Below are 110901 nucleotides of genomic sequence, written 5' to 3' on the forward strand. Positions count from 1 at the left end.
GAGCGCGACAGCGATGGGGCCGGCGATTCCCCGTCCCCGCCACCATGGCAGGGGTGGCCTACGAGGCCCGATCTCGATGACGTCCATCTCGTTGTCGCGAGATTGCGATCCGCTAGTGATGGCACCGACCTCCGGTCTGGTTGGTCCATCGGCATTGACGCCCTTCATGCATCCAAGATATGTCGGACAGCCAGAACGCGTGGGCCCGAAGCAGCAAACCGAGCAGCCAAGCCTGCAAGTCGTGGCGGACACTGGCGGACGTCAGAAGAAGCTCGACAAGGACCGGGGCCACGCCGACAAGCAGGCCGCGGCGGACTCGTAATGCATAGGTCGTGGCGACAGCAACGGCGACAGCAACCGAGGCGCGTTGCACCAGCCACAGACGGGGATCGGCCGTCACGGCAGGCGAGGCGACACGGCGACGGCCATCGCTCGGTGTGTGCCTCTTAATCCGCTGGTCTGGAGGCGACCGGAGTCACCAGTCATGTAGCCACGGCGGTGCACCGGGCCGGACGTCTCGGGACCTGTCCGGACCAGCTGGGCATCGAGCGAGCCTGACCGGGGGTCGACCACTCCTGGCGGTGTGGGGCACCCAGGGGGCACACGACACTGTCAAACGTCGGCAATCAGCCACCGCCGATGGCAGGCCGAGACGCCGTGAGAGCAGGTGTCGCCGGCCGTTCACGCTGGTGGCGGGACAGCGGCTCTATGTTCCGCTTCAACGTCTGAATTGGCTGGACCGGCTATCTCGGCCGCATCGATCCTGACTCCCGCCCTGTCGCTCGGCGGAACCGTCGCGGAGGCAGGACGGACCGGAGCTTGTCGGCTGCCTGAGCGAAGTCGGAGATGGCGGTGACGCAGCCATGGCCGATGTGGGCGAGCCAGAGCGAGCCGTCCCGCTCGGCGACGAGCGCCTGAGACAGCGGAACGGTGTGCACGTTGCCGTCACCATCCACCGTGGAAATCGCGTCCGTGCCGATGATCAGCGAGCCCTTGTTGCCGAACCGCTTCATGAGCGTCGGCCTGACCACCTCACCTGCCGGCACGAAGCGGGTGCTGGGGCAGGAGACATCGGTGGTGCCAAGAAGATCCGGTCGCGATCCGTACGGCACGACGATCATGGCGGATGAGAGCCAGTCCGACATGACGTCCCGCGCCGCTGTCGGAGTGAGGCCAGTCAGCTCGGTGAGTGAATCGGAGTAGTAATGCTCGGTTGTGCCGAACAACTCCAGGTGGGTCGCGGGTTCGAGCTCTTGGATCGGCCGCATCCAGGCCAGCGCCTCATACGTGGGCACGAGGACCGCGGGTAGGGCCAGGTTCCTAATCGCCTCCGGGTTGGCCATGTCCACCTGGTCGAGCCCTTCGTGCACAAGTCTTCGCAGCTCGGCCCAGAGCAGTTCCGCCGCGGTAGCAGCTTCGAAATTCTTGGCTTTCCTGTCGTCCTGCGGGGTGACCCTCAGCCCGAGTTGGTGCCGCGTACTGTCGACGACCTCGAACATGAGTTCAGCGCCGTTGCCGAGCCCGGCCCGCTGTACTGCTTGGCCGACTCGCAACTGCAGCGCCCGCATCAGCAGAAGCGCTTCCACGCTGGGTGCGGCACCGACGACCAGCGCGACCCCGCGAACCTCATCGGCGTACCAGACCGGACCCGATTGGTGGTTCACGAGGTGTGTGCCGTGGGTGATTCGCGGACCAGCGGGCAATCGAAGTCGCATCGCCCCAGGCGCTTCGGCGGTCACGGCGAGGACGGCGTTGCCGCTAGTGAAGAACCTCTCCACATGTTGTCTGATCTCGTCAGCCGTGAAGAGCCGGTAATCCACCGCGGGCCAGCGCGACAGGCCATGTCCGCGCGACCCGAAACGCCGCGCGAGCAGTGCTCCCCAGGGGTCGAGCACGCCCTCGTCGATGTTGAAGATGTCCCGGCTGTCTGCCTCGACGTCCGCGACAGCATCGGACAGGTCCTCCGGCGGAAGATCGCTGATAGCCGAGCAGATGGCGGTGAAGTGTTCCGCGATCTGCTCGGGAGTGCCGGCCGCGAGGAACGACGTCTCGTTCACCCAGGTGTCGTTCGAGTATTTCTCCGCGACGTGAGGATCGGACCATTCCACCAGGTGCTGCACCAGATGATTCAGGCCGACGGAGTCGATCTCTTCGTCGCGGGTGCCACAGCCGAACGTCAGCGATGCGGCCAGCATGCCCGGCAGATTTCGTTGGAGGACCGTAACTCCATCTATCTCCTCACGGTGCATGCGCGGATCGTAAGGCGACCGGTCAAGCTCGTGGGCTGCCGCCGCGCGGGTGACCCGGTGCTACCGCTCGGCCCAGGCACCCAGCTCGTTGCCGCTGGGGTCGGTGAAGTGGAATCGCCGGCCACCGGGGAACTCGTACGGCCCATTGACGACCTGCCCGCCGGCGGCCTTCACCGCCTGCACCGACCGGTCGAGGTCGGCCGAGTAGAGCAGCACCAGCGGGCCGCCCGCCCGGACTGCCTGGTCCACGCGCAGGCCGCCGACCTCGGGCGCGGAGTCGCCCTGCGGGCTCCGGATGCCGGCGTACCCCGGGCCGTAGTCGTTGAACTGCCAGTCGAACGCTTCGGCGTAGAAGCGTTTGGCCTGGTCGAGGTCGGTGACCGTGAACTCCACATAGTCGATGGCGTGGTGTTGGTGCGCAGATGACTCAGACATGCTCCGCATCGTGCCCGCCGGGTACGACATGGCCAGTGCGGCGCAGGCCCCCAGGTGCGCGCGATCACCGGTCCGGGTGGTCGTCCTCAACGCGAGGACGGTCAGCAGGTGTGTCTGCTCGCGGTGGGCTCTCGCCGCCGAGTAGCGCCGCCCGCAGGCGGGCGTTCTCGCGTGCGGCGCGGCGGTTCGGGCGGATGCCGGCGACGATGACGCCCACCCAGGCGAGGGCTACCAGCCCCCAGCCGATCCAGTAAACCGGGCCGTCGTTGGACCCCTCCACGACCAGGCCCACGACCAACAGGATCACCGACAGTGCCCTGACGACCAGGCGGGTCCGTCTGCTCATGGCGGGAACCTCGCTTCCGCTGACGGAGGTCGACTCCGGTTCCGTGGAGGTCGGGTGTCAGTGACACCGTGACACATCGACACCACCGGCTTCCGGCCCCGGAGTCGACCAACCGCCGCTACTCCGCTCGGTAGACGGAGATGTGGGCCGTGCTGTCCGCCTCGAACGGTCGCCGGTGCCAGTCGGCGTACCGCTCGGTGAGCCGGAGCCCGGCCTGCTGCGCCATCGCGTCGATCTGGTGCGGCCAGGCGTATCGCATCGCGAACGGCTTCAGGTGTACGCCGTCGCCGTCGAAGGTGATGGTCTGCCGGATGAACCGCTGCGCCGGCCGGTCGTACCGGTGCAGCCGGATCGTCGCGGAGTCCTCGGTCACGGCGCGGACCTGCACCTGCTCGTCCCGGTCGAAGCTGCGCGGGTCGGGCACGAACGCCTCGACGACGAACGCGCCGCCGGGCGACAGCACCCGGGCGACGTTGCGGAAGCAGTCCGCCTGCCGCTCGGCGTCCACCAGGTTGAACAGCGTGTTGAAGACCAGGTACGCCAGCTGGAACTGGCCCGGCACTCCTACGTCGGCCATGTCACCGACCACCACGGGGATCTGGTCGCCGCCGGGCTTGGCCCGCAGTTGCGCCATCATCTCCTCGGACGCCTCAACGCCCTGCACGCCGAGGCCACGCCCGGCGAGTGGCAGCGCGACCCGGCCGGTGCCGATCGCCAGTTCGAGGACCGGACCGCCGTTGGCCAGATCGGCCAGGAAATCCACGGCGGGCGCCGGGTCGGGGTTGGTGCCGTCGTCGTAGCCGGCGGCCCACAGCCGGCCGAAGAGGCCGGGATCGTCGAAGACCGACATTAGCGGCCTCCGGGGTTGGTGTCAGTGGCGCCCAGCAGCGCCGTGGTCAGGGGAACAGGTGTGCTCACGAAGTCTCGATTCCTCAGGTCGGATGACGTTCGGTCGGGGGGACTTCGCTGTGTCGGGCATGGCGGCTGCTCCCTTCGCGCGGCTGTCGAGTCAGGACAGCAGCGCCTGCCGGGCCCGGCAAGGCATTTACCTCAGCCGGGGCCACGGCAGACCGGGTTGGTCAGGAGATGTGGTGCAGGATCACGTTGTGCACGTGGTGGCTCTTCTGCGCGCCACGGAACTCCACCTCGTAGGTGTGCGTGCCGACGTGGATGGCGATCGCCCCGGTGGAGAAGAACGTGCCGCCCCAGGACTTGTTGCTGACCACGCTCACGCTGGTGATCTTCGAGTACGGGATGCTGGTGATCGCATGCCGCTTCCCGACGAACGAGCGGTCCTGGATGATCACGCGCCGGTCGGTCAGCCCGATGAATCCGGTGCCGGTGCCGACAGCGTCGTAGACGGCGATGATCTGCTCACCGTCGAGGAGTCCACTCTCGATCTGCTGGACCTGCTCCTTGCGGTCGTACGCGATGTTCGCCATGCGGACCAGGCTAGGCAACCGGCGCCAGCCGGCTGCTGTGGGCGACGACCAGGAACTCGCCGTCGCCCTGGCCGACGGGCTCACGGTGCCAGCCGCCGTGGATCCGGTCCACGGTGAAACCCGCGGCGGCCAGGGAGTCGCGGAGCTGCGCTTCGGAGCGGAAGCGCAGCGACGCCGAGCTGAGCAGTTCCGCGCCGTCGGCGAAGCGGTAGTGGTGGGTGAAGCTGACCGTGCCGTCGCCGTCCGGCAGCCTGATCAGCCGCCGGGCGTCAGCGCCCGGTGCCGTAGCCCAGGTCGAGGACCCGGGCGGCCGGGGTCTCGTCGACCACCGCCCGGAAGAAGTCGTCGTCCGGCCCCCACGCGCACTCGGCGTCGTAGACCTGGACCGGGCGGAGATGACCGAACTCGCCGTGTCTCATCGGTCCGCGTTGTTCGCGTCGGTCGCCGCGCGGACGAACTCCCGTACCCGGGTGGTGGTGTTGCTGGCCAGCCACACCGGGCCTCGCTCGATGGGTGGCGCGTCGTGGATCGGCACGTACGCCACGTCGGGGCGTGGGTAGTAGCGGCGGGTGTGCTCGCCCACCGGCAGCACGCCCCGGCCCATCGCCACCAGCGTCAGCATCTCGGAGAAGGTGTTCCCGGCGGGGCCCTTCGGCACCGGCCGGCCGGACGGGGTGCTCTCCGGGGTCCGGTCCCGCTTGAACTCCGCCGACGTCACCGACGGGTACTGCACCACGGGATGGTCGGCGAGCACCTCCAGCGACACGGACCGTTGCCGGGTGAGCGGGTGATCCGCGGCCACCGCCAGCATCCGGTCCTCGGACAGCAGCGCCGGGCCGTTGACCATCCCGTCGAACGGGTACGAGGCGATCAGCACGTCGGTCGAGCCGTCGAGCAGGCCGGACCGGGTGGTGGACAACTGCGCCTCGTGCACCTCCACCCGGCAGTCGGGGTGCCGTTCGGAGAACAGGGCCACCGCACGGAGCAGCACCGGCGCCGTCCACTCGCCGAGGAACGCCACCCGCAGCGTCCCGGTGACGCCCCGGCCGGCGTCGACCGCCCGGCGGACCGCCTCGTCGATCCCGGCCACGTGCGGGGCCAGGTCGTCGGCGAGTTGCCGCCCGATCGGGGTGAGCCGGACGACCCGACTGGTCCGGGCGAACAGCGGTGCCCCGATCTGGCGCTCCAGCTTCTTGATGACGTGACTGACCCTGCCGGTGCTGACCCGTAGTCGCTCGGCGGTCCGGCCGAAGTGCAGCTCCTCGGCGAGGGTCAGGAACGTCTCGACCTCGTACCGCTCCAGCACGTCGCTCCCACCGTTGACCTGTGGTCAACGATCGTAGCGGCAACCGGTCTTGGTCCGCGGCCCCCGTCGGCGGATCGTGAAGTCGGCAAGGAAACCCGCCCGATTGAGAGGCTGCGAGATGAGCATCGACGACTACCTGGCCGGCCTGGCCGGCCCGCTCCGCGAGATAGGGGAGAAGCTGACGCCCGTCATCGCGGACGCCCTGCCCGGGGCGACCGGCGCGATGTGGCACGGCCACCCGGTGTGGAGTCTGGGCGACCGGCCCGGTCAGCGCCCGGTCTGCCTGCTCAAGGGGTACGGGTCCTACGTCACCTTCGGGCTGTGGCGGGGGCAGGAGATCGCCGACCCCTCCGGGCGACTGGTGCCCGCCGCGCGGGCGATGGCGGTGGTGAAGCTGCACGGCGTCGCGGACATCGACCCGGCCCTGTTCACCGACTGGCTGCGTGCGGCGGCCGCGCTGGAGGAGGCGTGAGCGAGCGCAGCGAGCGAACCAGCAGACACGGCAGCGCGGTGCGGGTAACCGGCTTCGACCACCTGGTGCTGACCGTCACGGACGTGGAGCGGGCCCTGGACTTCTATTGCGGCCGGCTCGGGTTCGCGCCGGTACGGGTCGATGAGTGGCGGGCCGGAACCGTCCCGTTCCCGTCGGTGCGGATCAGTCCCGAGAGCATCATCGACCTCGTCCGGGGCGACCCGCAGGGCACGAACGTCGATCACTTCTGCCTGGTGGTGGCGCCGCTGGACTGGGCGCAGGTGATCGACTCGGGCGTCTTCACGGTGCTGACCGGGCCGGTCAACCGGTTCGGCGCCCGCGGCTCGGCAACCTCGATCTACGTGCGGGACCCGGACGGCAACTCGGTGGAGCTGCGCTGGTATCCGCAGGACGCCCGCGCCGGTGCTTAACGGAAAATGCCTCGCAACGAGCGGTCAGGACTCGGTGACCGCGCGGTAGGCGTCTTCGATGCGGGCCGCCAGCAGGACCTCGCCCTCGGTCAACGGTTCGCCGTTACCGTGCCCGACCCGGATCTGGGTACTGTCTGACCGGCGGCTGATCTCGGGACGAAGACGCAGCGCGTCGGCGACGACCTTCACCCGTTCAGTCAGCGCCGCGTGTTGGGTATCGTCGATCTCCAGAGTCCGTCGGATCTGCTCGCCCTCACGCGTCCAACCCGATAGCAAGGTCAACGCGTCGGAAAGGTAGTCGTGCTTGGCCCGGCTGTTGAACAGCACGCGCATAACCGCACCCCCCAAGCGCCGTTGCCGGCTTGTGGCCAAATCGTCGCCATCCCGTGTCTTGTCGGTGCCCTCTAGTCTGTCGTCGCTCGGAAGGGGTGTCCACGCCCACACTTCCGTGTTCTGTTGGCCTAGCGGACGGCGACGGTACCCAAACCGCCGATTGATCTGGCACCCTGGACGCCCGTGCGGACCGAACGGGCTAATGGTGGCGGGCAGACCGAACGACGGGACCTGAAGGTGATCGTGGGAGCGGCGATCATCCGGGACGGGCGGGTGCTCGCCTGTGCCCGTTCCGCCCCGCCAGAGGTGGCGGGGATGTGGGAGTTTCCCGGTGGAAAGGTCGAGCCGGGGGAGGCCGAGATTGACGCGCTGGTCCGCGAGTGTGCGGAGGAACTGGCCGTACGCGTGGAGATCGGCGACCGGGTCGGCCGCAACGTGCGGATGGCGCACGGCCGCTCGGTGCTCAAGGTGTACGCCGCCCGGCTGCTGCACGACGATCAGCCGCAGGCCCTGGAGCACTCGGGGCTGCGCTGGCTCTCGGCCGACGAACTGGACTCGGTCACCTGGCTCCCCGCCGACGCCCCCATCGTGGCCGCCCTCCGCCCCCTGCTCGCGGATCCCCGGCCACCGAGCCGTTGATCATGAGGTTGGCGGGCTCGGGGAGCTCTGAAGCGCCCGCCAACCTCATGATCAACGCTGGAAATGGGGACGGGGGCTACCGGTTGTGCCGGTAGCCCCCGTTTTGGTGGTCTTTCAGTGCTTGTCGTCCTGCTCCGGGTGGGCGAAGTTGAGGTGCTCCGGAGGCAGCGGGAAGGTCACGTCGTCGCCGAACGGCGACGGCGCGGCGGCCCGGTCGAAGGTGAGCTCGGTCAGCGGCAGCCTGCCCCGGTCGTCGACCGCCGGCGCGGTCGGGTGTGGCACCTCCCGGTGCCAGTTGACGCCGCTCTGCGCCTGCACCTCAGCCTGCGGGTCGTGCGAACCACCCGCGTGCGAGTGCATGCCACCCTGGCTCGTACTCGGCGACGTCGCCGAGCCCTGACGGGCGGTGGTCACGCTGGTCTGGGGCGTCTCGCCCCGGCGGAAGATCTTGCTACCAAGCCACACAAGGGGATCGTACCTGCCGTCGACGACCCGCTCCTTCATGGGGATGATCCCGTTGTCAGTGATCTTGATGTGCTCGGGGCAAACCTCCGTGCAGCACTTGGTGATGTTGCAGAAGCCGAGGCCCTGTTCGGCCTGCGCGTAATCCTTGCGGTCGGTCCGGGTGTCCAACGGGTGCATGTCCAGCTCGGCCGCCCGGATGAAGTACCGAGGCCCGGAGAACGCCTGCTTGTTCTCGTCGTGGTCGCGGATCACGTGGCAGACGGTCTGGCACAGGAAGCACTCGATGCACTTGCGGAACTCCTGCGAGCGCTCGACGTCGACCTGCTGCATCCGGTAGTCGCCCGGAGCCACGTCCGCCGGCGGAGCGAACGCCGGCGTCTCCCGGGCCTTCTCGTAGTTGAACGAGACGTCGGTGACCAGGTCCCGGATCACCGGGAAGGTGCGCAGCGGGGTGACCGTGACGGTCTCCTCGTCCCCGAAGGTCGACATGCGGGTCATGCAGCCCAGCCGTGGCTTGCCGTTGATCTCCATCGAGCACGAGCCGCACTTGCCGGCCTTGCAGTTCCACCGGCACGCCAGGTCGGGCGCGTCGGTGGCCTGCAGGCGGTGGATGATGTCGAGGACGACCTCGCCCTCGTTCACCTCGACCATGTAGTCCTGCAGGTCACCGCCGGTCTCGTCGCCCCGCCAGATCCGGAACTGACGCTTCGCGCTCATCGGTTGTCCGCCTCTCCAGCGTCGGGGACGAGGGCGTCGATGTCAGCCAGCTCCTCGTCGGTGAGGTACTTGGCCAGCTCCGCCCGGTCGAAGAGGCCGAGCAGCTCCGGCCGCATCTTCGGCAGCGGCTTGCGGGTCAGCCGCACGGTGTCGCCGTCCAGCGCGCAGACCAGGTTGACCTGCCGCCACTTGGGCTCCATCGCCGGATAGTCCTCCCGGGTGTGCCCGCCGCGCGACTCCTGCCGCTCCAACGCCGCCTTCGCGGTGCACTCCGAGACCACCAGCATGTTGCGCAGGTCCAGTGCCAGGTGCCAGCCGGGGTTGTAGCGCCGGCCACCGGCCGCGCTCACCTTCGCCACGCGCTCGCGCAGCTCGGCCAGCCGGCCCAGAGCGTCGGCCAGCTCGCCCTCCCGCCGGATGATCCCGACCAGATCCCCCATGACCGCCTGGAGATCCTGCTGGAGGGTGTACGGGCTCTCGCCCGTGTCCCGCTGCAGCGGGGCCAGCGCGGTCTCCACCGCGGCCTCGACCGCGTCCACGGCCACCTTCGGCCGGGCATCCAGCCCGTCGGCGTAGCTGGCCGCGTGCCCACCCGCCCGCTTGCCGAAGACCAGCAGGTCGGACAGCGAGTTGCCGCCCAGCCGGTTGGAGCCGTGCATACCGCCGGAGACCTCACCGGCGGCGAAGAGCCCCCGAACGTGGCCGAAGGCGGCACCGGAGTCCGGGTCCACCTCGACACCACCCATCACGTAGTGGCAGGTCGGCCCGACCTCCATCGGCTCGGCGGTGATGTCGACGTCGGCCAGCTCCTTGAACTGGTGGTACATCGAAGGCAGCCGCCGGCGGATCTCGTCGGCCGAGCGCCGGCTGGCGATGTCCAGGAAGACGCCGCCGGCGGGGGAGCCCCGACCGGCCTTGACCTCGCTGTTGATCGCGCGGGCCACCTCGTCGCGGGGCAGCAGCTCCGGCGGACGCCGGTTGTTGTCCGGGTCGGTGTACCAGCGGTCCGCCTCCTCCTCGGTCTCCGCGTACTGCTTGCGGAAGACGTCCGGGACGTAGTCGAACATGAACCGCTTGCCGTCGGAGTTCTTCAGTACGCCGCCGTCGCCGCGTACCGATTCGGTGACCAGGATGCCCTTCACCGACGGCGGCCAGACCATGCCGGTCGGGTGGAACTGGAGGAACTCCATGTTGATCAGAGTCGCCCCGGCGCGCAGCGCCAGCGCGTGCCCGTCCCCGGTGTACTCCCAGGAGTTCGAGGTGACCTTGTAGGAGCGCCCGACGCCGCCGGTCGCCAGCACCACGGCCGGCGCCTCGAAGAGGACGAACTCCCCGGACTCCCGGTAGTAGCCGAACGCGCCGGCGACCCGGTCACCGTCCAGCAGCAGCTCGGTGATGGTGGTCTCGGAGAACACCTTGATCCGGGCGTCGTACGAGCCGAACTCCCGGTGGTCCTCCTGCTGGAGCGAGACGATCTTCTGCTGGAGGGTGCGGATCAGCTCCAGGCCGGTCCGGTCACCGACGTGCGCCAGCCGGGGGTACTCGTGGCCGCCGAAGTTGCGCTGGGAGATCTTGCCGTCCTTGGTGCGGTCGAAGAGCGCACCGTACGTCTCCAGCTCCCAGATCCGCTGCGGCGACTCCTTCGCGTGCAGCTCGGCCATCCGGAAGTTGTTGAGGAACTTGCCGCCGCGCATGGTGTCGCGGAAGTGCACCTGCCAGCTGTCCCGGCTGTTCACGTTCCCCATCGCGGCGGCCGCGCCGCCCTCGGCCATCACCGTGTGCGCCTTGCCGAAGAGCGACTTGGAGATGATCGCGGTCTTCTTGCCGGCGAGCCGGGCCTCGATCGCCGCCCGCAGGCCGGCGCCGCCGGCCCCGATCACGACGACGTCGTAGTGGTGTCGTTCGATTCGCGTGGTAGTGGTCATGTCGGGGGCCCTTTAGTTGATGAACCGCAGGTCGGGGAACCAGTCCGCGGCGATCGCCATGATGTAGAAGTCCGTCAGCGCGAGCGTGCCGAGGGTGATCCAGGCGAGCTGCATGTGCCGGACGTTCAACGCCGAGATGAAGGTCCAGGCCCGATAGCGCACCGGGTGCTTGGAGAAGTGCTTGAGCCGGCCGCCGATGATGTGCCGGCAGGAGTGGCAGGAGATGGTGTACGCCCAGAGCATCACCACGTTGACCAGCAGGACGATGTTGCCCAGACCGAAGCCGAAGCCCTTCGGCGAGTGGAAGGCGAGGATCGCGTCCCAGGTGTTGATCAGCGAGATGATCACGGCGGCGTAGAAGAAGTAGCGGTGCAGGTTCTGACCGAGCAGCGGGAAGCGGGTCTCACCGCCGTACTCCTTGTGACCGTCCGGCACGGCGCAGGCCGGCGGGGACAGCCAGAACGACCGGTAGTACGCCTTGCGGTAGTAGTAGCAGGTGAGCCGGAACAGCAGCAGGAACGGCAGGGTCAGCGCCGCGTCCGGAATGATCCACCAGCCGGGCAGGAACCGGCCGAAGTGCGAGGCGCCCTCCACACACCGCTCGGTGACGCAGGGGGAGTAGAACGGGGTCAGGTAGTGGAACTCGTCGACCCAGTAGTAGTCGTGCATGAAGACCCGGACCGTCGCGTACGCGATCCAGGCGCTCAGCCCGATCACGGTGATCAGCGGGGCGAACCACCAGCGGTCGGTACGCAACGTCTTCGCCGCGATGGCGGCGCGCGCCCGCGCTCCCCGCGGCCTCGTTGCCGTTGATGTCATTCGAGTCGTCTCCTCGACGGGCCCGTACGGGCGGGCTGATCTTCTCCGGTCGGCACGCGGACCGGCGAACCCGCACCCGCTGCCACGTCATGCGCACACCAACAACCACGCCGGATCGACCGGCGCAGCTAAGTGACACACGTTACGCCGATCTTTGCGAGCCGTCCCCGCAAGGGACCGTCCCGTGTGTCCGACCTGCGGAAAAGCCCTGGTAAGCCGGTCAATGGCGCGGTGTTAAGAACGTCACTGTCCCGCCCCGCCCGCTCAGCCGGAGGCACCCCCGGTGAAGTGCCACGACGCCAGTCGCACCGGTGGCGCCGCCCACCAGGCACCGTCCACCCGGTCCGGTTGGCGTACCGGCCGCGCGCCCAGCCCGAGCACCGCGCCCGGCCCGAGCGCCCGCGGGTACGACTCGGTGAACCGCAGATCGCGGACCGCCCGCACCACCGTGCCGTCCTCGACCAGCCAGACGCCGTTGCGGGTCAACCCGGTGACGACGAGGCTCTTCGGGTCGAGCACCCGCGTGTACCAGAGGTCGGTGACCAGCAGCCCCCGACGTACGCCGGCGACCAGCGCCGCGGTGTCCGAGTCGACGACGGCGCCGGCCGCCGCGCCGGTGGTGCTCCGGCCCACCGGGCTGGCGGGGCCGGCCACCGCGCCGGACAGGCGCAGGTTGCGGGCCATCGGGCCCCAGGTGGCACCGCCCGCGACCGCGTGCCCGGTGGACTCCGCGCCCGCCTCGACGGCGGTGCGCCGGTCGTGTGCCACCGCCCGGGTGGTGCCCGCCTCGACCAGGGTCAGCGCCCGCCGGCCGGTGCCCTCGGCGTCGAACGGCAGCCCCGACGCACTGAGCGGGTCGTCCACCAGGGTCACCGTCCGGTCGAACTGGTCCGCCCCCGGCTCGGCGAAGGACTGCCGCTCGGCGTACCGCTTGCCGTTGAAGCCGTACCAGGAGAGGTTCTGCAGCAGGTCCGCCACGGCGGCCGGTTCGAACACCACCTCGTAGTGCCCCGGTGGCAGCTCGATCGGGTCGGCCGCGGCCTGGGCCTTGGCAGCGGCACGTCCACCCAGCTCGGCGCCGTCGATGTCGGACAGCCGGTCGGCGCACTGCCGGGCCACCCCGTCCGCGCCGGCCTGGCGGGCGATGCCGTCCATCGCCGCCTCCACCGAGCGGCCGTGCGCGGTGTGCCCCGCCGAGTTGGCGTACGCCGACGATCGGTGCGCGGTGCGGCAGTAGCCCGCCGTGGTGAGACCCCCGGCGGCGGCCACGAACGCGCGGACCCGGTCGGCCCGCTGATCCGGCTCGGCGTGCGCGGTGGCCTCGTCGACGGGCGGGGCGAGCGGCGCGGGCGTGGGCGGGGCCAGCCCCGGCCAGCCCGGGTCGGGCGGGCAGAGCCGCGCCGCGGCCAGGGTGCGCTCGACCAGCGCGCGCAACCCGTCGGCGGTGACGACGCTGCCGCTGCCGGCGGCGGTCCGCCCGTCGACGTGCACCCGTAGCCGGATTCCGACGGTCGACTCGGCGACGTTCTGGTGGATGGCCGAGTTGGCGAACCGGGTCAGCGCCAGATCGGCGCGGGTCACCACCGCCTCGGCCTGCGCGGCCGGGCCGCCGAGACGCCGGACCAGCTCGATGACCTGCGCGGCAAGCTCCAGCTCCGTCGGCCCGCTCATGCCGACACCCCCACCCGGACGTTGCGGAAGCGGGCGGGCGCGGCCGGATGGCCGGTGTGCCCGGTCTGGCCGGGCTGGCCCTTGCCGCAGTTGGGCGTCCCCCAGGGCACCGTCTCGCCGGAGAGCATGTCCATCGAGCGCCAGAAGAGCGGGCCGATCCCGGTGTAGGTGGGGTTGCGCAGCATCCGCCCGCGCCGACCCTTCTTGATCTCCCAGCCGACCTCGCAGCCGAACTGGAAGTTGAGGCGCTTGTCGTCGATCGACCAGGATCGGTTGAGGTCCATCAGCACCCCGTCGTCGGTGGCCGCGATGATCTCGTCCAGCGTGTGCGGGCCCGGTTCGAGGCCCACGTTGGTCATTCGCACCATCGGCAGCCGGGCCCACCCGTCGGCGCGTACGCTGCCGCCGTAGTCCAGGCTGGCCATGGCGGCCGAGTCCCGGCCGGCGAGCACACCCACCCACCGCCCGTCGCGGACCGCGTCCCGCTTGACCGCCGGGGAGCCCTCGTCGTCGAAGCCGAAGCTGCCCAGCGCGCCGGGGATGGTCGGGTCGATGGTGATGTTCATCAGTTCGGAGCCGTAGCGCAGCGAGCCGAGCTGGGCCAGGTCCAGCCAGGACGTGCCGGCGAACGCGGCCTCCCAGCCGAGGATCCGGTCCAGCTCGATGGCGTGCCCGACCGACTCGTGGATCTGCAGGGCCAACTGCTCGCCGCCGAGGATCAGATCCGTCTCGCCGGCGGGGCAGGGCGGTGCGGTGAGCAGCGCCCGGGACTCCTCGGCGATCTGCGCGGCGTGGGCGGCCAGGTCGAGCGACTCGACCAGCTCCCAACCGGTGGTGCCGTACTGCCCCCGGTAGCTGGGCCAGGAGCGACGCTGCGTCTCGCCGTCACCGATCGAGGTGGCCGAGATGCCGCCGCCGCACTCGCGGATCCGCTGGTCGATCCGGTGGCCCTCGCTGGAGACGAACCACTTGGCGGTGTCCCAGATCTGGTACAGCCCCTCGGCCAGGTCGGCGCCGTGCTCGGCCATCGTGCGGGTCGCGCCGACCAGCAGGTCGCCCTTGTCCGACAGGGGCACCCCGAGCGGATCGATCTGGCAGCCCGAGGCCCAGCTCGCGGTGACCGCCTCGACCGGCACCAGGTCGACCGGCGGGCCGGGCACCCGCGCGCTCGCCGTGGCGATCCGAGCCGCGCGCCGGCCGGCGTCGCGGGCGGCGGCATCCGAGAGATCGGGTACGGCATGGAAGCCCCAGCTCGCCCCGACCAGCGCGCGGACGCCGATCCCGATGCTCTCGTCCTGGGTCAGCTCCTCCACGTCGCCGTTGCGCGCGGTCATCGACTCGTAGCGGCGGTGCATCACCCGGGCGTCGGCGTATCGGGCGCCCGCGTCGAGGGCGGCCTGGACGGCGGCGGTGGCCGCGTCGAACTCGGTCATGCGACCGACCCTAGGCCAGCCGACCGACGCCCGTCAGGGGAGCAGATCCTCCGGCCGGATGGTGGCCCGCACGGGCTCCGTCAGCTCCAACACCTCGCCGGCCTTGGTCGTCGACCGCTGCACGTAGTGGGAGTTCTGCCGTTGATAGAGGTGCATCGTCAGGGTCTCCTGCTCGACGAGCAGGTACCACTCGATCCCGGCGGCGGCGTAGACGTGCGGCTTCAGCACCCGGTCAATGATCGCGGTGTGTGGCGCGGCGATCTCTCCGACCAGGAGGACGGCGCTGGCCGGCACGCAGGCTGCGGTGAAGTCGAGCTCCGCCGTCACCACCAGGTCGGGATTGAGGATCCGCCTCGCGTCCAGCCTCAGGTTGATCACCGATAGCAGGGTGCGATCTGCGGCGGCACACCCGGATTTCAAGGCTGTTGCCAGGGCACCGACGATCACCTGGTGGATGACGGTCGGCGGTGGTCCGATGAGCAGTCCGCCGTCGAGGAGTTCGATTCGGCAGGCCGTCTCACCGAGGGCGAGGTAGTCCGGTTCGGTCCAGGGCAGCGGGTGGTCGGCAATTCCCGTGGGTAGCACCTGCCAAGTGCAGCTGAGGTGGCGTCACCGAGGTCGCACCTGAGGTGCGAGCACGGCATGAATGGCCATGGATGGCGAGGTGAGGGGTGTTCAGGCCGATGCCGACTCGTTACGCTCGGGCCCGCTGACAGGTGCCGACTTTGTAGCTTATTTTCACCCTCGGGACTTTCCTGTAAGTTCTCTTCGTCACTGAGGGAGGCGGCCGTGGACAGCTCGGATCCGGCGCCGTCCGGGGAACCGGACGACCGTCCCACCGTGCCGGTGCAGCGCTCCGACCAGGACGCCTACCTGCGGGTGACCGACCTGCGGGTCCGGTTCGACACCGAGGACGGCGTGGTGCGCGCGGTCGACGGGGTGTCGTTCGCCGTCGAGCGGGGTCGCACCCTCGGCATCGTCGGCGAGTCCGGCTCCGGCAAGAGCGTCACCTCGCTGGCCATCCTCGGCCTGCACGATCCCAAGCGGACGACCATCACCGGCGAGATTTCGGTCGGCGGCCGGCAGGTGGTGGGCCTCGGAGACGAGGAGGTACGCCGGCTGCGCGGCCGCGACATGGCGATGATCTTCCAGGACCCGCTCTCCGCGCTGCACCCGTACTACACCGTGGGCCGGCAGATCGCCGAGGCGTACCGGGTGCACCACCCGAAGGCCAGCCGGCGAGAGGCCCGCCAGCGGGCGGTGGACATGCTGGACCGGGTCGGCATCCCACAGCCGGCGCGTCGCTTCGACCAGTACCCGCACGAGTTCTCCGGCGGCATGCGCCAGCGGGCGATGATCGCCATGGCGCTGGTCAACGACCCGGCCCTGCTGATCGCCGACGAGCCGACCACCGCGCTGGACGTCACCGTGCAGGCGCAGATCCTGGACCTGCTCGCCGACCTCCAGGCCGAGTTCCACTCCGCGATCATCCTGATCACCCACGACCTCGGCGTGGTCGGCCAGGTCGCCGACGAGGTGCTGGTGATGTACGGCGGTCGCGCCGTGGAGCGCGGCAGCGTCGAGCAGGTGCTCCGCTCGCCGCAGCACCCGTACACCTGGGGGTTGCTCTCCAGCGTGCCGTCGCTGCACGGCGACGCGGACGCGGACCTGCTGCCGATCCAGGGCAACCCGCCCAGCCTCATCAACCTGCCGCCCGGCTGCGCCTTCCACCCGCGCTGCCGTTACGCGGACCGCCCCGGGGACCGGGCCCGCACCGAGGTGCCCGAGCTGCGCCCCGCGGGCGCAACCGGCTCAGCCGGCGCGGACGGCCACCTGGTCGCCTGCCACCTGACCGCCGAGGAGCGCAGCACGCTCTACGCCGAGGACGTCGCATCCGTGGGGGTGGCCCGATGACCGATCAGCCGCTGCTGCGGGTACGCGGCCTGACCAAGCACTTCCCGGTACGCCAGGGGCTGCGCGCCACCGGTCTGGTGCAGGCGGTGGACGGGCTCGACTTCGACGTGCGCCCGGGCGAGACGCTCGGCCTGGTGGGGGAGTCCGGCTGCGGCAAGACCACCACCGGTCGAATGTTGGTGCGGTTGCTGGAGCCGACCGCCGGCAGCATCGAGTTCGATGGACGGGACATCACGCACGCCGGCCGGCGCGAGCTGCGCCCGCTGCGCCAGGACCTTCAGATCATCTTCCAGGACCCGTACGCCTCCCTGAACCCCCGGCACACCGTGGGCCGGATCGTGGCGATGCCCCTGCAGGTCAACGGGATCAAGCCGCCGGGTGGGATCAAGGCCCGCGTGCAGGAGCTGCTGGAGCTGGTCGGGTTGAACCCGGAGCACTACAACCGGTACCCGCACGAGTTCTCCGGTGGCCAGCGCCAGCGCATCGGCATCGCCCGTGCGCTGGCCCTGCGGCCCAAGCTGATCGTCGCCGACGAGCCGGTCTCGGCGCTGGACGTCTCGATCCAGGCGCAGGTGGTCAACCTGCTGCGGGACCTGCAACGGGACCTGGGCCTGGCGTTCGTGTTCATCGCCCACGACCTGGCCGTGGTCCGGCACTTCTGTCAGCGGGTCGCGGTGATGTACCTGGGGCGGATTGTGGAGATCGGCGACCGGGCGGACATCTACGAGCGTCCGCAGCACCCGTACACCCGGGCGCTGCTCTCGGCGATCCCGGACGTCACCCGGCTCGGCCCGGGGGGCCGGATCCGGTTGACCGGCGACGTGCCCACCCCGCTCGACCCGCCGTCGGGCTGCCGGTTCCGCACCCGCTGCTGGAAGGCGCAGGACATCTGCGCCACCGAGGAGCCGGCGCTGGTGCCGCGCGACGGCGGCGACCAGGCCACCGCGTGTCACTTCCCGGAAGCGGGAGGGGCCCCCGCAGGGGAGGCCGCCGACGCGATCGTCGAGGAGGTGTCGCCGTGAGCCTGTCCCCGGTGGAGGGTGTGGCGCTGGCCGAGATCGAGTCCGGCACGGGCGCGGGCGGTCCGGAGGTCAAGGGTGTGGTCGGCCGCTCGCCCGGCCAGCTCGCCTGGCTCCGGCTGCGCCGCGACCGTACGGCCATCGTCAGCGGCGCGCTGCTGATCTTCTTCGTTCTGCTGGCGCTCGCCGCCCCGCTGGTCGAGATGGTCTACGGGGTCGGCCCCCGTGACCAGTTCCAGAAGCTGTTGGACAACTTCGGCATGCCGTTGGGCTACGCCGGCGGTGTCACCGGGGACCACTGGTTCGGTCTGGAGCCGGGGCTGGGCCGGGACATCTTCATCCGGTTGATCTATGGGCTGCGGACCTCGCTCTTCATCGCGTTCGCCGCGGCCCTGATCACCGCGACGATCGGCATCGTGCTCGGCGCCCTCGCCGGCTACCTGGGCGGCTGGCTCGACGCGGTCATCAACTGGATCACCGACCTGACCCTGGCCATGCCGTTCCTGATCATCGCGCTGGCGCTCACCCCCACCCTGACGCTGCGCTTCTACGGCGAGCGGGGGCAGGTGTCGGCGGCCTTCGGGGTGGGCGTGCTGATCGCCGTATTCGCCATCTTCGGCTGGACCAGTACGGCCCGACTGGTGCGTGGGCAGGTGATCGCGCTGCGCGAGCGGGAGTTCGTGGAGGCGGCCAAGGCCAGCGGCGCCGGGCTCGGGCACATGCTCTTCCGGCAGTTGCTGCCGAACATCTGGGCGCCGATCCTGGTCTCGTTCTCGCTGGCGGTGCCGCAGTTCATCACCAGCGAGGCAGCGCTCTCGTTCATCGGCGTCGGCCTCAGCGACGAGACCCCGAGCTTCGGCCGGATGATCTACGACAGTCTGGACTTCCTCCAGACCGACCCGGCGTACGTGTTCTTCCCGGGCATCACGATCTTCGCGCTGGTGTTCGCCTTCAACCTTTTCGGCGACGCGTTGCGTGACGCGCTCGACCCGAAGTCGTCCCGGTAGGGGTTTTCCATGGCGCGATTTCTGATCAAGCGGCTCTTCTCCGCCACGCTGACCCTCTTCGCGGTCAGCGTGCTGACCTTCCTGATGTTCTTCGCCCTGCCGCGTGACCCGGTCACCGGCATGTGCCCGAAGAACTGCAACCCGGAGCGGCTGGAGCGGGTCCGGACCGAGTTGGGCCTGAACGACCCGCTGATCAGCCAGTACGCCGGCTACATGAAGGGCATCGTGGCCGGACGGGACCTGGGCAGCGCCCAGGGCGGCCGGTGTGACGCGCCCTGCCTGGGCTGGTCGTACGTCACCAACGAGGCGGTCTCGGACACCATCGCCCGGGTGCTGCCGGTGACGCTGAGCATCGTGATCCCGGCGGCCATCCTCTGGCTGCTGCTCGGGGTTGGTCTGGGCATGGTCTCCGCGCTGCGCCGGGGCACCTGGCTGGACCGGCTGGCGATCGGCTTCTCCCTGACCGGCGCCTCGTTGCAGCTCTACTTCGTGGGCGCGGTGCTGCTGCTGGTGTTCGTCTACAACCTGCGGCTGCTGCCGGTGCCCAGCTACACCTCGATCTTCGACAGTCCGGGGAAGTGGGCCAGTGGGCTGGTGCTGGCCTGGGTCGCGCTGGCCTTCCTGTTCTCGGCCATCTACGCCCGGCTGTCCCGGGCGCAGATGCTGGAGACGTTGTCGGAGGACTTCGTCCGCACCGCGCGGGCCAAGGGCCTGGCGAAACCCAAGGTGTACGGGCGGCACGCGCTGCGCGCGGCGATCACCCCGGTGGTGACGATCGCCGGCCTGGACGTCGGTGGCGCGCTCGGTGGCACCGTCATCACCGAGACGACCTTCGGCATCCAGGGGCTGGGGCGTACCGCGGTGGATGCGGTGCGCTCGGGCGACCTGCCCACCATCATGGCCACCGTGCTGATCGCGGCCGTCTTCGTGGTGCTGGCGAACGTGCTGGTGGATCTGCTCTACGCGGCCATCGACCCGCGGGTCCGGCTGCACTGAACCCGGCCGTCGATCTGGGTGTCCACCACCCGGATGGCGGCGAAATTTATCGACAACTGTTACACAATTCGTAGGTTTTCTTCTTTACGATCCTCGAGACGTCGGCGGTTCTCGCCCCGACGGACCGCACGGCACATTGATGAAGGAGGTACTTCATGCGACCACGCGTGGCGGCCGCCGTAGGCGGCGCGATCGCTCTGGTTGTGGCATTGGGTGCGTGCTCGGAGAACACGGGCGAGGGCACCACGGTGGACACCGAGCGGAAGCAGACCGGGGTCATCGCGACCGACCCCAAGGACTCCCAGGGCCCGGCGGCCGAGGTGAGCGGCGCCCAGAAGGGCGGCACGTTCACCATCATCCGCGAGACGCCGATCTCCCACCTGGACCCGCAGCGGACGTACTCGTTCGCCGGTCTGATGGCGAACCCGCTCTTCGCTCGCTACCTGACCACCTGGAAGGACGACGGCAAGGGCGGCCTCGTTCTCGTCGGTGACCTGGCCGAGACGCCGGGCACCAATGTCAACAAGGACTGCAAGGTCTGGGAATTCAAGATCAAGGACGGGGTGAAGTTCGAGGACGGCCGCCCGATCACCTCCAAGGAGATCGCGTACGGCATCGCCCGCTCCTTCGACCCGGACCTCTCCGGTGGCCCGACCTACATTCAGGAGTGGCTGGCCGACACCGCCCAGTTCGACACCAAGTGGGACTTCAAGAAGAACAAGACGTCGCTGCCGCCCGGGCTGACCACGCCGGACGAGAAGACGCTGCGCTTCGAGTTCGCCAAGCCCCGCTGTGACCTGCCGTTCGCGGTCTCGCTGCCGACCACCGCGCCGCTGCCTCCGGACAAGGACACCGGCGTCAACCTGGACCAGAAGCCGTTCTCCTCCGGTCCCTACAAGATCGCCAAGAACCAGACCGGCGTACAGCTCACCCTGGACCGCAATCCCAACTGGGACCCGGCCACCGACGCGGTGCGCCACCAGTACCCGGACCAGTTCGTGTGGAGCTTCGGCCCGACCGCGGACGCCGCCAACAACCGGGTGATCGCCGACAACGGGGCCGACCAGAGCGCGCTGGCCTGGAACTACGTGCCGGCCTCGCTGGTCGCCAAGGTGGCCGGGGACGCGGCGCTGAAGTCCCGCACCATCCTCTCCCCGACGCCGAGCACCAACCAGCTCCTGATCAACAACCAGCGGGTCACCGACCTGAAGGTCCGCCAGGCGCTCAACTACGCCATCGACCGGGAGGGCCTGATCAAGGCGATGGGCGGGCAGACCATCGCCGCGCCGCTGACCACGCTGATGCCGCCAGCCACGATCGGCTTCAAGGCGTACGACGCGTACCCGGCCGGTGCGAACGGCAACGTCGACAAGGCCAAGGAGCTGCTCGGCGGAAAGACGCCGGAGCTGGTCCTCGGCGTCGCCGACAACTCGACGGAGCAGCAGCAGGGCGCCCAGCTCAAGGCCAACCTGGAGCGGGCCGGCTTCAAGATCACGCTTCGCAACATCCCGGACGACGCGAAGCTCGACGAGGTCAAGAAGAAGAACAACCCCTGGGACCTGTACATCGGCAACTGGGCGGCGGACTGGCCGAGCGGCGCGTCGATCCTGCCGGTGCTCTACGACGGCCGCACCATCAAGGCCGAGGGCAACAGCAACAGCGCGTACTTCAACGACCCGGCGGTCAACACCGAGATCGACCGGATCCTCGCGCTCGAGCCGGGCGCTCAGGGGCCTGAGTGGGCCAAGCTCGATGAGCGGATCATGAAGGAGCAGGCCCCGGTGGTGCCGCTCTTCGTCGACGTGGCCTACGCGGTGCACGGGTCCAAGGCGGGTGGCGTCTTCATCTCCAGCGTCTTCGGCTACCCGTCGTTTGTCGACGCGCACGTCAAGCCGTAAGTCACATCGCAGGCAGGCAGGGTCCCCTCCCGACAGCGTCGTCGGAAGGGGGCCCTTGCCGTTCACACCGAACAGGTGCCCCAACGACGATCACCCAGCTCGCTATCGCCCTCGGGGTTTTCTGAACACGACAGTTCACAGCAGGTGGGTACGGAGGAAATCGAGTTCCAGAGGGAGCAGGCGCTCCGCGGTGCCGTTCGCGGCCATGTGGGTGGCGCCGGTCAGCGGCAGCACGGCGTGCGGCCGGCCGGTGTTCAGCAGGGCCGCGGAGAGCCGGAGCGTGTGCGCGGCCACCACGTTGTCGTCGGCCAGGCCGTGCACCAGCAGCAACGGCCGGGCCTGGTCTGGACCGATGACCGGCTCGGCGGCCAGCTCGACCAGCGAGTGGTGCGCGTAGATGTCCGCCCCGTCCTCCGGCATCCCGAGGTAGCGCTCGGTGTACGCGGTGTCGTACAACGCCCAGTCGGTCACCGGAGCGCCGGCGATCCCGCACCGGAACAGCTCCGGGTGGCGTAGCACCGCCAGCCCGGCCAGCCAGCCCCCGAACGACCAGCCGCGCACCCCCACCCGGCCCAGGTCCAGGTCGGGGTGCTTGCCGGCGAGCGCGGTCAGCGCGTCGATCTGGTCGGTCAGGATCACGTCGGCCACCCGCCGGTGGATCGCCTTCTCGAACGACGGGGCCACTCCCGGCGTACCCCGGTTGTCGATGGTGACCACCGCGAACCCGGCGTCGGCCCACCACTGCCGTTCCAGCCAGGCGGCCCGGGCGGCCACGACCTCCTGGTGCCCCGGACCGCCGTAGACGTCCAGCAGCACGGGCAACCGCCGGCCCGTCACGTGGTTGTCCGGGTAGAGCACCGCCGCCGGCAGCCGCCGGTCGGTCACCCGTTCCAGCAGCGGCAGTGGCGAATACGGAGGGGTGGCGGCCAGCGACCGCAGCTCGGCCAACTCCTGGTCGCCGCGGCGGACCGTCCACCGCACCCCGGCGTGGTCCAGCGAGGCGACCCCGACGACCAGCACGTCCCCGCCGACGGCGGCGGTGTGCCAGCCGGAGTCGGTGGTGAGCCGGCGGGCGTCCACCCCGCCGCCGATGGTGGTGCGGACCCGGAACAGGTGCCGCTCGCTCGGCTCGCCGTCACTCGCCTCGACCAGCAGGTCGGCCGGGCCGGTGCCGGCGGGGAGCCGGCCCACCACCCGCCGCACGTACAGCGACGGCGGGGTGAGCAGGGTGCCGTCGGCGAACAGGCACCGCGCGTCGTACCCGTCGTGGGCCAGCTCGCCACCGACCAGCACCCGGCCGTCCGGCAGGTGCGCCGGTGTGCCGGCGATCGGCTCGACCCAGCGCGGATCAGCCAGTTCGGCGTGCACCTGCGTCTCACCGGTCCTGGGGTCCACCGCGAGCACCAGGCCGTGCTGCTGCGAGCGGCGCAGCACGGTGATCAGCGGGCTGCCCTCGGCCCAGCTGACCCCGGTCAGGTACGGGTAGGTCTCCCGGTCCCAGTGCACGTCGACCCAGCCGTCGTCCAGGTCCAGCAGGTGCAGGCTGACCTCCGCGTTCGGCCCACCGGCCCGGGGGTACGCGACGGCGGTCGGCGGGCTCGCCGGATCGGCCGGGTCGTGCAGGTGCCAGCGGTCCAGTCGGGACTCGTCGACCCGGGCCGCGAGCACCGAGCCGCCGTCCGGCGCCCACCAGTAGCCCCGGAACCGCCCGAACTCCTCGGCCGCGATGTGCTCGGCCAGCCCCCAGCTCACACCGGCGTCCTCGCCGGCCAGCAGGGTGTCGGTGCCGTCGGCGTCGATCAGCCGGAGCTCGCCCCGGCGGATTCCCTCGGCCGCGTCGGTCACGTACGCCAGCCGCTGCCCGGTCGGGTCCGGCCGTGGGTCCAGCACCGGGCCGACGGTGGCCACCTCCACCACGTCGCCGTGCACCAGGTCGGCCCGGAACAGCCGGCCGGCGAGCGCGAACACCGCCACCCGACCGGCGGCGTCCAGGGCGTACGAGCCGATGCCGGCGGCGCTGAGCCGCAGCCGCTCGCGTAGCGCGCGCTCACCGGGGGAGAGCGCCCCGGCGTCGCCGTCGGCGCCCAGCAGGGTGGCCGGGTCGGCGACCAGCCGCTCCTCGGCGGTGGCCACATCGAGCAGCCAGAGCGCGTCCGCCGGATCCTCCGGGCCGCCGGAGCGCAGGAAGATCACCCGGGAGCCGTCCTCGGCCACGGAGACAGCACGCGGCGCGCCGTGGCTGAACCGGCGGGTGCGGGCGGCCAGCTCCGGAAAGTCCACAGGCCAAATCGTAGAGCCGCGCCGGGCGTGATGTGGCCGACCTGGGCGGACGCGTCTACGGCCGCGGGCCGGAACCGCCGGTTAGAGTGACCGTCGTGACGATGCTGCCCGACCGCCGCCTGCTGCTGGTCCACGCGCACCCCGACGACGAGTCGATCGGCACCGGCTCGACGATGGCCCACTACGCCGCCAACGGCGCCCACGTCACGCTGGTGACCTGCACCCTCGGCGAGGAGGGCGAGATCCACGTGCCGGAGCTGGCCCAGCTCGCCGCCGCCGGGGCCGACCAGCTCGGCGGGTACCGGATCGGTGAGCTGGCCGCCGCGTGCGCCGCGCTCGGCGTCACCGACCACCGCTTCCTCGGCGGCGCCGGCCGCTACCGCGACTCGGGAATGATGGGGCTCGCGACCAACGAGCACCTTCGCGCCTTCTGGCAGGCCGACCTGGACGAGGCCGCCGGGCACCTGGTGGAGATTCTGCGGGAGGTCCGCCCGCAGGTGCTCATCACGTACGACCCGAACGGCTTCTACGGCCACCCCGACCACATCCAGGCGCACCGGGTGGCGATGCGCGCCGTCGAGCTGGCCGCCGCCGAGGGCTGCGCCCCCGCCAAGGTCTACTGGACGGCCATGCCGCGCAGCGTGCTGGAGGCCGGAATGACGCACTTCGCCGAATCCTCGGACAACCCGTTCGCCGGCATCCAGGACATCGCCGACCTGCCCTTCGGCACCCCGGACGACCAGATCGCCGCCCGGATCGACGCGACGGAGCAGCACACCGTGAAGGAGGCCGCGATGCGGGCGCACGCCACGCAGATCCCGGCCACCTCCTGGCTCTACTCGATCGCCGGCAACTTCGGCGGCGAGTTCATGGGCGTGGAGTTCTTCACGCTCGCGGTCGGCGAGAAGGGCCCCGGCGCCGGCCGGTACGGCTGGGAGGACGACCTCTTCGCCGGGCTGTCCGAGGAGGGCGCCCCGGGCCGGCTCCCGGTCGTCGCGGCCGGTCTCCGGTGACCCTGCCCGTCGCCCCGATGTCGGTCGTGCAAGGCCAGGACGCTCCGCCTCCGGCGGGGCCGCCCCCGCGCCTGCTGGACCTGGGCCTGCGGTTGGCCGGCGCGATCGTCGTGGTGGTGGCCGGGGTGCTGACCGGGGTGCTGGAGCTGTTGTTCTCCACGGTCCGGGTCGGGGGGCAGCTGATCGGCGTGTCGGCGCTGCTCGCCGTCGGGGCCAACATCGCGCTGAGCTGGTTCGCGTACGAGGTGGTCGGCCGCCGGTGGGCGGTGGCGCTGCCCGCGGTGCCGTGGTTCGTGCTGATGGCGGTGGCCGCCGTCCGGACCAGCGAGGGCGACCTGCTGCTGGCTGGCGACAACTGGGTCGGCCTGGCCATGATCGTCGCCGGGGCGATGACCTTCGCGGTGATGGGGTTCCGGCAGATCCTCGCCGCTCCGCCCGCACTGGGCGGCTGATGACGCCACCCAGGTACGGGTGGTAGATATCTCTGCCAGAGATGCGTGCCCCTCGACGGGGCGTACAGCAGGAGGTCGTGCGGTGGACGGACGGTGGCGTGACGTCGGAGTGCTCGCGGGAGCGCTGTTCGCGGTCAACGTGTTGGCCCGGCTGATCATCCGGTTCGGCTTCGACGGTGACGACACCGCCGCCGACCGGGTGTCGCTGGCGATGTTCGCGGTGATCGGGCTGATCCTGGCCGTGGTCGCCTTCCGGTGGGCTCGCCGCCGGCCGCTGGCTGACTGGGCGGCCGACATGGCCCTCGTGGTGCTGGTCGCGATGGCGCTGACCGTGCTGGTCGGGCCCCTGCTGATCGCTCACAACCCGTTCGCCGGCGGTGCGGCGACGTTCTTCGCCCAGATCTGGCTCTACCTGCTGGCCGCCGGCGCCGGAGTGGTGGTCGGCTACCTGGTCCTCACCGCGCTCGGGCGGGACTACCGCTCCCAGCAGCTCAAGCGGTACGCCGAGGTCAAGGCCGCCAAGCCGCGCCGGGTCGTCCGCCGCTGACCCGTCCGGGCAGGCGGTCCGGATGGGGCGGTCCGCGTCCGGCGGCGGCGGTGATCGACTCGACTTCGCGGAAGTCGGGGGGTCCGGCCGAAGCGGACGGCCCGACTTCCGGGAACCCGAGTTGATCACGTCCGGGGTGGGCGCCGGCTCAGTGCGGAGCGACCCGGGTCAGGTAGGTGTGGTGGGTCGTGAAGCCGAGCCGCCGATAGAGCGCCACCGCGGCGGTGTTGTGCTGCTCCACCTGGAGGAAGGCGTGCGTGGCCCCGGCCGAGCCGCCCCAGTCGGCCAGCGCCGCGATCACCGTCCGCGCCAGCCCCTGACGGCGCGCCTCCGGCAGCACCTCGATCAGGCTCAACCCGAGCCAGCGGCCCTGCCCGGTCACCGTGCCCCGGCCGATGGCCACCAGCGTGCCGTCCACGTACACGTGGGCGAAGCGGACCTGGTCCACGGCGGTGAGCACGTGCCGGGCGGCGTCCGGCAGGCCACCCTTGCGCCCGGCGGCGATCGCCAGCCACGCCGTGGACGGCGCGGCCACCAGGTCGACGTCGGCTCCGGCGGCTGCTGATCCGGCCCCGGGGTCGAGGTCGACCAGCGGGAGCGGCGCGGTCTGCACCAGCGTGGGCGGGCGGCTGCCCCAGCCGCGGGTGTCCAGCTCGGCGCCGACCGGCGCGGCGAGCGGCAGCGGGGTGTTGATCAGCGCCGGTCGGCCCTGCTCGGCGTACCAGCGCTCGACCGCGTCCACCGCCGCCGGCAGCGTCCGGTCCGGGTCGCCGATCGGCAGCGCGGAGTTGGCCCGTCCGGTCCAGCCGTCGGCGGCCCGGAGCAGCCAGTCGCCGAGCCGACCCCGCGTCGGTGCCGGCCAGGCCTCGTCGGCGGCCCGTTCGAGGGCCACCACCGCGGCGGCGGTCGGTCGGCGGGTCGGCGGCACCCGCTTGGCCCGGTGCACCTGCGCCACCGGCACCCGCAGCTGACCCTGCGCGGTGGCCAGCGTGAGATGAGTCTCGCTCAGCTCCACCAGCTCGCCGAGGGCGTCCGAGAAGAGCGGCCGGCCTTCGCGAATCCCCACAATCCGGCGGACCACGATCCGGTGTCCCACATCCTGCTGTCGGAGCACGATCGACCCCCTCCCCGGCGAGATACTAGGCTCTAACCGTCGCGGGAGATCGCGGCGTGTCTTGCGGAGGAGAAGACCGGTGACCTACATCATCGCCGAGCCGTGCGTGGATGTGCTCGACAAGGCATGTATCGAGGAGTGCCCGGTCGACTGCATTTACGAGGGCAACCGGATGCTCTACATCCACCCCGACGAGTGCGTCGACTGTGGTGCCTGTGAGCCCGTCTGCCCGGTGGAGGCGATCTTCTACGAGGACGACGTCCCCGAGCAGTGGAAGGACTACACCGGCGCCAACTACGAGTTCTTCGAGGACCTGGGCTCGCCCGGGGGCGCCTCGAAGATCGGCAAGGTGGAGAAGGACGCCACGTTCGTCGCCGCGCAGCCGCCGCGCGGCGAGGGCCACTGAACAGCCCCGCGCCGGTCTCGTCGCGGCTGCCCGAGTACACCTGGGATACCCTGGCCGCCGCGGCCACCCTGGCCGCGGCGCACCCAGAGGGCCTGATCAACCTCTCCATGGGCACGCCGGTCGACCCGGTGCCCGAGGTGATCCGGCGGGCGCTGGCCGACGCGTCCGACGCTCCCGGCTACCCGTTGACCGCCGGCACCCCGGCGCTGCGGGACGCGATCGCGGCGTGGGTCGCCCGGGCCTGTGGCGCCGGGGTCGATGGTCTCGGCGTGCTGCCGACCATCGGCTCCAAGGAGCTGGTCGCCTGGCTGCCCACCCTGCTCGGCATCGGTCCCGGTGACGTGGTGGTGGTGCCGTCGATCGCGTACCCGACGTACGAGGCCGGGGTCCGGCTGGCCGGGGCCACCGTGGTCCGCGCCGACTCGCTCACCGCGGTCGGGCCGACCTCCCGGGTCCGGCTGGTCTGGGTCAACTCGCCCGGTAACCCGACCGGTCGGGTGCTGCCCGCGGCGCACCTGCGCAAGGTGGTCGACTGGGCCCGGGAACGCGGCGCGGTGGTGGCCAGCGACGAGTGCTACCTGCCGCTCGGCTGGTCGGCCGAACCGGTCTCGGTGCTGTCTCCGCAGGTCTGCGGCGGCAGCTACGCCGGGGTGCTCGCCGTGCACTCGCTCTCCAAGCGGTCCAATCTCGCCGGCTACCGGGCCGGATTCGTGGCCGGCGACCCGGCGCTCGTCGCCGAGCTGCTGAAGGTCCGCAAGCACGCCGGCATGATCGTGCCCGCTCCCGTGCAGGCGGCCATGGTGGCCGCTCTGCAGGACCAGCGGCACGCCGACGAGCAGCGGGAGCGCTACCGCGCCCGACGTGAGGTGCTGACCGCCGCGTTCACCGGCGCCGGCTTCACGGTCGAGCACTCGGAGGCCGGCCTCTACCTCTGGCTCACCCGTGGTGAGGACTGCTGGCAGACGGTCGACTGGCTGGCCCGGCGCGGCATCCTGGTCGCGGCCGGCGTCTTCTACGGCCCCACCGCCGGGCAGCACGTCCGGGTGGCGCTGACCGAGTCCGACGAGCACGTCGCCGCGGTCGCCGGCCGGCTGCGGGCCTGACCCCGGGTCCCGGTGATGACCGGCGAGGCGACCGGGCGGTACGCCGGCGTGCGGGCGGCGGTGGTCGGCACCGGCCTGATCGGCGGCTCGGTGCTGCTGCGCCTGGCCGACGCCGGCCTGGACGTGGCCGGTTGGGATCCCGACCCGGCGACCCGCGACCGGGCCCGGGCCGCGGGGCTGGTCGCGCCGGACACGGTCGAGCAGGCCGTGGCCGGCCGGGACGTGGTCTTCCTTAGCGGCCCGCTGCCCACCCTGCCCGGGACGCTGGCCCAGGTCTCCGCCGCGACCGCGCCGGGCTGTGTGCTGACCGACGTCGGCAGCACCAAGGTCGACGTGGCCGAGGCGGCCGAGCGGCTCGGGCTCACCGACCGGTTCGTGCCCGGGCACCCCATGGCCGGCGCGGAGTCCGCCGGCCTGACCGCCGCCTCCACGACGCTGTTGGCCGGCGCCGCCTGGGTGCTCTGCCCGGCGCCGGGCGCGGCGACGCACGCCTTCCGCTGGCTGACCGGGCTGCTCGTGGAGCTGTTCGGTGCCCGGGTGGTGCCGATGTCCGCGCCGGCGCACGACTCGGCGGCCGCGCTCGCCTCGCACGTGCCGCACCTGCTGGCCGGGGCGTTGGCCGGGGCGGTGCAGCGGGCGCCGCTGCGCGACGCGGTGCTGGCGCTCGCCGCCGGCAGCTTCCGGGACGGCACCCGGGTCGCCGGCACCCCGGCGGAGCGGACCGCGAACATGCTGCTCGGCAACCGGGCCCGGGTGCTGCACGAGTTGGCCGAGGTGAGCGAATTCCTGGACGGGCTGGCGGCGGCGCTGCGGGCCGGTGACGCCGCGGCGCTCACCGCTCGGTACGCGGAGGCCGCCGCGGCCCGGTCGGCGCTGCTCGACCCCCGGTACGCCGGGCGGGACCGGGAGTTCCCGGCCGACGGCGACCATTCCGCGGAGGTGACCTGGCTGTGGGGGCTGGGCGAGGCGGGCGGGCACCTGACCGGGTGCCGGGTTGGAGCGACAACGGTCTCCTACACCGCGTGGCTTCCCTCGGCTGACTAGGCTCAGAGGTATGGCGGTGGATGGCCCGGTGGTGCAGGTGCGCGGCGAGGCGTACCGGGAGGTGCCGCCCGAGCTGGCCCGGTTCTCGGTCACCGCGACGGCCCGGGACCGGGACCGGGAGGCCACGCTGACCCGGCTCGCTGAGCGGGCCGCCGCCGTCCGGGTTCTGCTGGACAGCTCCGAGCCGGTCGTGGTCCGGCGGGAGACCGGCGACCTGCGGGTCCGGCCGGAGACCCGGCGTTCGGGCGAGCGGGTGGTGGCCTGGCACGGGAGTGTCACCACCACGGTCACCGTCACCGACTTCACCGCCCTGGGTGAGCTGATGCTCCGGCTGGCCGACCAGGACCAGGTCGAGGTGGCCGGTCCCTGGTGGGAGCTGCGCCCGGACAGCCCCGCCCACCGCGAGGCGCGGCACGCCGCGATCACCGACGCGCTGCTGCGTGCCCGGGAGTACGCCGAGGCGCTGGGCGCCCGGGTCACCTCGCTGATCGAGCTGGCCGACGCCGGCCCGGGCGATCGGCCGATGTTCGCCCGCGCGGCGTACGACGGGGGCGGCGGCGGGCCGGAGCTGGAGCTGGACCCGCAGCCACAGACCGTGCAGGCGACCGTGCGGGCGCGGTTCACCATCAGCGACCCGGTTCTGGACTGATGCCGCCGGCCCGGGTGCTCTCCGTCGACGAGCTGGTGGCGCGGGCGCGCGTGCTGGCTGAGGCCGGTCCGCGGCAACTGCTCGGCATCGCCGGGGCGCCGGGCGCCGGGAAGTCCACGTTGGCCGAGCAGATCGTCGCCGGGGTCGGTCCGACCGCACGGCTGGTGCCGATGGACGGCTTCCACCTGGCGCAGTCACAGCTGGTCCGGCTGGGCCGCGCCGATCGCAAGGGCGCGGTGGACACCTTCGACGCCAACGGGTATGTCTCGCTGCTGCGCCGGTTGCACCGGCTGGAGCCGACCTCGGTCTACGTGCCGGAGTTCCGCCGGGCCCTGGAGGAGCCGGTGGCCGGGGCCATCGAGGTGCCGCCCTCGGTCCGGCTGGTGGTGACCGAGGGCAACTACCTGCTGCTGCCGGACTTCCCATGGCAGGAGATCCGGTCGCTGCTGCACGAGGCCTGGTTCCTCGATCTGGACGCCGAGGTGCGGCAGCGCCGGCTGGTCGCCCGGCACGAGGCGTTCGGGCGGTCGCTGGAGCAGGCGCGGGCGTGGGCGCTGGGCAGCGACGAGTCCAACGCCTCCCTGGTCACTGGCACCGCTGACGGCGCCGACCTGGTGGTGCGCCTGCCCGAGCCGCCCTCGCCCTGACCGGAGCGCCGTGCCGGCGCTGCGCCGATCAGTTGAGTTGGCGGATCGGCCGGGCCGGGTTGCCGACCGCGACCACGTTGGCGGGCAGGTCCCGAGTCACCACCGCGCCGGCGCCGACGACGGTGTTCGCCCCGATCGTCACCCCGGCCAGCACGATCGCGCCGCCGCCGAGCCAGACGTTGTCGCCGATGGTGATCGCCTTCGCCGCCTCCCACTTGTCGCGTCTCGGCTCGGGTTCCACCGGGTGCGTCGGAGTGAGCAGCTGCACGTTCGGTCCGACCTGGACGTCCGCGCCGAGGGTGATCGGGGCGACGTCGAGGAAGACCGCGTGGTAGTTGACGAAGCTCCGCGGCCCGATCCGGACCTGCCAGCCGTAGTCGCAGTAGAACGGTGGACGGATCCAGGCGCCCTCGCCCAGCTCGCCGAGGAGCTCGCGCAGCGCCGCGAGGCGAGCCTCCTCGTTCGTGGCGGAGCTGCTGTTGAAGCGTTCCATCCGGCGGGCGGCCTGGTCCCGGTCAGCGATGATCTCGGGATCGTCCGCGAGGTAGGGCTCTCCGGCGAGCATCCGGTCCTTCATGGAGGTCACCCGTCGATGATGCCGTTCCGACCGGGTAAGGGTTGGTTGGTCCGTCATTTTCTCGACTTCTTTATGCATACGCGGTATGCAACTCTGACGGTGGTCAATGCGTCTCTGTTCGTAACGACGCTCCATCAAGGAGGATCCGTTGCATCGAAGTAGCAGAATGGCCGCGGCAGCCGTGGTCGCCCTCGTGCTGGGCAGTCCGGCAGTCGCCGTGGTAGCCCCGTCGACCACCGCCGCCACCCCGGACGTCGTCGGGCGCACGTCGACCGACGCCGCGTCCTCGACCACCACCGTCACCCTGCTCTCCGGGGACCGGGTCACCGTCACCGCGTCCGGGTCCGCCGCCGTACGTCCCGGCCCCGGGCGTACCGACATCCGGCCGGCCGGACCCTGATCATCCCGGTGCAGGTGCAGGTGCAGGTGCAGGTGCAGGTGCAGGTGCAGCGGCAGCCCGGCGCCACCGGGTCGCGGGTGACCGGGTTGACCGTCGACGTCTCGTACGACGGCGGCCGGAGCTGGCAACCCGCCCAGGTCCGGCACGGCGGGCACGGCTGGACGGCCACCGTCCGGCACCCCGCCGGGCCCGGCTACGCGTCCCTGCGGGCCACCGGCCGGGACGCCGCCGGCAACACGGTGACCGAACGGATCATCCAGGCGTACCGGCTGCGCTGAGGCGTACCCCGTGGGGTCCGCGGCCGAGCGCCGCGGACCCGGCGGGGGCCGTCAGTCGTTGGCGTGCAGGGCGGCGTTCAGCTCGATGCCCCGGCCGGTGCGCGGCCGGGCCTCCAGCGCGCCGGTCACCGAGTTGCGCCAGAACAGCAGGCCGTCGACCCCGGACAGCTCACGGGCCTTGACCACCCGGCCGTCCGGCAGGCTGATCTTCGAGGCTGCGGTGATGTAGCAGCCCGCCTCCACCACACAGTCGTCGCCGAGCGAGATGCCGACGCCGGCGTTCGCGCCGATCAGGCTCCGCTCACCGATGCTCACCTTCTCCGTGCCGCCGCCGGACAGGGTGCCCATGATCGAAGCGCCGCCGCCGATGTCGGAGCCGTCGCCGATCAGCACGCCCTGCACGATCCGACCCTCCACCATCGACGTGCCCACGGTGCCGGCGTTGAAGTTGACGAAGCCCTCGTGCATCACCGTGGTGCCGGCGGCCAGGTGGGCGCCGAGGCGGACCCGGTCCGCGTCGGCGATCCGCACACCGGCGGGGACCACGTAGTCGGTCATCCGGGGGAACTTGTCCACCCCGTACACCGCCAGGTGGCGGCCGGCGGCCCGCTCGATCACCCGCAGCTCGTCCACCCGCTCCGGCGGGCACGGCCCGGCGGAGGTCCACGCCACGTTGGCCAGCTTGCCGAAGATGCCGTCCAGGTTGAGCTGGTTGGGCCGGACCAGGCGGTGGGAGAGGAGGTGCAGCCGGAGGTACGCGTCCGGGGCGTCCTTGATCGGGTCGTCCAGCGAGCCGACCACGGTGACCACCTGGACGGTACGCAGACCGGGCAGCGGCCGGTCGCCGAGCGCGGCCGGCGGCAGGTCGAGCACGTCCGTCTCGTCCTCACCGGCGACCAGCGGCAGCTCACCCAGGCCCAGCTTGCCGGTCGGGTACCAGGTGTCGAGCACCTGCTCGTCGGCCGTGACGGTGGCCAGGCCGATGCCCCAGGCGGAATCTGCGGACGTCACTGTTGCACCTCTCGGTCGCGGCCGGACCGGCCTCTGCTCACGACGGCGGGGCTCGCAAGCTCACTCCTCGCGCTGACAAGCCTGAAGGTACCGTGCGAACCATGGAGAACCCGCTGACCCCCGAGGTCCTCGCCGATCCGGTGGCGCTGACCCGCGCTCTGGTCGACATCGAGTCCGTGTCCCTCGACGAGAAGGCGATCGCCGACTGCGTCGAAGAGGTGCTGCGGGGCGTACCGCACCTGACCACCCACCGGCACGGCAACACGGTGATGGCGCGCACCGACCTGGGTCGCTCGCAGCGCGTCGTGCTGGCCGGACATTTGGACACGGTGCCGCTGAACAACAACTTCCCGTCGACCATGCGCGGCGACCTGATGTACGGCTGCGGCACCTCGGACATGAAGTCCGGCGTCGCGTACGCGCTGCACCTCGCGGTGACCCTGCCCGAGCCGCGCTACGACGTGACCTACTTCTTCTACGAGGCCGAGGAGATCGAGTCCCAGTACAACGGGCTGAACCTGGTCGCGCAGGCGTACCCGGAGTGGCTGGAGGCGGACTTCGCCGTCCTGCTGGAGCCGACGTACGGCATCGTCGAGGCGGGCTGTCAGGGCACCATGCGGTCGATGGTCACCACCACGGGGGTACGGGCCCACTCGGCGCGATCCTGGCACGGGGTCAACGCCATCCACGCCGCCGGCGAGGTGCTCCGCCGGCTCCAGACGTACGAGGCGCGCCGGGTCACCATCGACGGCTGCGACTACCGCGAGGGCATGAACGCGGTGCGGATCCACGGCGGGGTCGCCGGCAACGTGGTCCCGGACCGGTGTGAGATCGAGGTCAACTACCGGTTCGCTCCGGACCGCACCCCCGCCGAGGCGGAGGCGCACCTGCGGGAGGTCTTCGCGGGCTTCGACATGGTCGTGACCGACGCGGCGGCCGGCGCCCTGCCCGGGCTGGAGGCGGCCCCGGCGAAGGAGTTCCTGGCGGCGGTCGGCGCGGCGCCGATCGGCAAGCTGGGCTGGACGGACGTGGCCCGGTTCGCGGCCATGGGCATCCCAGCGCTGAATTTCGGCCCGGGGGACCCCAACCTGGCCCACCATCCGGACGAGCACGTCGAGATCACCAAGATCCGCGACGGGGCCGCGACCCTGCACCGCTGGCTGGCCCTGGTCTGACCCCGCGCCGGGCGCCCACCGGCCGCCCGCTCCGGTGATCAAGAGGTTTGCGTCAGCCGGGCCCGTTGTCGGCGACGCAAACCTCTTGATCAGCTCCGGATGGGGTGGGGGAGAGGGGTTCGTCCAGTTGGCGGGTGCGGCGGCGTTCGGCCACCACGTCTCGGATCCGTCGCTGCATCTGGCGACGGATCCGGATCATCTCGCTGTTGCTGATCACGCTGTCTCCTCCCCCGAAGGCGCGCGCCGGGGCATACCCGGTATGTGAATAGTAAGACGTACGAGCGAGCCGAATAGTTGCCCAAGATCTCGAACTATTTCTCTGCGTCCGCGACCCGCCCCAGCAACTGCCGGGTGGACCACTACGGTTGCTCCATGAGCCAGAGCAACGGGCGGGAGGCCAGCCGCGGTCCCGGACAGGAGCGGCATCGGGGCGCGGTGACGCTGCGCCGGGGAGCGATTCCGAGCAGCACCGCGGACCAGAGGCTGCTGGACTCGCGCGGGCGGGGTGACTGGAAGACCAGGGACGCCTGGCGGGCGCTGCGCATCCTGTCCGAGTTCGTTGAGGGCTTCGACACGCTCGCCGACCTGCCGCCCGCGGTCAGCGTCTTCGGCTCCGCGCGCAGCGGCCCGGACACCGCCGAGTGCCGCCTGGCCGAGCAGTTGGGCGGCGCGCTGGCCCGGGCCGGCTACGCGGTGATCACCGGTGGTGGGCCGGGGGTGATGGAGGCCGCCAACCGGGGGGCCAGTGAGGCCGGCGGGCTCTCCGTCGGGCTCGGCATCGAGCTCCCGTTCGAGCAGGGCATCAACGAATGGGTCGACCTGGCCATCGACTTCCGCTACTTCTTCGCCCGTAAGACCATGTTCGTCAAGTACGCGCAGGCGTTCGTGGTGCTGCCCGGCGGGTTCGGGACCATGGACGAGCTGTTCGAGGCGCTCACCCTCGTGCAGACCGGCAAGGTCACCCGGTTCCCGGTGGTGCTGATGGGGGTCGCCTACTGGCAGGGGCTGCTCGACTGGATGCGTGACACGATGGCCGCCGACGGCAAGATCGGCCCCGTCGACCTGGACCTGATCTGCCTCACCGACGACGTCAACGCGGCGGTCCGGCACATCATCGAGGCCGAGGCGACGCTCTCCGCCGAGCAGGAGGCGGTCCGCGACGAGGCCGTCGCCCGTACCGCCGCTGACCAGCAGGCCGCCGCCGAGCAGGCTGCCGAGCAGCCGCGGGAGAGCTGATGGCGGCGATCTGCGTCTTCTGCGCCTCCTCCCGTACCCTCGACCAGCGCTGGTTGGACCTGGCCGCCGAGACCGGCGCGGAGCTGGCACGGCGCGGGCACACGCTGGTCAGCGGCGGCGGCTGCGTCGGCATGATGGGCGCGCTGGCGGACGGCGCCCGGGCCGCCGGAGGGCGCACCCTGGGCGTCATCCCGCAGGCGCTGGTGGACCTGGAGGTCGCCGACCTGGCCTCGGACGAGCTGCTGGTGACCGACTCGATGGCCACCCGCAAGAACGTGATGATCGACAAGTCGGACGCGTTCCTCGCCCTGCCCGGCGGGCTGGGCACCCTGGACGAGCTGTTCGAGGTCTGGACCACCGCCACCCTCACCCTGCACACCAAGCCGATGGTGCTGATCGACACCGACGGCTTCTACCGGCCGCTGCTGGACTGGCTCGGCACGCTGGCCGACCAGCACTTCCTCAAACCAGCCGGCCTCAGCCTCCTAACCGTCGCCACCACCATCCCCACCGCCCTGGACGCCCTCGAATCCCACCTAACCTGACCCCCGGCTCCACACCCCCGCCCCCGGGCTCCCACCCCGCCGATCATGGAGTTGGCGGCGCTGCCGTCGGCGTGTCGCGCCGCCAACTCCATGATCGACGGGCTGGTGGGGTGGGGTGAGAGGGTGGGCGGGCCCGGGCGGGGTGGGGTGTCGTATGGGCGTGATGGGATGAGCTGATGCAGGCGTACCGGTTGGTGCGGCGGCCCGAGGGGCCGGCGCGGGGGGACGGGGACGTGCCTGTCGGCGGCGCCGTGCCCGCCGGTAGCGGCGCGGCCGAGGGCGGCGCCGTGCCCGCCGGTGGGGTTGCGCTGACCGGCCGGGTCGGGGCGGTCGGGCACGAGCGGGCGGTCGGGCCCGGGGCCGGCCGGCGGGTCGATCCGGTGCAGGCGGAGGTGGTCGGGCACACCGACGGGCCGATGCTGGTGCTCGGCGGGCCGGGCACCGGCAAGACCAGCACCCTGGTCGAGGCGGTCGCCGCCCGGGTGACCGAGGGGGTCGATCCCGAACGGATCCTGGTGTTGACCTTCAGCCGTCGAGGCGCCACCGCACTACGCCAGCGCATCGAGGCCCGGGTGGCGCAGGACGGCCACCGCGTGCTGCGGGAGCCCCTGGTGCGCACCTTCCCGGCGTACGCCTTCGGGTTGCTCCGCCGGGCCGCCGCCGAACGTGGCGAGCCGTCGCCCCGGCTGCTCACCGGCCCGGAGCAGGATCTGATCATCCGCGAGCTGCTGGACGTGGTGGGCGAGGAGCCCGAGGACGATCCGGTCGGCTGGCCGACGGACCTACGGCCGGCCCTGCGGACCCGCGCCTTCGCCGGCCAGCTGCGCGACCTGCTCATGCGTGCCGCCGAGCGGGGCATCGGCCCGGCCGACCTGGCCCGGCTCGGCGAGAAGCTCGGCCGCGCCGACTGGCCGGCCGCCGCGCGCTTCCTGCGGGAGTACGTGGCGGTGCTCGCGCTGCGCGACGTCAGCAACCGGGGGTCGATCGCGTACGACCCGGCCGAGCTGGTCCGTGCGGCCACCGGGTTGCTGCGCGACGACGAGGAGCTGCTGGCCGCCGAGCGCCGCCGGCTCGCCCACGTGTACGTCGACGAGCTGGCCGACACCGACCCCGCCCAGCTCGACCTGTTGTCGGTGATCGCCGGTGGCGGCAAGACGCTGGTCGCCTTCGCCGACCCGGATTCCTCCACGTACGCCTTCCGTGGCGCCGACCCGGCCGGCGTGACGACCTTCCCGCACCGGTTCCGGACCGCCTCGGGGGCGCCGGCCGCGCAGGCGCTGCTGACCACGTCCTACCGGGCCGGGCCGGGCCTGCTCGTCGCGATCGCCCGGCTGGGCCGCCGACTGCGGGGTCCGGCGGCGCACCGCCGGCTGCACCCGCTGCCGGATGCCCCGACCGGCGTGGTCGAGGTGCACACGTTCCGCTCGGCGACCAGCGAGGCCGCCTGGCTGGCTCACGCGCTGCGCTCCGCGCACCTGCTCGACGGCGTGCCCTGGTCACGGATGGCGGTGCTGGTGCGGTCGACCGCGCTGCAACTGCCCACCCTGCAACGGGCGCTGCACGCCGCCGGCGTACCGACCGTGGTGCACGGCGAGGACCTGCCGCTGCACCTGCAACCGGCGGTGGCCCCGCTGCTGCTCCTGCTGCGCTGCGCGCTGGAGCCGGACAGCCTGGACGAGGAGGCGGCCGTCGCGCTGCTGCACTCGCCGCTGGGCGGGGCGGACCCGTTGGCCGAGCGGCGGCTGCGGCAGGGCCTGCGCGCGCTGGCACTGGCCGGCGGCGACCGGCGCCCGTCCGGGGAGCTGATCGTCGAGGCGTTGCGTGACCCGGCCGAGTTGGCCGGCATCGAGCGGCGGTGGGCGGAGCCGGCGCAGGCGGTGGCCGGGCTGCTGGCCGCCGCCCGGGCCGCCGCCGCGCGGCCCGGCGCGACCGCCGAGGACGTGCTCTGGGCCGTCTGGCACGCCAGCGGGCTCGCCGAACGCTGGGCCGGAGCGATCGGCCAGGGGCGGCCGGAGGCCGGTGAGGGGGACCTCGCCCGGCGGCGGCGGGCCGAGGCGGCCGACCGGGACCTGGACGCCGTGCTGGTGCTCTTCGACGCGGCGGCCCGCTTCACCGACCGCCTTCCCGGCGCCCGCACTGAGGTCTTCCTCGACCATGTGCTCGGTCAGGACCTGCCGGCCGACACCATCGCCCCGACCGCCGACCGGGGTGCGGCCGTACGGCTGCTCACCGCGCACGCCGCGAAGGGTCTGGAGTGGGACCTGGTCGCGGTGGCCGGGGTGCAGGAGGGCATCTGGCCGGACCTGCGCCTGCGCGGCAGCCTGCTCGGCTCGGAGCGACTGGTCGACGTGCTGGCCGGTCGGTCCGTCGGCGGCGCCACCGCGGCGAACGTGGTGGGTCAGACCTCGGCGTTGCTGGACGAGGAACGCCGGCTCTTCCACGTCGCCGTCAGCCGGGCCCGACACCGGTTGCTGGTCACCGCGGTGGCGTCGGCCGCGGTGGGCGGCGACGACCACGAGGAGCAGCCGAGCCGGTTCCTGCACGAGCTGGGGCCCACCGCGCCGCCGGCCGCGCCGCCCACCCCGCCGAACGGGCCACCCACTCCGCCCGGTCCACGTACCGGCCCGACCAACGATCCCGCCGGCGGTCCGCCGCAGGCCGCGCCCAGTGGCGACGGCGCGGCCGGCGCTGGCGTCACCGACGGCGCAACCGGAAACGGCTCCCCGCACGCCGTGTCCGGTGACCGCGAAGTGACGGAGGACGGTGAGCCGGACCGGCCCGGCGCGCTGCCGGTCACCCGACCGCCGCGGGCGCTCACCCTGCCGGCGTTGGTGGCCGAGTTGCGTACCGCGATCACCGACCCGGCCGCACCGACGTTCCGGCGGCGCGCCGCGGCGGCCGAGCTCGCCCGGCTCGCCGCCGCCGGTGTGCCCGGCGCGCATCCGGACGACTGGTGGGGTCTACGCGCGCTCTCCGACGACCGGCCGCTGATCGATGACGGCGAACCGGTGCGGGTCACCCCGTCGGCGATGGAGAGCGCGTTGCGGTGCAGCCTGCGCTGGCTGCTGGAACGGCACGGCGGCAGCGGCCCGGCCAGCACCGCTCAGGGCGTGGGCAACCTGGTGCACGCCGCCGCGATGCTCGCCGAGGACGCCAGCGCCGACCGGAGCGCCCTGCTCGACTACGTGGCCGCCCGGTTCGACGCGATCGAGTTGGCCGCCCGGTGGATGGCCGGCCCGGAGCGGGAACGCGCCGAGGCGATGGTCGACAAGCTGCTGCGCTGGCTGGCCACCAACCCGCGCCGGCTGCTCGCCATCGAGCACGAGTTCGCGGTCCGCCTGGACGACCCGCACCGGCCGGTCGACCTGGCCGGCCGGGTCGACCGGCTGGAGGTCGACGAGGACGGGCGGCTGGTGGTGATCGACCTGAAGACCGGTAAGTCCACCGCCGTCACCGGCACCGACCTGGCCGAGCATCCGCAGCTCGGCGCCTACCAGGCGGCGGTGGAGGCGGGGGCGTTCCCCGAGTTCGGCGACGAGTCCGGGGGCGCCGCGCTGGTGCAGCTCGGCACCTTCGCCAAGGACGCCCGCGAGCAGAACCAGCCGGCGGTCGGCGAGGGACCGGCGGCTGGTTGGGCGACCGCGCTGGTCCGACGGACCGCCGATACGATGGCCGCTGCCACGTTCGCCGCGGTGGCGAACTCGAAATGCCGGGTCTGCCCGGTGCGCACCAGCTGCCCGGTCTCCGGGCAGGGGCGCCAGGTCGTCGAGCCGCCGACCACCCGGAGCAGCCGTGAGGGCGAGGAGTGAGCGTGCGATTCCCGCAGTCACGAACGACGTCACCGTGACCCAGCCCGCCCTGTTCGGCACCGGTCCGGCGCCGGCGCCCCGACTCGCCGACGCCGGCCCCCGGTACACCCCGGTGGAGCTGGCCAAGCTCCTGCGGCTGCCGGCGCCGACCCGGGAGCAGGCCGCGATCATCGCCGCCCCGGTGGAGCCGCTGCTGGTGGTCGCCGGGGCCGGGTCCGGCAAGACCGAGACGATGGCCGCGCGGGTCGTCTGGCTGGTGGCCAACTCGTACGTGCGCCCGGAGCAGATCCTCGGGCTGACCTTCACCCGCAAGGCGGCCGGCGAGCTGGCCCACCGGGTACGAACGCGGCTCGACCAGCTGATCCGCCGGCTCGGCCGTCAGGGGCGGGACCCGCTGGACGACCCACTCGCCGGCGAGCCGACCGTCTCCACGTACCACTCGTACGCCGGGCGGATCGTGACCGAGCACGGGCTGCGGGCCGGCTACGAGCCGTCCACCCGGCTGCTCACCGAGGCGTCCCGCTGGCAGCTGGTCGACCTGCTGGTGCGCAACTACGACGGCGACATGTCCGAGGTGGACCGGATGCCGAGCACCATCACCGACGCGGTGCTGGCCCTCGCCGGGGAGCTGGACGAACACCTGGTCGCCCCGGATGAGCTGGCCGCCTGGACCGGCCGGTTCTTCGCCGAGGTGCAGTCCCGACCGGGCCGGGTCTACGCCGACGTGCGCAAGGCGCTCGCCCTCCAGCAGACCCGGCTGCGTCTGTTGCCGCTGGTGCGGGCGTACGCCCGGCGCAAGGAGGACTTCGAGGCGATGGACTTCGCCGACCAGCTCGCCCGCGCGGCACGGGTGGCCCGGGACCACCCGGGGGTCGGCGAGATCGAGCGGGACCGCTACCGGGTGGTGCTGCTGGACGAGTACCAGGACACCAGCCACGCCCAGGTGGTGCTGCTCAACGCGCTGTTCGGCGGCGGGCACCCGGTGACCGCGGTAGGTGACCCGTGCCAGTCGATCTACGGCTGGCGGGGGGCGAGCGCCGGCACGCTGGACCGGTTCCCCACCGAGTTCGCCCGGGCCGACGGCCGGCCGGCCGAGGCGCTCGGGCTCACCACCAGCTGGCGCAACCGCCCGGAGATCCTCCGGGTGGCGAACGCGCTGTCCACCCCGCTGCGCGCGGCCGGCGCCCGGGTGCCGGAGCTGCGCTCCGCGCAGACCGTCCGGGACCCGATCCCGCACCGCAGCCCGGGTGGGGCGGCCGGCGGCACGGTGCACTGCGCGCTGCTGCCGACGTACGCCGACGAGGCGAACTGGATCGCCGACAGCGTGCTCGCCGCCTGGCGCGGCGCGGCGCGGATGCCCGGCGCGGTGCCCGAGCACATCCCGGTGGCGCAGCGGCCGACCACGGCCGTGCTGGTCCGGGTCCGCAGCCAGATCCCGGCGATCGAGTCGGCGCTGCGCGAGCGGGGCCTTCCGGTGGAGGTGGTCGGGCTGGGCGGCCTGCTGGACACCCCCGAGGTACGCGACGTGGTCTGCACGCTGCGGGTGCTGGCCGACCCGACCGACGGGGCGGCGCTGCTGCGGCTGCTCACCGGCGCCCGCTGGCGGATCGGGCCGCGCGATCTGGTGGCACTGCACCGGCGGGCCCGGTCCATCGCCAACGCCCGGCGACAGGTCGCCGCCGACGACACCTCGGCGATCACCCCCGACCTGCTGGACGAGGCGACCCTGGTGGAGGCGCTGGCCGACCTCGGCCCGGCGCAGGCGTACTCGGCGGAGGGCTTCGCGCGGCTGCGCGCGTACGGCCGGGAGCTGGCGCTGTTGCGGTACCGGCTGGACCAGGCACTTCCGGACCTGATCGCGGACATCGAGCGGACCATCGGCCTGGACGTGGAGGTCGCGGTGCGGGCCGGCCGGGACGGCGCGGGCGACGCCGGCCTGGCCCGGGGTCACCTGGACGCTCTCGGCGACGTGGCGGCCCGGTTCAGCGGGGAGACGCCCGGCGCGACGCTCTCCGGTTTCCTGTCCTACCTGGCAGCCGCCGAGGATGAGGAGCGCGGTCTCGCCCCGGGCGAGGTCGAGGTGGTGGAGGGCGCGGTGCAGGTGGTGACCGCGCACGCCGCGAAGGGCCTGGAGTGGGACGTGGTGGCGGTGGCCGGGCTGAGCCGAGGGCTGTGGCCCGGGCCGGTGCGCAACTCCGACCACTGGCTGGGTGGGCTGGGCGTGCTGCCGTTCCCGCTGCGCGGTGACGCCGACGGGTTGCCTGAGCTGGCGCTCGACGAGGCGGCGGACCAGCGGGCCGTGGCCCGGGCGGTGACCGACTTCACCGACGCCTGGCGCGCCCACGACGAGAGGGAGGAGCGGCGGCTGACGTACGTGGCCGTGACCCGGCCGCGCCGGCTGCTGCTCTGCTCCGGTTACTGGTGGGGGGAGGGGACCAAGCGTCCGCGCGGCCCGTCACTCTTCCTGCGCGAGGTGTACGACGCCTGCCTGGACGGCGGCCCGGGGCACCTGGTCGACGCGTGGGCGCCGGAGCCGACCCCGGACGCGACCAACCCGACCGCCGAGGTGGTGCTCCACGCGGAGTGGCCGGCCGACCCGCTGGGCGGTCGTCGGCCGGCACTGGCGCAGGCGGCCGCGCTGGTCCGCCGCCTGATGACCGACGGCTCGGCGGACGTGGCGGTCGCCGGTGGGCCGGTCGAGCCGGAGGTTGATCCGGAGGTGGCGCGCTGGCAGCGCGAGGCGGACCTGTTGCTGGCCGAGCGGGCCGAGTTGACCCGGCTCTCCGGCGCGGTCGAGGTGGCCCTGCCCGGGCAGCTGAGCGTCACCCAGTTGGTCGCGTTGCGACGTGATCCGGCGGCGCTGGCCCGCACGTTGCGCCGCCCGGTGCCCACCGAGCCCAACCCGTACGCCCGCCGCGGCACCGCCTTCCACGCCTGGCTGGAACAGCGGTTCGGCGCCGACCGGCTGCTCGACGTGGACGAGTTGCCCGGCGCGGCGGACGCGGACGCCGCGCCGGACGAGGCGCTCGTCGAGCTTCAGGAGCGCTTCCTGGCCAGCGAGTGGGCCGACCGGGTGCCGGTGGAGGTGGAGGTGCCGTTCGCCACGGTGATCGCCGGGGTCGTGGTGCGGGGGCGGATGGACGCGGTCTTCGCCCGGCCGGGCGGCCGGTTCGACGTGGTGGACTGGAAGACCGGCGCGCAACCGACCGGCGCGGCGGCGGAGGTGGCTGCGGTGCAGTTGGCCGTCTACCGGCTGGCATGGGCGGAGCTGGCCGGCGTGCCGGTCGACCGGGTGGGAGCGGCGTTCCACTACGTCCGGCACGGGGTGACGGTCCGCCCCGCGGACCTGCTGGAGGTGACCGGGCTCACGGCCCTGATCGCCAAGCTGCCAGAAGATTCCGTCCAACATTGACCATGGCGCGAAAATCCGTGGTAGGTTGAACGGGTTGCAGTTTTGGTTACCAGAGACTCTGTGTGCGCCTGGCGGGATTGTGGCCCCAGGCGCTCTTTGTTGTGTCCGGAGTTCTCCGGGCGGGGCGACCAGAAGCGACAGGCGATTCGCGCATTCCCGCGCGGAGCGCTCCTCTTCGGGCTCGCAACAAGTGCGAGTCCGACGTTCCGTCAAGGAGACGAAACACATGGCTATTGGCACCGTGAAGTGGTTCAACGCTGACAAGGGCTTCGGCTTCATCACCCCGGACGGCGGCGGCGCTGACGTCTTCGCCCACTTCTCGGCGATCCAGTCCTCCGGCTACCGGAGCCTGGACGAGAACCAGCGGGTCGAGTTCGAGGTGACCCAGGGCCAGAAGGGCCCGCAGGCGGAGAACATCCGCCCGCTCTGATCTTCGGATCGGCCAGCATTACCTGTCGCGCCCTCCGGGTGCGGCGGTGACGGGACCGGCCCGCCCCGTCGTCGACCTGCTTACGCAGGCGGCGACCCGGCGGCGGGCCGGCCCGTACCCCCTTCGGTTCGTGCTTGTGAGTCCTGGCGGCCTTTTCCGCTGGCGACAGCGCCGTCTTCGGCGCCCTCCCTCGACACGTGCCGCGTCGAGGAAGGCTTCTGCGTGACCTCTGTTATTCCTTCGTTCGCCCATACCGGTCTGGCGCCGGCGCTGCTCACCGCGCTGACCGCGCAGGGCATCACCGAGCCGTTCCCGATCCAGTCGGCCACGCTGCCCGACTCGCTCGCCGGTCGGGACGTGCTCGGCCGGGGTCGCACCGGCTCCGGCAAGACCCTCGCCTTCGGGCTTCCGCTGCTCTCCCGCACCGCCGGCCGCAAGGCCCGCCCGGGTCGCCCGCTGGCCCTGGTGCTGGTGCCGACCCGGGAGTTGGCGCAGCAGGTGACCACCGCGCTGTCCCCGTACGCCCGCGCTGTCGGGCTGCGCTGCGCCACCGTCGTCGGCGGGCTGTCGTTGCAGCGCCAGGCGGACGCCCTGCGCGCCGGCGCCGAGGTGGTCGTGGCCACCCCCGGTCGGCTGCACGACCTGATCAACCGCGGCGACGCCCGGCTCGACCAGGTCGAGATCACCGTGCTGGACGAGGCCGACCAGATGGCCGACATGGGCTTCCTGCCGCAGGTCACCAAGCTGCTGGAGCAGGTCGCGCCGCAGGGGCAGCGGATGCTCTTCTCCGCGACCCTGGACGGCGGCGTGGACCGGCTGGTCCGCCGCTTCCTGAGCAACCCGGTGACCCACTCGGTCGACCCGGGCACCGCGACGGTCACCGCGATGACCCACCACGTGCTGCACGTCGACGCGGTGGACAAGCCCGACGCGTTGACCCGGATCGCCGCCCGTGAGGGCCGCACGATCCTGTTCATGGGTACGAAGCACCGCGCCGACCGGCTCGCCCGCCAGTTGCTCTCCAAGGGGGTACGCGCGGCCGCGCTGCACGGCGGCAAGTCCCAGCCGCAGCGCACCAGGATCCTTGAGCAGTTCCGCAACGGCCAGGTGACCGCCCTGGTCGCCACGGACGTCGCGGCCCGGGGCATCCACGTCGACGGCCTGGACATGGTGGTCAACGTGGACCCGCCGACCGAGGCGAAGGACTACCTGCACCGGGGCGGCCGGACCGCCCGGGCCGGTGAGTCCGGCTCCGTGGTCACCCTGGTCCTGCCCGAGCAGCGCCGGGACGTGTCCCGGCTGATGGCCACCGCCGGCATCCGGCCCGAGTCGGTCCAGGTCCGCCCAGGCGACGAGGCGCTGGCCCGGGTGACCGGTGCCCGCGAGCCCTCCGGCGTGCCGGTGACCATCGCCGCCCCGCCGGCGCCCGCTGGTCGGGGTCGCACCGCCGGTGGATCCGGCGGCCCGGTCGCCGACGGTGCCGCCCGCCCGGCGCACCGCGCGTCGGGGCGGTCCCGCCGCCCGCGCCGTCCCCGTACCGTCTGATCTCCCGCACCGCGACCGACCCGCTCCGCTTCGGCTGGGCGGGTCGGTCTGTCTGTGGCAGTTCTGTCTGTGGCAGGTCTGTCTGCGGCACCAGCGGCCGCAGGCGCACGCGCGGCCGTGCCGGGGTGAGCAACCGGCCCTCTGTGACTGCCTTTGCTCTGCTTCAACCCACGCAACGGGCACTGTCCGGATAGCGGACACCGGCTGTTGCGCGGGTTGAAGCAGAGCAAAGGTGGCAGAGCAGGTGCCCTCTGGCGCTGGCCCGGCCCTGGTGCTGGCCCGGTTCTGGCGCTGCCCGGGTGTTCCTTTGAGTCGGTAATCAGCCTCGGCTTGGTCGTTTGGCCGACTGCGCCCCGGCCGCATCTGGTCGAAGCTGGCCAGCGGGGGGAGCCGGGCGGGGGCCCGGCACGGAAGGGGTGACCATGGCGGGCGAAGCCGGCTCGGGGGCGCTGCGCGAACTGATCCTGGTGGTCGCGGTCGCGCTCGCCGGGCTGTTGCTCGCCATGGTTGCGGCCTTCGCGCCCTGGCACGCCACCCCGGTGGGCAACGCTCCCGCCGGTCTGGTGGAGCTGCACAGCCCCGGCGACCTGGGCTCCGGCCCGACGGTCGCACACGTGAGCTGAGCAGCGGCCGGACCGACCGGTGCCGGCGGAGGGGCAGGCCCGGTCAGGATCGGTACGAGGCGTGGTCGGGTCGGCGGGGCACCGGCCCGACCACGCCGCAACCTGTTGGCGAACGCACCCCGTCGGTGTCGGATGGTCACGACGCGGCGGGGGCGCGGCCGGTCGGGTCGCGGGCGAGCAGGTCGGCCAGGGTCGTGCTGTCCACCACCGTGGCGATCGCCCCGTGCACGGCCAGCCAGACGTCGGTCAGCCCGGCCGCCACCCCGTGGTAGCCGGCCCGCTCGGCCGGCAGTCCGCGTACCGTGGTCAGCGAGCCGCCGACGGCGCGCAGCACGTCCCCCACGCTGATCTCGTCGGGCGATCGGGCGAGCGCGTACCCGCCCTCGGTGCCGCGATGGCTGAGCAGCAGGCCGGCGCGGCGCAGGTCCAGCAGGATGCCCTGGAGAAAACTCAGCGGGATCTCCTGCACCTCGGCCAGGCTGGCCGCCTTCACCAGGTCACCACCACCACCACCACCACCGTCGCCACCACCACCACCGCCGCTACCTTCAGCGGCAGCGGCAGCGGCGGCGGCGGCGACGGCGACGGCGAGCATGGCCCGGAGGGCGTAGTCGCTGCGCGCGGAGACGTACACGTCACTGACCAGCCTGGTCCAGCACACCCCAGCGGCGCCGGATCGCCTTGTCCGCCGCACCGAACGCGGCATCCACGACCAGGCCGAGCACCAGGATGACGATCATGGTGGAGAGCAGCCAGGGCGCGTCGGACAGCTCGCGGGAGTAGGTGAGCTGGGCGCCGAGGGAGGTCTGCGAGATGCCGACCACGATCAGCTCGCCGGCCATCAGGCTCCGCCAGGAGAAAGCCCAGCCCTGCTTGAGCCCGGCGACGATCGCCGGCAGCGCGGCCGGTGCGATCACGTACCGGTAGAGGTTGAGCCCTCGGGCGCCCAGGTTGCGGCCCGCGCGCAGGAGCAGCGGCGGCACGTAGTCCACGCCGGAGATCACGCCGTTGGCGATGGACGGCGCCGCGCCGAGCACCACCACGAAGAAGATCGCCTTCTCGCTCAGCTCGAACAGCAGGATGGCCAGCGGAAACCAGGCTATCGACGGCATGGTCTGCAACGCGGTGATCATCGAGCCGATGGCGGCCCGGAGCACCGTGGACCGGGCCACCGCCAGGCCCAGGAGCAGGCCGACCGCGACCGAGAAGATGTACCCGACGGCGGCCCGGCGCAGCGTGGTGAGCAGGCCCTCCCAGAGCTGTGGGCCCTGGGCCTGGGTCAGCAGTTCGCGGCCGACGACCAGCGGCCCCGGCAGCGAGTACGGCGGCTTCCAACCCGACCAGACCACCAACTGCCAGGCCGCGATGACGATGGCCAGCGCGGCCAGCTTGGGCCAGGTGGCGGCCCAGACCCGGGTGCCCCGGGAGATCTCCTTCTCCCGGCCGACGATCTCCAGCGCGTCGAGGCCGGAGATCTGCGCGTCGGTGCGCGCCGTGCTGGTGAGGGTGTCACTGGCCATGGCGGCCCACCTCCGTACGGAGCCGCTCGGTGACCTCGGCGGCGATGGCGGCGACCTCGGGGGAGTCGATCCGCCGTGGGCGCGGGATGTCCACAGTGGTGGAGTAGATGATCCGACCGGGTCGGCTGGAAAGCAGGATGATCCGGTCGGCCAGCCGGGCTGCCTCGCGGACGTTGTGCGTCACGAAGAGCACCGAGAGTTTGCGCTCGGACCAGATCCGTTCCAGCTCGTCGTGCAGGATGTCCCGGGTCATCGCGTCCAGCGCGCCGAACGGCTCGTCCATCAGCAGCACCGGGGTGTCGAGGGCCAGCGTGCGGGCCAGCGCGACCCGCTGCCGCATCCCACCGGAGAGCTCGTGCGGGCGCTTGCGGCCGAAGTCGGCCAGGTGCACGGTGCGCAGCAGCTCCGCCACCCGCGCGCGCCGCTCGGCCCGGGGCAGCCCGCGCAGCTTCAACGGGACCTCGACGTTGCCGTCGACGGTCAGCCAGGGAAAGAGCGCCGGCTCCTGGAACATCAGCCCGGCGCTGGCGTCGCCGGCCAGGGCGATCTGCCCACCGCTGGGCCGATCCAGCCCGGCGACCAGGTTGAGCAGGGTGCTCTTGCCGCAGCCGGAGGCGCCGACCAGGCAGACGAACTCGCCCGGCGCCACGTCCAGGGACACGCCGTCCAGGGCCAGTACGGCGTTCCCTCCGCGTCCGTACACCTTTGTCACGTCGGAGAGCGCGACCGCGGTGGTCGCGCTCCCCGGCGCCGTCGTGGTCGACGTCATGGCTGGATGACCTCGGGCTTGCCCTGCGCCTTGAGCGCGTTGTTGAGGTACGTCAGGTCGTACAGGCCCTTGAGGTCCACCGGGTCGGTCAGCTTCACCTCGACGGCGTGGTCGAGCCCGGCCTTGAGGGAGCTGGGGATCGGGTCGTTGGTGAACTCCAACGTCGTCCACGCCTGCTTGATCAGCTTCAGGTCCAGCGGCTTGCCGGTGATCTTGCCGATGGCGTCGGAGATGGCCTGCTGGGCCTCGTCCGGCTTGCTGTTGACGAACTCGTTCGCGGCCACCTGGCCGTCGACCAGCTTCTGCACCACGTCCGGGTGTGCCTTGAGGAACTTCGTGCTGACCAGCAGGTTGGTGATGACGAACTTCTTGTCCGGCCAGAGGCCGCGCTCGTCGACCAGCACCTTGCCGCCGGCGTTGACCAGCCGGGAGACGAAGGGCTCGGGCACCCAGGCGGCGTCGATCGCGCCGCTATTGAACGTCTCCACCGTCTGGGCGTTCTCCTGCGGCACGATCTTGACGTCGCCGCCGCCCTCCTTGGTGGTGGTGAGCCCCTGCTGCTTGAGCCAGTAGCGGACCGCCACGTCCTGGGTGTTGCCCAGCTGCGGGGTGGCGACCTTCTTGCCCTTCAGGTCCTGCGGGCCGTTGATGCCGGGCTTGACGACCAGCGCCACGCCACCGGAGGCGGCGCCGGAGACGACCCGGACGGCTTCACCCTTGGACTTGGAGAACGCGTTCACGGTCGGGTTCGGACCGATGTAGGTGGCGTCCAGCGCACCGGAGAAGACGGCCTCGATGGCGGCCGGGCCGGCGTTGAACGTCTTCGGGTCCAGCTTCACGTTGGCGCCGAGCTTCTCGGCGAAGATGCCCTTCTCCACGCCGACGACCGCCGGCGCGTGGGTGATGTTGGGGAAGTAGCCGAGGCGCAGCGTCACCGGGCCGGAGCCGCCGCCCGCGGCCTCGCTGTCGTCGCCGCACGCGGCGGTGCTGCCCAGGGTCGCCGCGCCGACCACGGCGAGGGTGGCCAGGCTGACCATCCGGCGCAGGGGGAGCCGCCTCATCGTCCGTCCAATCCGCAGTATTCCTACTTACTTGGTAGGAAGACTGGGGCAGGCCGCACGCAGCGTCAAGACTCATCCACATGCCGGGACAGCGCGTCCCAGATATGTCGGCATCTCCCACCAGTTTGCTAGGGCATCCGAAGTTCGGGCCGGAAGGTGCTGCCCCTGGTGGCCGATCCGGTGGAGGCGGCTCCGCGGAGGTCGCCGGTGGTGGAGGTGCCGACGCGCTAGGGTCGATCCCGTGGCGGCGCGGAGATCCAGAATTCCAGCGACGAAGTACCCGGTCGAGCGGTTCACCCTCGACAACGGCCTGCGGGTGGTGCTCACCCCCGACCGCAGTGCTCCGGTGATCGGGGTGGCGGTGGTCTACGACGTGGGCATCCGCTCCGAGCCGGAGGGGCGCACCGGCTTCGCCCACCTCTTCGAGCACCTGATGTTCCAGGGCTCGGAGAACCTGGAGAAGCTGGCCCACTTCCGGCACGTGCAGGGCGCCGGGGGCACCTTCAACGGCTCCACCCACCTGGACTACACCGACTACTTCGAGACGCTGCCGAGCAACGCGCTGGAACGCGCGCTGTTCCTGGAGGCGGACCGGATGCGCGGCCCCCGGCTGACCGAGGAGAACCTGCGTAACCAGGTCGACGTGGTCAAGGAGGAGATCCGGGTCAACGTGCTCAACCGGCCGTACGGTGGCTTCCCGTGGCTGACGCTGCCGCCGGTCATGTTCGACACATTCCCGAACGCGCACGACGGCTACGGCTCCTTCGACGACCTGGAGTCGGCGACCGTCGCCGACGCCGCGGACTTCTTCCGTCGCTACTACGCCAGCGGCAGCGCGGTGCTGGCGGTCAGCGGCGACATCGACGTGGCCGAGGCGACCGAGCTGGTCACCCGCCACTTCGGCGACGTGCCGGCCCGTCCGGCGCCGCGGCGACCCGACTTCACCGAGCCCGACCTGACCGCCGAGCGGCGTACCTCGTACACCGACGCGCTGGCGCCGCTGCCGGCGGTGGCCGGCGCCTGGCGGGTGCCGGACCCGGTCACCGACTTCGCTGCCTACCTGCCGTACGTGGTGCTGGCCGAGGTGCTCACCGACGGCGACGCGTCGCGACTGGTCGAGCGGTTGGTCCAGCGCGACCGGACGGTGACCAGCCTCGGCGGATACCTCGGCTTCATGGGCGACCCGTTCGACGTGCGCGACCCGACCGCGCTGCTGCTCCAGGCGCACCTGCCGCCCGGTGGCGACGTGGACAAGGTGCTGCGCACCATGGACGAGGAACTGGAGCGGCTGGCCACCGACGGGCTGACCGAGGGGGAACTGGCCCGGACCCAGGCCCGGATGGCGACCCACCTCCTGCGGGACACCGACGCGGTGCTCGGCCGGGCGCTGCGGATGGCCGTCCTGGAACAGCAACGCGGCGAGCCGGGTCTGCTCAACGATCTGCCCCGGCTGGTCGGCGAGGTCACCGAGGAGCAGGTGCGCGCCGCCGCGGCCACCCTGCGCCCGGAGCGCCGCGCCGCCGTCGAGGTCATCGCCGGAGGTGCCCGATGAGCGCCGCCACCACCGTCCCCACCGGGCCGCGTACGCTGCCCCCGCTCGGCCCCACCCGCAAGCTCAAGGTGCCCAAGCAGGCCGAACGCACGCTGCGCAACGGCCTCACCGTGATCGCCGTACGCCGGCCCGCCGTGCCCCTGGTCGAGCTGCGGCTCTGGGTTCCCTTCGGCCGGGCCCACCTGGCCCGCGGCGCGATGCTCTCGCAGACCATGCTCTCCGGCACCGAATCGATGACCAGCGTGCAGATCGCCGCCGAGTTGCAGAAGGTGGGCGGAGGCCTCTCGGCGGGCGTCGATCCGGACCGGCTGATGCTCTCCGGCGCCGGCCTGGTCACCGGGCTGGACCGGATGCTGGAGCTGCTGGCCGAGGTGCTGACCGGGGCCAGCTACCCCAGCGGGGAGGTGGCCACCGAGCGGGACCGGCTGGTCGACCGGATACAGGTGGCGCAGAGCCAACCGGCGCACCTGGCCCGGGAGGCGCTGCTGAAGCGGATTTACGGCCGCCACCCGTACGCGACGCAGACGCCGGAGCCGGGCCAGATCCGCGCCGTCCGACCGGCGGCGCTACGCACCCTGCACGCGGAGCGGGTACACCCGGCGGGCGCGCAGTTGGTGCTGGTCGGTGACGTGCAGCCGGAGAGGGCCCTGGACGCGGCCGAGCGGGCCCTCGGTGGCTGGGCCGGCGCGGGGCGCACGGCCGAGCTGCCGGCCACCCCGCCGCTGGAGTCGGGGCCGCTACTGCTCGTCGACCGGCCCGGCTCGGTCCAGTCCTCGGTGCGGATCGCGCTGCCGGCCGTGCCGCGCACCGATCCCGACCACGCCCCGCTGCAACTGGCCAACCTGATCTTCGGCGGCTACTTCTCCTCCCGGTGGGTGGAGAACATCCGCGAGGACAAGGGCTACACGTACGGCCCGCACTCGGTGATCGAGCACTCGGTGGCCGGGTCGGTACTGGTCGCCGGCGCCGAGGTGGCCACCGAGGTCACCGGTCCGGCGTTGCTGGAGACGACGTACGAGCTGGGTCGGCTGGCGTCGCTGCCGCCGAAGCCCGAGGAACTGGAGCAGGCCCGCCAGTACGCCCTCGGCACCCTCCAGCTCGGCATGTCCACCCAGGCCGGGCTGGCCGCGTTGACCAGCGCGTACGCCGGCAACGGCCTGCGCCTGGACTTCCTCGCCGAGTACGCGTCCCGGCTCGCGAAGGTGACCACCGACGACGTCGCGCGGGTGGCGGCCCACCACCTCGCGCCAGCTCGGGCGGCGGTCGTGGTGCTCGGCGACGCCGAGCGGGTCGCTCCGGGGTTGGCCGCGCTGACCGCGGTCCGGACCGAGCCGGTGCGGCAGTGAGCCGGACGTCCGCGCCGGCTGCGGAGGGTGCGGCGTGAGTGGGGAGACGGCGCCACCGCTGGCCCGGTCCACGCTGGACCGGGCCGCGCACCGGCGGGGCGATTCGCGGTGGCTGACCGAGGCGTGGTTGCGTGCCCGGGTGCTGCTGCTCGACTCGACGGACGAGGGGCGGACGCTGGCGCACACCGACGCGTCACCTCCGGCGCTGGTGCTGTTCGGGGCGGCGGACGTGCCGGTCGGGTCGGAGTCGATCGCGATGTTCCTCGGTGTCGAGCCGGACGGGGTGCCGGTCTTTGCGGTCGACACGCCGCTGCCGGTGCTGCCGGGCACACGGGCGGTCAGCCTGCGCGAGGTGGGGCATCTGCTCGGCGACCGGGAGGCCGGCCTCTTCACCACCGCGCTGGCGCTGGTCAACTGGCACACCCGGCACGGCTACTCGGCGGCCACCGGAGCACCGACCGAGATGGACGAGGCCGGTTGGTCCCGGGTGGACCGCAACGGCGGGCGGATCTGGCCGCGTACCGACCCGGCGATGATCGTGCTGGTGCACGACGGCGTCGACGGCCCGGACGGGCGTTGCCTGCTCGGCAACAACGCCGGCTGGCCGGGGACCCCGGGCGGCCGGCGCTACTCCTGCCTGGCCGGCTACGTGGAGCCGGGGGAGTCGGCGGAGGCCGCCGTGCTGCGCGAGGTCCGCGAGGAGGTGGGCATCGGGGTCGAGCGGGTCGGGTACGTGGGCAGCCAGGCGTGGCCGTTCCCCGGTTCGCTGATGCTGGGCTTCCTGGCCACCGCCGACCCGACCGATCCGGTGCAGGTCGACCCGTCCGAGATCGCGTACGCCCGCTGGTTCACCCGGGGGGAGATCGGGGCGGCGCTGGCCGGGAAGACCGTGGATGTGGGTGACGGGGCCCAGTTGATCCTGCCGCCGCCGTCGTCGATCGCGCTGTTCCTCATCCACCGCTGGCTGGACGGCTGGGTGGACGCCGACCGGTGAACACGGTCCCGGCCCGTGGCCGCCGTTGCCGCGGCGGTCACGGGCCGGGAACACGGGCCGTCGTGGTCGGCTGGGGCGAAAACGCGGCGGGGGAGCCGTTCCGACCACGACGGACGTCTCGTGGGTCAGGTGCTGGTGCGGCCCGGTCTGTGTCGGAACGTGGGTCGGGCTTCGCCCAGCGGCAGGACCTTGACCCGTTGCCTGCCGGCGCGGACCGCGCCGACCGTGGCGAGTGCCCGGGCCAGCAGCAGCGCGGCGTCCCGGTCCTCGGCGTGCACGATCTGGCGGCGTGGCTCGGGGGCGGTCGTCTCGTCGCGGAGTCGGTGGCCGTCCGCCCAGGCGGCGGCGATGTCCCCGTCGGCGACGGCGCGGATGTCGGTGCGAACGATCAGGAACCGCATGAGGGTCTCCGGATGAACCGCGACGAATGAGTCGGTGTGGAAGTTCCACGTACTCGATCGCCATGTTACGCCGCGTGTTCGTCCCAGCAACTGAAACGCGCCTATTGGTTTCGAGCCTCGTCCGATCGGCGGATGCCTGGTCAGCGGGGTCGGCGGTGGGTAACGCGACGGGGCCGCCGGCAGCGCGCCGACGGCCCCGTCCCGGTCACCGGATCAGTTCGGATCGAACTGGCCCTTCTTCGCTCCGGCGATGAAGCCGAGCCATCCCGCCCGGTTGAACAGCAGCACCGGGCCACCCCGGTCCTTGCTGTCGCGCAGCGCGACCGCGGACGGGCCGGTGCCCAGCGGAGCGACCTCCACGCAGTTGGAGGTCTGGCTGCGCGTGCTGGTACGCCACGGGGCGTCCGACAGCCGGTGGGCGGGGACAGACGGCGTGTTGCGGATGTCGTTCATGGTTCTGCTCCTGATGTGAACCGCTCCGATGGGACAAGTGGTGCCGCACGCCCCGACGGAGGGTCCCCCGTGGATCACCGTTCCGTCAGCCGCCCCGAGGCCCGGCGGCGTTGGGGCGGCGCCGTTGCCGGCCCGAACGCCACTGTGGAAGGGGGCACCGCCTCGGTCAGCCGTCCCGTCGCCTCGATCAGCCAGGAGAGGGTGTCCGAGGCGGTAAGTGCCGCCGTGCATAGCCACTCGAACACCACTTTATAGCGATTTAGCGCGATTGCCTCGGTCGACATGACGTCGGTGAACCCCCCTTCGATGGTCAGCGTCTCCGGATCGAGCGGATCGGCGAACCGGTAGAGGGAGAACGCGGTCGGCGGGAGGTACCAGTTGCCGATCTGGGTGTCCCGGAGCAGCACGTGCAGCGTCACGTTGGGCAGCAGCGCCAGCTCGCACAGCTGGCGAAGTTGCTCGTGCAGCACCTCGGGCGGGCCGGCCCGGCGGCCGAGGGCCGCCTCCTCCAGTACGGCGGTGTAGCGGGGCGCGTCGGGCTCCCGGGTGAGCAGCGTCTGGCGGGCCAGCCGTGCCTGCACCTCGGTCTCCGGCTCCTCGCCCGGCTCCGGCTCACCGGCGCCCTCGGCCACCTGACGGGCCGAGACGATCCGGACCTGCGCGTACCCGGGGGTCTGCAACAGCCCCGGCACCAGCACCGGGTTGTACTCGGAGATCTCCGCGCAGCCCGCCTCCAACTCGGCCCAACTGCGCTGCTGCTGCGTCATCACCGGGAAGTTCTTCAACCAGCCCCGCATGTCACCGGCCTCGCCGGTGATCCCGAGCAGCTCCTCGTGCAGTGCCGCGTCGGCACCGTAGAGGTCGAGCAGAACCCCGACGTCCTGCGGGTCGGGTCGGCTGCGCCCGTTCTCCAGCCGGGACAGTTTCGACGCGGAGGCCCAGCCGATCCGCTCGATGACCTGGTCGCCGGTGAGGCCTGCGGCCTCGCGCAGGCGGCGCAGCTCTGTGCCCAACCGGCGACGACGCAGGATCGGGCTGGGTGCGGCAGGAGGCACGTGTCCTCTTTCCCGTCGACCGCCGCAGACGCGACGGTAACTGTATGAAATTCGCCCCCCACGGTCAGTATGGACGGCGCGGCCGGCGTTGGAGGTTCCGGCGGGGGCGTGTCTTGCGAAAAATGGACCTTTGGTACGCCGACCACGGCGGGCCCCGAGGTCGCGGCCCCGTCGACCACGCCCGCCCGGGCGCGCCATCCCCGCCGGAGGGACCCATGCGCACCGTCCTGCGCCGATCCGATTTCCGTCTGCTCTTCGGGGGCCTGCTGGCCAGCATGACCGCCGAGTCGATCCTGCTGCTCGCGCTCGCGATCTGGGTCAAGGACCTGACCGGCTCCGACGGGCTCGCCGGCGCCACGATCTTCGCCGTCGTCGCCCCGATGACGCTCGCGCCGCTGGTCGGCTGGTTCGTCGACCGCTACCCGCGCCGGCCCTTCTTCGTGGCCGCGAACCTGGTCACCGCGGTGCTGCTCACCCCGCTGTTCACCGTCCGGGACGCGGGCGACGTCTGGCTCGTCTACACGGTGGCAGCCCTGTACGGCCTGTCCCACATCACGCTCAGCTCGGCACTCAGCGGGCTGATCCGGCAGCTGGTGCCGGTTGAGCTGCTGGCCGAGGCGAACGGCGTGCTGCAGACCGTACGCCAGGGGCTGCGGCTGGTCGGCCCGCTGGTCGGTGCGGCGCTCTACGCGGCGGTCGGCGGGTGGGCGCTGGCCGGGATCGGCGTGGTCGGATTCCTGACCGCGGCCGCCGTGGTGACCGCGCTGCCCACCCCGCAGCCGGCGCCGCCGACGGTACGGCTGCGCTGGCCGGCCGAGCTGGGTGCCGGGCTGCGACACCTGGCCGGCGAGCCGGCCCTGCGCCGTGCCCTGCTCGGCTACGGGCTCGGGTCGCTGGTGATGGGCTTCAGCGAGTCGCTCATCTTCGCCTACGTCGACCAGGGGCTGGGCCGGGACGCCGCGTTCGTGGGTGTGCTGGTCACCGTGCAGGGCGTGGGTGGGCTGCTCGGTGGGCTCTGTTCGCCGGCGCTGGTCCGCCGGCTCGGCGAGGTCGGCACGCTGGCCGCCGGGGTCGCGTTCTTCGGGCCGGCCGCGCTCGCGCTCGCGTACCCCGATCTGCGGCTCGGTTTCGCCGCGGTGCTGCTGGCCGGCGTCTCGCTGCCGCTGACCATGGTGGGGCTGCACACGCTGATCCAGCGGCGTACCCCTCCCGGGCTGGTCGGCCGGGTCGTCGCCGAGACCGAGGCGGTGGTCAGCGGGCCGCAGGCCTTCTCCATCGGCGCGGGCGCACTGCTGGTCGGGTTCCTGGACTACCGGGCGCTGTTCGCGCTGGTCGGGGTGGCCACCCTGGTCGCCGGCGGCTACCTCTGGCGGGGCCGGCACCTCAGCGCGCCGCCCGGCGCCCGCCCGCCCACACCGCCGCCCGGCCCGACCCTTCCGGCGCCGCGACGCCCGGCGGACGACGCGGACCAGCAGGTGGTGACCGGGAGCCACCGGTCGCCGCGCCGGTGACGGATACCGGACACGACGAGCGGCCGCCCCGATCGGGGCGGCCGCTCGTCGGAAATGACCCGGCCGGTCAGGCGGTGAGGGTCTCCAGGTGCTGCTTGACCTGGGTGATCGAGGGGTTGGTCAGGGCGCTGCCGTCGGCGAAGCGCAGCGTCGGCACCGTCTGGTTGCCGCCGTTGACGCTCATCACGAACTCGGCGGCCTTCGGGTCCTGCTCGATGTCGACCACCTCGTACCCGATGCCCTCCCGGTCGAGCTGCGACTTCAGCCGGTGGCAGTAGCCGCACCAGGGGGTGGAATACATCGTCAGCATGGTCGGGCCCTCCAACTCATCCGCCGCCGGCTTGCGGATCAAGCCGAGGCTGTTCGCTGCAACGTCCGGGACAGCTGCGATGATTCCTGGTTGTGGCGGTTCACTCAGCGTCGGAAAGCGTGCTCGCCGGGCTGGACCCGGATCAGCGCTCTGCGGTGACCGCACCCGCCGGCCCGGTCTGCATCCTGGCCGGCGCCGGCACCGGCAAGACCCGCGCGATCACCTCCCGGATCGCCCACCGGGCGCTCTCGGGTGAAATCTCCCCCCGGCACGTGCTCGCGGTCACCTTCACCGCCCGGGCCGCCGCCGAGATGCGAAGTCGACTCACCGTCCTCGGGGTGGGTGGTGTGCAGGCGCGGACCTTCCACGCCGCCGCACTGCGCCAGGTGCGCTACTTCGCGCCCCGGCTGCTGGCCGGCCGGGCCATGCCCGAACTGCTGGACAGCAAGGTGCGGCTGGTCACCCTCGCCGCGGCACGGGTGGGCCTGCGGACCGACCGGGCCGCCGCGCGGGACCTGGCCGGCGAGATCGAGTGGGCCAAATCGTCGCTGGTCGAGCCGGGGGACTACGTGGTCTCGGCCGCCCGAGCCCTGCGCGACACGCCGCACGAACCGACGAAGGTGGCCGAGGTGTTCACCGCGTACGAGCAGCTCAAGCGCTCGAACGGCGTAATCGACTTCGAGGACATGCTGCGCGCCGCGGTGTGGGGCATCGAGGAGCACCCGGACGTCGGCGAGCAGGTGCGCGGCCAGTACCGGCACTTCGTGGTGGACGAGTACCAGGACGTCAACCCGCTCCAGCAGCGGTTGCTGGACGCCTGGCTGGGCGGCCGGAACGACCTGACCGTGGTCGGCGACGCCAGCCAGACGATCTACTCGTTCACCGGGGCGACCTCGGCGTACCTGGTCGACTTCCCGCGCCGGCACCGGGGCGCCGCCGTGATCCGGCTGGTTCGGGACTACCGCTCCACCCCGCAGGTGGTCGGGTTGGCCAACGCGGTGATCTCCCAGGCCCGGGGCACCGAGGCGCGGCTGCGGCTGGAGTTGAGCGGGCAGCGCCCGGCCGGCCCCGAGCCGGACCTGCGGATCTTCACCGACGAGCCGGCCGAGGCCAACGCCGTGGCCGCCCGCTGCCGCTCCCTGATCGGCGCGGGCACACCGGCCAGGGAGATCGCCGTCCTGTTCCGGACCAACGCGCAGTCCGAGGCGTACGAGAAGGCACTCACCGAGGCCGCGGTGCCGTACGTGGTGCAGGGCGCGGAGCGGTTCTTCGAGCGGGCCGAGGTGCGCCAGGCGATGGTCGCGCTGCGCGCCGCCACCCGGTCGATCCCGGGCGAGACCCCGCTGCCGGGCGCCGTCGTCGAGGCGCTCACCGCGGTCGGTTGGGCCCCGGACGCGCCCCCGGCCGGTGGCGCGGCCCGCGAGCGGTGGGAGGCGCTGGCCGCGCTGGTCCAGCTCGCCGAGGAGTACGCGGCCACCCAAGAGGTGGTGCCGATCGGCGAGGCGGCGGCGGTCGAGCGGCCGGTCACCCTGGCCGACTTCACCGAGGAACTGGCCCGTCGGGCCGCCCAGCAGCACGTGCCGACCGTGGACGGGGTGACCCTGGCCTCGCTGCACTCGGCCAAGGGGCTGGAGTGGGACGCGGTCTTCCTGGTCGGCCTCGCCGAGGGCACCCTGCCCACCACGTACGCCAAGACCGTCGAGCAGGTCGAGGAGGAACGCCGGCTGCTCTACGTCGGGATCACCCGGGCCCGGCAGTGGCTCTGGCTGTCGTACGCCGCCGCGCGCTCGCCGGGCGGACGGGCCCGGCGGCCGTCGCGGTTCCTGCCCCAGTTGGACGGCTCCGGCGGGACCGAGCGGGCCACCGGTGGCGCCGGTCCGGCCCGCCGCCCCGAACGGCGTCGGACCCAGATCGTCTCCTGCCGGATCTGTGGCGCCACCCTGCTCGCCGGCCCGGACCGCAAGCTGGGTCGTTGCCCCACCTGCCCGTCCGACATCGACGATGAGCTGCATGAACGGCTGCGCGAGTGGCGACAGCGGGTGGCCGGGGCGCAGAAGGTCCCCGCGTACGTGGTGTTCACCGACGCCACGCTGGTCGCGCTGGCCGAGCGACGGCCCGGCCGGCCGGAGGAACTGATCGCGATCGCCGGCATCGGCCCCCGGAAGTTGGGCCTCTACGGCGAGTCGGTGCTCGCGCTGGTGGGGGGCGCGGGAGTGGACGACGTCTGCCCGGAGAAAACTTTCGAAATCTCGTCGTAAATTCGTTTGCCCTCGCCCCGGCGCGAGGAATAACCTCAGAACACACCACGCGAGCGGCGCCATTCCGGCTGCTCACGGGGGGTCGGTCCGGTCGATATACGAGAACGTGAGGGAGGTGGTACCCGTGAGGATCTTCACCTATGAGCGTCTGGCGGTGATGCCAGCTGTCCACGCTCCGTTGTCGGCTGTCCGGGTGGCCCTCGCGGCCGCACGACCGTCGGTTCCGCAGGTGCACCAGGTTCAGGCCGAGCTGAACCTGACTGTCGCCCCCATCGGAGTCGAGGGGACCAGTGGCTTCACGGGCATGGCCATCCAGGGCGCCAAGAAGCGCACGGATGTCCGCGGCGTTCCACCTCGAGGTAGACCGGTCTGACCATCAGACACCGGCTCACCTCGAGGCCGCGGAACCCGCTTACCGGGATCCGCGGCCTCAGTTTTTTGCCCCGCCGAAGTACGTCGGAATGCGATCCATGAGATCGAAGTGTGAGAGAGAGGTGACCGGGCGATGAGTCTGGCGTTGGCCCCCCTCGACGTGAGCGTCGAGATGGAGGCGAACCTGCCCTGCCGGAAGTTCGACCCCGACCTGTGGTTCTCCGACTCGCCTGCCGAGCTCGAGCTGGCCAAGTCGCTCTGCGGGGACTGCCCGCTGCGCGTCGAGTGCCTGGCCGGGGCGGTGGAGCGAGCGGAGCCGTGGGGCGTCTGGGGCGGCGAGATCTTCGAGCGTGGCGCGGTTGTCCCGCGCAAGCGGCCCCGTGGCCGCCCGCGCAAGGAGGACGTCGCACGTGACGCCGCGCTCCGGGTCGAGGCCGAGGCGCGCCTGGCGGCCAGTGGGCTGTCCGAGGTGCGTGGCGCGGTCCGGCTGGCAGCCTGACATGTTCCCGATCCGTACCAACTACGCCGGTGTCGCACCGGCAGCGAGTGAGAAGACGACCATGCTGCACGTACCGACTGGAGCTTTCGAGATGCAACTACTCAACGAAGCGTTGTCCCGGGCTCGAATGCGCCGGCCTCAGGCCGGTCGTACCACCACGAGCACTGAGGCAACCCGATCCGCCCGTACCGTCGCCATGAACAGCCGCAACCAGTCGGCACGCGACCTGGGCGTTCTCTAGTACCACCCACGCAGAAAGGGGCGGGTGCCACCGGCACCCGCCCCTTCGCCGTGCAAGGAAGGGCACCTTCTTAACGCCTGCGGTAGAGGAAGGGCCCCTTCTTAACAACCGGTGCCGGATGGCACCCGCCCTTCTTGGCGTGCGTGCTCAGGCGACCGGGGCGAAGCCGGGCAGCCAGCGCTCCAGGATGCCCCGGTACGGCGCCTTCGCCTCCAACTGGCAGAGCACCCCGATCGACCCGAGCGTCACCCGGTGGATGAGCAGGTACGACGGCGGCAGGTTGAGCTGCCGGCTGAGCTGGTAGGTGGGGGAGCGGGGGCTGGCCAGCCGGGCCGCCTCGGCCCGCAGCCAGGCCCGGGTGAAGCGGAACTCGTCGGCTGCGATGGGCTCCAGCATCGGACGGAGGAAGTCCAGCACCGCCTCGCCGTCGATCTCCTCGGTGGAGCTGACGAAGCCCTCCGACCGCAGCCCCGCCACCACCCCGTCGGCGTCGTTCCGCAGGGCCAGCGCGGCGATGCGACCGATCGGCTCCGGCGTGCCCTCCGGCATCCGGGCCACCGCACCGAAGTCGATCACCCCGAGCCGACCGTCGGGCAGTATCCGAAAATTGCCCGGGTGCGGATCGGCGTGCAGCAGCCCGGCCCGCTGCGGTGCGGAGAGGTGCAGGGTGGCCATCAGGCGGCCGGCCTCGTCCCGCTGCTCCTCGGTGCCCTCGCGGATGATGTCGGCGAGGGGTGTACCCGTCACCCACTCGGTGACCAGCACCCGAGGCGACGCGGAGACCACCGCCGGGATGTAGATCTCCGGGTCGTCGGCGTACGCGGCGGCGAAGGTGCGCTGCGACTCGCCCTCCAGCTCGTAGTCCAGCTCCTCAGTGATCCGTTCGCGCAGCTCGACCAGGAGCGGCTTGACGTCCAGGCCGGGCTGGATGGCCCGGAACATCCCGCCGAGCCGGGAGAGCTGCTTGAGGTCGGCGAGCAGCGCGTCACCGGCGCCCGGATACTGGATCTTGACGGCCACGTCGCGGCTGTTCGGCTCGCCCGAGGGGCCGTACCCGGGCTCACGCCACCGCGCCCGGTGCACCTGGCCGATGCTGGCCGCGGCGGCCGGGGTGTCGTTGAACTCGACGAACCGGTCCCGCCAGTCCGGGCCGAGCTGCTCGGTCAGCACCTTGTGCACGCTGGCGACCGGCAGCGGCGGAGCGGCCTCCTGGAGCTTGGTCAGCGCCTGGCGGTAGGGGGCGGCGATCTCCTCGGGCAGCGCCGCCTCGAAGACCGACAGGGCCTGGCCGAACTTCATCGCACCGCCCTTGAGCTGGCCCAGCACGCTGAAGAGCTGCTCGGCGGTGCGCTGCTGAATCTCCGCGGAGATCACGTCGGAGGCGAGCCCGGTGACGCGCTTACCCATGCCGAGGACGGTCCGACCGGCGAAGCCGAGCGGCAGAGCGGCGAGTTTGGCGGTCCGGGACACGGCCCGGCGCGGGATGTCGGTCACTCGGTCATTGTTACCGACCGGAGGCCCCCGCTGCTGCTGTGCCGCCGGGCTGGTGCCCACACTCGGCTCGGCGAGCACCCGCACGCCGGGTGGGGCGGCCAACCCCGGCGGCGAAACCGGCCCGGGCCGGTGACCTCCGTGGCACCGCCCAGCGTCTCCGGGCTGCCCCCGTCGAGCTGCGCGAGCGCCTCGGCCAGCGCGTACCCGGTGGCCGCGAGCAGTGTGCCGGTGGCGCCGGCGGCGGCCGGCTCGGCGGCCGCGAGTTGGGCGGCGAGCCGCGGCCAGTCCGGGTCGCGGTCGGCCCGGTGCAGCTCCACGCAGTGCAGGCAGGGCCCGGCGGGTGGGCGGACCAGCGGCCCGATCACCGGTACGCCCTCGCGCAGGGTGACCAGCAGGTGCGGCTGGCGGCGTTGGGCGAGACCGGCGGCGAGCAGCGCCGGCGGGCGGTCGGTGCCGAGCTGGATCACCAGGTCGATCCGGGCGGTGCGACCCGGTTGGGTGCCGGTGCCCGGTGCGACGCGGTCGACCGCGGCCCGTACCGCCGGAGCGAGCGGGTCGCCCAGCTCGGCGGCCGGGATGCCGGTGCCGACCAGGTCGATGGGGCGCACCGGACCGGTGAGGTGTGGGATCACCTGTCCGACGCCGGACTGGGCCAGCGCCACCGCCAGGGGCGCGCCGAGCGCTCCGGCCCCGGTGAGCAGCACCCGGGCGGCCTGTCGTCGGCGCAGGCACTGCGCGGGGGTGCCGGGCAGCCGGCCCGTGGCGAGGGCCAGCGCGCCGGCCTCCGCGGCGAGCCGGGCCCGGACCGGCCCGGTCAGCTCGCGGGGGAGCAGGCTGTGCCCGGGCATCAGCAGGCACGCCGTGCGCAGGGCGTCGAGCAGGTCGAGTGCCTCGTCGGTGGTGACCCGGGCGGTGGCCGCGTGGGCCAGCACGGCGCGCTCGCTACGGGTGCCGTCCAGCAGGTCGAGCAGGTGGGCGGCGCGCAGGTTGGCCAGCTCCAGCAGCACGGCGGGCCCGGGGCCGACGCCGAGTTGGAGGGTGTGCCGGTCCCGCCAGAGCCGGCAGAGACCGGGCAGCAGGGTCGGGCGCGGCAGGGCGGTACGACTCATGATGACGAATCGTGACCGCGTCCCTGCGCTCGGTCGATCGTTGTCCACAGGTGGTCGGGCCACTGTCCAGCGCTGTCCACAGGATTCGCCGGGTTATCCACAGCCCGCCGGTACGCGTGTCGGGCACCCGACAGACCGTGGATGACCTCCGGAACGGCAACGGGGGCGGGGTGGCCGTCGGCCACCCCGCCCCCGATTACCCGTACGCGTCAGACCTTGGCCTTGCCGAGGATGCGGTTCACTGTTGTCCCGCAAACCGGACACTTGCCCTTGGCCATGTTCATTCCGGTCTTCGAGACCTCAACGTGCCCCTCGAAGTCCCGCTTCTCCTTGCACTTCACGCAGTAACCGTTGTAGGTCTGGGCCTGGTCGGCCACGGTGCCCTCCTCGTCTCGTCCGCCGGTCAATGCCGTCCCGGCGGGGTGCCCGGCGGCGGGCCACACGGGGCGCCGGCGCTGGGTCTCACTCCGCGGCCACCTTCGTGACCGCTGGTTCGCGGACCCTACCCAGGTCTGGGCAGTTCCATGTCAGCTGTGCATCGACACTGTGAGCAAGTCGACGTCGAGAGTGTGCATGGCGAATTAGGTCGGATAAGTCAGTTTGGCGGGGACACGCCGACCAAACCCTCTCAGCCACCCGTGCGGGTGCCCCCGCAGCGGCACCGAGCACGGTGATCACCTACGGTGGAGGGGTCCCCGGAGAGGGCCGCCATCGGTGTTCACGAAGGGTGACGAGATGGCGCAGCGGCGACCCGGCCAAGAAATTTTCGGGACGCCCAACGACCAATCACCATTTTCTGGGCGCGTGTCGCGCGGTTGACCCTTGCGGACCCCTGGTCAGTACGCATTAGCTTTCCTTCGTGACACGTAGCCGAGGCTGCGCGGGCCAGTGATGGCGGGGACGCGCAAGCCGGTCGTCGAGGTGCGGCGCAGCCAGCGCCGACGACGCACGGTGTCTGCGTACCGCGATGGTGAGCGGGTCGTCGTCCTCATCCCGGACCAGTTCTCCCGGGCCGAGGAGAGCGAGTGGGTCGACCGGATGCTCGCCCGGCTCGCCGCCCGGGAGGGCCGGCTCGCCCGCTCGGACGCGGAGCTGCTGGCCCGGGCCACCCGGCTGATCGACCTCTACCTCACCGGGTACGGCGCCAAGGCGGTGCCCGCCAGCGTCCGGTGGGTCACCAACCAGAACGGCCGGTGGGGCTCCTGCACGCCCGCCGATCGCAGCATCCGGATCTCGCACCGCGTGCAGGACATGCCGGAGTGGGTCATCGACTACGTGCTGCTGCACGAGCTGGCCCACCTCATCGTGCCCAGCCACAACGCCCGGTTCTGGGGCCTGGTCGGCCGCTATCCCAAGGCGGAACGAGCCCGCGGCTACCTCGAAGGCGTGGCCGCCGCCTCCTGCGCCCCCGTCGCCACCTGACGCGGGGTCGGGCCTCCGTGATCGACTCGGTTTCCTTGATGTCGCGGTGTCCCGGGCCCTCGGACAGCGCGACATCCTTGAAACCGGGTGGATCATCAGCCCAGCCCAGCCCAGCCCAGCCCAGCCCAGCCCAGCCCAGCCCGGGCGGCCGGGGCGGCGTAGGCCGGGCCAGGTGGTCGGGCCGGGGGCGCTAGGGTCGGGATGTGGCACGACGGGTGGTGGTGGCGTTGCTCGGGCCGGTGCACTGGTCGCCGCCCGGCATCGACCTGGCGGACTGGCGGGCAGCGCTCGCCGAGGACGTCGTCGACCTGCTCGCCACGCTCAACGAGGTGGAGGTCGCCGTCGCGGTGACCCCGGCCGACCGGTCGTTGGCGGACGCCGTGGTCTGGCCCGGCACCACCGTGTACGAGGTGGCCGAGCCGACGCCGACCGCGGTGTTCGCCGCGCTGGACGGCTACGAGCAGGCGGCGGTGCTCGCCGGTGACGTGCCCGACCTGCCCGCGCTGACCGTCGGCAAACTGCTGCGCCCGCTCACCACCCGGCCGGTCGCGGTCGCCCCGGTGGAGGGCGGCGGCCCGGGCCTGCTCGGGGTGGCCGTGCGACTGCCCGTGGCGGGTTGGCTACCGAAGCTGGACCTGGACGTGGCGACACCGGCCGACGCGCGGGCCGGTGCCCCCCGACCCGGCGACGTTGCCGTCACGGCCGGGTGGCGTCGGCTACGCGGGCCTGCCGACCTGGCCACCCTGGACCCGGCCTTCGAGGGTTGGGAGGCCACCCGCGCCCTGCTCTCCGGCTCCGGCCGACCGGCCTGACCCGCTGGCCAATATGGCCGGCGGGGCGTGCGTGACCCGCTGGCCGACCGGCCGGGTGCCCGCCGTCGATCGGTGCGGGCACCCCGGCTCTGTCGTCAGGGCTTGGCGTCGCCGTCGGTGTCGCTGTCGTCCTGCTGGCCGGGAGCCTTCTCCTCGGCCCCACCCGGCGCGGTGAAGTCGAAGTTGTCCAGCTCGCTCAGGTCCCACTCGTTCATGGCGAAGGCGACCGGGTCGGCGAAGTCGTCGTCCGACGGGAGAAGGTCCGGGTGGCCCCAGACCGCGTCCCGGCCGGCGATGCCGCGATGCTCGGTGAGCGCGGCCCACAGCGCCGCCGCCTCGCGCAGCCGGCGCGGGCGCAGTTCCAGACCGACCAGCGCGGCGAAGGTCTGCTCGGCCGGACCGCCGGCGGCCCGGCGGCGGCGGAACGCCTCGCCCAGCCGGACGACGTTGGGCAGCCGGTCGCTGGCGGCGCTGTCCACCACGTGGCACACCCAGCCCTCGACCAGGGCCAGCGCGGTCTCCAGTCGGGCCAGGGAGGCCTTCTGCGCCGGGCTGTCCTCCGGCGTGAAGATGCCCTCCAGGGCGATCGCCTGCATCGACTCCGGGTCGGTCGGGTCGACCCGCCCCATCGCCTCCTCGATCGCCTCCCGGTTGACCCGGATGCCCGAGGCGTACATCTCCACCGCGCTGAGCACGTGCCCGCGCAGCCACGGGACGTGCTGGAACAGCCGCTGGTGGGCGGCCTCGCGCAGCGCCACGTAGAGGCGCACCTCGTCCTCGGGCAGCTCCAGGCCCTCGCCGTACGCCCGGATGTTGGCCGGGATCAGCGCGGCCGTGCCGGCCGGACCGAGCGGCAGCCCGATGTCGCCGGCGGAGAGCACCTCCGCGGCGAGGGAGCCGAGGGCCTGCCCCAACTGCCCGCCGAAGAGCGCGCCGCCGAGGGTGGCCACCATCGACTGCATCGGGCCGAGCTGGGCGCGCGCCTCCGGCGGCACCAGGTCGCCCATCGCGCCGACCATCCGGCTCGCCACCGGGTCGCAGAGCTTGCGCCACACGTCCAGCGTCTTGAAGATCCACTCATTGCGGTTCCAGGCCACCGGGGACTGGATGCCGGACGGCCAGGCCGAGGCGGGCTCCAGCCACAGGTCGGCCAGGCGCAACGCCTCTTCCACCGCGTTGCGCTCGTAGGGCGACACCGCCGGGTCGCCGGCGGCCGCCAGCTGGCTGGCCGCCACCTGCCGGGCCAGGTCCCAGTTGACCGGCCCGCTGCCCGGCGCGGAGAGCAGGTGCTGCAACTGCGACATGAACTGCTGCATCTGCGCGGGATCGTTGGGGTCTGGTGGTTGCCCACCCGGTAGCGCGAAACCGAACGGAATATCAGGCACGACGTCTACGGTACGCGCGCCGCGCCCCAGCTCGCCGCCGCTGGCGTTGCGCTGAGGGCGAAGTCGCGCGGCGCATCCGGCAACCGGGCCCCGAGCGGTCGGTACGCTCTGCCGCATGAGACGTCGTGGCCTGACGGTCCTGCTCGGTGCCCTGTTCACCGCCCTGCTGAGCATCGGGGTGCTCCGGGTGCCGATCCCGTACGTGGTGCTCGGCCCGGGCCCGACGGTCAACACCCTCGGCACCGCCGACGGCAAGGAGGTCATCCAGGTCTCCGGGCGGGAGACGTCCACCTCCGCCGGCCAGCTCCGGTTGACCACGGTGGGGGTGCAGCCCACGGTGCGGCTCCGCGGGGCGATCGCCGGCTGGTTCTCCGACGACGAGGCGGTGGTGCCGCGCGAGCTGGTGTACCCGCCGGGGGAGTCGACGGAGCAGGTCGAGCAGCGCAACGCCGAGGACTTCAAGGTGTCGCAGACCAGCGCCGAGACCGCCGCGCTCCGCGAACTGGGCTTCCCGGTGCAGGTGGTGATCAAGACGGTGGCCGCGGACGGCCCGTCCGCCGCAGTGCTCAAGGTCGGTGACGTGGTCACCTCGGTCGACGGTAAGCCGGTGCCGGTGGCCTCGAAGGTCACCGAGCTGGTCCGGGCCAAGCCGGCCGGCACGGCCCTGACCATCGGCTACACCCGCGACGGCGCGTCGGCCACCGCGACGGTGACCAGTCAGGAGCAGGACGGCCGGCCGCGGATCGGCGTCGAGATCGACCAGCAGCAGCCGCACCCGTTCACGCTCGGCATCGACCTGGAGGACATCGGCGGGCCGAGTGCCGGCCTGATGTTCGCCCTGGGCATCGTGGACAAGCTGACCCCAGCCGACCTCACCGGTGGGCAGGTCATCGCCGGCACCGGCACCATCGACGACGAGGGCAACGTCGGCCCGATCGGCGGGATCGCCCAGAAACTGGTCGGTGCGAAGCGCGCCGGGGCCAAGGTCTTCCTCGTGCCGGCGGACAACTGCGCCGAGGCGGTCCGCAATCCGCAACCCGATCTGCCGCTGCTGCGGGTGGGCTCGTTGAGCCAAGGGCTGACCGCGCTGGAGACGCTGCGGGCGGGGGGACAGCCGACCCGCTGCTGACGCGTGTGACCGTGCCCCGCCGCGTTCAGGAACACCCCGTACTCTGGGTGCCTGGTCGGAGCCGATCACACTCGAGCGTGCGGAGCCAACAGTGGTCATGCGTAGCAGCAGCCCCCTTCCGAGGATGAGCCGGCGCGGACGCGTCACCATCGCTGTCCTGGTCGGGGTGTTCGTGCTCTTCACCCTGCTCGGCTGGGGTGTGCAGGCGTGGACGGACTGGCTCTGGTTCGACGAGGTCCGCTACACCGAGGTCTTCACCGGCGTGCTGGTCACCCGGCTGCTGCTCTTCCTCGCCGTCGGCCTCGGCATGGCGGTCATCGTCGGCGGCAACCTGTGGCTGGCCCACCGGCTGCGCCCGCGGCTGCGTCCGCACTCGGTCGAGCAGGCGACCCTGGAGCGCTACCGGATGGCGCTCAGCCCGCGCCTCGGCACCTGGATCGCGCTGACCGCCGCCGTGGTCGGGCTCTTCGCCGGTCTCTCCGCGCAGAGCCGGTGGAACCAGTGGCTGCTCTTCCGCAACGGCGGCGACTTTGGAATCAAGGACCCGGAGTTCGGGGTCGACATCGGCTTCTACGTCTTCCAGCTGCCGTTCTGGCGCTACCTGCTCGGGGTCGCGTTCACCGCGGTGGTGCTGGCCGTGATCGGCGCGCTGGCGGTGCACTACCTCTTCGGCGGGGTCCGCCTCCAGGGCGTCGGGGACCGGATGAGCAACGCCGCCCGCGCCCACCTGAGCAGCCTCGTCGCGGTCTTCGTGCTGCTCAAGTCCGTCGCGTACGTGCTGGACCGGCGGGCGATGCTGCTGGAGTACAACGAGGGCGCCAAGCTGTACGGCGCCGGCTACGCGGACGTCAACGCGCTGCTGCCGGCGAAGGAGATCCTGGCCTACATCTCGATCGTGGTGGCGATCGCGATCATCGTGTTCTCCAACGCCTGGATGCGGAACCTGGTCTGGCCGGGCATCTCGCTCGCCCTGCTCGGCGTGTCCGCGGTGGCCATCGGCGGCATCTACCCCTGGGCGGTGCAGACCTTCGAGGTCAAGCCGAGCGCCAAGGACAAGGAGGCGCCGTACATCCAACGCAGCATCGACGCGACCCGGGCGGCGTTCGGGTTGGCGGTCACCGAGACGACCCCGTTCGCGGCGAGCAACCTCACCCCGCCGGCCAACCTGGCCACCGACACCTCGGTGGTGTCGAACGTGCGGCTGCTCGACCCGCAGTTGGTCAGCGAGACCTACACCCAGCTCCAGCAGGTGCGCGGCTTCTACGACTTCGGCCCGAAGCTGGACATCGACCGGTACGGGGTGAACGGCAAGACCTCCGACTACGTGGTCGGCGTCCGGGAGATCAACTACGGCGAGCTGACCGACCAGCAGAACACCTGGATCAACCGACACACCGTCTACACCCACGGGTACGGGCTGGTGGCCGCCCCGGCGAACCAGGTGGTCTGCGGCGGGCAGCCGTTCTTCGTCTCCGGCTTCCTCGGCGAGCGGACCCAGGAGGCGTGCTCCTCGCAGACCGAGCAGATCCCGGCGAAGCAGCCGCGCATCTACTACGGCGAGCGGATGGCCGCCGACGACTACGCGATCGTCGGGCAGTCCGACCCGAACAAGAAGGCCGAGTTCGACCGGCCGGTGGGTGAGGGTGGCGGCGAGTCCTACACCTACACCGGCGAGGGCGGCGTGGAGATCGGCTCCTTCACGCGGCGGCTGCTGTACGCCATCAAGGAGCAGGAGTCGAACTTCCTGCTCTCCGAGGCGGTCAACAAGGACTCCAGGCTGCTCTACGTGCGCAACCCGCGGGACCGGGTGGAGAAGGTCGCGCCGTTCCTCACCCTGGACGGCGACCCGTACCCGGCGGTGGTGGACGGCCGGGTGCAGTGGATCGTCGACGGCTACACGACGGCGGCGACCTACCCGTACGCCGAGCGGGTCAACCTCCAGACCGAGACCACCGACGAGCTGACCAACCGGGGCACCTTCCAGTTGGCCCGGGAGAACGTCAACTACATGCGCAACTCGGTGAAGGCCACCGTCGACGCGTACGACGGCACCGTGAAGCTCTACGAGTACGACGACACCGACCCGGTGCTCAAGGCGTGGAACAAGGCGTTCGGCGGTGACCTGGTGCTGCCGAAGACGGAGATTCCGGTCGAGCTGACCGAGCACCTGCGCTACCCGGCGGACATGTTCAAGGTGCAGCGGAACCTGCTCACCAAGTTCCACGTGACCAACCCGGGTGACTTCTACTCGGCGCAGGACTTCTGGCAGGTGCCCAACGTGCCGGACGCGCCGGACAGCGGCCAGAAGCAGCCCCCGTACTACCTGTTCACCCAGTTCCCCGGGCAGGAGTCCCCGCGCTTCCAGCTCACCTCCGCGGTCACCCCGAACGGCCGGCAGAACCTCGCCGCGCTGATCTCGGGGTCGTACGTCGAGGGGCAGCCCCGGCTGGAGGTGCTGGAGCTGCCGGACCAGACCCGGGTCTCCGGCCCGGTGCAGGTGCACCAGCAGATGACCAACAACGCCAACATCCGCCAGCAGCTCAACCTGCTCTCCAGCAACCAGGCGCAGGTGCAGTACGGCAACCTGCTCTCGCTGCCGTTCGCCGACGGCATGCTCTACGTCGAGCCGGTCTACGTGAAGAGCAACCAGCAGGACGCGTACCCGCTGCTGCAGAAGGTGCTGCTCTCGTACGGTGACGGCGGCTCCTTCGTGGCGCTCGCCGACAACATCAACGACGGCATCAAACAGCTGGTCGAGCAGGGCAAGCGGGCCGGGCAGGGCGCACCGCCGCCGCCGCCCCCGACCACCGGGGGTAACCCGACCACGCCGCCGCCGAGCCCCGGCCCCGGCACCGGCACGCCGCCGATGACCGGCGAACTGGCCGACGCGGCGAACCGGGTGCAGACCGCCATCACCGAGGTCCGGGCCGCGCAGACGTCCGGGGACTTCGAGCGGTACGGTCGGGCGCTCAAGGCGCTGGACGAGGCGCTCACCGCCTTCCAGCAGGCGCAGCAGGCGGCCAACCCGCCCGCTTCGCCCAGTGGCAGCCCGTCGCCGAGTGGCAGCGCTCCGCCGCCGACCCCCAGCCCGGGCGGCTGACCTCGCCCCTCGGGAAGAACCTTTCGGAGCCCTCGTCGTCGGACCGCACCTGGTCGTGACGGCGAGGGCTTCGCCGTGTCCGCGTGTCGCCTCCCGGACACACCGCGGCCGGCCGGCCCGCAACCTGCGGTACCGGTCCGTCGTCCTCTCTGCAACGGGGTGCGGACGAGGGGGACCAGCCGATGAGGGACGCGCAGAGTTTCGACGAGTTGTACCGCGGCACGGCGCGGCGGCTGTTGCGGTACGGCTATGCCGTCACGGGCGACCACACCGAGGCGCAGGATCTGGTGCAGGAGGCGTTCGCCCGTGCCTGGCGGCAGTGGGGACGGCTGTCGACGCATCCGGCCCCGGAGGCGTGGCTGCGGCTGGTGGTGGCCCGGCTCGCGACGGACCGTTGGCGGCGCCTGCACCGCTGGCGGTCGGCGCTGAGTCGCACCGGACCACCGCCGGACGCTCCGGCGCCCAGTGAGGACGGCGTTCTGCTGGTTCGTGCCCTCCGCGAGTTGCCGACCGGCCAGCGGCAGGCGCTGGCCCTGCACTATCTCTTCGACATGTCGGTGGAGGACATCGCCCGGGAGGCCGACGTGCCGGTCGGCACCGTGAAGTCCTGGCTGTCCCGCGGCCGGTTCCGGCTGGCCGCGCTGCTGCCCGACCTCTCCACCGTGAAGCTGGAGGCGAACGATGTCAGCTGAACTCTCCGACCTCTACCGGTCGCTCGGCGCCGCTGTCGACGACCAGGAGTTCGCGCACCCCGGGCTGGTTCGGCGGCGCGCCGACCGGCGGGCCCGCGTCCGGGTCGCCAGCACCGCGCTCGCGGTGGCGGTGCTGCTCGGCGGGGTGGCGGTCGGCGGCCGGCTGGTGTTGTCGGCGGACGACGCAACACCGTTGCCGCCGCCCGCCGACACTCCGGGCCCGGTGCCGACCGGATCGACGCCACCCCCGTCCCTGTCCCCGTCGCCACCGTCGTCGCCGCCGGGCGGCACGCCGAGTGGTACGCCGTCGGCGCCCACAACAGGTGCGGGCACTCCCCGGCCACCAACCTCGATTCCGGACCGTGCCTTCTTCGTCCTGGCGGCCGCGAACCAGACCGGCCTGAAATCGCGGATCGACGGCGCGGCGCTGCCGGTGCTCTGCACGGCCGGTTATCCCAGCGAGTCCGCCGTGGCGCAGCGCCGCGGCCGGTACCTGGCCTACAAGCGGCCGGAAACCCCGCAGGGGTACTTGCCGGACGGCAGCTACCGGCACACCATCACCATCTACCGCCCGGGCCGTGCCGACGACGCAATACGGGAGCTGCGGCGGGCCGTTCGCGACTGCCCCGAGCAGGAGCTGCCCGACGACGGCGCGCGGACCTGGCGGCAGCGGCTGCTCGACCCGGGCAGGTATGGGGACGAGTCGGTGCTGTTCGAGATGCGGGCACCGTTCCTGGACGCCAACGGCGAAGCGGACGGCGAGGAGGTCCGGTTGGTCCGGGCGGTCCGCATCGACGACGTGGTGACGGTGCTTTGGGAACAGGGCTGGGAGGGCACCTCCGCCGAACGTGCCCCGTTCGATGCCGACAGCCGGCGGGCGGTCGCGGCGATCGAGGACTGGCTCGGCTGACGGCGGCCCCGGTGAGCGGGTGGGTGGCGGGATGTGGGTCGCTTTGCGGTGCCCCGGGTCGGTGCGCTACGGTTATCGAGCCGACGCGGGGTGGAGCAGCTCGGTAGCTCGCTGGGCTCATAACCCAGAGGTCGCAGGTTCAAATCCTGTCCCCGCTACGAGAGACACAGATCGACAGCCCGTTTCCGGTTCGCCGGAGGCGGGCTGTCGACGTTGTCGGGTACGTGTGGGCGGCGGACCGGTGGTCGTGCCAGGCCTCGAGTGGCGACCCCGCCGATCATCACCGGAACGGATGGGTTAGGGTTAACCAGTCGACGCGGGGTGGAGCAGCTCGGTAGCTCGCTGGGCTCATAACCCAGAGGTCGCAGGTTCAAATCCTGTCCCCGCTACCACTGAAGGTGCACGTCAAAGCCCGGCCCCCAGATCGTGGGGGTCGGGTTTTTTTTGGGATCCCGCACAGGCGCGGTCTGGTGTGGGCGGCGGCGACGTAGGCCGCATGACTGGGTGTGGACAATCGTGCCGAGGTTGCGTCCTTCGGCGAGGATGGGGACATGTCTTCATTCGGCAAGTGGTGGGGCCGGCTCAGCGCGGTCCTCGGTGCGGTCGTGCTGGCGGTGTTCGTGCCCGTCGCGGCCTGGGCGTCCACGGGCACCGGCGAGCTGGTGGTGGAGGCCGCCCGGCGGCGGTCCCGCGGCGGTGGCTTCGGATTCCTCGGCCTGCTCTGCTGCCTGGTGGTGGTGGCGATCATCGTGTTCCTGGTGCTGCGGCTGACGCGCAACCGCCGGGGCGGTCCGCCGCGCTGACCCGGGCGTTGCCGCCGTGCCCGGCCGGTCGGCGGCTCGTCATCACCGCCGGCGGCCGACCGGCCGCCGCCGGTGGTCACGCCGCCAGGGCGGCGTTGGCCTGGGCGATGAAACGAGAGGTGGCCGCGCGGGTGCCGGCGCGTCCGGAGCGGATGCTCTCCGCGGCGGTGACGAGCAGGGTACGCACCTTGGCGTGCCCCTTTGGTGGTGGCGCCGGTGCCGGCCCGAGCTGTTCGGCGATGCTGGCGTTGAACGCGGCGGCCCGCTGCTGCGCCGGGTCGGTGATGCTGCCCTCGGTGTAGCGGCGGACGGCGATGCTGGCGTTGAGGCCGCGTTCGTGGCCGAGGACGGTGCCGGCCTCGCCGTTCGTGGTCAGAAAGTTGATCACGTCGATGACAGTGTCCGGGTGGCGGGTGCCGCGGAACGCCGCCCAGTACATCGACGCCCGCGCCCACTGCGCACCCGGCGGGCCGGGGAAGCCGACCACGCCCAGCTCGGCCTCCGTGAGCCGTTGCAGCTCCGGCAGCTCGTGGGACCAGGCGAAGGACGCGGCGGTCAACCCGCTGACCACCAGTTGCCGTGCCGGCTCCCCGCTGTCGGCCTGCTCGACCAGTGCCGCGCCCGGCGTGGCCCGCCCGGCCCGGGCGCGCTGCCACAGCTCGAACCAGCCGATCAGCTCGTCCGCGCCGAAGCCGAGCTGGCGTCCCCGGTAGAACTCGCCGCCCTGGGCGCGCAGCCAGAGCCAGAGCGCGCGGTAGTCGCCGGACGCGTCCATGGTGCCGGCCACCTGGCCGTCGCTGGCCTCGGTGACCTGTTCCGCCCAGGCGATGTAGTCCGCCCAGGGCATCCCGCCGCGTGGCTCCGGCACCCTCAGCTCCCGCAGCAGGTCCCGGTTGAACACCACCGCCGCGAGGGTCTGCCCACCGGCCACCGCCATCGTCCGCCCGTCCACCGTGCCGTAGCGGATCAGGCTCTCCGGCAGGCCGCGCAGGTCCAACCGGTGGTCGGCGACCCGCTCGGTGAGGTCGAGGACGATCTGGCGCTGGGTGTACTCGGTCAGCACGGCGTCGTCGAGCTGGATCAGGTCCGGCACGTTGCCGCCGGCCGCCTGGGTGGCCAGCCGGTCGTAGTAGCCGTCGGCGCCCTGCCAGGTGACGCGGAAGGTGACCCGGGGGTTGCGCTCCGAGTAGAGCCGCAGCACCTTCTCGGTCAGCTCGGCCCGCTTCGTCCCACCCCACCAGAAGACCGACAGCTCGACCGGCCCCGCGTCGGTGGATGTGGCGGGGCCGTCGCTGCATCCGGTCAGCCCGCCGGCGGCCAGCAGGGGAGCACCGAGCAGCGCGCCCAGCACTCGGCGCCGGCCCGGGTCGGCGTCGAGGCGGTCGATCGGGGGTCGAACAGCGGGCACGGGATCTCCTGGCACCTGCGGGTGGCGGCGGTCGGACCATTCACGCAGGCGGCGCGGGAAGGTGTCAACGTGCGTCCGGGCACCGCTGCCCGCAACGGCGAGCGCGGGTGGTCGAAGCGGGCGTCCCGGTGCCGCGTGGTGTACTAGGGCGCGTGGAACTTCTGCACTCGGGCAAGGTCCGGGACGTCTACGCCGACGGCGACGACCTGATCCTGGTCGCCTCGGACCGCATCTCGATCTACGACGTGGCGCTGCCGACGCCGATTCCGGACAAGGGTCGCCTGCTCACCGCCCTCTCGCTGTGGTGGTTCGAGCAGCTCGCCGACCTGGTGCCGAACCACGTCATCTCGGCCGCCGACGTGCCGGCGGAGTTCGCCGGGCGGGCGATCCGCTGCCAGCGGCTGGACATGGTCCCGGTCGAGTGCGTGGCCCGGGGTTACCTCACCGGCGGTGGCCTGCGGGAGTACGAGCGCACCGGCGCGGTCTCCGGCGTGCCGCTGCCCCGGGGGCTCGGCGAGGCGTCGATCCTGCCCGAGCCGATCTTCACGCCGTCGAGCAAGGCCCCGGTGGGCGAGCACGACGAGCCGATCACGTTCGCCGACGTGGTGGACAAGGTGGGCCAGGCCACCGCCGAGCGGCTGCGGCAGATCACCATCGACATCTACCGGCACGGGGCGGAACTGGCCGCCGACCGGGGCATCCTGGTCGCCGACACCAAGATCGAGCTGGGCTGGGCGCCGGACGGCACCCTGGTCCTCGCCGACGAGCTGCTCACCTCCGACTCGTCCCGGTTCTGGCCGGCCGAGTCGTACCAGCCCGGGCGGGTGCAGTTCTCGTACGACAAGCAGTACGTGCGGGACTGGGCCACCGGCAGCGGCTGGGACAAGCAGGGTCCGGCGCCGGACATGCCGGCCGAGGTGGTCGAGGCGACCCGGGCCCGCTACGTCGAGGTCTACGAGAAGCTCACCGGTAACCGCTGGAGCTGAGCCGGGCGGGGCGTGGTACGACGCTGTCTTCGACGCCCCGGGTCACTGTCGCGCACCGGGAACCCCGCGCACCGAGGGCCCGCGAACGAGGCTCACTCCACCCAGTCGAGGGTGCGCCGCACGGCCTTGCGCCAGTTGTGCAGCTCCCGGTCTCGCAACTCGGGGGCCATGGCCGGCTCCCACTGCGCGTCCGAGCGCCACTGCTCGCGCAGGGTGGCCAGGTCCGGCCAGAAGCCGACCGCGAGGCCGGCCGCGTACGCAGCGCCAAGGCAGGTGGTCTCGGTGATCCGGGAGCGGACCACCGGCACGTCGAGCACGTCCGCGAGGAACTGCATGAGCAGCTGGTTCGCGGTCATCCCGCCATCCACCCGGAGCCGGCGCAGCGCCACGTCGGAGTCGGCGTTCATCGCGTCCACCACCTCGCGGGTCTGCCACGCCGACGCCTCCAGCACCGCCCGCGCCAGGTGCCCCTTGGTGATGTAGCCGGTCAGCCCGGCGATCACGCCACGCGCGTCGCTGCGCCAGTGCGGGGCGAAGAGCCCGGAGAACGCCGGCACCACGTAGCAGCCGCCGTTGTCGTCCACGGTGCGAGCGAGTTCCTCCACCTCCCCGGCGGTCGAGATCAGACCGAGGCTGTCCCGGAGCCACTGCACCAGCGAACCGGTGACCGCGATCGCGCCCTCCAGCGCGTACGCCGCCGGCTGGCCGTCGATCCGGTAGGCGACCGTGGTGAGCAGGCCGTGCGTCGACGGGACCGGGCTGGCCCCGGTGTTGAGCAGCAGGAAGCTGCCGGTGCCGTAGGTGCACTTCGCCTCGCCAGGCTGGAAACAGGTCTGGCCGAACAGGGCGGCCTGCTGGTCGCCGAGCGCGCTTGCCACCGGCACTCCGGCCAGCACCCCGGTGGCGGTGCCGTACACCTCGGCGGAGCTGCGGATCTCCGGCAGCATGGCCGCCGGCACGCCCATCGCGTCCAGCAGTTCCGGGGCCCAGGCCAGGGTGGCGAGGTCCATCAGCATGGTCCGGCTGGCGTTGGTCACGTCGGTGACGTGCTCGCCGGTCAGCTTCCAGATCAGCCAGCTGTCCATGGTGCCGAAGAGCACCTCGCCGCGCTCGGCGCGCTCGCGTAGGCCGTCCACCTCGTCCAGCAGCCAGCGCAGCTTCGGCCCGGCGAAGTAGGTGGCCAGCGGGAGGCCGGTGCGGGTCCGGAACAGCTCCTCGCCGTACGCCGCCTCCAGCTCGCGCAGCAGCGGCCCGGTCCGGGTGTCCTGCCAGACCACCGCGTTGGCCACCGGCCGTCCGGTGGCCCGGTCCCAGACCACGGTCGTCTCCCGCTGGTTGGTGATGCCGACCGCGGCCAGCCCGGCCGTGTCGGTGCCGGCCGACCGCAACGCCTCCTGGACGACCTGCTGGACGTTGTCCCAGATCTCCTCGGCGTCGTGTTCCACCCAGCCGGGTCGGGGAAAGATCTGCCGGTGCTCGCGCTGGGCCACGGCGACGATCTCCCCGGCCCGGTCGAAGACGATGCACCGCGAGGAGGTGGTGCCCTGATCGATGGCGGCGACGTACTGGGGGGTCACCGCAGCACCGTACCCGGACCCACCGCGCGGTGCGACCGGCGTCACGGTCGGTTGCGGCCCGCCGCCGTCCTGCGCCGACCGCTTCGCCTACGATGTGCGAACGTGCGCGACATCGCCGTTTTCAGTGGAACCGCCCATCCCGACCTCGCCGCCGAGATCTGCGCCCACCTGGGGGTGCCGCTGCATCCCGTGCGGGTCTCCCGGTTCGCCAACGACTGCCTGGAAGTGCAACTGCAGGCCAACTGCCGGGAGCGGGACGTCTTCCTGATCCAGCCGCTGGTGCCGCCCGTGCAGGAGCACCTGGTCGAGCTGCTGCTGATGATCGACGCCGCCCGAGGGGCGTCCGCCGGCCGGATCACGGTGGTGCTGCCGCACTACGCGTACGCCCGCTCCGACAAGAAGGACGCGCCGCGGATCTCGATCGGCGCCCGGCTCGTCGCCGACCTGCTCACCTCGGCCGGCGCCGACCGGGTGCTCGCGATGACCCTGCACTCGCCCCAGGTGCACGGCTTCTTCAGCGTCCCCGTGGATCACCTGCACGCGCTGCGCGAGCTCGCCGCCCACTTCCGGCGCTACGACCTCAGCAACACCGTCGTCGTCTCGCCCGACCTGGGTAACGCCAAGGAGGCCGCGGCCTTCGCCCGGCTGCTCGGCACGCCGGTCGCGGCGGGGGCGAAGCAACGGTTCAGCGACGACCTGGTCAAGATCAGCGCGGTGATCGGTGAGGTGACCGACAAGGACGTCATCGTGCTGGACGACGAGATCGCCAAGGGCAGCACGGTCGTCGAGCTGATGGAGCACCTGCGTGGCCTGAAGGTCCGCTCGATCCGGCTGGCCTGCACGCACGGCCTCTTCTCCGGCGACGCGCTGCGGCGACTCAGCGATCAGCCCGGCGTACTGGAGATCGTCTGCACCAACACGGTGCCCATCCCGACCGACAAGCGGGTCCCCAAACTCCAGGTCCTCTCGGTGGCCCCCGCCCTGGCCGAGGCGATGCGCCGGATCCACAACGGCGAATCCGTCTCCGCGCTCTTCGCCTGAGCCCCGCGACGGTGGTGGGCGGGGGTCAGAGCGCGGTGCGGTTACGGATGGTGAGGGCTGAGGTGATGCGGACGGTGGTGCCGGCGGCGCCGGTGGCCACCTCCATGGCGTCGGTCAGCTCGCGGGCCAGCCAGAGGCCCCAGCCGCCCGCGGTGTCCGGGGCCGGCCGCCGGCGGTCGCCCAGGCGCTGTGCGCTGATCCCGTGCCCGTGGTCGGCAACCTCGCAGACCAGCGTCCCCGGCTCCTGCCAGAGCCGCAACCACCCTCGCCCGCCGCCGTGCCGCACGGCGTTGGTGATCAGCTCGTTGACCGCCAGCACGAAGTCGTCGAGCCGCTGGCCGATCAGCCCGCAGGCGTGCGCGCAGGAGGTGACCGAGTGGCGGATCTCGGTCACCTGGGCCTGGTCGAAGGCATCGGCGATCAGGAGGGCAGGTTCGATGGGCACAACCGTACGCGGTGCGTGCGGATCTGCGTTCGTCATGGCCCCGTCCCGACCGGCGGATCTCGGAGAATTTCGCGGCTTTTCCACCGTACGTCAGGGTTTCCCGAACCGCACTCGCTGCCGGCCGCCCGGCTGGTCGGACTGTGGCATCCTGACCGCCATGCCGTCGCCATCGGGTGGATTCGAGGTGCCGCTCTGGCGGGCGCTCGCGGTGTTCCGGTTCGCGTCCCTGGCGTACGTCGGCGTGCTCGCGGTACGCGACGCCGACCGGTACGCCCACCCGTTCGTCGTCGCGGCCCTGGTCCTGGTGATGATCGCCTGGACGGTGGCGACCGCGATTGGCTACGCCCGCCCGGCCTGGCGGCGCTGGCCGCTGCTGCTGGCCGACCTCGGGGTGGTGATGGCCATCGTGCTGGCGACCCCGTGGGTCGTCGGCCGGGCGGCGCTCGCCACCGGCGTGCCCACCCTGGGGGTGGCCTGGATGGCGGGCCCGGTCCTGGCCTGGGCCGTCTCCGGTGGCCGCCGGCGGGGCACCGTGGCCGCGCTGCTGGTCGCCGGCGCGGACCTGGCCACCCGGGAACGGATCGGCCAGTCCTCGTTCACCGGGGTGATCCTGATGCTGCTCGCCGGAGTGGTGGTCGGGCATGTGGCCCGGCTCGCGGCGACCGCCGAGGAGCGGCTGCAACGCGCGGTGGAGCTGGAGGCGGCCACCCGGGAGCGGGAGCGGCTGGCCCGGGGCATCCATGACTCGGTTCTCCAGGTGCTGGCCCTGGTGCAGCGGCGCGGCGCCGACCTGCCCGGCGAGGCCGGCGAGCTGGCCCGCCTGGCCGGTGAGCAGGAAGCCGCCCTGCGCGCGCTGATCGCCGGCGCCGCCCCGGCCGACGCCACCGCCCCGGACGCGGCCGGCACGGTGGATCTTCGGACGCTGCTCGGCCGGTACGCCTCACCGGCGGTGTCGCTCTCCGCGCCGGCCACCCCGGTGTCGCTGCCCCGGCAGGTGGCCGGGGAGTTGGCCGCCGCGACCGGCGCGGCGCTGGACAACGTGGGGCGGCACGCCGACGGGCGGGCCTGGGTGCTGATCGAGGACGAGGGGGCGACCGTGACCGTGTCGATCCGTGACGAGGGGCCGGGCATCCCGGATGGCCGGCTGGCAGAGGCGGCCGCCCAGGGGCGGCTCGGCGTGACCCAGTCGATCCGGGGCCGGATGGCGGACCTGGGCGGAACGGTCCGGATCGTGTCGGCCCCCGAGGCCGGCACCGAGATCGAGCTGACCGTGCCGAGGGCGGAGCCGTGACCCCGGTACGGGTGATGGTGGTCGACGACCACCCGATGTGGCGCGAGGGAGTGGCCCGTGACCTGACCGAGGCCGGTTTCCTGGTGGTGGCCACCAGCGGCGAGGGGCGGCAGGCGATCCGGGTGGCCCCCGCCGCCCGACCGGACGTGGTCGTCCTCGACCTGCAACTGCCGGATGTCTCCGGCGTCGAGGTGGTCCGCGGGCTGCGCGTGGTGCTGCCGGAGGTCCGGGTGCTGATGCTCAGCGCCAGCGGCGAGCAGCAGAGCGTGCTGGACGCGGTCAAGGCGGGGGCCACCGGCTACCTGGTGAAGTCGACGGCGCCGGCCGAGTTCCTCGACGCGGTGCGCCGCACGGCTGCCGGCGATCCGGTGTTCACGCCCGGCCTGGCCGGGCTGGTCCTCGGCGAGTACCGCCGGTTGGCCGCCGGGCCGGGGTCGGACGCCGGGGCGGCCGGCGGCGCGGAGCCCGGGGCACCGCGCCTCACCGACCGGGAGACGGAGGTGCTGCGCCTGGTGGCCAAGGGGGTGTCGTACAAGCAGATCGCGCAGCGGCTCGGGCTGTCGCACCGCACCGTGCAGAACCACGTGCAGAACACGCTGGGCAAGCTGCAACTGCACAACCGGGTCGAGCTGACCCGGTACGCCATCGAGCGGGGCCTGGACGACTGAACCCGCTCAGACCGAGCGCGGCGGCTCCGTCTCGTGGATGGCCAGCTCCTCGGCGCTCGCCCCGCCGCCCGCCGAACCAGCGTCGTACGCCACGGAGTCGGTTTCCTGGTCGGTGTGCGCCCCCTCGTCCGGTTCCACCAGCCGGCCCACCGTGGCGTCGGCCACCGTGCCGAGCTGGCCGTGGTCGTAGAGGGAGACCGGCGAGTTCGGGTCCGAGGTCGGACCGGGGTCCATCACGTCGGCATCCAACTGGGCCTCGGCCGCGGCTTCCAGGTTGTCGGCCTCGAAGGCGATCTTCGGGTCGATCGTGCCGGCCAACGGGTCGTCCACCGGGCGCTCGTAGACCTCTCGGTCGAGCTTGTAGTCCAACGACTCACCGTCGAGCTGTTCCTCGGCGGTGGTCCCGAACCGGTCCACCGCCACCGGCGTCCGGTCGCCGGGCAGCTGGGCCGGGTCCGGGCCGTCCGCCTCGCGCCCGGTGAGCACATCGTCGTTGGCCGTCGAGTCGTCGTCGGCGGTGCCGGGCAGGCCGTCCGCCTCGGTGTCGGACACGGGGGTCGGGTACTCGTTGTCGCGCATGTCTGATCACTACCCGCTGCCCTGCCGCCGTAACCGGGGGCTGCCGGCCGTGTGGTGGCGACCCGGACACCAGGGCGGGAACAACCCGTCAGCCGGCGGGGCCGGGTTCGTCATCGGGGTGCAGCACGCACCAGACGACCTTCCCGTCCGGTACCGGGCTGCTGCCCCACCGACGGGCCACCGTGTCGATCAGCACCAGGCCCCGCCCGCCGGCCCGGGTCGGTGGGGCCGGCCCGGCGAACGCGGGTCGGAGGGGGGAGTGGTCGCGAACCGCCACACGCAGGGTGCCCGCCTGGGGAGCGAGCCGGACGGTCATCGGGGTCCGGGCGTGCGCCACCACGTTGTTGACCATCTCGGTGATCGCGAGGCTCGCCGGTTCGGCCAGGGTCCGCACGTCCCAGTGCTGGCAGCCGGTGGCGACCAGCTCGCGGGCCTGCCGGGCGGCGCCGACGGTCGGGGCGAGCTCAGCGGTGAGGACCGCCGCCAGTGGCGCCGCCGCCAGCGCGCCGTCCAGGGTGGGCCAGGCCGGGACGCCGGTCAGTGCGGCGTCGGCACCGCCGGACCCGGAGATCGCCGGGTCGCAGAGCAGCAGGTCCGCGGCGGGCCAGTCGGCGACCTCCCGGCGGATCTCGGCGAAGACGCCCCGCCCGACCTGGTCGGCGACCCGCAACCCGGTCACGTCGGCCACCACTGTGCCAGGTCGGTCGCAGAGGCGGGCCAGCAGCGCGGCCCGGACGGTGTCGGCGCCGGCCGCGTCGAGCACTCCGGTCAGCCGGACCACCCCGGACGACTCGTCGATCTCCACCAGACAACGCACGTCGGTCGGCATGATCGCCCCATTGTGCGCCCGTACGACGGAGGTCGCATCCGGCCGCCCGATACCCGTCATCAGCGGGTCAACCGGGACCGGCGGGTGATCGCCGCCATCGTGCCGACCGCGGTGCCGGCGGCGGCGAGCCCGAACGCGGCGGTCATTCGTACCAGCTGGCGCCGCCGGCCGTGCCAGCCACCGTTCCGGCGGCCCTGGGCATCGGCGTGGAACACGTTGCCGCTGCTGTCCATCCGCGCGCCGGGGCCGAACTGGGTCCGGTGGGCGTACCAGCCGAGGGCGCGCTCCATGAGCGCCGGTGCGAGCCGCCACTGCAGGCCGAGCAGCCGGGCGGCGCCGCCGGCGTACGCCTCGCGGCGGGGGCGGCGCAGCAGCCGGACGATGGTCTCGGCGACCACCTCCGGCGGGTACACCGGCGGTGGCGGCAGCAGCTCGCGGCCGCTGTGGTTGGCCGCGTGCCGGAAGAACGGGGTGTCGATGGTCGCCGGGAGCACGGTGCAGACGGAGATCTGCCCCCGGCCGGTGACCCGCAGTTCCTGCCGGACGGTGTCGGCCAGCCCGCGGATGCCGTGCTTGGTGGCGTTGTACGCCGACTGGTACGGCATCGCCACCTCGGCCAGCACCGAGGCGTTGTTGACCAGCACGCCTCCGCCGGCCGCGCCGAGGTGCGGCAGCGCGGCCTTGATGCCGTGCACCGCGCCGAGCAGGTTCACCTCCACCACCCGTCGGAACTCGGCGACCGGGATCTCGTCGAACAGCCCCACGACCCCGACCGCGGCGTTGTTCACCCACGCGTCGATCCGCCCGAACTCGGCCGCCGCCCGATCAGCCAGCCGCTGCACCGACTCCAGGTCGGTCACGTCGGTCGGTACGGCCAGCGCCCGGCCGCCCAGTTGCCGGCAGTGTTGGGCGACCTGCCGCAGCGCCGGCTCACTGCGGGCGGCCAGCACGACGGCGGCGCCCCGGCGGGCCAGCGCGTACGCGGTGGCCGTGCCGATCCCGCTGGAGGCGCCGGTGATCACCACGGTCGAATCGTCGAGGCTGCGGGTCAGCGGCATTCCTGAGCCGTACCCCCGGTAGGGCCGGGTCATACCACCGGCCGTTGGTCGATCAACGCGGGAGAGCCTCCCGGCGGAGCCGCGCCGGGGGCTGTCGTGATTGTCGTGGCGCAAGTGTCGGTGGCACCTGTGGGGACTGTTCCGATCTGCCAGGTTTCAGCTCCCGGTCACCCGGTTAATGGGACGCTCTGACCGGGAGGACCACTGCCGAGGAAAGATCGCAGGGAGGTGACCCATGCGCGTCGGCCTCGTCTGCGCGCACACCAGCTCGTACCGGCACGCCGACGGCCCGCCGGTCGGCACCCAACAGCACATCGCGCGGGTCGCCGCCGAGCTGGCCGGCCGAGGTCACGACGTCCGGCTCTACGAGCGTCGGGACGACCCGAAGCTGCCGGTGACGACGGACGTCGACGGCTACCAGGTGCATCGGGTTTCAGCCGGCCCACCCGCCCCGCTGCCCACCGCCGAGCTGATCCCCCACGTGACGGAGTTCGGCCGTTGGCTGACCGACGAGTGGGCCGGCGCCTGGCGGCCCGAGGTGGTGCACGGGCACTACTGGATCGGCGGCCTGGCCGCCGCGCACGCGGTCCGGGAGACCGACCTCCCGGTGGTGCAGACCTTCCACTCGCTCGGCGTCGAGCAGCTGCGCCACCTGGGCGGCCGATACGACGGGCCGGGAGAGCGGATCCCGCTGGAACGCGCGCTGACCCGAGCGGTGGACATCGCGGTCGCCCAGTGCAACGACGAGGTGGACGAGCTGACCCGGATGGGCCTGCAACGCAGCTCGGTGGCGATGGTGCCGGCCGGGGTGGACACCGAGCAGTTCCACCCCGACGGTGAGGCGGCGCCCCGCGAGCAGCGGTCGCGGATCCTCTCCGTCGGCGGGCTCTCCCCGGGCCACGGCCAGGAGGACCTGATCCGGGCGATGCGACTGGTCGGCGACGCCGAGCTGGTGATCGCCGGCGGGCCGATGGCCGACCAGTTGGCCAACCACACCGAGGCACGCCGGCTGCGCGAGCTGGCCGAACAGGTCGGGGTGGCCGACCAGGTACGGCTCGTCGGCGCGGTGCCGCACGACCAGATGGCGACCTGGTACCGGTCGGCGGACGTGGTGGCCTGCACGCCGCACTACTCGTCGGCCGGGCGGGTCTCGCTCGAGGCGATGGCCTGCGGCGTGCCGGTGGTCGGCTACGCGATGGGCGGGCTGGCGGACGCGGTCGTCGACGAGGTCACCGGCCGGCTGGTGCCGCCCGGCGACGTACGGACCCTCGGGGTCTCCCTGCGCCGGCTGCTCGCCGACAACGCCGGGCGGTTCGCGTACGGCCACGCCGCGGTGGACCGGGTCCGGAGCAGCTACACGTGGGAACGGACCGCCGGTGCGCTGGAACGCCTCTACGAGCGGGTGGTGAGCCGCCGCAAACCGGTCGAAGCCTGAGCGCGGCGCCGGACGTGGGGTGTGTGCTGGTCAGCCGGGCTGGCCGACGCCCACCATGGCGCGGTCGCGGCGGCGCGCCTTCGCGTGGTGGTGCTGCGGCTCCGCGTACCGCGTCAGCCCGATCACCGAGGCGAGGGTGACCAGGAAGCCGACCGCGGCCAGCCACTCCCGACCCGGCCAGATCTTGTCGTTGAGCAGCAGGAGGCCGACGATCGCCGCCGGCACCGCCCCCGCGGCGTCCATCGCGGCGACCGCGGCGGTGGTGGAGCCGCGCTGCATGGCCAGGCCGAGCAGCAGCTGACCGACGATCGAGTGGACGATGAGCAGGTAGAGCAGCGGGTCGGCGAGGAACGCCTCGGCGGACGGCGCGGAGGCCAGTGGTCGGGCGGCCACCGCGGCCGAGGAGAACGCCAGCCCGGCCAGCGAGCCGAGGGCCACCGAACCGGGCGCCCCGTGCAGCCGGACGGCGAAGAAGCCGAGCACCGCGATCACGCCGAGCGCCACCAGCAGGGCGACCGAGCCGGCGGTGCCGAGCTGCCGGGACGGCGCCGGCCGGGCGGCCAGCACCAGCGCGGTGATCCCGGCGAAGAGCAGGGCCAGCAGCGCCACCTCGGCCACCGGTAACCGCCACTTCAACACCACCACGCCGAGGATGGCGGTCACCCCGAGCCCGGCGGCCACGCTCGCCTGGACCAGGAACAGCGGCAGGTCACGCCGGGCCAGGAACGCGAGCACGAACCCGCCGATCTGGCAGCTCAGCCCGACCAGATACGTCCGGTGCCCGGCCAGCCGCAGCAGCAGGCCCGGATCGAAGGTGTGGTGCACCGTGGTGCGGGCCGCGGCCACCGACTGAAGCAGGTTGGCGACGCCGTACGCGACGATCATTGCCGCGAGGAAGCACCAGCCGGAGGAGACCACCTGGCGAGGATAGAGGCTGCCGGGGGTCAGCGCGCGGCTGGTCGATCGAGCCGGGCGAGGATGTCGGCGTGCAGCACACCGTTGGTGGCCACCAGGCTGCTCTCGGTGCCCGGCTCGCCAGTCGGAGCCGGTCGACCGGCCAGATCCGTGACCGTGCCACCCGCCTCGGTGACGATGGGGACCAGCGCCGCCATGTCCCACAGCGACAGTTCCGGCTCGACCATCACGTCCAGTGCGCCCTCGGCCAACAGCATGTAGCCGTAGAAGTCGCCGTACGCCCGGCTGCGCCAACTGGACCGCATCAGGTCGAGCATCGCGTCGAGCCGGCCGGCGCGCTCCCAGCCGGTGAGCGACGAGTAGCAGAAGCTGGCGTCGGCGAGCCTCCGAACGGCGGAGACTCCGATCCGCTCGCCGGCGGCGGGGCCCGGCCCGGCGTACGCGCCCGCGCCGAGGCTCGCCCACCAGCGTCGTCCCAGCGCCGGAGCGGACACCACGCCGACCACCGGCCGGTCCGCGTCGAAGAGCGCGATCAGGGTGGCCCAGACCGGCACGCCGCGGACGAAGTTCTTGGTGCCGTCGATCGGGTCGATGATCCACCGCCGGCCGTCCGGAGCGGTGGCCGGCTGGTCGCCGTACTCCTCGCCGAGCAGCCCGTCGGCCGGCCGGTGCTCGGCCAGCAGCGCCCGGATCTCCCGCTCCACGGCGGTGTCCGCGTCGGAGACCGGGGTCAGATCGGGCTTCGCCTCGACCCGCAGGTCGAGCGCGCGGAACCGGGCCGTGGAGATGGCGTCGGCCCGGTCGGCGAGCAGGTGGGCGAGGGCGAGGTCGTCGGCGTACCCGGTCATGCCGGCAACCTAGCCGACACCCGACGGGTCACTCGTCCGGGCCGCGCCGATCACCCTCGCCGGGGCCGCGCTGGTCGGTCTCGCCGCGCTGGTCGCCCTCGCCGGCCCGGGAGGCGAGCAACCGGCGGTACGAGGCCAGCCGGCGCGGATCGGCCTTGCCGGCGGCCACCCAGGCGTCCAGTCCGCAGTCGGCCTCGTCAGCCGTGTGCGGACAGTTGGGCGGGCAGTCGACGGTGCCCTCGACCAGGTCGGGAAAGCCGTGCAGCAGGCTGTCGGCGGAGACGTGGGCGAGCCCGAAGCTGCGGATCCCCGGGGTGTCGATGATCCACCCCGCGTCGGTGTCGACGCCGGGCACCGGCGGCAGTCGCAGCGCCACCGCGCTGGTGGAGGTGTGCCGGCCACGACCGATCGCGCTGACCACGCCGACCGCCCGGGCTGCCTCCGGGACGAGGCGGTTGACCAGCGTCGACTTGCCCACCCCGGAGTGCCCGACCAGCACCGACACCCGGCCGGCGAGCAGCGCGCGCAGGGCGTCCAGGTCGGAGTCGGGGCGGTTGAGCACGTACGGCAGCTCCAGCTCGGTGTAGTAGCCCAGCACCTCCTCCGGGCCGGCCAGGTCGGCCTTGGTGAGGCAGAGAAGGGGCTCGACGTCCGCGTCGTACGCGGCCACCAGGCAGCGGTCGATGAACCCGGTGCGCGGCGGCGGGTCGGCCAGCGCGCTGACGATCACCAACTGGTCGGCGTTGGCCACCACCACCCGCTCCAGCCGGCCCTCGGCGGTGGTCTCGTCGTCGTCGGCGGTGCGGCGCAGCACCGAGCGGCGTTCGGCGATCCGGACGATGCGGGCGAGAGCGCCCTCCGCGCCGGAGGTGTCCCCGACGAGTCCGACCCGGTCGCCCACCACCACCGACTTGCGGCCCAGCTCACGGGCCCGCATCGCGGTGACCGTGGGCAGTTCGGCACCGACCACGCCGCGCTCGGCCCCGGACAGCACGCAGGTGTAGCGCCCCCGGTCGACGGCGATGACGAAGCCGTCCACCGCGTCGGCGTGCCGGGGTCGGGTGCGCGTACGCGGGCGCGACGACTTCCCGGGCCGGACCCGTACGTCGTCCTCGTCGTACTCCCGCCGTCTGGTCGCCAGGACCTGTCCTCTTCTCGCGTCAGCTCTTGCCGGTCACCATCGCTGACCATAGTGCCGGGAACTCGGGCATGGTCTTGGAGGTACACCCGACGTCGTCCACCTCGATGCCCGGCACGGCGAGCCCGGCCACCGCGGCGGCGTGTGCCATCCGGTGGTCGTGGTAGGTGTGGAACACGCCGCCGCGCAGCGGCCGGGGCCGGATCTCCAGCCCGTCGGGCGCCTCGGTGACGTCGGCGCCGAGTGCGGCGAACTCCCGGGCCAGCGCGGTCAGCCGGTCGGTCTCGTGGCCGCGGATGTGCCCGATGCCGGTGAAGGACGACGGCGAGTCGGCCAGCATGGCCAGCGCGGTCAGCGCCGGGGTCAGCTCGCTCACGTCGGAGAGGTCGGCGGTGAGGCCGTGCACCACGCCGGAGCCCCGGACGGTCAGCCCGGTGGTGGAGAGGGTCACCTCGCCGCCCATCCGGTGCAGCAGCGAGCGTAGCTGCTCGACCGGCTGCGCGCTGCTACGCGGCCAGCCCTGGAGGGTGACCTCGCCGCCGGTGACCAGCGCGGCGGCGAAGAACGGCACCGCGCCGGAGAGGTCCGGCTCGATCTCCCAGCCGCGACCGGCGAGCGGGCCGGGCTCAACGGTCCACACGTCGGGGGTGGTGTCGTCGACGGCCGCGCCGGCGGCGCGCAGCATCTGCACCGTCATCCGCAGGTGCGGGGCGGACGGCACCGGCGGGCCGACGTGCCGCACCACGACACCCCGGTCGAAGCGCGGGGCGGCCAGCAGCAGCCCGGAGACCAGTTGGCTGGAGGCGGAGGCGTCGATCACCACCTCGCCGCCGGTGATCCGGCCGGCGCCGAGCACGGTCAGCGGCAGGCTGCCCGCACCGGTGATGTCGATCCGGACACCCAGCGAGCGCAGCGCGCCGATCAGCGGGCCGAGTGGCCGGATGCGGGCCTGCGGGTCACCGTCGAAGGTGATCCGGCCGTCGGCCAGCCCCGCCACCGGCGGCACGAACCGCATCACCGTGCCGGCCAGCCCCACGTCCACGTGGGCCGGGCCGACCAGCGGGTGCGGCCGGACCAGCCAGCGCTCGTCGTCGCTGATCGACACGTGCGCGCCCATCGCCCGTAGGCCGGCCGCCATCAGCTCGGTGTCCCGGGCGCGAAGCGGCCCGGCCAGTGTCGACGGGCCGGCGGCCAGCGCGCTGAGCACCAGGGCGCGCGCGGTCATCGACTTGGACCCGGGCAGGCGCAGCGTGGCCGCCACCGGATCGGAGGCGGTCGGTGCGGTCCACGGCTGCGGCGGCCGGGTTGCTGTCAGGTTCCCCACGGTTACATTCTGCCGTGTCGGCCGGTGGGCGGCGGTGACCGGCGGTCCTGCTCCCGGTTGGCGGGACAGCCGGCGGGCCGTCGACGGGTTAGCGTGTGCCCATGTGCGGCAGGTACGCGACGACCCGGAGCTCCGGCGAGCTGAGCGCGCTGTTCGAGTCGTCCGACGACACCGACGGCCGGATCCGGCCGGACCACAACGTCGCGCCGACCGACCCGGTGCCGCTGGTCCGGGTCACCCCCGAGGGGCACCGCAGTCTCTGCGTCGGCCGCTGGGGCCTCCTGCCGCACTGGTCGCGATCGGCCGCCGGCGCGGCCCGCATGATCAACGCGCGGGCGGAGACGGTCGCCACCAGCCGGGCGTACGCCGGGGCGTTCGCCCGTCGCCGCTGCCTGGTCCCGGCCGACGGCTGGTACGAGTGGGTCCGCCAACCCGACGGGGGGCGGCAGGCGTATTACATGACCCCCACCGACGGCTCGGTGCTCGCCCTGGCCGGGATCTGGTCGATCTGGGAGTCCGGGGCCGAATCCCGGCTCACCTTCAGCGTGCTGACCACCGCGGCGCTCGGTGAGCTGGCCGAGGTGCACGACCGGATGCCGGTGCTGCTGCCGCCCGAGCGGTGGTCGTCGTGGCTGGCGCCGACCGGGGAGCCGGACGGGTTGCTCGCCCCGCCGGCGACCGACCAGCTGGCCCGGTTGGAGATCCGTCCGGTCGGGCCGGCAGTGGGTGACGTCCGCAACGACGGGCCGCAGTTGATCGCCCGGGTGCCGCTGGCACCGACGACGGCTGCGCAGGAGCTGACCCTGTTCTGAGGCTCGTGCGCATCGTCGGGCGCCGATTTGCTGGGGTTGCGCGTGATTCGTCGCCTGGCCGTTCAGTCATCTTCCCGGCAGGCCCTTGTCTCGGCGTCCGTAAGTGCGATAGAACACAGCGCCGGTAGTGGGTGTCGATTCGCACGGGGCGGACGACATCCACCGATCTTGCCGGTCCCACGGGGGAGGTGGGTGAATGACACGGGCGCGTATGCCCCGTCCGCACGAGGTGGCCGCGGCGCGGCGAGATCCGCGACTGCTGCGGGCCTTGCGGGAACGCCGACAGGATGACGCCTGGCGCACCAGAGGGACATGCCAGAGCGTCGATCCGGAAACGTTCTTTCCGGCGCCGAACGAGCCGGCGGACGCCGCCGTCGCGCTGTGCCGCAGTTGCGACGTCCAGGGGTCCTGTCTGGCCTGGGCGCTGGAGGTGGGTGACTGTCACGGCGTGTGGGGCGCCACGACGCCCCGCGAGCGGCGGGCGATGCTGGTGGCCTGGCGTGGCCAGGTCGAACCGGATCCGGACGCCGTGGACGAGGCGGGCCCGCCGGTGCGGGACCGTCTGCTCACCCTGGTCCCGCTGAGCTGACCACCGGTCCCGTCCCGGGCGCCGGACGGGGCGGCGCAGAATGGGTCCGTGCTGCCCAGCGACGAGATCGGGACCACGCGCGGTCCGGCGCGGATCGACACCGACCTGCCGATCGGGCCGGCCGCCGCCCTGCTGGTGCTCGGGCACGGTGCGGGCGGCAGCGTGGACGCCCCCGACCTGCTCGCGGTGCGTGACGCGGCCGTCGAGCTCGGTCTGGCGGTGGTGCGGGTGACCCAGCCCTACCGGGTCGCCGGCCGCCGCGCGCCGGCTCCCGCCGGGCACCTCGACGACGCCTGGACGGCGGTGCTCGCCGCGTTGCGCGACCGGCAGCCCAACGTCCCGACGCTGCTCGTCGGCGGTCGCTCCAGCGGCGCTCGGGTGGCCTGTCGGACGGCCCGCGCGGTGGGTGCGGCCGGCGTCGTCGCGCTGGCCTTTCCGCTGCACCCGCCCGGGCGACCGGAGCGCTCCCGGGCCGCCGAGCTGGCCACCGGGCTGCCGACGCTGGTGGTCAACGGCGACCGGGATCCGTTCGGGGTGCCGGAGCCGGGGCCGGCCGTGCAGGTGGTGACCCGGCCGGGGGAGACGCACGACCTGCGCAAGGATCCGGCCGGTACGGCGGCCGCGGTGCGGGACTGGCTCCGCGCCCAGGGCTGGGCGGCCGGCTGACCCGGTCGGCCGGGCGAACCGTGTCCGGTGCCGGGCGCGGGTCGTTGCATCCGGTGGCGCCGCCTACCGGATTCGGGCGGGCGGGGCCAAATCCTCCCAGGCCCTTCCTGGTCCCAGCGCCGGCCGTCGCCGGGGCCGGGGCCAGGAACGGGAGGGCCGGCCGGAATGCCCCACCCGTCTTCTCGCGTTACTACCCGCGGACGACTTTTCTGCGAGGGGGTGGCCGGTGCCGACCGAAACACGGAGCCGGGAACGGGACGAGCGGGACGCCCGGCAGCTGAAGCAGCTGCTGGATGGCCCGGACTGGCCCGCGACGGCGGGACCGGGCGGGGCGGGTGCGGTGAGCACGGGCACACCGGCCGGAAGTGAATCTGTGGGCAGGTCCGTGCGCGTATCCTCGGCGGGAAAGCATCCGACGCGAGGGGATGTGCGGTTGACCACCGAGAAGACGGACGAGCGCAGGGCCCGTTTCGAGCGGGACGCGATGCCATTCGTCGATCAGCTCTACGCTGCTGGGCTACGGATGACGCGTAACCCGGCGGACGCCGAGGATCTGGTCCAGGAGACCTACCTGAAGGCGTACGCCGCCTTCCACCAGTTCGAGCAGGGCACCAACCTGAAGGCCTGGCTCTACCGGATCCTGACCAACACCTACATCAACTCCTACCGCAAGCGGCAGCGCCAGCCGATCCAGGCGCCCACCGAGGAGATCACCGACTGGCAGCTGGCCGAGGCCGAGTCGCACACCTCCAGTGGGCTGCGCTCGGCGGAGACCGAGGCCCTGGACCGGCTGCCGGACAGCGACGTCAAGGAGGCCCTCCAGCAGTTGCCGGAGGAGTTCCGGCTCGCCGTCTACCTCACCGACGTCGAGGGCTTCTCCTACAAGGAGGTCGCCGACATCATGGGTACGCCGATCGGCACGGTGATGTCGCGCCTGCACCGGGGCCGTCGTAATCTGCGCAAGCTGCTCGAGCAGTACGCCGGGGAGCGAGGCTTCAGCGCGGCCCGTTCCTCGAAGGGTTCGACCGCTGCCGCTGCCGGCCGGGAGGTGTGACGTGAGCTGTGGGGAGCCGCACGAGACGGACTGCCGTGAGGTGCTCGCGGAGGTCTACCTCTACCTGGATCTGGAGTGCGCCGACGAGCGGCGCACGCTGATCCGGCACCACCTGGACGAGTGCGGGCCGTGCCTGCGCGAGTACGGGCTCGAGCAGGAGGTGCGGGCGCTGGTGGCGCGTTGCTGCGGCAACGAGACCGCGCCGGACGAGCTGCGCGAGCGGCTCCGGGTCAAGCTCACCGAGCTGGTGGTCTTCGAGACCAGCGACTCCCGCGAACTCGCCGACTGAGCGTCGGCCCGACGAACGAAACCGGTGGCCCGGGTCGATCTCGACCCGGGCCACCGGCGTACCCGGCGTCCGCCGGGTTGGTCTGACCGGTGACGGGCCGTCGGCCCGTCGGCGCGTTCAGGAGTTGGGACGCTTGCCGTGGTTTGCGGCGTTCTTCTTCCGTGCCTTCTTCTTCCGGGACTTCTTCGCCATGCTGACCTCCTCGTGATGGGTCGGATCCGCCCTGCGCGCGGCCTCGGCGCCGGTGTACCCACCGGCCGCCCGGCGTCGGGTCCGACCCGCTGATGGTAGTGCGGCCGGCACCCGACGCCTTCCGGCGGGGCGGTCGCGGCACCCGGGCCGCCGCTCCGGGCCCACCGTCGGTCGCCGCATGATTGGATACGTCGGCAGGCACATCGGGAAAAGGGAGGGCCTGGACATGGCCGAGGAGATCCGCGCCGAGATGGTGGCGAACGTCTGGAAGGTCGTCGCGTCGACCGGCGACACCGTGTCCGAGGGCGACACCCTGGTGATCCTGGAGTCGATGAAGATGGAGATCCCGGTCATCGCCGAGTCCGACGGTGTGGTCAAGCAGCTCGCCGTCAACGAGGGCGATGTCGTGCAGGACGGCGACCTCATCGCGGTGATCGATTGAGCGGCCTGCTGGTCCGGCGCGCCGACCCGGGCGACTTTCCGGCGGTGGCTCAGCTGACCGTGGCCGCGTACGAGGCGGACGGCCAGCTCAAGGGCGAGCACGGGTACGGCGCGGTGCTGGCCGACGTGTCGACCCGGGCCACCAGCGGTGAGGTGCTGGTGGCGGTGGACGAGGCGACCGGGGCGGTGCTCGGCTCGGTCACCTTCGTGCTGTCGGGCACCCCGTTCGCCGAGCTGTCCGGCCCGGGTGAGGCGGAGTTCCGGATGCTCGCGGTCGACCCGGCCGCGCAGGGCCGGGGCGTTGGCGCGGCGCTGGCCCAGGCGTGCGTCGACCACGCGGCCGAGCTGGGCTGCGCGGCCGTGGTGATCTGCGTCCGTGCGGGGATGGCCGTCTCGGCGCACCGGCTGTACGAGCGGCTCGGCTTCGTTCGCTGCCCGGAGAAGGACTGGGCGCCGGCGCCGGGCGTGGACCTGCTCGGCCTGCGGCTGGAGCTGCCCCGGGGCTGAGCCGCCGGCCGGTCAGTCCTGCGAGCTGCCCGAGGCGGCCGGGGTCCCACTCTCGTCGGGCTGCGCGCCGATGGCGGCCAGCAGCTCGTCGGCCACCTCCAGGGCGATCCGGCGGCGCTCGTCGTCGGTGATGTGCGGCGCCCGGACGGCGAACCAGCTGCTGTGCACGGCGAACAGCGACAGCACGGCGCGCAGCTGGGCGACGGGGGAGTCGTCGCCCCGGCAGAGCGCGTTGGCCAACTGCATCATCCGGCCGCGCATCTGCTGGCCGGAGGCGAGGCTCTTGAGCACGGTCTGGTTCTGCTCGAAGAAGCGCATCACCGAGGGCTGGTCGCCGGCGAACATCGTGTCGGCGTACCGGGAGATCAGCGCGCGCCGGGTGGCCAGGGTCGCCGGCTGCGACTCGGCCCAGGCGGTCAGCTCGTCCATCCGCTCCAGCCGGTCCTCGACGAAGCTGGCGACGATGTCGTCCTTGCTCTTGAAGTGGTAGTAGAGCGCCGCCTTGGTGACGTTGAGGCGCTCGGCGATCTCGCGTAGCGAGGTCTTCTCGTACCCCTGCTCGGTGAAGAGCTCCAGCGCGACGGCCTTGATCCGCTCGCGGGTGCCGCCTGTGCTCTCCCTCACCCACGCCCTCCAATTGGCTTGACCGTCACTTGCCGCCCAACTTACCGTGCGGCTAGTAAGGTGACTAGCCGGGCGGCAAGTAAGTACGCAATCCTCGGGGGGAGCTTACCCATGACTCAGGCAACCCAGGCCGGCGCGCGACCCAACGTACGGGTCGTGCTGTTCGGGCTGATGATCGCGATGATGCTCGCAATGCTCGACAACATGATCGTCAGCACCGCGCTGCCGCGCATCGTGGGCGAGTTCGGCGGCCTCAACCACTTCACGTGGGTGGTCACCGCGTACGTCCTCGGCACCACCGTCTCCACCCCCATCTGGGGCAAGCTCGGTGACCTCTACGGGCGCAAGTCCGTCTTCCTGACCTCGGTCGGCATCTTCCTGCTCGGCTCCGCGCTCTGCGGCATGGCCGGCTCCGGAATGCTGGGCGGTCCCCAGGACGGCATGGTGCAGCTCATCGCCTTCCGGGCCGTGCAGGGTCTGGGCGCCGGCGGCCTCATGGTCGGCGTGATGGCGATCATCGGTGACCTGGTCCCGCCCCGCGAGCGCGGGCGCTACCAGGGCATGATCGCCGGGATCATGGCCATCGCCATGGTGGCCGGCCCGCTGGTCGGCGGCTTCATCACCGACCACCTCTCGTGGCGCTGGGCGTTCTACGTGAACCTGCCGCTGGGCGGCGTCGCGCTGCTGCTGCTGATCACCACCATGCACCTGCCGAAGTACCGCACCGAGCACCGGATCGACTGGCTCGGCGCCGGGCTGCTCTCCGTCGGCATCACCGCGATCGTGCTGATCACCACCTGGGGCGGCAACGAGTACGACTGGTCGTCCCCGCAGATCCTCGGCCTGGCCGTACTGTCCGTGCTCGCGCTGGTGGCGTTCGGCCTGGTCGAGCGCCGTGTCGCCGAGCCGATCCTCCCGCTGTCCCTCTTTGCCAACCGCAACTTCGCACTGATCTCGCTGATCGGCTTCCTGCTCGGTTTCGCGATGTTCGGCGCGATGAACTTCCTGCCGCTCTACCAGCAGACCGTGCAGGGCGCCTCGGCCACCAACAGCGGCCTGCTGCTGCTGCCGCTGATGTTCGGCATGCTGGTCGTCTCGCTGGTCATCGGGCGGGCGATCACGAAGACCGGCAGGTACCGGGTGTACCCGATCGTCGGTGGCGTGGTGATGGCCACGGGTATGGCGCTGCTGACCATGCTCGACACCGACACGAGCAAGCTGCAGTCCTCGCTGTACATGGTCGTGCTGGGCGCTGGCATGGGCTTCCTCATGCAGACGTCCATGCTGATCGCGCAGAACAGCGTGGAGCAGAAGGACCTCGGCGCGGCCAGCGGCGCGGCCACCTTCTTCCGGTCGATCGGCGGCTCGTTCGGCATCTCCCTGTTCGGCGCGATCTTCGCCAGCCGGCTGGCCGGCTCCAGCGCGGGCGGCGCCTTCGGCGGCGAGGGCGGCGGGATGGACCTGGCGAAGCTCAAGGAACTGCCCGCCCAGGCGCGCGAACTGGTGCTCGGCGGTCTCGCCGACGCGATCTCGCACGTCTTCCTCTGGGCGGTGCTGTTCACCGTCGTGATCCCGGTGCTCGCCTGGTTCATCAAGGAGATCCCGCTGCGCACCGCGAACGAGGCGCCGGCGCAGGCCACCCCGGAGGAGGAGGCCGAGATCGCTCTCGGCAAGGCCCCGGTCGCCTGACCCGGAACTCCCGCGCCGCGCTGGCCCCACCGGGGACGGCGCGGCGCGGCCGTTTCTCCAGGGTCAGCGACGACGTCGGGGTGTGGTGAGGCGTCGCCAGAGGCGGCGAAGTGGATTCCGGGGGCGCGGAAGTCGGGGCGGCGGCGGGTCGCCGAGCAACTCGATGGCGAGCGCGGCGGTGGCCGGGTCCAGTGCCGGAGCGGCCAGCGCCAGGTGGGCCAGTGAGACGGCGATCGGGACCGGCCGGGCCCGGGCCACCGCTGCCGCGTCGGCCAGCCGCTCGGCCACCACCTGGGCCACGTCCGATCGCACCCCCGGGTCCACCCAGGCAGCGGTGACCAGGGCGAACAGTGCCGCCTCGGTGATCCAGTCCTCCACGCCCCAGACCAGGTCCAGCAGCACCCGCCGCCGGGTCGAGTCGTCCCACGGCTCGTCGGTGCGGTGGTGCAGCAGCCCCAGGCAGGCCCACACCTGCACGCCGCGCACCCAGACCGACGGGTCCTGGGCGGCCAGGAGCCGGCCCAGCGCGTTGGCCGGCGCCGCCGGCGGATGCACCAGCAGCCCGAGCAGGTCGGCCAGGTCCAGGCCGGCCAGGCCCACCGCCGCGTCGTAGGCCGCCGGCGGGTGCGGCCACGCCGGATGGGCGACCTGCCCGATCCGCTCGACCGCCGCCGCCGAGGGCGCCGGCAACGCGGGCGTCGGGAGGGTGTCCGCGTAGTGCCACAGGCGTCGGGTGGTGGCCCGTCGCGGTTCTCGTGGGTCCGGCTCCACCGCGCCGGCGACCTCGATCCGCAGCCCGGGTGCCGCCGCCGTGGCCGTCCGCACGGCGCTCGGCGGGGCCGCCGCCGGCAGGCGTACGGCAGTCCCGAGACCATTGTCGTCGTCGGCCACCGCCTGGCGCAGAGCGTCGACCAGCGGGCCGCCGGCCGGCGTCAACTGGCCGAGCCACGGCCGACCCCGGCAGCACTGGGCCAGATCGCCGTGCTCGTGGCTGTCGTCCGGGTGGTCACGCACGAAGTCGGCGAGCGCGACCAGGTGGGCGAGGTCGCCGTCGCGCAGGTGCCGCAGGCGGTGGGCGGTGTGCACCGCGCAGTCGAACGACGGGTCCCGGGCGAGCGCCCGCTCGGTCCACTCCAGTGCCTCGTCCAGCCGGCCGGTCTCGGCCAGGGTGCCGGCGATGTCGGCGTAGATGGCCAGGTCGTCGGGGTCCAGCGCGACGGCCCGGCCGAGCGCCGCGAGGACCTCACGGGTGCGGCCGCCGCTGCGGTACGCGTACCCGAGCCAGACCTCGCCCATCTTCGAGGGCTGGGACCGTACGCCGCGGGTGGCCCAGCGGATCGCCAGCGTGACCTCGCCGAGCCGCCTGGCCAGCGCGGACGCCGCGCCCAGCAGCAGACCGTGCTCGGGGCGGACGGTGACCGCGTTGCGGGCCAGCGCGAGGTACGGCGCGAGCGCGCCCCGGCCGACGCGCGGCACCGGGTCGGGCAACGCGGCACAGACCTGCATGAGGATCCGGGCGATGTGCTCCGGGTCCAGTCGCTCGGCCAGTTCGGGTGCGATCACCCATGGCACGCCGGCCCACTCCGTGCCGGGCGTGTACCCGGTGGCCGCAGCCAGCAGGTCCAGCCCCTCGGCCGGTCGGCCGGCGGCGGCCAGCAGGTGGGCGCGGGCGACGACTGCGCCGACGAAGGTGTGGTGGTTGATCGGGAAGAGGTCGAGCCCGCCCCCGCTGACCGCGGCCAGCCGGGCCAACGTCTCGTGCACCTCCGGCAGGGTCGGCGCCCGGGCCAGCGCGCCGGCGAGGTGGCCGGCGGCGTGGTGGAGGTCGCCCTCGTCCAGTGCCAGCCGGGCCAGGGCCAGCTCCTCCGTCGCGGAGAGCGCGGGGTCGTCCCTTCCCTCGGGCACATCGTCCTCTCGTCGCAGCGACACCGGTTGGAGCGGGACAAGCCTAGTTGATATTGAGATCATTCGGTGATCAACTGCGCAGTGCTGCTCGTTCGATTGCTCGGATAGTTTGAAAGGTGCAAGACTGAGCAGGAAACGCGCGGGAACCGCGCAAGAGGGGAGCGTCCGTGACGCGTGCAGGGGCCGGGATGGCCGCCGACATCGAGGAGCAGCCGGCCGGCTACGCGCGCCTGCTCTCCACCGCCAACGCCGGGGAGATCGCCCGGGTGGCGGCTGCCGTCGCCGAGCGTCGGCCACGGCACGTGGTCTTCACCGCCCGGGGCACCTCCGACCACGCGGCCCTCTACGGGGCGTACCTGGCCGAGATCCGGCTCGGGCTGCCCGCCGGGCTCGCCTCGCCCAGCGCGGTCACCCTGTTCGGCGCCCGCCCCGACCTGTCCGACGCGCTGGTCGTCGGGGTCAGCCAGAGCGGCGGCTCGCCCGACCTGGCCGAGGTGCTGCGCGCCGCGCGGGCCTCCGGCGCGCTGACCCTCGCGGTGACCAACGCCCCGGACTCCCCGCTGGTGGAGGTGGCCGAGCTGAGCGTCGACATCGCGGCCGGGCACGAGCGGGCGGTGGCCGCCACCAAGACGTACACCGCCGAGCTGCTCGCCCTGTTGATGCTCATCGAGGGGATCCGTGCCGGCGACGGCGTGCTCCCGGCGGCCGAGCGGGAGGCGCTCGACGCGCTGCCCGAGCTGGCCGCCCGCACCCTGGCCGACGACACCCCGGCGCAGCTCGCTCCGCGCTACCGCTTCGCCCGCCAGCTGGTCACCACCGGGCGCGGGTACGCCTACCCGACCGCGCGGGAGGCCGCCCTCAAGCTGATGGAGACCTCGTACCTGCCGGCTCTCGCCTTCTCCGGCGCCGACCTGCTGCACGGTCCGCTCGCGATGACCGACCCGGAGGTTCCGGTGCTCGCCGTGGTCGGCTCGGGCCCGGGCGGACGGTCGATGGGCGAGGTGCTGCCCCGCCTCGGCGAGCGCCGCGCCGACGTGGTGGTGGTCGGCTCCGCCGACGTGCCGGGCGCCACGCGGCTCGCCGTTCCCGATGTCGACGAGCGGTACGCCCCGCTGCTGGACATCCTGCCGTTGCAGCGCCTGGCGATGGCGTTGGCGCTGACCCGGGGCGAGGATCCGGACGCGCCGCGCGGGCTGAAGAAGGTCACCGCGACGATGTGAGTCGCGGCGTGGCACGCTGGTCATCGTGTCCACGCTGCGCGACCTCGCCGAGGAGCACACCCGTCTCCGTCCGGCCGACATCGACCACCTGCACCGGATCGCCGGCGACTGGCAACTGCTCTCCGACCTGTCCTTCGCCGATCTGCTGCTCTGGGTGCCGGTCGACACGGACGGCACCTTCCTCTGCGTCGCCCAGGTCCGCCCGACGACCGCGCCCACCGCGTACCAGGATGACCAGGTGGGGCGGATCGTCGGCGGGCCGGAGGTGGCCCACCTGGGCGTGGCCTACTCCCAGGGCCGGATTTGGCGGGAGGGCGACCCGGTCTGGTACGGCGACGTGCCGGCCCGGCACGAGGCGATCCCGGTCCGGCTGCGCACCGCCGAGGGGGAGGCCGGCGAGGTGATCGCGGTGGTGGGCCGGGACACCAACCTCTCCACCGCGCGTACCCCCAGCCAGCTGGAGCTCAACTACCTGACCACGGCCGACGACCTGGCCCAGATGATCGCGGACGGCACCTTCCCGCCGCCCCGGCACCCGGGCGAGACCACCTCCGCGCCGCGGGTCGGGGACGGCCTGGTCCGGCTCGACGCCGGCGGCAAGGTCACCTACGCCAGCCCGAACGCGCAGTCCGCGTACCGCCGGTTGGGCTACGCCTCCCACCTGGTGGGGGAGGATCTGGCCGCGCTGCACCGCCGGCTGGCCGGCGATCCGCTGGACGGCACCGAGGCGGCGAACGGGATCCTGGCCGCGCTGCGCGGCGAGGCGCCGCCCCGGCGGGAGATCGACGCGCGGGGCGCCACGATGCTCACCCGGGCGCTGCCGCTGATGCCCGCCGGGGTGCCGATCGGCGCGCTGGTCCTGGTCCGGGACATCACCGAGGTCCGCCGCCGGGACCGGGCACTGATCACCAAGGACGCCACCATCCGGGAGATCCACCACCGGGTGAAGAACAACCTCCAGACGGTGGCCGCGCTACTGCGGTTGCAGGCCCGCCGGGTGGCCATGCCGGAGGCCCGGGTCGCCCTGGAGGAGTCGGTCCGCCGGGTCGCCTCGATCGCCCTGGTGCACGAGACGCTCTCCATGTCCAGCGACGAGGCGGTCGAGTTCGACGGCATCGTCGACCGGGTGGCGAGCGCGGCGACCGAGGTCGCGGCGACCGAGGTGAGCGTCGGCATGCGCCGGCGGGGCAGCTTCGGCGTGCTGCCGGCGGAGATCGCCACCTCGCTGGTGATGGTCCTCAACGAGTTGCTGCTCAACGCCGTCGAGCACGGCTTCCCGCCCGCTGACGAAGCGGACGACGCTCTCGTCCCGTCCGCGCCGGCCGACGTGGTGCCCGCCGTCGTACCCGGGACCGACCCGGCCGGGCGGCCCGAGGTTGTCGTCTCGGCGCACCGGTTCCGCAAGATGCTGCACGTCTCCGTGGCGGACAACGGACGCGGGCTGCCACCCGACTTCGATGCCGAGAGCGGCAGCCGGCTGGGCCTCCAGATCGTCCGGGCCCTGGTCACCGGGGAGCTGCGCGGCACCATCGAGCTGCGCGCCGGCGCCAACGGCGGCACCGAGGCGGTGCTCGTCGTACCGCTGGCCCGCAGCGCGCCCGACGGCCGCTCGCAACCCTGACCCACCTGTCGACCCGACCCCCGCCGGCCTTGGGTGTTCCGCACCCGGGCGGGTCGGCCCGGGTCTGCCGGACAGGTCAGCGGCCGGGGCGGCTGGTCAGCAGGGCGACGGTCAGGCCGGGGCGCTGCCAGACACGCGCGATGGTGAAGTCCGCGCGCAACGCGTCACCCTTGGCGCCCGGCACGGTAGCCAACGGTTCGGCGTGCCGCCCGGCGACGACCAGCCAGACCCGTGGCGTGCCGGCCAGGCACCGCGCCGGTCGCGGGCACTCCGCGGCCCACAGATCGCCCCGACGAACCTCGTCCTCGGTGACCAGCACGTCCCGCGGCGGGTTCCCCAGGTGGTACTCGACGCCCAGATCCAGGAAGAGCCAACTGTCCCGGGGCGAATAGACCACCGCGTCCCCGGGCCGCTGCCCGTCGGCGATCACCCGGGCGGCACCCGCGTAGTCCACCGGCGCGCTGCGCGGCCACTCGTGGGTCCGCCGCAGCGCCGCCTGGTCGGGCAGGCCGAGCAGCCCGGCGAGGACCACCACGGCCAGCGCGGCCGGCGCACTCACCCCGGCCAGCGCCGCGCCGGCCAGCAGGCAGGCGAACGGCACCACGAAGACCAGATACCGGGGTACCCACAGCGGCACGACCGTCCCGGCGGCGAAGAGCAGCAGGACGGGCAGCAGCACCGCGCTCACCGGCAGCAGGGCCCGTCGGCCGAGGCGGGCCGCACCAAGCGCGGCGATCCCCACCAGCAGCCCGCCCACCACGGAGCTCTGGGCCACGCCACCGGGCAGCGCGCTCAGGTCGTCCAGGCGGGCCGATGCAACCCAGTCCAACTGTCGGGAACGCTGTGTGCCGGCCTTCAGCAGCAGCGGGCTCACCAGCAGCGCGGCCGGCACCACCGCGACCACCCACCGCCACACCCGCCGATCCGGCCGCCCCACCTCGCCGGTCCCGTCCGACTCGGCCACCCCGGCCGCGGCGGAGCCCCGCCACCAGGTGACCAGCACGACCAGCGCGTGTGCGGCGAGCAGGGTGAGGGCGATCAGATGGGTGAGCCCGAGCGCGGCCACCGCGGCGGCGTAACCGCCCCAGCGGGCCCAGCCGGGCCGACGCAACGCGCTCACCAGCAGCAGGGTGGCAAGGACCGCGAGGGCGGTGGCCAGGGCGTACGGGCGGGCCTCCTGCCCGTAGCGGGAGGTGCCGGGGAGCAGCGCGAAGAGCAGCCCGGCGAACAGACCGGTACGCCGGTCGGCAAGCTGCGCGCCGAGCACGGCGAGCAGTCCGGCGGCGACGGTCATCGCCAGCGCGGCCGGCGCGCGCAGGGCCACCGTGGAGTCGCCGACGAGCGCGAGCCAGCCGTGCAGCAACAGGTAGTACGGGCCGGTGGCGGCGTCGATGGTGCCGGCCAGCCGGACCAGGTCGCCGGGCGACCGGGTGGCGGCGCTCCAGGTGGCCAGCTCGTCGCGCCAGAGCTGGGCCGAGCCCAGCCCAGCGCCGGTGACCGCCAGGGTCAGCACCGCCGGAGGAAGCCAGACCGGGACGCGGTGCAGCCGACCTCGCACCGCCCCGGGCGACTTTTCGGACAATATGCCCACCGTCCGAGCCTGTCACGGCTGGCCCGGCCCGTGATGTGGGATCCGGCACGCGCTCATTGGCCGGTCCCCCTGCGGTGTGGCAGCATGAGCCCATGACCGCCGCTGTCGTCCGCCGCTTCGTGGCTCGTCGCCACGTTGATTACGGCCGCGTGCGCAGCGCGATCTGTCCGGCCAACTGACGACGCCCGACCCACCTGTCTCGGGCGCGCTCCGCGCCGGCTGTCTCAGACACCGTTGTCCCGCCCGCTCTCGACGGGCCGGCCGCCGCGCCCCGCGCCCGCCCCGAGGCACAGCAGACAACGGAGGACGCCGCGATGGCGGTCAGCAGCATCCCGGCCCGTTCCGAGGACCCGACGGCCCGCCCTGCCCGGACGGTGACGCGCCGGCCGCGGGGTGAGGGTCAGTGGGCGCTCGGCCACCGCGAGCCGCTCAACCCCAACGAGCGGATCAAGAAGGACGACGACCCGCTCAACGTCCGGGCCCGGATCGAGACCATCTACGCGCACCGCGGCTTCGCCTCCATCGACCCGCAGGACCTGCGCGGCCGGTTCCGCTGGTGGGGCCTCTACACCCAGCGCAGGGCCGGCATCGACGGTGGGCGCACTGCGGTGCTGGAGCCGCACGAGCTGGAGGACGAGTTCTTCATGCTCCGGGTCCGCATCGACGGCGGCCAGCTCAGCCTGGCCCAGCTGCGGGTCATCGCGGACATCTCCCGGGAGTTCGCCCGGGACACCGCCGACATCACCGACCGGCAGAACATCCAGTACCACTGGATCCGGGTCGAGGACATGCCGGAGATCTGGCGCCGACTGGAGTCGGTCGGCCTGCAGACCACCGAGGCGTGCGGCGACTGCCCCCGGATCGTGCTGGGCAGCCCGGTCGCCGGGGTGGCCCGCGACGAGCTGCTCGACCCCACGCCGGCGCTCGACGAGATCGTCGCCCGGTACGTCGGGGACAAGCAGTTCTCCAACCTGCCCCGCAAGTTCAAGACGTCGATCTCCTGGCTGGTGGACACCCCGTACGAGTCGAACGACATCGCCTTCCTCGGCGTCGACCACCCCGAACACGGCCCCGGCTTCGACGTCTGGGTCGGTGGCGGCCTCTCCACCAACCCGATGCTGGCCCAGCGACTCGGCGTCTGGGTGCCGCTGGCCGAGATCCCCGACGTGTGGGCCGGCGTGGTCGGGATCTTCCGCGACTACGGCTACCGGCGGCTGCGTAACCGTGCCCGGCTGAAGTTTCTGGTGGCCGACTGGGGCATCGAGCGTTTCCGCGAGGTCCTGGAGAAGGACTACCTCGGCCGGACGCTGCTCGACGGCCCGGCGCCGGACCTGCCGGCGAAGCCGATCGACCACGTCGGCGTGCACGAGCAGGCCGACGGGCGGCACTACGTCGGGGCCGCTCCGGTGGTCGGGCGGGTCTCCGGTGGGCAGCTCGCCCAGCTGGCGGACGTGGTCGAGGCGCACGGCAGTGGCCGGGTGCGGCTCACCCCGTACCAGAAGCTGCTGGTGCTCGACGTGCCGTCGGAGCGGACCGAGTCGTTGGTCGACGCCCTGCGCGCGATCGGCCTGGAGGCCCGGCCGTCGGCCTGGCGGCGCGGCACCATGGCGTGCACCGGCATCGAGTACTGCAAGCTCGCCATCGTCGAGACGAAGGCCCGCGGCGAGGAGCTGGTGGCCCGGCTGGAGCAGCGGCTGCGCGACTTCGACGCCGACATCTCGATCCACATCAACGGCTGCCCGAACGCCTGCGCGCGCACCCAGGTGGCCGACATCGGGCTCAAGGGCCAGCTGGTGGTCGGCCCGGACGGTCGGCACGTCGAGGGCTTCCAGGTGCACCTGGGTGGCGGCCTGGGCATGGCGCAGGGGCAGACCGCCGGTTTCGGGCGCAAGCTGCGCGGCCTGAAGGCCACCGCCGAGGAGCTTCCGGAGTACGTGGAACGACTGGCCCTGCGCTACCTGGCCGGCCGGAGCGAGGGCGAGACGTTCGCCAACTGGGTGATCAGAGTCGACGAGGAGGAACTGCGATGAGCAGCGAGAACCGAGCGGCACCCCTGTACTGCCCGTACTGCGGCGAGGAGGATCTACGGCCGCACGAGGCGGGGCACGGCGCCTGGGAGTGCCACGCCTGCGCCCGGGTCTTCTCGGTGAAGTTCACCGGGCTGCTCTCCCGGGCGGTGAACCGGTGAGCCTCGTCTCCGCCGCCGGCCTCGGCCTGGTCGGTCCGGGCGGTCCGACCCCGGCCGATCCGGTCCGGCGCAGCCCCGACGAGCTGCGGGCGCTGGCCGAGCAGGCGGGTCGGGAGCTGGAGGGCGCCCCGGCGCTGGAGATCGCCCGTTGGGCGGCGCAGACCTTCGGCGACCGGTTCTGCGTCACCAGCTCGATGGCCGACGCCGTGCTGGCCCACCTGGTGTCCCGGGTCGCCCCGGGGGTGGACGTGGTCTTCCTCGACACCGGCCTGCACTTCCCGGAGACCCTCCGGGTGCGGGACGAGGTGGCGCGGACGCTGCCGGTGAACGTCCGGTCGATCCGCCCTCGGCTCACCGTCGGTCAGCAGGACGGCCAGTACGGTCCCCGGCTGTTCAACAAGTCACCGGACGACTGCTGCCAGCTGCGCAAGGTGGAGCCGCTGGAGCGGGCGCTGACCGGGTACGACGCCTGGGCCGCGGGCCTGCGCCGGGACGAGTCGCCGACCCGGGCCAACACGCCGGTGGTGACCTTCGACGGGCGGCGGGGCAAGGTCAAGGTCAACCCGATCGCGGCCTGGTCGCAGGGCGACGTGGACGCCTACATCACCCGCTGGAACGTGCCGGTCAACGAGCTGTTCAAGCAGGGCTACGGCTCGATCGGCTGCTGGCCGTGCACCCGTCGGACCAAGGCCGGCGAGGACGCGCGGGCCGGCCGGTGGGCCATGTTCGAGAAGTCCGAGTGCGGACTGCACGTCTGACCTCCCCGTCGACGACCCCGACCGGCCTGCGTGTGGCCGGCGGGGCGGATCCGGTGGTGCTGGTCGCGCACGGCAGCCGTGATCCCCGAGCGGCCGAGGCCACCCGGGCGCTGGGCCGGGCGGTGTCGGCCGCCCGTCCGGACACGCCGGTGTGGACGAGCTGGCTGGACCACACCGAGCCGGGGCCGACCGAGGTGCTGCGCGGGTTGGCGGCGGCCGGCCACCGCCGGGCGGTGCTGGTGCCGCTGCTGCTGACCGCCGCGTACCACCGTCGGGTCGACATCCCGGCGGCCGTCGCCGCCGCGGCGCGGGCCGGGCCTCCGCTGGAGGTACGGGTGACCGACGTGCTCGGTCCGGCGGACGGCACGGTGGACCGGGCTCTGCTGGCCGGGCTGCGACGCCGGCTCGGCGAGTCGTGGACGGCCCGCTTCGACGCGCTGGTGCTGGCAGCGGCGGGCACCCGGGACACGCGGGCGCGTGGCTCGGTGGGCCTGGTGGCGGACGCGCTCGGCGCGGAGTTCGGGGTGCCCTGCCGGGTGTCGTACGCCTCGGCGGCTCCGCCGGAGACCGGTGTCGCGGTGGCCCGGCTACGGGCGGCCGGCGCTCGCCGGGTGGCGGTCGCCGGGTACTTCCTGGCGCCGGGCCTCTTTCACGACGCGGTGGCCGAGGCGGCCGGGGCGGCCGGCGCGGTGGCGGTGGCCGACCCGTTGACCGACGCCCCGGAGCTGGTCGAGCTGGTGTTGCGGCGGGTCGACGAGTGGTCCGGTCGAGTCCTGGCGCCGGCGGTGTGACCGAGGTCGCCGGCTTGCGAATGATCAGCGAGGTAGGAAAGCGGAACGCCCCGGCGGGCGGACCCGCCGGGGCGTACAGCTGTGTCGTGGGATCAGGCGGAGTGAGCGCGCAGGACCCGGAGGCCACCGCGACGCTTGACAGCGCGCCGCTCCTCCTCGCTCATTCCGCCCCAGACGCCGGCGTCCTGACCCGACTCGAGCGCCCACTGCAGGCACTGGTCGGTCACGGAGCAGCGCCTGCAGACGGCCTTGGCCTGCTCGACCTGCAGGAGAGCCGGTCCGGACGTCCCGATAGGGAAGAACAGCTCCGGGTCCTCGTCGCGGCAGACAGCATGGTGACGCCAGTCCATGGCGGCAACACTCCTCATTCTGGATGGGGTGGCAATTATTGCTTGTAGTGCTTTTCCTATATGCATCCGCAAAGCCGATGGTGACAGTTCGCGTCGGTCCATTCGGCAGTGCGTGAGCAGGCGGTTAGCCCCGGGGGACCTGCTGGAACAGCTCAACCTGACGAGCATATCCAGGCAATGTCCCGGTAACTCAAGTTCGCTTGTGAATACTTTCACGAACATTCGCGATGTCAAGGGTGACGCTCGGAAAAACTCCGGGCGGTGAGCAAGCCCACAACCCATTTGTCCGGGTTCCAGTGCCTTCCTGGTTACCCGCCGTGCCACAGCCGAGGATCAATATAGTACAGTCCACGTGACATTGCTGACATTTCCGGCACCTGCCCCTCGGTGTGGCGGCGACCGTGTCGATGCAGTTGTGGCGGCCGCGTCGACCTAGGGCAGTACCCGAGACCTAGCAGATTACTCTCAGTGCGGCGGGAACGGATGTGAATCTGACTTTCTCCCGCTCGCCGAGGTAGTCGCCGTCCAGCTGGAACGCCTGTGGACGGTTGGAGACCAGCGTGAACTCCGCCGTGTCATGGAGTCGTAACACCTGCCGGCCGCGTGGATCGGGCCGCCGGGACAGGAACTGAGTCACCGTCCGTGTTGTGCTGGCCACCCGGAGCTGACGCAACGCCAGCACGTCCAGCCCGAGGTCGAACGACGCCTCCGGGTTCGGGTTGATCTCCCGATCGCCCAGGTACGTCCACGGCGCGGTGTTCTGGATGATGACGGTCGCCAGCTCGCCCTCCGCGGGCTCACCGGGACGCTCCAACCTGATCGCCGGGTGCCGTCGGTCCGAGGCGAGGAAGTACTGGTTCATGATCGAGCGCAGGTAGAGACCCGGAGTGGAGACGCGCCCCCGACGACGTGCCTGCTCCACCCGGTGGATCACGGCGGCGTCCAGGCCGAACCCGGCGCAGAAGGTGAAGTAGCGATCGTCCGCGCGCCCCAGCCCGATCGTCCGGTGTCGACCGAGACGCAGCCCTTCGAGGATCATGCTGGTCCCCTCCGGCCACTCCCGGGGCAGGCCCAGCGCGCGGGCGAACACGTTGGTCGAGCCACCCGGAACGGTCGCCAGCGCGGGCAGCCGTTCGGCCAGCGTGGCGCCATCGGCGCCGGCGGGCGGATCGGCCGTCATCAGGCCGTTCACCACCTCGTTGACGGTGCCGTCGCCACCCAGGGTGACGACCAGGTCGACCCCCTCCGCGGCGGCCTCCCGGGCCAGCGCCATGGCGTGCCCACGCCGGCGGGTGTAGCGCACGCTGAGGTCGACTTCGCTGCGCAGCGCCCGGACAAGCACGTCCCGGCTGCGTTCGCTGGTGGTGGTGGCCTTCGGATTGACCACCAGGACGGCCCGCATGGGCGGCACTGTACCTTCCGGTAGCCCGGGTATCGTGGCGCGCGTGACCATCGACTCGGCCCCGATTCCCGTCACGCTCCGCTGGGCGGTGCGGCTGCTGTGGGCGGAGGCGGTCGCCGTCGGGCTGATCGCCGCCTGGCTGGTCTGGGCCGATCTCACTACCGCTACCCGCGATCTGCTGTCAGCCCTGCTGGTGACCGCGTTCGCCGTCGGGGCGGCGGTCGCGCTCTGGGCACTGGGCCGCGCGCTGCTGCGCCGTCAGGCCGGCGCGCGCGCCCCCGCGATCGTGCTTCAGCTGATGCTGCTGCCGATCGGGTGGTTCATGATCCAGGCCGGGCTGGGCTGGCTCGGCGTGCCGCTGATGGCACTGGGCCTGGGCGTCAGCTGGCTGTTGGTGAGCCCCCCGACGACCCGGGCGCTCGGTTTCGAGTGACCGCGCTCCGCGCCCGACGGGGTGAACGGGTGGGTCAGTAGCCGCCGGAGCGGCGGGTCAACAGCGAGATCGTCGCCCGGCCGTCGGCGGCCGTGGTGGACGCCGATGTGGTCAGCGCGGTGAGCACCTTCCAGGCGAAGGACGACTCGGCGGGCAGGGTGGCGCCGCGCACGGTCGGCACGGTGACCTCGACGGTCAGCGCGTCCTCGGTGACCGAGAACCGGCACTCCAGCTCGGCGTCGCGGGTGGCGATGGCGAGCAGCATGGCGCACGCCTCGTCGACCGCGATCCGCAGATCCTCGATCTCGTCGAGCGCGAACTGCAACCGGGCCGCGAGACCGGCGGTGGCGGTGCGGAGCACGCCGAGGTAGCCGCCGTCGGCGGGCACCGTGAGGTGCACCACGTCGTCGTCGGTCGCTGGCTGGCCGGTCAGTTGAGTCACGCCTCATCCCCCCGGTCGGGGACTCTACCCGGTCAGTCGCCCGGGCGCGTGCCAGCGGCGGTGGCCTGGCTGGCGAGGTCACGCAGTGCGTCGCCGCTGAGCCGGTAGGGGACCCACTCGCTCATCTGCTCCGCGCCGATGGAGGCGTAGAACCCGGCGGCCGGGTTCCAGTTGATCATCCACCACTCCAGCCGCCGGTAGCCGCGTCGTACGCAGATGTCGGCCAGGGTGGCGAGCAGCAGCCGGCCCGCGCCGGTGCCCCGGGCGGCCGGTCGGACGTAGAGGTCCTCCAGGTAGACGCCGTGCACGCCGGCCCAGGTGGAGAAGTTGAGGAACCACAGCGCGAAGCCGATCGGCTGGTCGTGCTCGTCGACCGCGACGTGGCCGAAGAGCGCCGGCGCGGTCGCACCACCACTCCAGCTCGGCGCGTCAGACGCCACGCCGCGACCTGGAGTAGTCGTGAACAGGGCCGCGGTCAACTGTTCGGTGGTGAGGTGGCACTGGTCCGGGGCGCGTTCGTACTCCGCCAACTCGTGAACCATGGCGACGACGGCCGGCACATCCTCGGGACGTGCCGGCCGGATCGTCGGGGTGACGGGTGCGGTCACGCCTTCTTGGTCTCCCAGAAGATCTTCGAGATCTCATCGATCTTCGCGAGCAGCTTGTCGGCGGTGGCCGGGTCGAGGCTGCCCTTGACGCCACCGGCGCCGGCGAGCTTGGTGGCCTCGTTGAACAGGGTGTGCAGGTTCGGGTACTTCTCGAAGTGCGGGGCCTTGAAGTAGTCGGTCCAGAGCACCCACAGGTGGTGCTTGACCAGCTCGGCCCGCTGCTCCTTGATGATGACCGCCCGGGTGCGGAACTCCGGGTCGGTGTTCGCCTGGTACTTCTCGCAGATCATTTTGACCGACTCGGCCTCGATCCGGGCCTGGGCCGGGTCGTAGACGCCGCACGGCAGGTCGCAGTGAGCGCTCGCGGTGACGCGGGGCGCAAGGATGCGTGGAAGTCGCATCGGGATCCTCCATGGGAAGTTTGCGATGATCAAAGGCGACATTACTCCTGGGAATGCTCCCCGAAGCGGATGGAGGTGAAACCAGTGCGGGCCGATCACCCGGCGGGGGCTCCCCGGCTACGCGGGCCGCTGACCGCAGTCCTGGTGACCGGTCCGTCCATGGCACCGACGCTGCGGCACGGCGACGCCGTGCTGGTCCGCCCGCACGGTCGTCCGATCCGCCCCGGTGACGTGGTGGTCGCGGTCTTCCGTACCCGTCCCGAGCTGCTGGTGGTGAAACGGGCGGTCCGGGCACAGGACGGCGGCTGGTGGCTGCGCGGGGACAACGACCTGGTCACCGACGACTCCCGCGCGTACGGGGTGGCCGACGTGCGGGGGCGGGTGGTGGCCCGCTACTGGCCGCGCCCCGGACGGGTCCCGCGTCGACCGTTATGACCCTGCTCACATCCGAGTGGCAGTGTCGACACTATGCTCGGAAAGTGCCCGGGTGACCCCCCGCACCGCGTGCCACCGCTCGCCGCCCACCTCGCGGCCGGGCCGGCCGCCCCGTCTGCTCGACAGATCCTGGAGTCACCGCCATGCCTTCGTCCACCGTGGACCCCGCTGATCCCGTCTTCCAGCTGCACCGGGGCGGCAAGATGGCCGTCACCTCGACGGTGCCGCTCACCAGCCGGGAGGACCTCTCCCTCGCGTACACCCCGGGGGTGGCCCGGGTGTGTGAGGCGATCGCCGCCGACCCCGACCTGGTCGACGACTACACCTGGGTGTCGCACGCCGTCGCGGTGGTCACCGACGGCTCGGCGGTGCTCGGGCTCGGCAACATCGGCCCGCGTGCCGCGCTGCCGGTGATGGAGGGCAAGGCGGTGCTGTTCAAGCAGTTCGCCGGGGTCGACGCGGTGCCAATCTGTCTGGACACCCAGGACGTGGACGAGATCGTCGCCGTGGTGCGGGCCCTGGCCCCCTCGTTCGGCGGGATCAACCTGGAGGACATCAGCGCGCCGCGCTGCTTCGAGGTGGAGCGCCGGCTCGACGAGGCGCTGGACATCCCGGTCTTCCACGACGACCAGCACGGCACCGCGATCGTGGTGCTCGCCGCGCTGCGCAACGCCGCCACCCTGCTCAACCGCAAGCTCGGTGACCTGCGGGTCGCGGTGAGCGGCGCCGGCGCGGCCGGTGTGGCTGTGACGAAGATGCTGGTTGCCGGGGGCGTCAACCCCGACCAGGTGGTGGTCTGCGACTCCAAGGGGATCATCGGCCGGCACCGTACCGAGCTGACCGGCACCAAGGCCGAGCTGGCCGCGAGCACCAACGCCGACGGTCGGCAGGGTGACATCACCGAGGCGCTGCGCGGCGCGGACGTGCTGATCGGCGTCTCCGGCGGGCAGATCCCGGAGGCCGCGGTCGCCGGCATGGCGCCCGGCGGGATCGTGTTCGCGCTGGCCAACCCGACCCCGGAGGTGCACCCCGAGGTGGCCGCCCGGCACGTCGCGGTGGTCGCCACCGGGCGCAGCGACTACCCCAACCAGATCAACAACGTGCTCGCCTTCCCCGGGGTGTTCCGGGGCGCGCTGGACGCGCGGGCCACCCGGATCACCGAGGGCATGAAGGTCGCCGCCGCGGACGCCATCGCCGGAGTGGTGGCCGAGTCGCTGACCGCCGAGGCGATCGTCCCGTCGCCGCTGGACCCCCGGGTCGCCCCGGCGGTGGCCGAGGCGGTCGCCGAGGCGGCCCGCCGCGACGGCGTCGCCCGCCGGTAAGGAAGGGCACCTTCTTAA

111 protein-coding genes and 2 tRNA genes are annotated in these 110901 nt (G+C 72.5%); 64 read left to right on the top strand and 49 right to left on the bottom strand.

The genetic code is table 11. The features are described from left to right. Window positions 1-743: 743 nt before the first annotated feature. The 7 genes from ABZU69_RS08110 to ABZU69_RS08140 form a co-directional block, all read right to left on the bottom strand. Window positions 744-2249 carry a hypothetical protein gene (locus ABZU69_RS08110; protein ID WP_354963675.1) on the bottom strand — a complete coding sequence of 502 codons (1506 nt, stop codon included), beginning with the start codon at window positions 2247-2249 and terminating at the stop codon, window positions 744-746. Between the two features lie 60 nt (window positions 2250-2309). Next, complete coding sequence (locus ABZU69_RS08115) at window positions 2310-2684, bottom strand: VOC family protein (protein WP_354963676.1); 375 nt, start codon at window positions 2682-2684, stop codon at window positions 2310-2312. Window positions 2685-2748: 64 nt separating this feature from the next. Then, window positions 2749-3030 (bottom strand): hypothetical protein, encoded by a 282-nt coding sequence (locus ABZU69_RS08120; RefSeq protein ID WP_354963677.1) that lies wholly within the window; start codon window positions 3028-3030, stop codon window positions 2749-2751. 118 nt (window positions 3031-3148) lie between these two features. Continuing rightward, on the bottom strand, window positions 3149-3880 hold the full coding sequence (locus ABZU69_RS08125; RefSeq protein WP_354963678.1) for a class I SAM-dependent methyltransferase: 732 nt from the start codon (window positions 3878-3880) through the stop codon (window positions 3149-3151). Window positions 3881-4109: 229 nt separating this feature from the next. Further along, window positions 4110-4472, bottom strand: a complete 363-nt coding sequence (locus ABZU69_RS08130; protein ID WP_007464929.1) for a PH domain-containing protein — start codon at window positions 4470-4472, stop codon at window positions 4110-4112. A 269-nt stretch (window positions 4473-4741) separates the two neighbouring features. After that, on the bottom strand, window positions 4742-4891 hold the full coding sequence (locus tag ABZU69_RS08135) for a hypothetical protein (RefSeq protein WP_354963679.1): 150 nt from the start codon (window positions 4889-4891) through the stop codon (window positions 4742-4744). After that, a complete protein-coding gene (locus ABZU69_RS08140) occupies window positions 4888-5778 on the bottom strand; it encodes a LysR family transcriptional regulator (protein ID WP_354963680.1) in 891 nt (296 codons plus the stop codon). The genes ABZU69_RS08135 and ABZU69_RS08140 overlap by 4 nt, the downstream gene beginning before the upstream one ends. A 118-nt stretch (window positions 5779-5896) precedes the next feature. On the opposite strand from ABZU69_RS08140, the gene ABZU69_RS08145 reads away from it, so the two are divergent. Both ABZU69_RS08145 and ABZU69_RS08150 read left to right on the top strand, forming a co-directional pair. After that, entirely contained in the window at window positions 5897-6250 is a 354-nt protein-coding gene (locus ABZU69_RS08145; protein WP_354963681.1) for a DUF1801 domain-containing protein, read from the top strand. Then, complete coding sequence (locus ABZU69_RS08150) at window positions 6247-6681, top strand: VOC family protein (protein WP_354963682.1); 435 nt, start codon at window positions 6247-6249, stop codon at window positions 6679-6681. Before ABZU69_RS08145 ends, ABZU69_RS08150 begins: the two co-directional genes overlap by 4 nt. A gap of 24 nt (window positions 6682-6705) precedes the next feature. On the opposite strand, the gene ABZU69_RS08155 is transcribed toward ABZU69_RS08150, so the two are convergent. Next, window positions 6706-7014 carry a 4a-hydroxytetrahydrobiopterin dehydratase gene (locus ABZU69_RS08155; RefSeq protein ID WP_089019073.1) on the bottom strand — a complete coding sequence of 103 codons (309 nt, stop codon included), beginning with the start codon at window positions 7012-7014 and terminating at the stop codon, window positions 6706-6708. Window positions 7015-7197: 183 nt separating this feature from the next. Between ABZU69_RS08155 and ABZU69_RS08160 the strand changes: the two genes are divergently transcribed. Continuing rightward, window positions 7198-7653, top strand: a complete 456-nt coding sequence (locus ABZU69_RS08160) for a (deoxy)nucleoside triphosphate pyrophosphohydrolase (RefSeq protein ID WP_354963683.1) — start codon at window positions 7198-7200, stop codon at window positions 7651-7653. A 114-nt stretch (window positions 7654-7767) separates the two neighbouring features. Here the strand turns inward: ABZU69_RS08160 and ABZU69_RS08165 are convergent, their stop codons facing one another. The 6 genes from ABZU69_RS08165 to ABZU69_RS08190 all read right to left on the bottom strand — a co-directional run bounded on the left by ABZU69_RS08165 (window position 7768) and on the right by ABZU69_RS08190 (window position 15268). Then, complete coding sequence (locus ABZU69_RS08165) at window positions 7768-8835, bottom strand: succinate dehydrogenase/fumarate reductase iron-sulfur subunit (protein ID WP_354963684.1); 1068 nt, start codon at window positions 8833-8835, stop codon at window positions 7768-7770. Continuing rightward, complete coding sequence (locus tag ABZU69_RS08170) at window positions 8832-10760, bottom strand: fumarate reductase/succinate dehydrogenase flavoprotein subunit (RefSeq protein ID WP_354963685.1); 1929 nt, start codon at window positions 10758-10760, stop codon at window positions 8832-8834. The genes ABZU69_RS08165 and ABZU69_RS08170 overlap by 4 nt, the downstream gene beginning before the upstream one ends. A gap of 12 nt (window positions 10761-10772) precedes the next feature. Further along, complete coding sequence (locus ABZU69_RS08175) at window positions 10773-11579, bottom strand: hypothetical protein (protein WP_354963686.1); 807 nt, start codon at window positions 11577-11579, stop codon at window positions 10773-10775. Between the two features lie 264 nt (window positions 11580-11843). Further along, the gene (locus ABZU69_RS08180; RefSeq protein WP_354963687.1) at window positions 11844-13250 is read right to left on the bottom strand and encodes a metallopeptidase TldD-related protein; all 1407 of its coding nucleotides are present in this window, start codon (window positions 13248-13250) and stop codon (window positions 11844-11846) included. Continuing rightward, window positions 13247-14683 (bottom strand): TldD/PmbA family protein, encoded by a 1437-nt coding sequence (locus tag ABZU69_RS08185; protein ID WP_354963688.1) that lies wholly within the window; start codon window positions 14681-14683, stop codon window positions 13247-13249. The genes ABZU69_RS08180 and ABZU69_RS08185 overlap by 4 nt, the downstream gene beginning before the upstream one ends. 33 nt (window positions 14684-14716) lie before the next feature. Next, window positions 14717-15268: a Uma2 family endonuclease gene (locus ABZU69_RS08190; RefSeq protein ID WP_354963689.1), complete on the bottom strand. Its 552-nt coding sequence runs from the start codon at window positions 15266-15268 to the stop codon at window positions 14717-14719. Window positions 15269-15523: 255 nt separating this feature from the next. Between ABZU69_RS08190 and ABZU69_RS08195 the strand changes: the two genes are divergently transcribed. From ABZU69_RS08195 to ABZU69_RS08215, 5 genes are all read left to right on the top strand, one after another. After that, on the top strand, window positions 15524-16597 hold the full coding sequence (locus tag ABZU69_RS08195) for an ABC transporter ATP-binding protein (RefSeq protein WP_354964001.1): 1074 nt from the start codon (window positions 15524-15526) through the stop codon (window positions 16595-16597). Continuing rightward, window positions 16594-17619, top strand: a complete 1026-nt coding sequence (locus tag ABZU69_RS08200; protein WP_354963690.1) for a dipeptide ABC transporter ATP-binding protein — start codon at window positions 16594-16596, stop codon at window positions 17617-17619. Before ABZU69_RS08195 ends, ABZU69_RS08200 begins: the two co-directional genes overlap by 4 nt. Continuing rightward, entirely contained in the window at window positions 17616-18623 is a 1008-nt protein-coding gene (locus ABZU69_RS08205) for an ABC transporter permease (RefSeq protein WP_354963691.1), read from the top strand. The genes ABZU69_RS08200 and ABZU69_RS08205 overlap by 4 nt, the downstream gene beginning before the upstream one ends. Before the next feature lie 9 nt (window positions 18624-18632). Then, complete coding sequence (locus tag ABZU69_RS08210) at window positions 18633-19619, top strand: ABC transporter permease (RefSeq protein ID WP_354963692.1); 987 nt, start codon at window positions 18633-18635, stop codon at window positions 19617-19619. A 155-nt stretch (window positions 19620-19774) separates the two neighbouring features. After that, entirely contained in the window at window positions 19775-21517 is a 1743-nt protein-coding gene (locus ABZU69_RS08215; RefSeq protein WP_354963693.1) for an ABC transporter substrate-binding protein, read from the top strand. 135 nt (window positions 21518-21652) lie between these two features. On the opposite strand, the gene ABZU69_RS08220 is transcribed toward ABZU69_RS08215, so the two are convergent. Then, window positions 21653-23797 (bottom strand): prolyl oligopeptidase family serine peptidase, encoded by a 2145-nt coding sequence (locus ABZU69_RS08220; RefSeq protein WP_354963694.1) that lies wholly within the window; start codon window positions 23795-23797, stop codon window positions 21653-21655. 86 nt (window positions 23798-23883) lie between these two features. Here ABZU69_RS08220 and mshB point away from each other — a divergent pair, with 86 nt between their 5' ends. The 3 genes from mshB to ABZU69_RS08235 all read left to right on the top strand — a co-directional run bounded on the left by mshB (window position 23884) and on the right by ABZU69_RS08235 (window position 25809). Then, complete coding sequence (mshB, locus tag ABZU69_RS08225) at window positions 23884-24810, top strand: N-acetyl-1-D-myo-inositol-2-amino-2-deoxy-alpha-D-glucopyranoside deacetylase (RefSeq protein ID WP_354963695.1); 927 nt, start codon at window positions 23884-23886, stop codon at window positions 24808-24810. A gap of 17 nt (window positions 24811-24827) precedes the next feature. Further along, on the top strand, window positions 24828-25262 hold the full coding sequence (locus ABZU69_RS08230; RefSeq protein WP_354963696.1) for a hypothetical protein: 435 nt from the start codon (window positions 24828-24830) through the stop codon (window positions 25260-25262). An 82-nt stretch (window positions 25263-25344) separates the two neighbouring features. Next, window positions 25345-25809, top strand: a complete 465-nt coding sequence (locus ABZU69_RS08235; protein WP_354963697.1) for a hypothetical protein — start codon at window positions 25345-25347, stop codon at window positions 25807-25809. A 148-nt stretch (window positions 25810-25957) separates the two neighbouring features. Here the strand turns inward: ABZU69_RS08235 and ABZU69_RS08240 are convergent, their stop codons facing one another. After that, on the bottom strand, window positions 25958-26923 hold the full coding sequence (locus ABZU69_RS08240) for a GNAT family N-acetyltransferase (RefSeq protein ID WP_354963698.1): 966 nt from the start codon (window positions 26921-26923) through the stop codon (window positions 25958-25960). A gap of 79 nt (window positions 26924-27002) precedes the next feature. On the opposite strand from ABZU69_RS08240, the gene fdxA reads away from it, so the two are divergent. Genes fdxA through ABZU69_RS08265 form a run of 5 tightly spaced genes read left to right on the top strand, consistent with a single transcriptional unit; the run spans window position 27003 to window position 30772 of the window. Further along, window positions 27003-27329: a ferredoxin gene (fdxA, locus tag ABZU69_RS08245; RefSeq protein WP_007464872.1), complete on the top strand. Its 327-nt coding sequence runs from the start codon at window positions 27003-27005 to the stop codon at window positions 27327-27329. Continuing rightward, on the top strand, window positions 27326-28432 hold the full coding sequence (dapC, locus tag ABZU69_RS08250) for a succinyldiaminopimelate transaminase (protein ID WP_354964002.1): 1107 nt from the start codon (window positions 27326-27328) through the stop codon (window positions 28430-28432). The genes fdxA and dapC overlap by 4 nt, the downstream gene beginning before the upstream one ends. A 15-nt stretch (window positions 28433-28447) precedes the next feature. Then, complete coding sequence (locus ABZU69_RS08255; RefSeq protein WP_354963699.1) at window positions 28448-29476, top strand: prephenate dehydrogenase/arogenate dehydrogenase family protein; 1029 nt, start codon at window positions 28448-28450, stop codon at window positions 29474-29476. 10 nt (window positions 29477-29486) lie between these two features. Continuing rightward, entirely contained in the window at window positions 29487-30125 is a 639-nt protein-coding gene (locus ABZU69_RS08260; protein WP_354963700.1) for an SIMPL domain-containing protein, read from the top strand. Then, window positions 30125-30772: a nucleoside/nucleotide kinase family protein gene (locus ABZU69_RS08265; RefSeq protein WP_354963701.1), complete on the top strand. Its 648-nt coding sequence runs from the start codon at window positions 30125-30127 to the stop codon at window positions 30770-30772. Before ABZU69_RS08260 ends, ABZU69_RS08265 begins: the two co-directional genes overlap by 1 nt. A gap of 28 nt (window positions 30773-30800) precedes the next feature. On the opposite strand, the gene ABZU69_RS08270 is transcribed toward ABZU69_RS08265, so the two are convergent. Further along, on the bottom strand, window positions 30801-31358 hold the full coding sequence (locus tag ABZU69_RS08270; RefSeq protein WP_354963702.1) for a sugar O-acetyltransferase: 558 nt from the start codon (window positions 31356-31358) through the stop codon (window positions 30801-30803). Between the two features lie 157 nt (window positions 31359-31515). Here ABZU69_RS08270 and ABZU69_RS08275 point away from each other — a divergent pair, with 157 nt between their 5' ends. Both ABZU69_RS08275 and ABZU69_RS08280 read left to right on the top strand, forming a co-directional pair. Next, window positions 31516-31749: a hypothetical protein gene (locus ABZU69_RS08275; RefSeq protein ID WP_354963703.1), complete on the top strand. Its 234-nt coding sequence runs from the start codon at window positions 31516-31518 to the stop codon at window positions 31747-31749. An 8-nt stretch (window positions 31750-31757) separates the two neighbouring features. Next, the gene (locus tag ABZU69_RS08280; RefSeq protein WP_354963704.1) at window positions 31758-32027 is read left to right on the top strand and encodes a hypothetical protein; all 270 of its coding nucleotides are present in this window, start codon (window positions 31758-31760) and stop codon (window positions 32025-32027) included. A gap of 51 nt (window positions 32028-32078) precedes the next feature. Here the strand turns inward: ABZU69_RS08280 and dapD are convergent, their stop codons facing one another. Then, window positions 32079-33038: a 2,3,4,5-tetrahydropyridine-2,6-dicarboxylate N-succinyltransferase gene (dapD, locus tag ABZU69_RS08285; RefSeq protein WP_354963705.1), complete on the bottom strand. Its 960-nt coding sequence runs from the start codon at window positions 33036-33038 to the stop codon at window positions 32079-32081. A gap of 101 nt (window positions 33039-33139) precedes the next feature. Between dapD and dapE the strand changes: the two genes are divergently transcribed. After that, window positions 33140-34213: a succinyl-diaminopimelate desuccinylase gene (gene dapE / locus ABZU69_RS08290; protein ID WP_354963706.1), complete on the top strand. Its 1074-nt coding sequence runs from the start codon at window positions 33140-33142 to the stop codon at window positions 34211-34213. A gap of 52 nt (window positions 34214-34265) precedes the next feature. On the opposite strand, the gene ABZU69_RS08295 is transcribed toward dapE, so the two are convergent. Then, complete coding sequence (locus ABZU69_RS08295; protein WP_354963707.1) at window positions 34266-34430, bottom strand: hypothetical protein; 165 nt, start codon at window positions 34428-34430, stop codon at window positions 34266-34268. Between the two features lie 155 nt (window positions 34431-34585). Between ABZU69_RS08295 and ABZU69_RS08300 the strand changes: the two genes are divergently transcribed. From ABZU69_RS08300 to ABZU69_RS08330, 7 genes are all read left to right on the top strand, one after another. Further along, a complete protein-coding gene (locus ABZU69_RS08300; RefSeq protein ID WP_354963708.1) occupies window positions 34586-35449 on the top strand; it encodes a TIGR00730 family Rossman fold protein in 864 nt (287 codons plus the stop codon). Beyond that, window positions 35449-35994: a TIGR00730 family Rossman fold protein gene (locus ABZU69_RS08305; RefSeq protein WP_354963709.1), complete on the top strand. Its 546-nt coding sequence runs from the start codon at window positions 35449-35451 to the stop codon at window positions 35992-35994. Before ABZU69_RS08300 ends, ABZU69_RS08305 begins: the two co-directional genes overlap by 1 nt. 176 nt (window positions 35995-36170) lie before the next feature. After that, window positions 36171-39803 (top strand): ATP-dependent DNA helicase, encoded by a 3633-nt coding sequence (locus ABZU69_RS08310; protein WP_354963710.1) that lies wholly within the window; start codon window positions 36171-36173, stop codon window positions 39801-39803. A 34-nt stretch (window positions 39804-39837) separates the two neighbouring features. Beyond that, window positions 39838-43215 (top strand): ATP-dependent DNA helicase, encoded by a 3378-nt coding sequence (locus tag ABZU69_RS08315; protein ID WP_354963711.1) that lies wholly within the window; start codon window positions 39838-39840, stop codon window positions 43213-43215. Between the two features lie 226 nt (window positions 43216-43441). Then, on the top strand, window positions 43442-43645 hold the full coding sequence (locus ABZU69_RS08320; protein ID WP_007464836.1) for a cold-shock protein: 204 nt from the start codon (window positions 43442-43444) through the stop codon (window positions 43643-43645). A gap of 222 nt (window positions 43646-43867) precedes the next feature. Then, window positions 43868-45190 carry a DEAD/DEAH box helicase gene (locus tag ABZU69_RS08325; protein ID WP_354963712.1) on the top strand — a complete coding sequence of 441 codons (1323 nt, stop codon included), beginning with the start codon at window positions 43868-43870 and terminating at the stop codon, window positions 45188-45190. Window positions 45191-45612: 422 nt separating this feature from the next. Continuing rightward, window positions 45613-45813 (top strand): hypothetical protein, encoded by a 201-nt coding sequence (locus tag ABZU69_RS08330; protein ID WP_354963713.1) that lies wholly within the window; start codon window positions 45613-45615, stop codon window positions 45811-45813. Between the two features lie 136 nt (window positions 45814-45949). On the opposite strand, the gene ABZU69_RS08335 is transcribed toward ABZU69_RS08330, so the two are convergent. Genes ABZU69_RS08335 through ABZU69_RS08350 form a run of 4 tightly spaced genes read right to left on the bottom strand, consistent with a single transcriptional unit; the run spans window position 45950 to window position 49163 of the window. Then, complete coding sequence (locus ABZU69_RS08335; protein ID WP_354963714.1) at window positions 45950-46447, bottom strand: Rrf2 family transcriptional regulator; 498 nt, start codon at window positions 46445-46447, stop codon at window positions 45950-45952. 1 nt (window position 46448) lies between these two features. Next, complete coding sequence (locus ABZU69_RS08340) at window positions 46449-47333, bottom strand: ABC transporter permease (protein ID WP_354963715.1); 885 nt, start codon at window positions 47331-47333, stop codon at window positions 46449-46451. Then, window positions 47323-48102, bottom strand: a complete 780-nt coding sequence (locus ABZU69_RS08345) for an ABC transporter ATP-binding protein (RefSeq protein WP_354963716.1) — start codon at window positions 48100-48102, stop codon at window positions 47323-47325. Before ABZU69_RS08345 ends, ABZU69_RS08340 begins: the two co-directional genes overlap by 11 nt. Then, window positions 48099-49163, bottom strand: a complete 1065-nt coding sequence (locus ABZU69_RS08350) for an ABC transporter substrate-binding protein (RefSeq protein ID WP_354963717.1) — start codon at window positions 49161-49163, stop codon at window positions 48099-48101. Before ABZU69_RS08350 ends, ABZU69_RS08345 begins: the two co-directional genes overlap by 4 nt. A gap of 241 nt (window positions 49164-49404) precedes the next feature. On the opposite strand from ABZU69_RS08350, the gene ABZU69_RS08355 reads away from it, so the two are divergent. The 3 genes from ABZU69_RS08355 to nudC are packed head-to-tail and all read left to right on the top strand — an operon-like array spanning window position 49405 to window position 53055. Further along, entirely contained in the window at window positions 49405-50715 is a 1311-nt protein-coding gene (locus tag ABZU69_RS08355) for a pitrilysin family protein (protein ID WP_354963718.1), read from the top strand. Then, window positions 50712-52061 carry a pitrilysin family protein gene (locus tag ABZU69_RS08360; RefSeq protein WP_354963719.1) on the top strand — a complete coding sequence of 450 codons (1350 nt, stop codon included), beginning with the start codon at window positions 50712-50714 and terminating at the stop codon, window positions 52059-52061. The genes ABZU69_RS08355 and ABZU69_RS08360 overlap by 4 nt, the downstream gene beginning before the upstream one ends. Window positions 52062-52095: 34 nt before the next feature. Next, complete coding sequence (gene nudC / locus ABZU69_RS08365) at window positions 52096-53055, top strand: NAD(+) diphosphatase (protein ID WP_354963720.1); 960 nt, start codon at window positions 52096-52098, stop codon at window positions 53053-53055. Between the two features lie 125 nt (window positions 53056-53180). Here nudC and ABZU69_RS08370 read toward each other — a convergent pair whose 3' ends face one another. From ABZU69_RS08370 to ABZU69_RS08380, 3 genes are all read right to left on the bottom strand, one after another. Continuing rightward, the gene (locus tag ABZU69_RS08370; RefSeq protein ID WP_354963721.1) at window positions 53181-53456 is read right to left on the bottom strand and encodes a hypothetical protein; all 276 of its coding nucleotides are present in this window, start codon (window positions 53454-53456) and stop codon (window positions 53181-53183) included. 213 nt (window positions 53457-53669) lie between these two features. After that, complete coding sequence (locus ABZU69_RS08375) at window positions 53670-53909, bottom strand: DUF397 domain-containing protein (protein WP_354963722.1); 240 nt, start codon at window positions 53907-53909, stop codon at window positions 53670-53672. Between the two features lie 74 nt (window positions 53910-53983). After that, complete coding sequence (locus ABZU69_RS08380; RefSeq protein ID WP_354963723.1) at window positions 53984-54964, bottom strand: helix-turn-helix transcriptional regulator; 981 nt, start codon at window positions 54962-54964, stop codon at window positions 53984-53986. Between the two features lie 215 nt (window positions 54965-55179). Here ABZU69_RS08380 and ABZU69_RS08385 point away from each other — a divergent pair, with 215 nt between their 5' ends. Next, window positions 55180-56475: an MFS transporter gene (locus tag ABZU69_RS08385; protein WP_354963724.1), complete on the top strand. Its 1296-nt coding sequence runs from the start codon at window positions 55180-55182 to the stop codon at window positions 56473-56475. Between the two features lie 67 nt (window positions 56476-56542). Here the strand turns inward: ABZU69_RS08385 and ABZU69_RS08390 are convergent, their stop codons facing one another. After that, window positions 56543-56785, bottom strand: coding sequence for a mycoredoxin (locus tag ABZU69_RS08390; RefSeq protein WP_139582276.1), 243 nt, complete (start codon window positions 56783-56785; stop codon window positions 56543-56545). A 92-nt stretch (window positions 56786-56877) separates the two neighbouring features. Between ABZU69_RS08390 and ABZU69_RS08395 the strand changes: the two genes are divergently transcribed. The 3 genes from ABZU69_RS08395 to ABZU69_RS08405 all read left to right on the top strand — a co-directional run bounded on the left by ABZU69_RS08395 (window position 56878) and on the right by ABZU69_RS08405 (window position 59914). Next, window positions 56878-59043, top strand: coding sequence for an ATP-dependent DNA helicase UvrD2 (locus ABZU69_RS08395; RefSeq protein WP_354963725.1), 2166 nt, complete (start codon window positions 56878-56880; stop codon window positions 59041-59043). 124 nt (window positions 59044-59167) lie between these two features. Continuing rightward, entirely contained in the window at window positions 59168-59416 is a 249-nt protein-coding gene (locus tag ABZU69_RS08400) for a hypothetical protein (RefSeq protein ID WP_354963726.1), read from the top strand. A 132-nt stretch (window positions 59417-59548) separates the two neighbouring features. Then, window positions 59549-59914 carry a WhiB family transcriptional regulator gene (locus tag ABZU69_RS08405; protein WP_074314263.1) on the top strand — a complete coding sequence of 122 codons (366 nt, stop codon included), beginning with the start codon at window positions 59549-59551 and terminating at the stop codon, window positions 59912-59914. A 388-nt stretch (window positions 59915-60302) separates the two neighbouring features. Here ABZU69_RS08405 and ABZU69_RS08410 read toward each other — a convergent pair whose 3' ends face one another. The 3 genes from ABZU69_RS08410 to ABZU69_RS08420 form a co-directional block, all read right to left on the bottom strand. Then, window positions 60303-61649, bottom strand: coding sequence for an AarF/ABC1/UbiB kinase family protein (locus ABZU69_RS08410; protein ID WP_354963727.1), 1347 nt, complete (start codon window positions 61647-61649; stop codon window positions 60303-60305). Then, window positions 61646-62758 carry a hypothetical protein gene (locus ABZU69_RS08415; RefSeq protein WP_354963728.1) on the bottom strand — a complete coding sequence of 371 codons (1113 nt, stop codon included), beginning with the start codon at window positions 62756-62758 and terminating at the stop codon, window positions 61646-61648. Before ABZU69_RS08415 ends, ABZU69_RS08410 begins: the two co-directional genes overlap by 4 nt. 209 nt (window positions 62759-62967) lie before the next feature. Then, a complete protein-coding gene (locus tag ABZU69_RS08420) occupies window positions 62968-63135 on the bottom strand; it encodes a DUF5679 domain-containing protein (protein WP_007464795.1) in 168 nt (55 codons plus the stop codon). A 514-nt stretch (window positions 63136-63649) separates the two neighbouring features. On the opposite strand from ABZU69_RS08420, the gene ABZU69_RS08425 reads away from it, so the two are divergent. Beyond that, complete coding sequence (locus ABZU69_RS08425; protein WP_354963729.1) at window positions 63650-64180, top strand: M48 family metallopeptidase; 531 nt, start codon at window positions 63650-63652, stop codon at window positions 64178-64180. Between the two features lie 203 nt (window positions 64181-64383). Beyond that, window positions 64384-64992 carry a hypothetical protein gene (locus ABZU69_RS08430; protein WP_354963730.1) on the top strand — a complete coding sequence of 203 codons (609 nt, stop codon included), beginning with the start codon at window positions 64384-64386 and terminating at the stop codon, window positions 64990-64992. 95 nt (window positions 64993-65087) lie between these two features. On the opposite strand, the gene ABZU69_RS08435 is transcribed toward ABZU69_RS08430, so the two are convergent. After that, entirely contained in the window at window positions 65088-66377 is a 1290-nt protein-coding gene (locus ABZU69_RS08435) for a zinc-dependent metalloprotease (protein ID WP_354963731.1), read from the bottom strand. Window positions 66378-66492: 115 nt separating this feature from the next. Here ABZU69_RS08435 and ABZU69_RS08440 point away from each other — a divergent pair, with 115 nt between their 5' ends. From ABZU69_RS08440 to ABZU69_RS08470, 7 genes are all read left to right on the top strand, one after another. Beyond that, window positions 66493-67506: a PDZ domain-containing protein gene (locus tag ABZU69_RS08440; RefSeq protein WP_354963732.1), complete on the top strand. Its 1014-nt coding sequence runs from the start codon at window positions 66493-66495 to the stop codon at window positions 67504-67506. A gap of 97 nt (window positions 67507-67603) precedes the next feature. Further along, the gene (locus ABZU69_RS08445) at window positions 67604-70606 is read left to right on the top strand and encodes a UPF0182 family protein (RefSeq protein WP_354963733.1); all 3003 of its coding nucleotides are present in this window, start codon (window positions 67604-67606) and stop codon (window positions 70604-70606) included. Window positions 70607-70788: 182 nt separating this feature from the next. Next, a complete protein-coding gene (locus ABZU69_RS08450) occupies window positions 70789-71298 on the top strand; it encodes a SigE family RNA polymerase sigma factor (RefSeq protein WP_354963734.1) in 510 nt (169 codons plus the stop codon). Continuing rightward, a complete protein-coding gene (locus ABZU69_RS08455) occupies window positions 71288-72208 on the top strand; it encodes a hypothetical protein (RefSeq protein ID WP_354963735.1) in 921 nt (306 codons plus the stop codon). The genes ABZU69_RS08450 and ABZU69_RS08455 overlap by 11 nt, the downstream gene beginning before the upstream one ends. A gap of 84 nt (window positions 72209-72292) precedes the next feature. Next, a tRNA-Met gene (locus ABZU69_RS08460) sits at window positions 72293-72366 on the top strand. Between the two features lie 157 nt (window positions 72367-72523). Further along, window positions 72524-72600 (top strand) — tRNA-Met (locus tag ABZU69_RS08465). 159 nt (window positions 72601-72759) lie between these two features. Beyond that, window positions 72760-73011 carry a hypothetical protein gene (locus ABZU69_RS08470; protein WP_089019121.1) on the top strand — a complete coding sequence of 84 codons (252 nt, stop codon included), beginning with the start codon at window positions 72760-72762 and terminating at the stop codon, window positions 73009-73011. Between the two features lie 76 nt (window positions 73012-73087). Here ABZU69_RS08470 and ABZU69_RS08475 read toward each other — a convergent pair whose 3' ends face one another. Beyond that, window positions 73088-74419, bottom strand: a complete 1332-nt coding sequence (locus ABZU69_RS08475; RefSeq protein ID WP_354963736.1) for an extracellular solute-binding protein — start codon at window positions 74417-74419, stop codon at window positions 73088-73090. A gap of 152 nt (window positions 74420-74571) precedes the next feature. Between ABZU69_RS08475 and ABZU69_RS08480 the strand changes: the two genes are divergently transcribed. Then, window positions 74572-75405: a phosphoribosylaminoimidazolesuccinocarboxamide synthase gene (locus ABZU69_RS08480; protein WP_354963737.1), complete on the top strand. Its 834-nt coding sequence runs from the start codon at window positions 74572-74574 to the stop codon at window positions 75403-75405. A gap of 92 nt (window positions 75406-75497) precedes the next feature. On the opposite strand, the gene glpK is transcribed toward ABZU69_RS08480, so the two are convergent. Then, window positions 75498-76982, bottom strand: coding sequence for a glycerol kinase GlpK (gene glpK / locus ABZU69_RS08485; protein ID WP_354963738.1), 1485 nt, complete (start codon window positions 76980-76982; stop codon window positions 75498-75500). Between the two features lie 102 nt (window positions 76983-77084). Here glpK and ABZU69_RS08490 point away from each other — a divergent pair, with 102 nt between their 5' ends. Next, on the top strand, window positions 77085-78023 hold the full coding sequence (locus ABZU69_RS08490; protein WP_354963739.1) for a ribose-phosphate pyrophosphokinase: 939 nt from the start codon (window positions 77085-77087) through the stop codon (window positions 78021-78023). Window positions 78024-78048: 25 nt separating this feature from the next. Here ABZU69_RS08490 and ABZU69_RS08495 read toward each other — a convergent pair whose 3' ends face one another. After that, window positions 78049-78504 (bottom strand): ATP-binding protein, encoded by a 456-nt coding sequence (locus ABZU69_RS08495; RefSeq protein WP_354963740.1) that lies wholly within the window; start codon window positions 78502-78504, stop codon window positions 78049-78051. 121 nt (window positions 78505-78625) lie between these two features. Here ABZU69_RS08495 and ABZU69_RS08500 point away from each other — a divergent pair, with 121 nt between their 5' ends. Then, entirely contained in the window at window positions 78626-79759 is a 1134-nt protein-coding gene (locus tag ABZU69_RS08500) for a DUF5931 domain-containing protein (RefSeq protein ID WP_354963741.1), read from the top strand. 14 nt (window positions 79760-79773) lie between these two features. After that, window positions 79774-80427 carry a response regulator transcription factor gene (locus ABZU69_RS08505; RefSeq protein ID WP_354964003.1) on the top strand — a complete coding sequence of 218 codons (654 nt, stop codon included), beginning with the start codon at window positions 79774-79776 and terminating at the stop codon, window positions 80425-80427. A 6-nt stretch (window positions 80428-80433) separates the two neighbouring features. Here ABZU69_RS08505 and ABZU69_RS08510 read toward each other — a convergent pair whose 3' ends face one another. The 3 genes from ABZU69_RS08510 to ABZU69_RS08520 all read right to left on the bottom strand — a co-directional run bounded on the left by ABZU69_RS08510 (window position 80434) and on the right by ABZU69_RS08520 (window position 82893). Next, entirely contained in the window at window positions 80434-81006 is a 573-nt protein-coding gene (locus tag ABZU69_RS08510) for a DUF5709 domain-containing protein (RefSeq protein WP_354963742.1), read from the bottom strand. An 88-nt stretch (window positions 81007-81094) separates the two neighbouring features. Continuing rightward, entirely contained in the window at window positions 81095-81835 is a 741-nt protein-coding gene (locus tag ABZU69_RS08515) for an ATP-binding protein (RefSeq protein WP_354963743.1), read from the bottom strand. 59 nt (window positions 81836-81894) lie between these two features. Beyond that, window positions 81895-82893 (bottom strand): SDR family oxidoreductase, encoded by a 999-nt coding sequence (locus ABZU69_RS08520; protein ID WP_354963744.1) that lies wholly within the window; start codon window positions 82891-82893, stop codon window positions 81895-81897. 235 nt (window positions 82894-83128) lie between these two features. Between ABZU69_RS08520 and ABZU69_RS08525 the strand changes: the two genes are divergently transcribed. Beyond that, on the top strand, window positions 83129-84328 hold the full coding sequence (locus ABZU69_RS08525; RefSeq protein WP_354963745.1) for a glycosyltransferase: 1200 nt from the start codon (window positions 83129-83131) through the stop codon (window positions 84326-84328). 30 nt (window positions 84329-84358) lie between these two features. Here ABZU69_RS08525 and ABZU69_RS08530 read toward each other — a convergent pair whose 3' ends face one another. From ABZU69_RS08530 to aroA, 4 genes are all read right to left on the bottom strand, one after another. Further along, window positions 84359-85246 carry a hypothetical protein gene (locus ABZU69_RS08530; RefSeq protein WP_354963746.1) on the bottom strand — a complete coding sequence of 296 codons (888 nt, stop codon included), beginning with the start codon at window positions 85244-85246 and terminating at the stop codon, window positions 84359-84361. Between the two features lie 26 nt (window positions 85247-85272). Then, the gene (hisN, locus tag ABZU69_RS08535) at window positions 85273-86091 is read right to left on the bottom strand and encodes a histidinol-phosphatase (RefSeq protein ID WP_354963747.1); all 819 of its coding nucleotides are present in this window, start codon (window positions 86089-86091) and stop codon (window positions 85273-85275) included. 28 nt (window positions 86092-86119) lie between these two features. After that, window positions 86120-87130, bottom strand: a complete 1011-nt coding sequence (gene rsgA / locus ABZU69_RS08540; RefSeq protein ID WP_354963748.1) for a ribosome small subunit-dependent GTPase A — start codon at window positions 87128-87130, stop codon at window positions 86120-86122. Window positions 87131-87251: 121 nt separating this feature from the next. After that, a complete protein-coding gene (gene aroA / locus ABZU69_RS08545) occupies window positions 87252-88553 on the bottom strand; it encodes a 3-phosphoshikimate 1-carboxyvinyltransferase (RefSeq protein WP_354963749.1) in 1302 nt (433 codons plus the stop codon). 101 nt (window positions 88554-88654) lie between these two features. On the opposite strand from aroA, the gene ABZU69_RS08550 reads away from it, so the two are divergent. From ABZU69_RS08550 to ABZU69_RS08580, 7 genes are all read left to right on the top strand, one after another. Further along, window positions 88655-89365, top strand: coding sequence for an SOS response-associated peptidase (locus tag ABZU69_RS08550; RefSeq protein ID WP_354963750.1), 711 nt, complete (start codon window positions 88655-88657; stop codon window positions 89363-89365). 196 nt (window positions 89366-89561) lie between these two features. Continuing rightward, complete coding sequence (locus tag ABZU69_RS08555; protein ID WP_354963751.1) at window positions 89562-89954, top strand: WhiB family transcriptional regulator; 393 nt, start codon at window positions 89562-89564, stop codon at window positions 89952-89954. Window positions 89955-90002: 48 nt separating this feature from the next. After that, complete coding sequence (locus tag ABZU69_RS08560) at window positions 90003-90620, top strand: alpha/beta family hydrolase (protein ID WP_354963752.1); 618 nt, start codon at window positions 90003-90005, stop codon at window positions 90618-90620. Window positions 90621-90846: 226 nt separating this feature from the next. Beyond that, complete coding sequence (locus ABZU69_RS08565) at window positions 90847-91674, top strand: sigma-70 family RNA polymerase sigma factor (RefSeq protein WP_354963753.1); 828 nt, start codon at window positions 90847-90849, stop codon at window positions 91672-91674. Window position 91675: 1 nt separating this feature from the next. Beyond that, the gene (gene rsrA / locus ABZU69_RS08570) at window positions 91676-91963 is read left to right on the top strand and encodes a mycothiol system anti-sigma-R factor (RefSeq protein ID WP_089019138.1); all 288 of its coding nucleotides are present in this window, start codon (window positions 91676-91678) and stop codon (window positions 91961-91963) included. Between the two features lie 412 nt (window positions 91964-92375). Next, entirely contained in the window at window positions 92376-92597 is a 222-nt protein-coding gene (locus tag ABZU69_RS08575; protein ID WP_172899197.1) for a biotin/lipoyl-binding carrier protein, read from the top strand. After that, entirely contained in the window at window positions 92594-93103 is a 510-nt protein-coding gene (locus tag ABZU69_RS08580; RefSeq protein ID WP_354963754.1) for a GNAT family N-acetyltransferase, read from the top strand. Before ABZU69_RS08575 ends, ABZU69_RS08580 begins: the two co-directional genes overlap by 4 nt. Before the next feature lie 12 nt (window positions 93104-93115). On the opposite strand, the gene ABZU69_RS08585 is transcribed toward ABZU69_RS08580, so the two are convergent. Continuing rightward, window positions 93116-93727 (bottom strand): TetR/AcrR family transcriptional regulator, encoded by a 612-nt coding sequence (locus ABZU69_RS08585; protein ID WP_354963755.1) that lies wholly within the window; start codon window positions 93725-93727, stop codon window positions 93116-93118. Between the two features lie 111 nt (window positions 93728-93838). Here ABZU69_RS08585 and ABZU69_RS08590 point away from each other — a divergent pair, with 111 nt between their 5' ends. Continuing rightward, the gene (locus ABZU69_RS08590) at window positions 93839-95416 is read left to right on the top strand and encodes an MDR family MFS transporter (protein ID WP_354963756.1); all 1578 of its coding nucleotides are present in this window, start codon (window positions 93839-93841) and stop codon (window positions 95414-95416) included. Window positions 95417-95479: 63 nt separating this feature from the next. On the opposite strand, the gene ABZU69_RS08595 is transcribed toward ABZU69_RS08590, so the two are convergent. Then, the gene (locus tag ABZU69_RS08595; RefSeq protein WP_354964004.1) at window positions 95480-97321 is read right to left on the bottom strand and encodes a tetratricopeptide repeat protein; all 1842 of its coding nucleotides are present in this window, start codon (window positions 97319-97321) and stop codon (window positions 95480-95482) included. 188 nt (window positions 97322-97509) lie between these two features. Between ABZU69_RS08595 and ABZU69_RS08600 the strand changes: the two genes are divergently transcribed. Together ABZU69_RS08600 and ABZU69_RS08605 are read left to right on the top strand one after the other, a co-directional pair. After that, entirely contained in the window at window positions 97510-98541 is a 1032-nt protein-coding gene (locus tag ABZU69_RS08600) for an SIS domain-containing protein (RefSeq protein ID WP_354964005.1), read from the top strand. A gap of 25 nt (window positions 98542-98566) precedes the next feature. After that, on the top strand, window positions 98567-100162 hold the full coding sequence (locus ABZU69_RS08605) for a histidine kinase N-terminal domain-containing protein (protein ID WP_354963757.1): 1596 nt from the start codon (window positions 98567-98569) through the stop codon (window positions 100160-100162). Window positions 100163-100238: 76 nt separating this feature from the next. Here the strand turns inward: ABZU69_RS08605 and ABZU69_RS08610 are convergent, their stop codons facing one another. Next, window positions 100239-101753, bottom strand: a complete 1515-nt coding sequence (locus tag ABZU69_RS08610; RefSeq protein ID WP_354963758.1) for a glycosyltransferase family 39 protein — start codon at window positions 101751-101753, stop codon at window positions 100239-100241. A 314-nt stretch (window positions 101754-102067) separates the two neighbouring features. Between ABZU69_RS08610 and ABZU69_RS08615 the strand changes: the two genes are divergently transcribed. The 4 genes from ABZU69_RS08615 to ABZU69_RS08630 are packed head-to-tail and all read left to right on the top strand — an operon-like array spanning window position 102068 to window position 105490. Beyond that, window positions 102068-103783 carry a nitrite/sulfite reductase gene (locus ABZU69_RS08615; RefSeq protein ID WP_354963759.1) on the top strand — a complete coding sequence of 572 codons (1716 nt, stop codon included), beginning with the start codon at window positions 102068-102070 and terminating at the stop codon, window positions 103781-103783. Further along, the gene (locus ABZU69_RS08620) at window positions 103780-103941 is read left to right on the top strand and encodes a hypothetical protein (protein WP_172899052.1); all 162 of its coding nucleotides are present in this window, start codon (window positions 103780-103782) and stop codon (window positions 103939-103941) included. The genes ABZU69_RS08615 and ABZU69_RS08620 overlap by 4 nt, the downstream gene beginning before the upstream one ends. Then, window positions 103938-104699 (top strand): phosphoadenylyl-sulfate reductase, encoded by a 762-nt coding sequence (locus ABZU69_RS08625; RefSeq protein ID WP_354963760.1) that lies wholly within the window; start codon window positions 103938-103940, stop codon window positions 104697-104699. The genes ABZU69_RS08620 and ABZU69_RS08625 overlap by 4 nt, the downstream gene beginning before the upstream one ends. A 26-nt stretch (window positions 104700-104725) precedes the next feature. After that, window positions 104726-105490, top strand: coding sequence for a CbiX/SirB N-terminal domain-containing protein (locus ABZU69_RS08630; RefSeq protein WP_354964006.1), 765 nt, complete (start codon window positions 104726-104728; stop codon window positions 105488-105490). A 92-nt stretch (window positions 105491-105582) separates the two neighbouring features. On the opposite strand, the gene ABZU69_RS08635 is transcribed toward ABZU69_RS08630, so the two are convergent. Together ABZU69_RS08635 and ABZU69_RS08640 are read right to left on the bottom strand one after the other, a co-directional pair. Continuing rightward, window positions 105583-105840, bottom strand: coding sequence for a WhiB family transcriptional regulator (locus ABZU69_RS08635; protein ID WP_007072794.1), 258 nt, complete (start codon window positions 105838-105840; stop codon window positions 105583-105585). 451 nt (window positions 105841-106291) lie between these two features. Further along, on the bottom strand, window positions 106292-107242 hold the full coding sequence (locus ABZU69_RS08640) for a diacylglycerol kinase family protein (protein ID WP_354963761.1): 951 nt from the start codon (window positions 107240-107242) through the stop codon (window positions 106292-106294). 43 nt (window positions 107243-107285) lie between these two features. Between ABZU69_RS08640 and ABZU69_RS08645 the strand changes: the two genes are divergently transcribed. Beyond that, a complete protein-coding gene (locus tag ABZU69_RS08645; RefSeq protein ID WP_354963762.1) occupies window positions 107286-107675 on the top strand; it encodes a hypothetical protein in 390 nt (129 codons plus the stop codon). Between the two features lie 34 nt (window positions 107676-107709). Here ABZU69_RS08645 and ABZU69_RS08650 read toward each other — a convergent pair whose 3' ends face one another. From ABZU69_RS08650 to sodN, 3 genes are read right to left on the bottom strand one after another with little or no spacing between them, the layout of a single operon-like run. Continuing rightward, complete coding sequence (locus tag ABZU69_RS08650) at window positions 107710-108117, bottom strand: ATP-binding protein (protein ID WP_354963763.1); 408 nt, start codon at window positions 108115-108117, stop codon at window positions 107710-107712. A 32-nt stretch (window positions 108118-108149) separates the two neighbouring features. Further along, window positions 108150-108725: a GNAT family N-acetyltransferase gene (locus ABZU69_RS08655; RefSeq protein ID WP_354963764.1), complete on the bottom strand. Its 576-nt coding sequence runs from the start codon at window positions 108723-108725 to the stop codon at window positions 108150-108152. Continuing rightward, a complete protein-coding gene (gene sodN / locus ABZU69_RS08660) occupies window positions 108722-109126 on the bottom strand; it encodes a superoxide dismutase, Ni (RefSeq protein WP_354963765.1) in 405 nt (134 codons plus the stop codon). The genes ABZU69_RS08655 and sodN overlap by 4 nt, the downstream gene beginning before the upstream one ends. 69 nt (window positions 109127-109195) lie before the next feature. Here sodN and ABZU69_RS08665 point away from each other — a divergent pair, with 69 nt between their 5' ends. Together ABZU69_RS08665 and ABZU69_RS08670 are read left to right on the top strand one after the other, a co-directional pair. Further along, complete coding sequence (locus tag ABZU69_RS08665) at window positions 109196-109561, top strand: S26 family signal peptidase (RefSeq protein WP_354963766.1); 366 nt, start codon at window positions 109196-109198, stop codon at window positions 109559-109561. Window positions 109562-109704: 143 nt separating this feature from the next. Beyond that, window positions 109705-110883, top strand: a complete 1179-nt coding sequence (locus ABZU69_RS08670; RefSeq protein ID WP_354963767.1) for an NADP-dependent malic enzyme — start codon at window positions 109705-109707, stop codon at window positions 110881-110883. Window positions 110884-110901: the final 18 nt, after the last annotated feature.

Source organism: Micromonospora sp. NPDC005206, from assembly GCF_040608175.1.
Taxonomy (GTDB): Bacteria; Actinomycetota; Actinomycetes; order Mycobacteriales; family Micromonosporaceae; genus Micromonospora.

Excerpts from the sequence above, each read along its gene's own strand:
- ABZU69_RS08110 (WP_354963675.1), bottom strand. The coding sequence starts at position 2,249 with ATGCACCGTGAGGAGATAGATGGAGTTACGGTCCTCCAACGAAATCTG.
- ABZU69_RS08115 (WP_354963676.1), bottom strand. The coding sequence starts at position 2,684 with ATGTCTGAGTCATCTGCGCACCAACACCACGCCATCGACTATGTGGAG.
- ABZU69_RS08120 (WP_354963677.1), bottom strand. The coding sequence starts at position 3,030 with ATGAGCAGACGGACCCGCCTGGTCGTCAGGGCACTGTCGGTGATCCTG.
- ABZU69_RS08125 (WP_354963678.1), bottom strand. The coding sequence starts at position 3,880 with ATGTCGGTCTTCGACGATCCCGGCCTCTTCGGCCGGCTGTGGGCCGCC.
- ABZU69_RS08130 (WP_007464929.1), bottom strand. The coding sequence starts at position 4,472 with ATGGCGAACATCGCGTACGACCGCAAGGAGCAGGTCCAGCAGATCGAG.
- ABZU69_RS08135 (WP_354963679.1), bottom strand. The coding sequence starts at position 4,891 with ATGAGACACGGCGAGTTCGGTCATCTCCGCCCGGTCCAGGTCTACGAC.
- ABZU69_RS08145 (WP_354963681.1), top strand. The coding sequence starts at position 5,897 with ATGAGCATCGACGACTACCTGGCCGGCCTGGCCGGCCCGCTCCGCGAG.
- ABZU69_RS08155 (WP_089019073.1), bottom strand. The coding sequence starts at position 7,014 with ATGCGCGTGCTGTTCAACAGCCGGGCCAAGCACGACTACCTTTCCGAC.
- ABZU69_RS08165 (WP_354963684.1), bottom strand. The coding sequence starts at position 8,835 with ATGAGCGCGAAGCGTCAGTTCCGGATCTGGCGGGGCGACGAGACCGGC.
- ABZU69_RS08170 (WP_354963685.1), bottom strand. The coding sequence starts at position 10,760 with ATGACCACTACCACGCGAATCGAACGACACCACTACGACGTCGTCGTG.
- ABZU69_RS08175 (WP_354963686.1), bottom strand. The coding sequence starts at position 11,579 with ATGACATCAACGGCAACGAGGCCGCGGGGAGCGCGGGCGCGCGCCGCC.
- ABZU69_RS08180 (WP_354963687.1), bottom strand. The coding sequence starts at position 13,250 with ATGAGCGGGCCGACGGAGCTGGAGCTTGCCGCGCAGGTCATCGAGCTG.
- ABZU69_RS08185 (WP_354963688.1), bottom strand. The coding sequence starts at position 14,683 with ATGACCGAGTTCGACGCGGCCACCGCCGCCGTCCAGGCCGCCCTCGAC.
- ABZU69_RS08200 (WP_354963690.1), top strand. The coding sequence starts at position 16,594 with ATGACCGATCAGCCGCTGCTGCGGGTACGCGGCCTGACCAAGCACTTC.
- ABZU69_RS08210 (WP_354963692.1), top strand. The coding sequence starts at position 18,633 with ATGGCGCGATTTCTGATCAAGCGGCTCTTCTCCGCCACGCTGACCCTC.
- ABZU69_RS08215 (WP_354963693.1), top strand. The coding sequence starts at position 19,775 with ATGCGACCACGCGTGGCGGCCGCCGTAGGCGGCGCGATCGCTCTGGTT.
- ABZU69_RS08230 (WP_354963696.1), top strand. The coding sequence starts at position 24,828 with ATGTCGGTCGTGCAAGGCCAGGACGCTCCGCCTCCGGCGGGGCCGCCC.
- ABZU69_RS08255 (WP_354963699.1), top strand. The coding sequence starts at position 28,448 with ATGACCGGCGAGGCGACCGGGCGGTACGCCGGCGTGCGGGCGGCGGTG.
- ABZU69_RS08260 (WP_354963700.1), top strand. The coding sequence starts at position 29,487 with ATGGCGGTGGATGGCCCGGTGGTGCAGGTGCGCGGCGAGGCGTACCGG.
- ABZU69_RS08265 (WP_354963701.1), top strand. The coding sequence starts at position 30,125 with ATGCCGCCGGCCCGGGTGCTCTCCGTCGACGAGCTGGTGGCGCGGGCG.
- ABZU69_RS08275 (WP_354963703.1), top strand. The coding sequence starts at position 31,516 with ATGGCCGCGGCAGCCGTGGTCGCCCTCGTGCTGGGCAGTCCGGCAGTC.
- dapE (WP_354963706.1), top strand. The coding sequence starts at position 33,140 with ATGGAGAACCCGCTGACCCCCGAGGTCCTCGCCGATCCGGTGGCGCTG.
- ABZU69_RS08300 (WP_354963708.1), top strand. The coding sequence starts at position 34,586 with ATGAGCCAGAGCAACGGGCGGGAGGCCAGCCGCGGTCCCGGACAGGAG.
- ABZU69_RS08305 (WP_354963709.1), top strand. The coding sequence starts at position 35,449 with ATGGCGGCGATCTGCGTCTTCTGCGCCTCCTCCCGTACCCTCGACCAG.
- ABZU69_RS08310 (WP_354963710.1), top strand. The coding sequence starts at position 36,171 with ATGCAGGCGTACCGGTTGGTGCGGCGGCCCGAGGGGCCGGCGCGGGGG.
- ABZU69_RS08320 (WP_007464836.1), top strand. The coding sequence starts at position 43,442 with ATGGCTATTGGCACCGTGAAGTGGTTCAACGCTGACAAGGGCTTCGGC.
- ABZU69_RS08330 (WP_354963713.1), top strand. The coding sequence starts at position 45,613 with ATGGCGGGCGAAGCCGGCTCGGGGGCGCTGCGCGAACTGATCCTGGTG.
- ABZU69_RS08340 (WP_354963715.1), bottom strand. The coding sequence starts at position 47,333 with ATGGCCAGTGACACCCTCACCAGCACGGCGCGCACCGACGCGCAGATC.
- ABZU69_RS08345 (WP_354963716.1), bottom strand. The coding sequence starts at position 48,102 with ATGACGTCGACCACGACGGCGCCGGGGAGCGCGACCACCGCGGTCGCG.
- ABZU69_RS08350 (WP_354963717.1), bottom strand. The coding sequence starts at position 49,163 with ATGAGGCGGCTCCCCCTGCGCCGGATGGTCAGCCTGGCCACCCTCGCC.
- ABZU69_RS08360 (WP_354963719.1), top strand. The coding sequence starts at position 50,712 with ATGAGCGCCGCCACCACCGTCCCCACCGGGCCGCGTACGCTGCCCCCG.
- ABZU69_RS08370 (WP_354963721.1), bottom strand. The coding sequence starts at position 53,456 with ATGCGGTTCCTGATCGTTCGCACCGACATCCGCGCCGTCGCCGACGGG.
- ABZU69_RS08375 (WP_354963722.1), bottom strand. The coding sequence starts at position 53,909 with ATGAACGACATCCGCAACACGCCGTCTGTCCCCGCCCACCGGCTGTCG.
- ABZU69_RS08385 (WP_354963724.1), top strand. The coding sequence starts at position 55,180 with ATGCGCACCGTCCTGCGCCGATCCGATTTCCGTCTGCTCTTCGGGGGC.
- ABZU69_RS08390 (WP_139582276.1), bottom strand. The coding sequence starts at position 56,785 with ATGCTGACGATGTATTCCACCCCCTGGTGCGGCTACTGCCACCGGCTG.
- ABZU69_RS08405 (WP_074314263.1), top strand. The coding sequence starts at position 59,549 with ATGAGTCTGGCGTTGGCCCCCCTCGACGTGAGCGTCGAGATGGAGGCG.
- ABZU69_RS08415 (WP_354963728.1), bottom strand. The coding sequence starts at position 62,758 with ATGAGTCGTACCGCCCTGCCGCGCCCGACCCTGCTGCCCGGTCTCTGC.
- ABZU69_RS08425 (WP_354963729.1), top strand. The coding sequence starts at position 63,650 with ATGGCGGGGACGCGCAAGCCGGTCGTCGAGGTGCGGCGCAGCCAGCGC.
- ABZU69_RS08440 (WP_354963732.1), top strand. The coding sequence starts at position 66,493 with ATGAGACGTCGTGGCCTGACGGTCCTGCTCGGTGCCCTGTTCACCGCC.
- ABZU69_RS08445 (WP_354963733.1), top strand. The coding sequence starts at position 67,604 with ATGCGTAGCAGCAGCCCCCTTCCGAGGATGAGCCGGCGCGGACGCGTC.
- ABZU69_RS08450 (WP_354963734.1), top strand. The coding sequence starts at position 70,789 with ATGAGGGACGCGCAGAGTTTCGACGAGTTGTACCGCGGCACGGCGCGG.
- ABZU69_RS08455 (WP_354963735.1), top strand. The coding sequence starts at position 71,288 with ATGTCAGCTGAACTCTCCGACCTCTACCGGTCGCTCGGCGCCGCTGTC.
- ABZU69_RS08470 (WP_089019121.1), top strand. The coding sequence starts at position 72,760 with ATGTCTTCATTCGGCAAGTGGTGGGGCCGGCTCAGCGCGGTCCTCGGT.
- ABZU69_RS08495 (WP_354963740.1), bottom strand. The coding sequence starts at position 78,504 with ATGACGAACGCAGATCCGCACGCACCGCGTACGGTTGTGCCCATCGAA.
- ABZU69_RS08500 (WP_354963741.1), top strand. The coding sequence starts at position 78,626 with ATGCCGTCGCCATCGGGTGGATTCGAGGTGCCGCTCTGGCGGGCGCTC.
- ABZU69_RS08505 (WP_354964003.1), top strand. The coding sequence starts at position 79,774 with ATGGTGGTCGACGACCACCCGATGTGGCGCGAGGGAGTGGCCCGTGAC.
- ABZU69_RS08510 (WP_354963742.1), bottom strand. The coding sequence starts at position 81,006 with ATGCGCGACAACGAGTACCCGACCCCCGTGTCCGACACCGAGGCGGAC.
- ABZU69_RS08515 (WP_354963743.1), bottom strand. The coding sequence starts at position 81,835 with ATGCCGACCGACGTGCGTTGTCTGGTGGAGATCGACGAGTCGTCCGGG.
- ABZU69_RS08520 (WP_354963744.1), bottom strand. The coding sequence starts at position 82,893 with ATGCCGCTGACCCGCAGCCTCGACGATTCGACCGTGGTGATCACCGGC.
- ABZU69_RS08525 (WP_354963745.1), top strand. The coding sequence starts at position 83,129 with ATGCGCGTCGGCCTCGTCTGCGCGCACACCAGCTCGTACCGGCACGCC.
- hisN (WP_354963747.1), bottom strand. The coding sequence starts at position 86,091 with ATGACCGGGTACGCCGACGACCTCGCCCTCGCCCACCTGCTCGCCGAC.
- ABZU69_RS08550 (WP_354963750.1), top strand. The coding sequence starts at position 88,655 with ATGTGCGGCAGGTACGCGACGACCCGGAGCTCCGGCGAGCTGAGCGCG.
- ABZU69_RS08555 (WP_354963751.1), top strand. The coding sequence starts at position 89,562 with ATGACACGGGCGCGTATGCCCCGTCCGCACGAGGTGGCCGCGGCGCGG.
- ABZU69_RS08590 (WP_354963756.1), top strand. The coding sequence starts at position 93,839 with ATGACTCAGGCAACCCAGGCCGGCGCGCGACCCAACGTACGGGTCGTG.
- ABZU69_RS08600 (WP_354964005.1), top strand. The coding sequence starts at position 97,510 with ATGGCCGCCGACATCGAGGAGCAGCCGGCCGGCTACGCGCGCCTGCTC.
- ABZU69_RS08615 (WP_354963759.1), top strand. The coding sequence starts at position 102,068 with ATGGCGGTCAGCAGCATCCCGGCCCGTTCCGAGGACCCGACGGCCCGC.
- ABZU69_RS08620 (WP_172899052.1), top strand. The coding sequence starts at position 103,780 with ATGAGCAGCGAGAACCGAGCGGCACCCCTGTACTGCCCGTACTGCGGC.
- ABZU69_RS08635 (WP_007072794.1), bottom strand. The coding sequence starts at position 105,840 with ATGGACTGGCGTCACCATGCTGTCTGCCGCGACGAGGACCCGGAGCTG.
- ABZU69_RS08640 (WP_354963761.1), bottom strand. The coding sequence starts at position 107,242 with ATGCGGGCCGTCCTGGTGGTCAATCCGAAGGCCACCACCACCAGCGAA.
- sodN (WP_354963765.1), bottom strand. The coding sequence starts at position 109,126 with ATGCGACTTCCACGCATCCTTGCGCCCCGCGTCACCGCGAGCGCTCAC.
- ABZU69_RS08665 (WP_354963766.1), top strand. The coding sequence starts at position 109,196 with ATGGAGGTGAAACCAGTGCGGGCCGATCACCCGGCGGGGGCTCCCCGG.
- ABZU69_RS08670 (WP_354963767.1), top strand. The coding sequence starts at position 109,705 with ATGCCTTCGTCCACCGTGGACCCCGCTGATCCCGTCTTCCAGCTGCAC.